This is a genomic window from Rhodococcus sp. OK611 (assembly GCF_003050885.1).
Lineage (GTDB): Bacteria > Actinomycetota > Actinomycetes > Mycobacteriales > Mycobacteriaceae > Rhodococcus_G > Rhodococcus_G oryzae.
Genome location: NZ_QAOZ01000016.1, coordinates 57672 through 163038 on the forward strand (window position 1 = coordinate 57672; position 105367 = coordinate 163038).

The following is a 105367-nucleotide window of genomic DNA, read 5'->3' on the forward strand; positions in this document are numbered from 1 at the left end:
GCGAGGAGGTCGAACTGCCCTGTGAGATGGCGCTGTTCGCGATCGGATTCGAGGGCGTCGAGTACAGCCGGATGCTCGACGATCTCGGGCTGTCGCTGACCAGGCGCGGCGTGCTGTCGTGCGGCCCGGACTGGCAGACCACGGCGCCGGGCGTCTTCGTCTGCGGCGACGCGCACCGCGGGGCCTCGTTGGTGGTGTGGGCGATCGCCGAGGGCCGGTCAGCGGCGCGCGGTGTCGACGTGTACCTCACCGGGCACTCGGACCTGCCGTCGCCCGTGCACCCGACGGCGCTGCCGCTCGCCGTCGTGTGAATCGCAGGCAAACGCAAAGGGTCTAATTGTTTGTATGTATGCACAATTCACCGCCTGCGATGGAGATGAGTGAGGGCACCGACTAGGCTCGACGCGTGACCCGACGGACGAAAATTGTGTGCACGCTCGGCCCCGCAACCGCGACCGGGGATCGCATTCGTGAGCTCGTCGAGAGCGGCATGGACGTGGCCCGGTTGAACTTCAGTCACGGCGAACACGCCGACCACGAGGAGAACTATCGCCGGGTCCGCGAGGCCTCGGACGTGACCGGCAAGGCCGTCGGCATCCTCGCCGACCTCCAGGGCCCCAAGATCCGGCTCGGCCGCTTCGCCACCGGCAGCACCGTGTGGGAGAACGGCGAGGAGGTGCGGATCACCGTCGAGGACTGCGACGGCACCCACGACCGCGTCTCCACCACCTACCGCGAGCTGGCCAAGGACGCCAAGCCCGGCGATCGGCTGCTGGTCGACGACGGCAAGGTCGGACTGACGGTCACCGCCGTCGACGGCAACGACGTCGTCTGCGAGGTGACCGAGGGCGGTCCGGTCAGCAACAACAAGGGCGTCTCGCTGCCCGGCATGGATGTCTCGGTGCCTGCCATGTCCGAGAAGGACATCGAGGACCTCGAGTTCGCGCTGCGGCTCGGCGTGGACTTCATCGCACTGTCCTTCGTGCGGTCGCCCGCGGACATCGAGCTCGTGCACGCGGTCATGGACCGCCTCGATCGCCGCGTCCCGGTGATCGCGAAGCTGGAGAAGCCCGAGGCGATCGAGAACCTCGAGGCCGTGGTGCTGGCCTTCGACGCGGTGATGGTGGCCCGCGGCGACCTCGGCGTCGAGCTGCCCCTCGAGCAGGTGCCGCTGGTGCAGAAGCGCGCCATCCAGATCGCGCGGGAGAACGCCAAGCCCGTGATCGTCGCGACGCAGATGCTCGAGTCGATGATCGAGAACTCCCGGCCGACCCGCGCCGAGGCCTCGGACGTCGCGAACGCCGTCCTCGACGGCGCCGACGCGGTGATGCTGTCCGGCGAGACCTCGGTCGGCAAGTTCCCGATGGAGACCGTGCAGACGATGGCCCGGATCGTGGAAGCGGTCGAGGCCGAGTCCACCCGGGTGCCCCCGCTGACCCACGTCCCGCGGACCAAGCGCGGCGTGATCTCCTACGCGGCACGCGACATCGGCGAGCGCCTCGATGCCAAGGCGCTGGTCGCGTTCACCCAGTCAGGCGACACGGTCCGCAGGCTGGCCCGGCTGCACACGCACCTGCCGCTGCTCGCGTTCACCCCGTTGCCGGAGGTGCGCAGCCAGCTGACCCTGACCTGGGGCACCGAGACCTTCCTGGTGTCGCCGGTCTCGACGACGGACCAGATGATCGGGCAGGTCGACACCGCGCTACTGTCCCTCGGCCGGTACAACAAGGGCGACCTCGTCGTGATCGTGGCCGGTTCGCCCCCGGGCACCGTCGGCTCGACCAACCTGATTCACGTGCACCGCATCGGAGAAGAGGACCACTAGGTGACTGACCTGGGGGCACAGCCCCGCCCTGTTCGGGCGGGGGATCTCGACACCCTTCTCAGCGTGCTCGACCTCGAGCAGCTCGACGAGGACGTGTTCCTCGGGCAGCACCCGCCCCAGGCCCAGCTCGGCAGCCGGACGTTCGGCGGCCAGCTGGTGTCCCAGGCGATCATCGCGGCCGGGCGTACGGTCTCCGGTGACCGGCCGGTGCACGCAATCAACGCCCATTTCATCCGGGGCGGCGATGTGAAGCGGCCGATCGAGTACCGGGTGCAGCGCCACCGCGATGGCAGGGCCTTCGCGAACCGCCAGGTCGTCGCCTACCAGGACGATCAGGAGCTGTTCGTGATGCTCGTGGCCTTCCAGGACTGGGGCAAGGGTCTCGAGCACGCGGTCGAGGTCCCGGACGTGCCGTACCCGGACACCCTGCCGCCGCTCGGCGATCACTTCGTCGGGTACGAGGACCGGCTGCAGATGTTCGTCAACGCCCTCAAGCCGATCGACATGCGCTACGCGAACGACCCTAGCTGGATCCTCAAGGGCACAGGGGAGAAGCTCAACCACAACCGGGTCTGGATGAAGGCGGACGGCGAGCTGCCCGACGACCCGCTGCTGCACGTCGCGACGATGGGCTACTCGTCGGACACCACGGTGCTCGACTCGATCATCACCACCCACGGGCTGTCCTGGGGCCTGGACCGGATCGTCGCGGCCACCGTGAACCACTCGATCTGGTTCCACCGACCGTTCCGGTTCGACGAGTGGGTGCTGTACGCGACCGAGTCGCCTGTGGCGGCCGGCTCCCGCGGGTTGGCGACCGGCCGGTTCTTCTCGCTCGAGGGGCAGCTGCTCGCGACCGTTGTGCAGGAGGGCCTGATCCGGCACTTCCCGAGCCGGAAGTAGTCGCGCGTCCCCTCGCTACTGCGGGCGAAACTCGTTGACGCCGTGCAGGAACGGCACGACGGTGCCGTTGGTCGCGCTGCGCGGGTGTCATCGGGGTTAGACTTCGCCATCTCTACGGCGCGGGCGTCTGGTCGCTCGGGCCGTGAACGCGCGAATGGGGTGGCGTATGTCGGAAGACGGCGGGCTCGACTGGGACCACGAGGTCGTCACCAGCCTGATATGGACATTCCGGGCATTTGCCATTGCGGCGGTGTGCTTCGTCCTGATCGCCTACGTGCTCTTCCGGACCACCAGGTGGGGCAGGCAGTTCTGGCGGATCAGCGGCGACTACTTCAAGGGCCGCGAGAGCGCGCCGGTGTACGCACTGCTGGCAGTGGTGCTGTTCATGACGGTCTTCGCGGTCCGCATGACGGTGCTGTTCTCATACCAGGGCAACGAGATGTACACCGCTCTGCAGATGGCCGCGCAGTCCTTCGCTCAGGGCGATGTCGGGGCCTTGGACGCGGCGAAGGCGACGTTCTGGCGGAGCCTGTGGATCTTCGGGGTGCTGGCCACCATCCACGTTGCCCGTTCACTGCTGATCTACTACATCGGCCAGGCCTTCGACATCCGCTGGCGGGTGTGGTTGACCGAGCACGTGACCACCGACTGGCTGGAAGGGCGCGCGTTCTATCGCGACCGGTTCGTCGACGAGACCATCGACAACCCCGATCAGCGGATCCAGGCCGACATCACCGATTTCGTCACCATCTCGCGCTCGCTGTCCATGGGCGCGGTCGGCGCGATCGTCTCCCTGGTGTCGTTCACGACCATCCTCTGGGACCTGTCCGGGCCGATGACGGTGTTCGGCACCGAGATCCCCCGCGCCATGGTCTTTCTCGTGTTCGGGTACGTGCTGCTCTCGACCATCGTCGCGTTCTGGATCGGCCGGCCGCTGATCCAGCTGAACTTCTGGAACGAGCGGCTCACCGCGAACTTCCGCTACGCGCTGGTCCGGGTCCGCGACAGCGCCGAGAACGTCGCCTTCTACCGAGGTGAGGGCGTCGAGCGGCACGGGCTGCTCTTCCGCTTCGCCGCCGTCATCCGCAACTACTGGCGAATCGTCTTCCGTACCTTGAAGTTCAACGGCTGGAACCTGGTGGTCAACCAGATCGCCGAGGTGTTCGCGTTCATCATCCAGGCGCCGCGGTTCTTCAACGGAACGATCACGCTCGGCGACATGACGCAGTCCGCGACCGCCTTCAGGCAGGTGCACGACTCGCTCTCGTTCTTCCGCGAGTCCTATGACGTCTTCGCCGGGTACCGGGCCAGCCTGATCCGTCTCAACGGTCTGATGGACGCCAACTCGGACTCGCGGGAACTGCCCGCGATCGCGGTCTCGGAGCTCGAGGGCGCGCTCCGGGTCGAGCGGGTGCAGGTGCGCAGGCCGGACGGGTTCTCGCTGATCGCGGACCTGGACCTGTCGATGGAGCCGGGCGACACCCTCGTGGTCAAGGGGCGCTCGGGCAGTGGCAAGACCACCCTGCTGCGCAGCCTCGCCGAGATGTGGCCCTTCACCGAGGGGCAGGTCAGGCGGCCCGCCGGAACCAAGACGCTGTTCCTGTCCCAGATGCCGTACCTGCCGCTCGGTGACCTACGGACCGCAGCCGCCTATCCGGGCACGCCGGACGAACTCGACGACGAGTCGATCCGGGAGGCCCTGCGGAAGGTGCAGCTCGCGAACCTGGTCGATCGGCTCGACGAGCGGGCGGACTGGGCGAAGATCCTCTCGCCGGGAGAGCAGCAGCGGATCGCGTTCGCCCGCATCCTGCTGATCCGGCCGGAGCTGGTGTTCCTGGACGAGGCCACCTCCGCGGTCGACGAGGGACTCGAGTATTCGCTGTACAGCCTGATCCGCACGGAGGTGCCCGACACCATCCTGGTGAGCGTCAGCCACCGCAGCACTGTCGACCAGCACCACGCGCAGCAGCTACAGCTCGCGGGCGACGGACCCTGGGACCTGTCCCCGGTGCCGGTGCGGGTGTAGGACGGGCGGTCAAGCCGGGCGCCAGCCGTTCGGCATGTGCTCGTCGGCGAACGCCAGCTTGATCCGGATCAGTTCCGATCGGTTGGGCTTGCCTGACTTCATCAGCAGCCCCTCCTGCTGGGCCTGTGCGTCGTACTCTTCGATCCGCACGGCGTCCATCTTCACCCCGACAAGGGGCCGGACCGGGCCCGGCCTAGGCATGACCGACCGCCCTCCGGCGTCCCCGAATCGACCACGTTCCCCGCATGATGCCGCCCCTCCCCAAGGATCTTTGTGGCCGTGCCACATTCGCCGGTCAATGTATCCAAACCGGACAAACCTATCGGTTGGTTTGATGGTAAATCTTGGGCCGGTCTCGCCAGGACACCGGGGCGTTTCAGGGTCGCGGAACGGTGTCGTTTCGGGCCACGTGCAGGTAACGATTGCGCGGAGGAGGCGACTCGGGTGCAGTCGAGGGGAATAGCGTGGTGCCACTGTGACTCATGTCACGACGGAGGTCGATGGCGATGCGCGGATCTACGAGGGGTGTCCAAGACGGAGCGCGGACCGCGGTGCTGCTGCTGATCGCGGCACTGGTGCTACCGCTCGGACTGGCGCTCGGCGCCGCCGCGCCCGCCTCGGCCAATCCGTACGACCGGTTCCACGAGGACTGGGTGCCTGCGCCGGGAGGGGTCGGGCATATCAAGGTCCGGATGTGGCTGGCGAACAACGGCAGCAACAAGGCCGTCTACCTTCTCGACGGGATCCGGGCGACCAACGACGTGAGCGGCTGGGAACACGAGACCAACGCCGCCTGGCTGTCGGATCACGGCGTCAACGTGATCGAACCGGTCGGCGGCGAGTCCAGCTTCTACGCGGATTGGTACGCCCCGAACAACTTCACCAACCAGCCGTACAAGTACATGTGGGAGTCGTTCCTCACCCAGAACCTGCCCGACCACCTGGCGGCCAGGTACGGCATCAGCCGGACCAGCAACGCCGTCGTCGGGTTGTCGATGGGCGGCAATGCGGCCCTGATCCTGGCGGCCCACCACCGCAACCAGTTCACCTTCGCCGGCGCGATGTCGGGCTACCTCAACCTGTCGGCACCCGGGATGCGGGAGGCGATCCGCATCGCGATGCTCGACGCGGGCCTGTACAACTCGGACTGCATGTGGGGCCCGCCCTGGGACCCGGCCTGGTTGCGGCACGACCCGTTCGTCCAGGCCGAGGGCCTGCGCGGGCTACCGATGTGGATCTCGGCCGCCAGCGGTCTGCCGGGCGTGCACAACCGTCCGGTCTATCCGATCGACTACGTCAACACCGCGACGGGGATGGGACTCGAGGCGCTCTCGCTGGCCCAGACCAGGGCATTCCAGGTGCGGTTGATGACCATGGGCATCGATTCCGCCCACTTCGACTTCCCGGCGACGGGAACCCACGCGTGGCCGTACTGGCAGGACCAGCTGTGGGCGATGCTGCCGATGCTCAAGGGCTCTATCGGGGCCTGACCCGGCGAACCGGAGTCAGGCCGCCTCGGCGGCGGCCGCTATGTCCCGCAGATCCTGCGTCATCATCTTCGCGGTGGCCTTCGCGCCGAGCCCGCCGAAGGACTTCATCAGCAGCTTCGCCAGGAAGGTGGATTTCCCGGGGTCGGCGTTGAAGGTCATCGAGAGGTCGGTGCCGTCGCCGCTCGGGGCGAGGGCGAAGGAGGTCGTGTAGTCGGCGCCGCGGGAGTTCGCCTTCACCACGGTCCGGCGCTCCGGGTCCACCTCGGCGACCCACATCTCCTCGGTGGCTTCCTTGCCCAGCATCTTGCGGGTCTCACGCCAGCGGGTGCCGACGGCGTAGCCCTCGCCGGCGACCCGCTCCGTGCTGATCACCCCGGTGAGCGTCGTCGCGGCCGCGTCGAGGTCGGTGAGCACCGCCCAGACCTTCGCCGGCGTCGCCGCCACGTGCCGGGTGAGCTGAATCTCGGTGTTCGACAAGGTCGGTGCCCTTCGTTCGGGAGATATCCAGCTCGGCTAGAACGGAACCAGGGGGCGCTCGGTGCCCGTACGCTGCCGGGTGTTCACCCTCCGTTCATCGTAAAGGCAGCACCAAGTGAATCCTTCTCGACAGGCAGGCATCGCCGCCCTCGCCGCCACCGCCGCGGTCCTGCTGGTCAGTGCCGTGCCCGCCCAGGCGGATCCGGCGGCCGCATCCGGATCGCCGTACTCGGCGACCACCGCGGTCGGCGTGCACAACGCCTACGAGCAGCAGACGTACGAGCACCTCGCGGACGCGTTGGACTCGGGAGCGGGCCTGATCGAACTCGATGTCTGGACCAACAGCTTCGACGTGGTCGCCAAGGGTGGCGGCATGAGTGATTGGCGGGTCTCGCACGAGAATCCGCTGGCGAACGTCAACAACTGCGCGAACGCGCCCGCGCCGGAGCAGTTGCGGGGCCTGTCCCGGGATCAGGATCTCGCCGGGTGCCTCGCCGATCTCCGGGTCTGGCACGACGCGAACCCCGGTCATCGGCCGGTGATGATCAAGATCGAGATGAAGGACGGCTTCAACGCCCCCGGTGGGCTCGGCCCGCGCGAGTTCGACGCCCTCCTGGACGAGCGGCTCGGCTCCGCGCTGTTCCGGCCGTCCGACCTGACCGGCGGCGCGTCCGTCACCCTCGACGAGGCCGTGCGCGCCGACGGCTGGCCAGGGCGGGGCGAGCTGGCGGGCAAGTTCATCGTCGAGCTGATCCCGGGAACAGTGGAGGAGAAGAACCCGGCCGATCCGCTGTGGACGGACGTCGAATACGCCACCCACCTCCGGGATCTGGCCGCGGCGGGCGCGCTGGACGAGGCCGTCGCCTTCCCTGCCGTGCATCGCGCGGAGGCGGGCGACCCCCGCCAGACCCGGTATCCGGACGCCACGGTCCGGCCGTGGTTCGTGATCTTCGACGGGGACGCCGCCGCGTTCGTGAACGGTGGCATCGACACCGCCTGGTATCGCGATCGCGGCTACCTGCTGGTGATGACCGACGCGCACCAGGTCGCCCCCGCGATCGACGGCACCAGCCCGTCGGAGGAGGCGGCGCGGGCCCGCGTCGACGAACTCGCGGCAGGCAACGCGAGCGTGGTGACCGCGGACTGGCACCCGCTGCCCGGGGTGCTCTCGCGGGTCGTGCCGAGGGGCTGAGACGGCCCGGGCGGGCAGGCGAGTCCGGTAACCTCTGGCGCTCAGGGGAATCGGCGGCGCTGAGGAGGGGGCGGGCCATGCCGGAAAGCCTGGAACTACGGGTGCTCGGGCCCGTCGCCGCGCTCCGCGACGGACGCCCGATGACCTCGCTGGTGCCCGTCAGCGCGCGCTGCTCGCGGCGCTCGTCCTCGCCTACCCGCACTCCGTGTCCGCCGACCGTCTGCTGGCCCAGGTGTGGCACGACCTGGATCAGCCCAAGCTCAGTTCGTTGCACGTCGCGATCTCCAAACTGCGCGACCTGCTCAGTCCGGACAGGGCCAGGCGCGAGGACGGGGTGCTGGTGCGCGATGGCAGCCGGTACCTGCTGTCCGCCGCGCGCGGAAGCGTCGACGTCGCGCGGTTCGAGGAGTTGGTCCGGATCGGCGCCGAGGTCGCGGAGACCTCCGCGGACGCGGCGGCGGCCGCCTACCTGGAGGCACTGTCGCTGTGGCGGGGCTCGCCGTACGCCGACATCGCCGGTTCCGAGTTCACGACGCCCGAGATCGCCCGACTGACCGCGATGCACCTCGAGACCCGCAGGTCGTTGCTCGAGGTGGGCTGGCCTGCGCCGGGAGCGATTCGCCGAGGTGGCGACGGAGGCGGAGGCCCTGACCGCCGAGCGGTGTTCACCAATGGCGGTTCGTTTGGGCTGCATGCGGGTTGGAAAGGTTGACCGGTCAGTGATCACACTTCAGAACGGCTCCAGATCACACAAATCTGGATCAGTTCCATATTGTTCGTATTGATGAACTGGTTGAAGGCGAGTGGACACCGATTCATGAGCCGGCACGCCACTCACTCTTGCCGTCTGCGTCTGGCCACGTGGAGCATTGCGGCCCGCGTCCATTTTCTCCGGCCACTGCATCGACCCGGCGGGGATCGTCTGAAGGCCGTCGGCGGTCGCCCAGACGGTTCCCCGGTGGTCGATCGTAACTCCAGGCCGGGTACTGAACATCGGTGTACTCCTGGGGGGGGTCGAGAGGCCCGGCGTCGAGCAGCGTCAGCAATCAGAACTGGCGGGTGCGGTCGTGAGTGACGGGCCCAGGTAGCGGCCACCACCCCGAGGGTCCTGTCCCGTCTGGAGGATAGTCGGTGATCCATACGAAGTCCCCGGCCTGCCCACCGAGAATGGACTAAGGGGAAGGATCTGCTCGGCGCCGGCGGTCAGGTCCCGCAGGACCGAGTCGTGCGCTCGCGCCCGGAGGACGCGCAGCGGTGAACCGGTCAGATAGGACAGGTCGTGGGCCTCTTTGGAGGTGAGCATCGGGGGAGGCAAGCATCGGGCCGACCGTCATCGCTCCGTGCGCGATTCCGTGCCCTCTCAGAGGCGATCGCGGACGGGCCATCCTGAACTGCACGAATCAGTTCCCCGCGACGGGGAAGGGACACCCCCAACGGGGTTGTGGACCCGACGCCCCCGTCCACTCCGCGCGCGGCATCTCTTCGAACACCCGACTGATGGTCGAAACGATCAATCCGAAACAGCGCAGGCCGACAAATCAGAGGCATGCAAATTTCGAGGTAAGTCCCACCGGTCGGAGGTATTTGTGCCGCAAATGGGATAATCCTGCCAAATGTCGCTTTTGGGAAGAAAATCCCGATCGTCTAATATGATGGATGGACCTCACAGGAAATCCTCAGGAACGATAATTCTTGAAATGCAAATCAGTTGCTGTGGCATGTATCACATTGTAACTTCTCGGTCGGCTCATCGGCGAACCTGTTGCTACTCTCGTTATAGAGATGCATCGTGTGGGCTAGTAATAGATTGGTTCGATCGCCAATTTGTCGGCTAGGCGTTGCGTCCATGAAACATGCCGTGTTCAAGGGGGGGACATGCTTTCTGTTAGTTGGCGTTCGGAGCTTGTTGAAATGGGTACGAGCAATGGCGCGATATTTCTGGCAGGGGCACTTGGTGCGTATTTGCGCATTGTTTCTTCGGTCGAGTATGGCTCGGCAGCATCATGAAATTCACCAATATGCAGATGAGTCAAGTTCGGTTGATTGCCGTGCTCGGCGCGTTGTCCGCCTTCGGGCCGGTCACCACCGATCTGTATCTGCCCGCGTTACCGCAGGCTGCGCACACCCTGGGTGTGACAACGTCTGGCATCCAATCGTCGCTGACTGCGTGCTTGCTCGGGCTTGCCATCGGTCAACTGCTGATCGGTCCGATGAGCGACGCGTGGGGGCGGCGGAGGCCAATGCTGGCTGGCATGGCCGTGTTCACGGTTGCCTCGCTGCTGTGTGCCGTCGCGGGTAACGTTCTGGTTCTCGACTTGCTGCGGCTGTTCCAGGGACTGGCCGGGGCCGCCGGGATCGTGATCTCCTTCGCCGTCATCCGTGATCTCTATGAGGGGACGGCCGCGAGCAAGGCCTACTCGTTCCTGTTGGCGGTCAACGGAATCGCGCCGATCTTGGCGCCGGTCATCGGAGCGCAGTTGCTGCGGGTCATGAATTGGCGCGGGCTGTTTGTGGTGCTTGCCGGGCTAGGTCTTATTTTCCTTGCGCTTGCCTACCTGTGGGTGCCGGAAACACTGGCACCCCAGCGTCGCCACGGCGGCGGGGCAGCGGCCGTGTGGGCAGGCTTACGTGCGGCGGTCACAGATCGACGGTTCGTTGGATATGTGCTGGTGGTCGCGCTCTCCTTCGCAGCGATGGTGGCCTACATTTCCGCATCGTCGTTCGTGTTTCAGCAGGTGTATGGGGTGTCCCCACAGCTGTTCAGTGTCTTCTTCGCCCTAAATGGTGCGGGCATCTTGCTGGCCAACGGCATCAATGTCCGATTGCTGAACCGCCGGTCACCCCGGTTGCTGCTCGATGCCGGATTGTGGGGGTTGGGGCTGGGGGCGGTGACGGTGTTGGTGGTCGTGTCGCTTCCGGGGCTATCGGTGTGGTGGCTGGTACCCCCGCTGTGGGTAATGGTGTCCTCGCTGGGATTCGTGCTTCCCAACGCGACCGCTCTCGCACTCGACGAACACGGTGACTCCGCCGGCAGCGCCGCGGCGATTCTCGGCTGCCAGCAGTTTCTGGCGGGGGCGATCGTCGCCCCGTTGGTCGGGGTCGGTGGCACAAGTGCCATTCCGATGGGGATCGTGGCGGCCGCCGCAAGCGCACTGGCAATCGTGGCCCGGCTGACGCTCGCCCGATCGCCACGACCTGCTGCGGTCGCCGACGACTCGCTCGCGCAGTGGATAAATTAGTCATTTCCGGGGAGTAAAGAAAAGGTGGGGGATGAATCAAGACGTCGTTGTCGTGGGTATCGGTTGCCGATTTGCGGGGTCAGGCAATATCGGTGAGTTCTGGGATACATTAGAGTCTGGACGATCTGACATTGGAGAGGTTGGGTCAGATAATTGGGACCGGGAGCGATTCTTCGATGACGGAAGAACGCAGCCCGGGACGATCAATTCACAATGGATCGGTGGTCTGGAGAGTGCGCGTTTCTTTGACAACGCGTTCTTCAATTTGTCACCGCGAGAGGCAATCGCTATGGATCCGCAGCACCGGATCCTCCTCGAGGAAACTTGGCACTGTATCGAGGACTCAGGTCTGCCGATCGGGCTGCTGCAGTCGGGCCGGACGTCGGTGAATGTTGGGTTGATGGCCCAAGACTATTTGATCAAGGGAATCTCCGACAACAAGCGGGTGGATGCATTCGACCCAATCGGAAACTATGCCTGCATCGCCTCCAATCGGATCTCTTACCTGCTCAATCTGACCGGCCCCAGCCGTACGGTGGATACCGCTTGTTCGGCCTCTCTGGTCGCTCTAGCGCAGGGACGTCGTGACCTGCAACACGAGCAATGTGATTTCGCGCTGGTTGGTGGTGTCAATGTGGTCTGCTCGCCGTGGCGATACTTGGCGTTCACGCAGTCGCGGATGCTGAGTCCGGACGGACGCTGCTTCACTTTCGATCGCCGCGCCAACGGCTATGTTCCGGGCGAGGGGGCCGGGATGGTGCTGCTGACTACCCGCGAGCGGGCCGAACGGCTCGGCTGTCACATCTATGGCGTGGTGAAAAGTGTGGCCACCAACCACAACGGCCACAACCGCAACCTCACCGCACCCAATGCCGACGCGCAGGTCGATGTGATTCGGATGGCACTAGACGAGGCTGGAGTTACTCCGTCCGACGTCGGATATGTGGAGGCACACGGAACCGGAACCAGTCTCGGCGATCCGATCGAGATCGAGGCTCTGGCAGCCGTTTACGGATCCGATCGCGCCCACCCACTGCAGGTGGGTTCGGTCAAGACGAATATCGGGCACGTCGAGGCGGGCGCGGGACTGGCCGGGCTGATCAAAGTGCTGCTGATGCTGCGCCACGGCCGGATCGTGCCCACCCTCAACCGCGAGGTCCACAATCCGTTGCTGCGCGGCGTCGGCGAGTGCATCGCCTTTCCCGACACCGCGGGGGAGTGGGCAACCGGGCGCGGGCCGCGTACCGCGGGAGTCAGCTCGTTCGGGTTTGGCGGCGTCAATTGCCACGCAGTCATCCAGGAGTACCAGGAAACCGATCGTCCTGCTGCTAGCGAATTTGACACCCGTGCAGCAGTCTTCACCCTCTCCGCAAAGACCCGTAGCGCGCTGGTGAGCACGCTGGGCGCGTGGGCAGCCGATCCGCGCGGAGCACAGGAATCCATGATGAAGCAGCTGTGCCGGGCGTCCAATCAGCGCCGGGTGGACCTGCCCTATCGGGTTGGCGCCCGTGTACAGGACCTACCGCAGCTGCTTGCGGCCCTGCGCCGGGGCGAGGAGCCCGATGCGATCGCCGACGTGACCGCTCAGCCGCGACCGGCCGTCCTGCTCGCGCCGCATACCGGCACCGAGCCTGTAGGCCCGTTCGCGGCGAGCATCGTAAGGCACCCGGAGCTGGAGGCGCTGACCGTTCTGGCGGCCGAACTCGGGCTGGCGGGCCGGCTGGCTAGCTTCGCCGCGCATCTCGACAGCCTCGATGCACTCGCGTCCGGCGGCGTGAGAGCCGCCGAATTGGTAGCTGTCGACATCGCCGGTGCCGCCGCAGCCTTGGTGCACGCCGAGGCGGTCTCATTCGAGAATGCCGTGGTCGCGTTGCTGGACGGTGGTCCGTTCGCGCTGGAGGAGCCGCCTCGATGCGGGGTCGTCGTTTGCGGAGAACAATTGCTGCCCAACGAATTCACCGACGATTATCTGCAGGATCTGCTGGACGGATGTGCGCAGGCACTGGAGGACGTGGCACCCTACGCGGCGCAGGCGGCGCTGCTGCTCGATCACCAGTTCACCTTCACCCGCGCGATCGGGCGGTGGGAGGAGTTGCTGGGGGATCGTGGTTTCGGACTGCTCGAGGTCCTGCGTGACTTCGGCGGGCGGGCGCCACACTTGGCGCCAGCGCAGTTGGCTCTAACCGCGTTGGCGGTCACGGTTGCGCTTACCGAAATCGACGGGGCCTGGGGCCTGCAGCCCGCGCGCTGGGTGGATCCGGCGACCCGCGAGCTGGCAGGGCTGATCTGTGAGAACATCCTGGATCGCGAGGAGCTCGTGGCCGTTCTGTACGAGGAGATCGAGATCGCCGAGCTTGCCGCGGGTGCTCGTACGCATGCCCGGGTCCGCGGTGGCCGGCTCGACATTTTCACTGCGCTCGTCGAGCAAACCCGCGCCAACTACAACGGTCGTCTGGTGGCCGCGCCGGCCGCGGATGAGGCGATGGCCGCGGCGGCACTCATCTGTGAGCAAGTAGATCCGTCTGCCGCAATGGTCGTGGTCGGCCCGGCGCCGAGGGAGATGTCTTCGGTATTCGTACATATCGCCACCGCGGGCCCCGACGATATGGCGGCCGGACTGCTCGCCCTCTGGCTACGCGGTCACAATGTAAGTTGGTCCGGAACGCAAGTCGATGGCGCGGTTCGCCCCGCGGGATTGCCAGGATATCGGTTCGATCCAAATCCCTTCTGGCACGACGACATCGACACGAACCTTAGCGGCGTTGCACCGAATGCCACAGCGGTGGAGAATCGCCAAGAGAACCACAATGCGGCCAGGCCGAAAAGCGATCCCACGCAGAACACTGCTGCGGCATACGGCCTCGAAGGCGGGGTCCAGTTCGAGAATTATCCAGATCCAGGTTCGGTAGAGGGGGCCGGAGCTGAGATGGGTGCGCCTGCTGGACGGGCTTCCGCTGTCGATCCGGCCGGAGGGCTGGAGGGGTTGCTCGCCGATCTGATAGCTGAGGCTACCGGCTCGCAGCGCGCGCTGTTGCGGCCAGACTCCGAATTCGCCGATATAGGTGTCGATTCGCTGATCATCCACCAACTCAACACCGAACTCTCGGCACGGTTCGGCGATATCGCTGCGACGCTATTCTTCGAATGCCGCACTATCCAGGAGGTCGCCGAGCGCATCCACCGGGACTACGCCAGTGCGGTCGCCGCTCATTTCGATCTCGTTGCACCGGGAACGGTCGCTTCCGCACCCTCGTGCAAACCGCACGTCAGTGATGCATCCGGCCCTCTGGCACCCGTCCTTCTGAATGCCGGCGCACCGGGCGGGGGGAGTTCGCGCCGTGACCCTGCGGATGATGGCATCGCGATCATCGGTTTCGACGGTAGGTTCCCGGGCGCGGACTCGTTCGAGGAATTCTGGTCGAACCTGTGCGACGGCGTCGACTCGATCACCGAGATCCCACTGAAGCGTTGGGATCACGCCGAGTACTTCGATCCGCGCCGCCATGTCCCGGGCAAGGTCTACTCCAAATGGGGCGGATTCCTTACCGACGTCGACCGCTTCGATGCCGACGCACTCGGCATACCTCCGGTCGAGGCGATGTTCATGGATCCGCAGGAGCGGTTGTTCCTGGAGGCTACCCGCGGCTGTCTGGAGAGCGCCGGATATACGCGGGACCGGTTGCGCGCCATGCATAGCGAAGTGGGCGTCTATGTCGGCTCCACGTTTAACAACTACCAGCTCGTGCAACGCGATGCCGCGGCCCGCTCGGGCGGATACGTGCCGATCAACGCCCAGACGTACGCGATCGCCAACCGGGTATCGTACGTACACGACCTGCGCGGGCCCAGCATGACTTTGGACACAGCGTGTTCGTCGTCGCTGTACGCGGTGCACCTGGCATGTGAGAGCCTGCGGCGCGGGGAATGCGCGATGGCCATTGCGGGTGGCGTCAATCTCAGTCTGCATCCGTCGAAATACCAGATGCTGGCTCAATATCAGTTCTTGTCCTCCGATGGCCGCTGCCATGCCTTCGGCGAGGGGGGCGACGGATACGTGCCCGCCGAGGCGGTCGGGGCATTCCTGCTCAAACCGGTGTCCGACGCGGTACGCGATCGCGACCGCATCTACGGCGTCATCCGAGGTAGCGCTCTCACCCACGGCGGTCGCACGAGCGGTTTCACCGTGCCCAACCCGCACGCGCACACCGCCGCCATTACGCGTGCCATGAATCAAGCAGGATGTGGTGCCGAGACGATCAGCTACTTTGAGGCGCACGGCACCGGCACGCGGCTCGGCGATCCGATCGAGGTCGCCGCGATCGGCGCCGCCTACCGCGGTGCGAGCTCGCGGAACCAGTACTGCGCGATCGGGTCGGTGAAATCGAACATCGGTCACGCAGAGGCCGCCGCCGGCGTTGCTCAGCTGGCGAAGGTGGTGATGCAGATGTACAACCGCGTCCTGGTGCCGTCGTTGCATGCCGAACGCACAAATCCAGCCATCGATTTTGCTAACTCACCAGTGTACGTCCAGCGTGAGCTCACAGATTGGGATCCAGTGCGTATGGGTTTTGGGGATGTTCCGCGCAGAGCCGGGGTGTCGTCGATTGGTGCCGGTGGGACCAATGTTCATATCGTCCTCGAGGAGTACCGGTCGTGACATCGACAGCCCACCGATTCGTCATCGCATTGTCGGCCCGCGACCGTGACACTTTGGTAGCCCATGCCCGAGTCATGGCCGACTATCTGGATTTTGACCGAAAAGATCGGTGGCGTAAAGCATTCGCAGACACACTAACTCTGCCTGCCGTCGTCAAGACGCTACTGCGCTGCCGGGAAGCCTATGCGCACCGGGCTGCGTTCGCGGCCGATTCGTTGGCCGAGGTGGCAGACCTGTTACGTGCCGTGACGGCCGAGTCGGGCGACGCGAAGCGACTGCGGAACAGGGGAATCTATGTAGGAACGGTGGATGTCGACCCGCTCTTCGGTCAGCTCGCCGAGGATCACGACTATTTGTTGCGGTTGATCGCTGCTGGACAGTTCGACCGGGTGGCCACGCTTTGGACGCTCGGATTCCCAATTGACTGGCAGATTGTCCATCCCGAACTCGATAAGCACCTGCCTGTCTATCTCCCGCCGACACGACCGAAACGTCAACGCTTCTGGCCTGAACCTCCGGAAACGTCGCGATCCAGCGGCGAGGCCATGGAATTCGCGATCGCGGCGGGGGTTGTTCCCAACCTCGGTGAAATGGACCGGTCTCACTCGGGGATTCATGTTTCGCCGGGCGCGCCCGATTGGGTGGCGAGGTCGATGACGAACGTGATCGAAAGGGCTCCTGAAGACTCCGAACCGGTCTCCGGTTCGGCGAGTCTGCATACGGAGTCGGGCGCAGCTACCTTTGTGGTGAACCCAGTTGGTATTCGGGAAAAGTCTGCCGCAGAGGTCGCTTCGGAAGTGGTCGTACGGAGCGGGAGCGTGCCGGTGGCCGCGCAGGGATTGTCGTGCGAGCTGGCGGAGTTACCACCGATGGTGCGCCGGCAGCGGCTACGAACTTTGTTGCAGGGCTGGATCGCCGAAACATTGGCATATCCGGCCAATGAGATGCCCGCGGTCGATGCTGGGTTCTTCGACCTAGGTATGTCTTCCATTCATCTAATGCAGGTGCGGGCAGCGATCAGCGAGGAGCTCGGATTCGAGCCGAGTGAGACCTCTGGCTTCGACCATCCGACGATCACCGAGTTCGTCGATTACCTCGACATGGCCATCGATTTCGATGCGGTGGGCTCAACGTTCGCGGTGAGTTCGTCGAGTTCGGAGGTGAAATCGACGGTCACGGGGGTGGCGGCCACTGCGCCCGAGTTGCCCAACTTGGATGCGGCCTCGATCGACCGCCTGTCGGCGGTCGAACTCGAGCGGGTGCTCACCCAGATTCTCTGATTACCAGCGCGTTTCGATTCGAAGGGCATCATGACACTCGAAGTTGAAAACGAACAGCTCAAGGCTTTGCTTCGCAAATCGTTGGACACGATCCGCGATCTCAACGTCCGCGTCGCCGTGGGACCCGAAACAGGCAAGCAGCAGCCGATCGCCGTCATCGGGACGGCTTGCGAACTGCCCGGAGGTGCCGACTCACCGGAGGCCTTCTGGGAGTTGCTGAATTCCGGCGAGACCTGTGAGCGAGACGCCCCGGCCAGCGAATGGTTGCGGACCGTTCACGGTGAGCACTTCGCCACGCAACCGGTCGCCGCCGGATTCGCGACAGCCAACTACCTGGACCGCGATGTGATGCGGTTCGATCCGAGGTTCTTCAATATATCGCCTACCGAGGCAAGCGATATGGACCCGACCCAGCGCCTAGCGCTCGAGCTGACCACACAGGCCCTCGAACGGGCAGGTTACAACCCGTGGCAGGTTCCCGGAACCGTCGGTGTGTATTTCGGTGTCATCGGCGGCGAGTACGGTGCGCTTGCGCGCCAGTCGGCGAGGCCGGGCCAGTACGTGGCCACGGGAACTCTGGACAGCGTGGTAACCGGTCGAATCAGCCATACCTTTGACTTCACCGGGCCCTCGGTATCGGTGGATACCGCCTGTTCGTCGTCGCTGGTGGCGTTGCATCTGGCCTGCGAAGGTATCCGCAACGGCGACTGCGATATCGCAGTCGTGGGTGGGGTGAACCTGTTGCTCGACCCATCCGTGGTGACCGCGTTGGCAGGGTTCGGGGCACTGTCTATCGACGGCCGCTGTCGCCCGTTCACTGCTGAGGGTGAGGGCTATGGCCGAGGCGAGGGCGGTGCCGTCGTCGTCCTCAAACGGCACATCGACGCGAACCGTGACCAAGATCAGGTACTGGCGCTCGTGCGGGCGACTGCGGTCAATCACGACGGCCGCTGCAGCGGCCTGACCGTGCCGAATGGCACCGCGCAACGACAGCTGCTGGCCACCGCGCTGCAGAAGTCTGGATTGCGCGCTTCTGACGTGGACTACCTTGAAGCGCACGGTACCGGCACGCCTTTGGGTGATCCAATCGAAACGACTGCGGCCAGCGCCATCTATTGTCAGGACCGGCCGGCGGAAAGGCCATTGATCGTCGCCTCTAACAAGGCTCAGATCGGACACCTCGAAGCCGCTTCCGGCGTCGCATCGCTCCTGAAGGTGGTGCTGGCGCTGCAGCACGGCCGCATTCCTGCGCAGGCGGGGGTCGACACGCTGAACCACAACATCGACTTTGATCGGCTCATGTTGCGAGTGCCGCGCGAGGAAGTGAATTTCGGGGGGCGCCGGATCGTTGCGGCGGTCAGCTCATTCGGTTTCAGCGGCACAAATGCGCACGCGATTGTCAGCACACCCGACGACACCGTTGCGTCGTCCGCGCTCGAAATGAATACCGAGCGACGGCATGCGCTGGTGCTCAGTGCCCGCTCACCTGCTGCGCTGTCGGCGACCGTGGACGCGGCGGTCGGCTACCTCCAATCGGCCCCGCATACGGCCGGCGACATTTGCTTCACGTACGCGACCGGCCGCCCTCACGGCCCCTACCGCACCTACGTCACCGGCGCAGACCGGCAAGGGCTGTTGCGTGCTCTGCAAACGCAGGGTGCGACACCGCAGCATGTGTCGCGATCGCGGCTGACCCGGACCGGCCCGATGCAGGCTGCGTTCATCGTCGGGGGACTTATCCCGGTCAAACCAGATTCACGAGTCGCGGAGTGGTACAGATGGTTCGGCGGTTTCCGCCGTGGTTTTGATCGCGTGGAACAGGCATGGACGGCGCGAACTGGCACACCCTTGCTCCGGCGCGGTTCGGCGGTATCGGCGGCTGCGCTCGCAGGACATCAGCTGGCGGTGCTGTGCGGCGGCATCGAGATGCTACGAGGCTTCGGTGTCGAGGCACACGTGTGGTGTCCGGATGGGTTGGGCATGTATGCGGTGGCATTGCAGGTCGGCGCGCGTGAGTTCGATTCGGTCATCGAGGAGCTGATCGAGCTGTTTTCCGACGTGCGGGTGGACGATACGCGGCAGCTGACCCGCACTCTGGCAGGGCTTGCGCTACGGGTGCCGATGGCGTCGGCGCCACCGGCACCGGGACAGCCGGCGGTAGCGCGCCTGGACGCCGCGGTCGTTTGCCCGCAGGACGCTGTGTTCGTCGGCGGTCGCCAGCTGCGTGATCCCGGGTACTGGCGGCGCGTCGCTGGCTGTACTCCCGACCCGTCTCGCACCGCGGCGGTATGCGTCGAGCACGACGTCCCGGTAGCAGTAATGCTCGGCCATGGCATCTCTGCCGATCAGTTCGTCAATACCTTGCAGGTCGTCGAACTCACTCCGAGCGGAGATTCGGTTGTTGACGCGGCCGCGGGAGAGTTGCTACCGCTGAAGGAGGCTGTCGCGGTCGACGAAGTGCTGGCCGCCGTGCTGCGGATGTACGAACTTGGTGCAGAAGTGGATTGGGCTGAGTGGTATGCCGAGTGCGGGGTGCGCCGGGTGCGTGTGCCCACCTCGGTGCTGGAGCCGGTCCCGTACGCCTTCGATTGGGCGCCGTGCAACAGTAGTGTCGTTCTGCCCGCTGACCCGCTGGAGCCGCGCGAGTACCCGTCGCCGCGGAGCGGGTCCGAATTCGAATTTTTGCTCGCCCCGACCGCATTGCCCGTGGTCGATACCCACGGGATCGTGCACATCGGCTACTTCGTCGAGATGCTGCTGCGTGCGATCGCCGGGGCCCGTCCGGAGGCTCGATTCGAAATTGAGGAGATGGTCTTCAGCACCGCTCTGGTGGTGACCGAACAACCCGCCCAGCTGCGGTTGGTATTCGACGACGTGGACGGAGATGCTCCTGGCTTCGCTTTCCATTCGCTGGTCGATGCCGATACCAACCGTTGGGAGCTACACGTATCCGGCACTTTGTGCCGGCACACCGAAACAGCGCCCGGCGCGATTGATCGCGATTCATGGGATCAAGTTGGATTGGTCTGCGACGGTGCTGAGTTCTACGTCGAAATGGGCCGGCGTGGGCTGCAGTTGGGACCGAGCGTGCGGGCCGTCGGAGAGGTACGGCGCCGGGGTGGCGTGGCGTGCGCTGCCATCGACACCGCCCACGCCGTGACAGTCCAGCACGCTGCCCGGGTCGCGCCCGGCATCCTCGACGCCTGTGCTCAGGTATTTCACGTCCTGATGCCCGAAACCGTTTCTGCCGCAGTGCCGTTCATGGTGGAGCGTCTCGGACAGGTAATAGTGCACCCCGGTGAGCCTGTGGCGCCGCATGCGATGCTGGTCGACGGGGTGCAGCTCGCACCGGACGCCAAGAGCGTTACCGGGCGCTTCGTACTGGTGGCGGCCGACGGATCGGTGATCCTGGAATGTCGGTCGTGTACGATCCGCTGGATCGAGAGCGGCATCGATTCGGTCGTCGCCGCATCCGCAACCGCGTCCGGCGCGCTGCGGATCACAGATGAGGAGGCCGCGGACATCGCGGCAGTTGAATCTGGTCAGATGCCGAGCCTGTTCGCCGCGTTGATCAGTCGACTCATTTCTGAACTCACGGGAATTGAGGTCACCGAGATCGCCGCCTCGGACACCACCAGCGAATTGGGTATCGATTCGATCCAAGCCACCCGCCTTTACCGCGCGCTCGAACCTATTAACCCACGCAGTGGCGTGACTCTCGCCGATATTGTGCAGGGGATTTCGGTAGCTGATCTGGCGATGTGTCTGACTGCGGAACGTGCCGCATCCCCTGCGCGGTCCGTTTCCGTTACTGGTCATGCGTCGGGTGGCGATTCGCGTCCGGCCTTCGCTGGTATGTCGGCCGTGAGCACCGTGTCTGGATCTGCTATTGGCACCCAACCCGTGACCGGAACTGTGGCTATTGAATCGCAGCCCGTCACCGATTTCGGCACCGGTGCTGGATCGCTGTCGTCAACGGGTATTGGGCTGGAAACGGTCGTCCCCCAGAGCAGTACCAAGTCGTCCAAACCCTACTTCGTAGCTCGTGACCCTGCGGCGAAGCTGCGACTGCTCTGTGTTCCCTATGGTGGTGGCAGCACGTTGCTGTTTCACGGCTGGCAGCGAACTGCTCCACCCGGTGTCGAGGTGTGCCCGGTAGCACTGCCAGGCCACGGAGCTCGGCTCGACGAGCCTCTGGTGTCGGACGTGCACCGCATTGTCGCCGAGTTGGAGACCGAGGTGGTGCGCCATGGTGACAGCCCGTTCGCTCTATACGGGCACAGCGCGGGCGCGCTTATCAGCTACTTGCTCGCCGCGAGGCTGCGGGCGAACGGGCATCAGGGCCCGCGGTGCCTGTACCTGGCCGCGTTCAGCAGTCCTGCGAGTGGCGGCAATCCATTCTATTTGGATTGCCGTGAGGAGCTGCAGGCCGCCGGATACTCAGATCTGCCTGCCGCGGAACACATTCGCGAGATGACACCCACCCAACTGCAGTGTCTGGCGACGGCGCTGCGGTTCCCTGACGCCACCGCCGCCGACCCCGCGTTGCTGCGGATAGCATTGCCGATTCTGGCCAACGACATTCGGATGGTCGGCAGCTTCCGCCACGGGGATGCCACCGTGCTGGACGTGCCGATCGTTGCACTCCACGGTCGCCGCGATGACCGTGTAACTGAGCAGCAGGTCCGGGATTGGGCGCACTGGACAACCGCGCCGTTCCAGAGTCACGTCTTCGACGGCGACCACTACTTCCTACACCCCGAACAGTGCCGTGACCAGGTGCTGGAGATCATCGCGAAAGGTACCCAATGACCAACCCAACCGCTGAGCTTGAGGCGGAATACGACGTGGTCGTCGTAGGTGCCGGTCCGGTCGGGCTCTTCACCGCAATCCTGCTGGGTCAGTACGGTGTTCGCACCCTCGTGGTGGAGCGGCGTCAGGAAATGTACACCTACCCGCGGGCGATCGGAATCGACGACGAGACTATGCGTGCCTTGCAGGCCATCGGCATTGCTGAGCGTCAACTGCCGCTGCTGCACTTTGAACCGATCATCGAATACCTATCGCCGGTAGGCTATTCACGCTTCCAACCCCCCGCGGTGCCCGGGCCATACGGTCATCCGTTCTTGGCTACATTCCTCCAGCCACAGTTGGAGACCGGCCTGCGGGAACGCCTCGCCGAGCTGGAGTCCGTGGAACTGCGCGAAGGAATCGAATTTGTCGCCTACGACAGCCGATTCGATGGCGACGACTGCGACGCTACGATTGTCAGTCTGCTGCGCAGCACCGACGGCGCCGAGCTCCGAACCACCTCGCGATTCCTGCTTGCCTGCGACGGTGCTCGCAGCCGCGTACGCCAGCAGCTGGGCCTGGATCTCGTCGGCGACACCCAGGAGGAAAAGTGGCTGGTCGTCGATCTGCGTGACGACGATGTGCTGAGCGCGGCGATGACCGATCGCCACGAACCCTGTTGCGCGCAGCCGATGGTTTCGATCACCCTGCCAGAAGGGTTGCGGCGCATAGAGTGTCGCCTAGGCGCCGATCTGGCCCGCGCCGATACGGTGGACGACCAGCAGATACGTGCCGCGCTGCGGCCGCTCGTTGGTGATCACCGGGTCGACGTGGTTCGTGCCGCCGTTTACGTGCGATCCTTCCGGCATGCGGAGCAGTTGCGTGAGGGCGGCGTGTTTCTGCTTGGCGACGCCGCGCACCTGGTCCCGCCGTACGGTGGTCAGGGCCTGTGCTCAGGCATTCGTGATGCGGTCAATCTTGCATGGAAGATCGCGTTAGTGCTCGGCGGCCGACTGCCGACCGCCGTACTCGACAGTTACCAGGCCGAACGGGGCGGCCACATGGCCCTGACGGTCGCGTTCATCCGGCATCTGGCCCGCCGCATAGAGGGCGACATTGACCGGGCGCCCGATGCGTTGGAGGTGTCGGTCGCCGACCAGCGGCGCGCTAAGCCCGCACCGGAATTCGCCGTCGGCTTTTTCGATCCGACGGCAGGCGGCGGCCGCATGTTCCCACAGCCGCGCGTCGGTTCGGACGGTGGGACCGCGCTGATGGATGACCTTCTAGGGCAGGGATTCTCGGTACTCGCCCGCGCGCGCAGCCGGGTGCCGGCGGCGCACTGGCGCACGCTGCTGGGCCCGGAAACAACCGTCGCCCGCATCAGCTCGCCCGGCGCGGATGTCGAACCGGAATCAGGTGTGATCGTGCTCGACGACATCGATGGCGAGGTTCTCGCGGCGATGTGCGAAGCGGACGTGGTGGTATTGCGCCCGGACCGATTCGTCCTGATCGCCGTCGCGGACTCTGAGGCTGACCGAGTCGCCGGGTGCCTCAACGCTCTGGCCGTAACGACCGGAGGAGTGCAGTGAGGACAGCTGCACATCCTGAACCACTGGACGTGCTGATTGTCGGCGCTGGCCCGGTCGGTCTGACGATGGCGCTGACATTGCAGCGTAACGCGGTGCGGTTCCGCATCATCGACAAGCTCGATCAATGGTCTCCACTGAGCAAGGCGATGACGCTGACCCCGCGCACCCTCGAGTGCTTTCGAATGCTCGGTGTCGCCGACGCGTTTCTCGCTGACGGCATCCTGTCCCGGCGAATCCACCACTACACCCAGCGGCGGCGCAAGATCGCCGTTGCCGATCTGGGCCGCCTCGACGGCGAGTTCCCCGGCGTGTTGCACCTGAGCCAGAGCCGGACCACCGAGATCCTCGCCGCGGCGACATCGGCGCGTGGCACGCTGGTCGAACGCGGGCTCGCCCTCACCGATTTGATCAGTGTCGAGGGCGGTTATCGGTGCGTGCTGACGGCCCCCGACGGAACGATCAGCGAGGTCACTACGCGGTACGTGGTCGGCGCCGACGGTAGTCACAGCCGGGTCCGGGAGATGCTCGGGACCAGCTTCGACGGTGCCGAGCAGGACGAGACGTTCATTATGGCCGATATCGAGATGGACGGTTTTCCTTACCATCCCGAGGATCGTCACGCGTTCTATCTTGACGAGGGCACCTTCTTCACAATTCTGCCGATCGACGGCCGCTACTTCCGGCTCATCTCCACCTGCCGTACCGCCACCGACGAGGTCGACGAAGACTTCGTGATCCGCCGGTTCGACGAGCTACTGCATACCGTGGGACTCGCGCATGTAACGCTGGGCGAACCTTTCTGGGTGACACGCTTCAACCCGCGGCAGTTCTTGTCCGAGCGGTTGCGTGTGGGTGGGGTGTTCCTTGTCGGCGACGCCGCTCATATTCAGAGCCCGATCGGTGCGCAGGGCCTCAACACCGGAATCCAGGACGCGATGAACCTCGCCTGGAAACTCGGCCACGCGCAGCGTGACGAGGCCCGCGATGTCCGGATCCTGGATAGCTACCACGATGAGCGACACCCGGTCGCGCAGAGACTGTTCGAGTACAACGATCTGCTCAGCGAGCGAATCTTCGGGCGCAATCGGATCAAACGGCAGGTGCTGCGCTACCAAAACTATCTGCTGCGCTGGTCGTCGTTTCACGCCGCCGAACTAGCCAAAGTTAGTCAGTTCAGGGTCGGCTATCCGGCGGGCGGGCTGTTCGGACGTTCCGGTGCGGGAACGGCTCCGTGCGGGCCGCACATCCGAGCTGGCGAACGCATGCCGCACACCAGCTTCCGCACCGCGGATGATGAAGTGTTTCCGATGCTGGGTGAGCTCGGAGGACATCGGCATCTCCTCTTGGTTTTCGCTGGTGAGGACGCCGATCCGCCCGAGCGGTTCCTGGCGTCGCTGCGCCGGGCGGGTCTATTGCGGCTGACCGGGGAGGGAGCTTCCTTCGTGGTCTACGACCGACCCTCGACGAAGCAGCGCTACCGGCGACCGCTGGGGTCGCAAGTGCTCATTGATCCGGCCGGGCGCTGGCGCGAACGGCAGGCAGTCCCCGCGCACACTGGAGTCCTGCTGCGCCCCGATGGCTACGTGGCCGCGGCATTCGCGCTCGACGATCCCGGCCCACTCGACGGCTATCTAGCTCTTGTCTCGGGAATCACCGGCGACGACGTACTCCCTTTCGCAGCAAACTTGATCACTGACGGCACCGCACACGAGAAGGACGTTCACTGATGACAGCAATACGGGCACTCCGGTTCGACCGCATCGGTTCTCTGGACGCACTGCACCTCGCCGCGACATCCCGTCCGCTGGCTACAGAGGGCGAGGTGGTGGTGCAGGTCCGGGCTGCTGGGCTCAACCCCAGCGACTTCAAGAATGTCCTCGGCAAGTTTCCATACACAACCGTGCCGCGCACCCCTGGCCGTGATTTCGCCGGCGTCGTCGTAGCCGGCCCGGACGAGCTGGTTGGACGCGAAGTGTGGGGTAGCGGCCGCGAACTGGGCTTTACCCGCGACGGCTCGCACGCCGAGTATGTGGCGCTGGCCGCGACCGGAGTATCGACAAAACCGGCGAATCTATCGTTTGAGCAGGCCGCGGCGTGTGGCGTGCCGTATCTGACGGCGTGGGAAGTGCTGGAGCGCAGCAGAATTGGTGCCGAAGATGCCGTGCTGATCATCGGTATGGGCGCGGTTGGCGCGGCGGCGCGGGCGGTGGCCGCAGCCCGCGGTGCGCGTGTCCTGGTTGCGGTTCGGCGCACGGAGCAGGCCGAACAGTTGCGTGGCCGCGGCATCGACACAATTGTGCTGGGTGAGCAGTTGGCCATGTCGGTACGTGAGTACTTCGGTGACGGTGCAGAGGTCGTCTTCGATACGACCGGGTTCTGGCTTCCCGCGGCGATTCCGGCGCTAGCCGCCGGTGGACGGGTGGCGATCATCGCGGCGCCAGGCGACGGGCACGAGCGAGTACCGGTCTTGGATTTCTACCGGCGTGGCTCCACGTTGCTGGGCGTCAATTCCGCCCGCCACGATACAACTACCAGCGCTGTGTCCTTGACTGCACTGCGCCCACTGTTCGAGTCGGGGGCGGTGCCCGCGCCTACAGGTATCGTCGTTCGTCCGCTGGACCAGGCCGTGGAGACGTACCGCGATCTGGCTGGCGGTGCGACCGACAAGTTCGTCTTCGTGCCGGAGCACTGAGCATGCCAGTGTTTGTGTTTCCCGGGCAGGGCTCGCAGTTCCCGGGTATGGGCAAGGACCTGTTCGATGAATTCCCTGATCTGGTTCGCCAGGCAGACGAGGTGCTCGGGTATTCAATCCGGGAGTTGTGCGGCGAGCCGGGCGCGCCGCGGCTGGGCCGCACGCGCTATGCGCAACCGGCCATCTATGCCGTGAATGTCCTTGCTTATCTTAGGTTTCAGCGAGCCGCGAATCTGGTGCCGTCGTATCTGCTGGGGCACAGTCTGGGGGAGTACTGTGCGCTGTTCGCCGCGGGCGCGTTCGACTTCGCTACCGGACTGAGGTTGGTGGCGACGCGCGGTGAGCTGATGGGGGAGGCCGACGGTGGTTCGATGGCCGCAGTCGTCGGCCTCACCGCCGAACAGGTCGAGCAGGCGGCGGCCTCATGGGACGGGGGTGGCATCTGGGTGGCCAACCTCAATGCACCCGATCAGGTTGTGGTCTCCGGCCGCGCTGAGCAGGTGCAGGCTGCACGGGACCATTTCCTAGAGGCGGGTGCTGCCCGCTATGTACAACTGCCGGTTAGCGGCGCTTTCCACTCCCCGCTGATGCAGAGCGCCCAAGCGCGATTCGAGCAGGTGCTTGCCACAGCGGAGTTCTCTGCGCCGCGAATTCCCGTGGTGGCCAATCTGACCGGTAGGATCTACACCCAAGATGCGCTACCGGGCTGCTTGGCAGCTCAGATATGCGGCGCGGTGCGTTGGTCGCAAAGCATACGGATGCTGCTCGATCGTGGCGAGACCCGCTTCATCGAGACCGGGGCTCGGCAAGTGCTGACACCGATGATTGAAAAGATTGCGCACTTGGTGAATTGACTACGGGCGCGTGCGCCGCCTCGAAGACGCGGTGATGGAGCGTACTCTGTCGGCTCTCATTCAGATCGTATCCGGGTGGTCGACGGCCGTGTGCGTTTGTTAAGGGCTGACAGTTATCGATGTCCGGTATCGGTGTGGTTACCACACGCACCGACCACCGAGAGGTCCTCGTGCGACATGCCAATGTCTTCCTGACCTCACGTGGCCGTTTAGCCCTGGCAACCCTCGTCGTCGAAGACGGCTGGTCCTTCGCCGCGCCGCCGAACGGTTCCAATGCTCACCGTAGACGGCGAAGGTCTGGGCCGACCGCTACCGCGCCGAGAAAGGAGGCGGCATGGTGGACCGCTCGTCGCGCCGAACCAGCCTGACTGTCCCTGTGATGGCTTCCACCAGCGCGGCGGCTAGACCCAGGGGCCGGAATTAAGACCATTCATTCGAGATTTGGTCCGGACTCAATCATTCCGCTGGTGACTACGAAGGGAGACAACCCGGTTCAATTCATTACATGACGAATGACATCGACGGGACCTCGATGTCATTCGAACTCGACGGCATCCCGCTCGGCATCTAACTCGCGACCGCACAGCTGCGGGTGCTCGCCGAGCAGCAGATCGCCGACGGGTTGGAGGATCGCTTCACCGACTTGTATTACGGAGCGGCGTCGTGTTCGAAGCGACGGGTCGTAGCGTGCCGAAGGAGACCGTGGGGATAGCTCGATGGCTTCCTGCCACCCGTCCGGCCGGGGGGGTTGGCTCTAAGAGGGTTCTGCCTCTCCACGGTCTCCGTTCGCTGCCTGGCTCAACACAGGAACGCCACCCCACGTGGGCGGCCGGAAGTCGGAATGCCGACAGCGGATACCCCCGTCCATTCGCACGGAAGGCCCACGCCACGGTGATCGTGATCGGAATCGACCCGCACAAGTCCACCCACACCGCCACCGCGGTCGACCCGGCAACGAACTGGGACCTCGGATCCGTGCGGATCCGGTCGTCGTTTGACGACTACGCCCAGCTGATCACCTGGTCGAAGGCGTGGTCGGACCGGATCTGGGCAGTGGAGAACGCATCTGGACTCGGTCATCACCTCACTCAATGGCTGATCAGCCGCGGAGAGGCCGTTGTCGACATCCCGTCGACCGCGACCGCCCGGGTACGACAGCTCTCGCGTGGTGGCCGGAGGAAGAACGACCGCATCGACGCCGCGGCCGCTGCGTGGCGTGGCATTCAGTCAGGGCGATTTCCGGCCGGTCACCCCCGAAGGCCACACCGATGTCCTGCGCATCCTCGACGAACGCCGGGTCGACCTGGTCAAGCAGAACGGCAGGCTCGTCAACCAGCTTCATGCCCTGCTCAGGGAGCTGTTCCCGGGCGGGATGGAACGCGACTTCGATACCGAGGACGCCGCCGGCCAGCTCAAGTCGTTCCTGCCCGAGACCCAGGCGGATGCGATTCGCAAGAACGTCGCCCTCGACATCATCGGAGACTTACGTCGAGCTCGCTTCCAGATCGAGGACCTCACCACCCGAATCAAGACCGAACTCGCAGCCAGCGGCACCAAGCTCCTGAAGATCCCCGGTGTCGGGATAGTCACCGCGGCCCGAATCCTCGCCCGCACGGGTGATCCCACCCGTTTTGCGAACGAGGCCGCGTTTGCGAACTACAGCGGCACCGCGCCCGTCGAGGTCGCCAGCGCCGACAAGCAACGACACCGACTCTCCCGGTACGGGGACCGAACCCTCAACTCGGCGATCCACATCGTCGCCGTCACCCAAGCCAGAACACCGAGCAGCGACGGCTACGCCTACCACCAACGGAAGATGGCTGAGGGCAAGACCTCCCGCGAGGCCATGCGATGCCTGAAACGGCAGGTCGCGAAACGGTTATGGCGAACCATGCGCGACGACCACCGCCTTGGCCAGGGAGTTCAACTCACTGCCTAGTTGGAGACGTCATCCCCGTGCCGTCAGGGAAAGTCCCAAAGGAGCACACCGTCCTCAACAAGGGGGACCCACCCACCGCAGCCCGTTCCTTGCTCGAGCGCCGAAGCAGTGCAGTCGAGCATGGCCTCGATTGAGTCCCACCGGAAGGTTGCACCCCCTTCATTGAAGAACTCGACGACGCAACCACTGCGGTCTCCGCCGCGGGTGTCGACCGCGAGATAGTCTCCGCGACCAGTGTCGCCGATCGGGATGAAGGCAGGCAGGTAGGTCTCGGTTTCGCTTCCCGCCGGTTCTGCCATTAGAGCTTCGGTACCGCCGAGGTCATCGGTCATCTCCTGCCACTCCCGAGCCATCCGGTCATGGGTCTCGACTGCATCGGCAACAGAAAGCGGCTCGTTGCTGGGAAGGACCAGCGGGACCGGGTGATCGGTGTAGCCGCCATCGTGCAACGCGAACCACTGATGCAACTGTGCAGGCCAGGTCTGGCCCGTCGCCGCTTCGGCCGCGCGGACGGCCTCTAATTCGGCCGGTGGAAGCAACCTAGCTGGAGTCGTGGGGGCGTGCTGCTCGCACCATCTGATGATTCGGGCCCAGTTCGCTTCGACACTCATGGCCCTGAAGCTACTGGCGGACGTGCAAGAACTCGGCGAGACACTCATAGCGCCCGGCGGAACTGGTGCGGGTCGACGCTTCCCTCGTCGACCCGCGGCCGTCACCGGGGCTACGTCTGCGGTCGCCTCGGTGCAGCCGCTGACCGCCCTCGTGCGCCGATCGCTGCTCACCGTCCTGCCGGGCACCGCGCCCCGGCGCTATCGGATGCTGCGGACAATCAAGCACTTCGCGTGGCAGCAGTCCGATCCGGCGGAGCGTCGGTGGACCGAGGGGAGGCACCGGACGCACGTGCTGGCCCGGGTCGCCGCCCGCCAGTCCGCGCTCTATGGCCCGAATTCGGCGGAGGTGATGGGGGAGCTCTCCGCGGACCAGGCCGAGCACCGCGCGGCGCTGGTGTCCGCGCTCGCCGCGGGTGTGGCGCATTGCGCCCTCGGGCTGGCCGGTGGCCTGTACTGGTTCTGGTACCGGATGGGTCGCATCGGGGAGGGGCTCGGCTTCCTGCATGCGGCGCTCGACGCGGTCGTGGCGGACCACCTCGCCCCCGAACGGCGACAGTTCGCGCGCGCGACGGCAGGCGTCGCATCGTTGACCTATCTCACCGGGAACAGGCCGGCCGCGTCCGACGCCGCGCGGGAGTCCGCCGCCGCGTGGGCGGCGGCCGGTGACCGCGCGGAGGCGGCCCGATTGAGCGCATGGTGCGGCTACTTCCTGTCGATGGACGGTGACCATGACGCGGGGCTCGACCTCGTCCGCGACAGTGCCGCGACCGCACGCACTCTCGGGTCCGGCTTCGCCGAGGCGGACGCCCGGATGGTGTTGGGGATGTTGTTGCGCAACCACGGCCGCCCCCTCGAGGCGCGCGGGGAGCTGGTGACGGCGATCGCCATCGCCGAGCGCATCGGCAACAGGTGGTCGGTCGGCTCCTCGACGTGGGCCCTGATGAAGTCGGCGATGGACGCGGGTGACGTGGATGCCGCGATGTCGGCCGCTCGGGACATGCAGTCGGTCCTCGAGGTGGACGGTGACGTGACGTCCTGGCTGGTGTTGATGCACCACCGCCGCGGTCCTGGCTGGCGCCGGGCACCCCGTGGAGGCCGCCGTGCTCGCGGGGGCGGTGCAGTCACTGGGCGGCCGGATCGGGTTCCTGCCCGAGGGGATGGACCCGATCGACGGTCCCCGGGAGGCGGCTGCGGTGCGCGATGCGCTCAGCGCACAGGACTATGCACTGCACTCCGCGCGCGGAGCGGACCTCGACCGGGCCCAGATCAACGCACTGCTGTCCAGCCTGGTCGGGGAGCGTGCGCCAAGCCGGCCGTAAGAGCGCGGTAAGAGCGGTGGGCTGTCCTGAGGTGGACAGTTCCGATCGAGCGAAGGGATGCCCGTGTCCACCAGCATCGAAGAATCCTCACCCGTCCTGCCCTCACTGGCCGAGCGCCTTGGCGCCGCAACGGCCGGGCCGGTGCACGCGCCGGGCGACGGCGGCTTCGACCTGTCCGTCGCGTCGTTCAACACCGCCACCGCGCACCGTCCCGCGGCGGTGCTGGTCGCGTCCAGCGCCGCGGCCGCCGGGCCCGGGTCGATCCTGATCAACACCCGGCTCCTCGACTCGATCGTCATTGACCCGCACGCCGGGATCGCGACCGTCGGCGCGGGCGTGCGGTGGCAGCAGGTGCTCGACGCCGCGTCGCCACATGGGCTAGCAGCGCTGTGTGGGTCCGCGACGGAGGTCGGGGTCGTCGGCTACACACTCGGCGGCGGGATCGGCCCGGTGGCCCGGACCTACGGTTTCGCGGCCGACCATGTCATCGAGATCGAGGCGGTGACCGCCGACGGCCAGCTGCGCCGCGTCAGCGAGACGAGCGAACCGGACCTGTTCTGGGCACTGCGCGGCGGCGGGGCGGCGTTCGGGATCGTCACGCAGATCACGTTCCGACTCTTCCCGATTCAGACCGTGTACGCCGGCGGCATGTTCTTCGACTTCCTCGACGCGCCGCGGGTCCTGCACGGCTGGCGGGACTGGGTGCACCGGATTCCCGAGTCGGTGAGCTCCTCGGTCGCGGTGGTGAACTTCCCGCCGCTGCCCGTCCTGCCCGAGGCCCTGCGCGGCCGCACCGTGCTGCACCTGCGTTATGCGCACGTCAGCGAGACGGAGGACGGTGAGGAGCTGCTGGCACCGCTGCGCGCTCTGGCCGAGCCGATCATCGATACCGTCACCGAGATCATGTACGCGGATGTGGGGTCGATCCACGCCGATCCCACCGACCCGATGCCGGGAGCGGAGCGGTCGATGCTGTTGCGCCGGCTGCCGGCCGAGGCGATCGACGAGTTCCTCGCCACGGTCGGGCCAACTGGACGCCTGCCGTTGGTGCTGGCGGAGATCCGGGCGATGGGTGGGGCGCTGGCCCGCGGCGCCGAGGTCCCGAACGCGGTGGCGGGCCGGGACGCGGCGTTCAGCCTGTTCGCGGTCGGCGTGCTCGCGCCACCCATCGCGGGCGTCGTCCCGGGTGCGTTGGACTCGGTGCTGGCCGCGATGGAGCCGTGGGGGACCGGAGGGGCCTTGATGAACTTCGCGGGCGGAGCCGAGGGTGCCCCAGCCGACCGGGTGCTGGCGGCCTGGGGTCCGCAGGAGCGCCGACGGTTGTCCGAGATCCGCGACCGGTTCGACCCGAACCGGGTGTTCGCCGCCGCCGCGCGCTGGTGACGGCACGCCGGGACGGTTCGGCGCGCACGAGGGGTTCGCGCCGAACCGTCCCGGCGGGCGACGTCACTGCGGAAGTCGGGCCTCCAGGGTGCGGGTCAGGATCTCGAGGGCCAGGTTCCAGCCCCGTGCCATGTCCTGCGTGAGCGCGACCCCGTGCGCAGCCAGCGCGGGTCCGGCGAGGTCGTTGACCTCGTCGGGACCGACGCGGGTCTGTGCCAGCTCGACGATGTCGAGCAACAGGCGGACGCGGTCGCCGTCGCTCATCGGGAGGCAGGCGCGGTCGGCAAGGCCGGCGTTCGTCATGGTGCAACCGTATCGGTGCGGATTTCCGTCTCATCGCCGCGGAGGGCGACCGCACCCGGCGCTGATGCGGGGTGGACGCGGGGCGCGTGGCGGGTGCCGTCAGGCGAGGCAGATCGGGAAGGCGACGTTGGGCCCGATGAGCGGGATGAGTCCCCAGGGTGCGCAGGCGAGGACGGTGCCGAGGGCGCCTTGCCACGTCGTCTGCCCGGGCAGGAGTACCACAGGAGTGATCAGGTCGGGGGCCACCGGTGTCGTCTCGATGACGGCAGGGGGAGCGGTGGGAGGCTCTGACGCCGTGGCCCCGGCCGGCCCGGCCCCGAGTGCGAGTGCGGGGGCGATCAGGGCCGCAGCGGTCGCCGTACGCAGTGTGATGGTGTTCATGACGTCCTCCTAGAGCAGCAGGCTCGGCCACGCGAGGGAGCACGGTTGCGGTCGCGGTCCGCTCATCTGAGCCCGAGTCCTCCACTTATCGTGCGCTTCCTGTTGGCCTATTGCGAGGGGTCAGTTGGTGCGTGCACGGGCGTGCGCAGGGCGCCCGCGCGCAGCCATGGCCGCCCACGCGAGATCGCGCTCGGGTTGATGCGTTGTGATTCCGGTGGTTCGAGCGAAAACAACTGGCGGACAGGATATTTCGCATCGGAGTCAGGGTTGTCATGTCGTCGAACGGATGCGCGCAGGTGTCCAGTCGTGGGTATGGACATCAGTGCGTCGGGACGAGTTCCATGACGTGGGACGCGGGTCGACGTCAGGAGCTCGAAACGGGGGTTCGGCCTGAATCTTCGTGGTGCCCTCGGTGAGACTCGAACTCACACTGCACGGGTTTTGAATCCGTTTCCTCTGCCAATTGGGATACGAGGGCTGGCGGTTGTCCACTGTAGAAGATCGTGTCTACGCGTCAAGCACCGGTACCCTTCAACGGTGCGGCGCCTGACTCGGGCGAGGCTGACGACCGAGGGGGATTGGTGATGACGAACGCTCCGGCCGCGCAGGGTGACGGCGCCGTCGCCCGCCGAGTGGTGGTCGCCGAGGACGAGACCCTCATCCGGATGGACCTGGTGGAGATGCTCCGCGAGGAGGGCTACAACGTGGTCGGCGAGGCGGGCGACGGCCAGCGCGCGGTCGAGCTGGCGGAGACGCTCAAGCCGGACCTGGTGATCATGGACGTCAAGATGCCGCTGCGCGACGGGATCGATGCGGCCTCGGAGATCGCGGCCAAGCGCATTGCGCCGGTGGTGATCCTGACCGCCTTCAGTCAGCGCGAGCTCGTCGAGCGGGCCCGCGATGCAGGCGCCATGGCCTATCTGGTCAAGCCGTTCTCGAAGGCGGATCTGGTGCCTGCCGTGGAGTTGGCCGCGAGCCGGTTCGCCGAGATCTCCGCGCTCGAGCGGGAGGTCGCGACGCTGGCCGATCGGCTGGAGTCGCGCAAGCTCATCGAGCGCGCCAAGGGTGCGTTGATGAGGTCGCAGTCGCTGACCGAGCCCGAGGCGTTCAACTGGATCCAGCGGGCGGCAATGGACGGGCGGACCTCGATGAAGGCCGTCGCCAAGATCGTGATCGAGACGCTCGACTCGAAATAGTCCGCGACACGCAATGTAACCATTGCGCTAACGAAGTGTTTCGCGACGAAGATGCGGCCTTTCGGCATTGGGTGACGAAATAACCCCGGTCCCGCAAGTATCGCTGTCACCTGCGGGTTCTTCATTGTGACGCCATTCTTGGTCGCTCGTATAGTTAGCCCGTCGCAATTGAGGCGGCGCGGCGAACTACTTCAATGTGATGCACGGGCATTGCCGCACGGTTATGTTTTGTCCGGGCTGGCGGACGGCCCCTCCGGAATTGTCCGGGGCGCACAGATTTCGGAGGTGGGACGTGCACCGTCGTACAGCGAGAGGCGCGTTGATCGTTGGAGTCGCAGCAGCGCTAGCCGTCGCGGGCTGTAGTAGCAAGACGACCGACGGCGGATCGTCGGAAACCAGCGGAACGGGGGAGTCGAGCGCGCTCAGCATTCAGCCGGGGGTGCTCCTCGATTCGGCGGGCAACGAGGTCGCGAGCGCCGACGTCACCGACGCGGCCGATCCCGCAGGCAGCGGCAACGCCACCTGTTCGGGGGTCTCGCTTGCGATGGCGGGAGCGCTGACCGGCGCCAACGCCGCGCTCGGACAGAACATCCTCTACGGGGCCAAGCTCGCCCTCGACAAGCACAACCAGGCCAACCCGAACTGCCAGGTCGAGATGGAGACCTTCGACACCGAGGGTGACCCGCAGAAGGCGACCCAGGTGGCGCCGAACATCGTGAGCAACGCATCGATCGTCGGTTTGCTGGGACCGGCCTTCTCCGGCGAGACCAAGGCAACCGGCCCGATCTTCAACCAGAGCGGGCTGCCCTTCCTCACCGCGTCGGCCACCAATCCCACGCTGACCGAGAACGGCTGGACCACCTTCTTCCGGGGCCTCGGCAACGACAACAGTCAGGGTTCGGTCGTCGCCAAGTACCTCACCGGCACGCTCGACGCGAAGAAGGTGTGCGTTGTGCAGGACGATTCCGACTACGGCGTCGGCCTGGCCCGGGTGGTGACCGAGACCCTCGGCGCCGCAGCGGATCCCGCCTGTTCGGCCAGCGTCAAGACCGGTCAGAAGGACTTCTCGGCGACCGTGTCCCAAATCAAGGGCGAGTCGCCCGACGCGATCTGGTACTCGGGCTACTACGCCGAGGCGGCGCCGTTCGTGACCCAGCTCCGCGAGGGCGGGGTGACCGCGACCTTCAGCTCCGGTGACGGCACCAACGATCCCGAGTTCGTCAAGCAGGCAGGCGAATCCGCGAACGGCGCGGTCCTCACCTGCCCCTGCGTCCCGGCGCCTGCCGCGCTGGCAGATCAGTACGAGGCACTCAACGGCCAGGCGCCTGGCGTCTACTCGGTCGAGGGCTACGACCTGACCACGATCATGCTCAAGGCCATCGACTCCGGGGTGAAGGACCGCGCCGGAATGCTGGAGTACGTCAAGAACTATGACGGGCAGGGCGTCGGCAAGAAGTACCAGTGGAACGACAAGGGTGAGCTGTCCAACGCCCTGATCCAGATTTACAAGGTCAACTGACAGAACGGATCTCGCAGCCGGGTGCCTGCTCCAGTGCAGGCCCCGGCTGCGTCGTCGGGGCGCGGTAGCGCCTCCCGACCTTGAAAGTGACTTCGATGATCGCGACTTCCCTCGCCGCCTCGGCAACCCTCTACGCGGGCAATATCGACTTCAACATCGAGGGGCTCACGACGAGCTTCTGGCAACTGACCATCGACGGACTGAGCTACGGCGCCATCTACGCACTGGTGGCGATCGGTTACACGCTGGTCTACGGCGTGCTGCGGCTGATCAACTTCGCGCACTCCGAGGTCTTCATGCTCGGCATGTTCGGTCAGTACGTGGCGCTGGAGCTGCTCGGCTTCACGCCGAGCGGTAACGCGTACAACGAGGGCGTCGTCATGACGGTCGTGTTCCTCGGTCTGGCCATGCTGTTCGGAATGGCCGTCTCGGGTGGCGCCGCGGTGGGGCTCGAACGCGTCGCCTATCGGCCGCTGCGCAAGCGCGGGGCGAAACCACTGACCTTCCTCATCACCGCGATCGGAATGTCGTTCGTGCTGCAGGAATTCGTGCACTACGTGCTCCCCGAGATCTGGCCGGGGCTCGGCGGCACCAATGCGCAGCAGCCCATCAAACTGGTCCAGCCGGTCGAGGTGTTCAGCATCTTCGGTGCCTCGGTGAGCAACGTGACCATCGTGATCATCGTGGCCGCGTTGCTGCTCACCCTGGTCACCGACATGATCATCAACCGGACCAAGTTCGGCCGGGGGATCCGGGCGGTGGCCCAGGACCCCGACACCGCGACGCTGATGGGCATCTCACGCGAGCGCGTGATCATGCTGACCTTCCTGCTCGGCGGCATCCTGGCGGGCGCCGCGGCGCTGCTGTACACCCTGAAGATCCCGTCCGGGATCATCTTCAACGGCGGCTTCATCCTCGGGATCAAGGCGTTCTCCGCGGCGGTGCTCGGCGGAATCGGCAACCTCCGCGGGGCCCTGCTCGGCGGCCTGCTGCTCGGTGTCATGGAGAACTACGGCCAGGTGCTGTTCGGCACCGAGTGGCGCGACGTGGTCGCGTTCGTGCTGCTGGTCGTCGTGCTGATGTTCAGGCCCACCGGGATCCTCGGTGAGAGCCTGGGAAGGGCGCGGGTATGAGTACCGAGAATCCGGCTGCGGCGCAGCCAGACCCGACCGAGCTGCTCCGGGGTCCCCAGCCCGACAAACACGGTGTCGGCGACGCAATCCGGAGCTGGTGGAACGGCCTGGCCCGGCCGATGCAGTGGCTCTTCGGGGTCCCGGTGATCGCCCTGATCGCGATCCTGCCGGTCTGGCGGCCGCCGATCCTGGATACGCCGGGCACCGACTTCGGCGGGGTGATGGCCCAGTTCGCGATGTACGCGCTCATCGCCATCGGCCTCAACGTGGTCGTCGGCCAGGCCGGCCTCCTCGACCTCGGCTACGTCGGCTTCTACGCCGTCGGCGCGTACACCGTCGCGCTGCTCACCAGCCCGAACAGCCCGTGGAACAAGATGACCGAGAGCGGATTCTTCTCGGAGGACTGGGCGTGGCTGTCCTGTCTGCCGATCGCGGTGGCCATCACCGCGTTCACCGGGCTGATACTCGGCACCCCGACGCTGCGGCTTCGGGGCGACTACCTGGCCATCGTGACCCTCGGCTTCGGCGAGATCGTCCGGCTGCTGGCCGACAACCTCACCGACGTCACCAACGGCGGTCAGGGGCTCTCCCAGATCGCGTACCCGCACCTCGGCGAGACCGAGGACAAGCCGTACGGGGTGTTCTCGGCGGGCAACACCGGCGGCAACCTGAACTCCGGTGTGTGGTGGTTCTGGGTCGGGATGGTGATGGTGATCATCGCGCTGCTGCTGGTCGGCAACCTCGAGCGCAGCCGGGTCGGCCGTGCCTGGGTCGCGATCCGGGAGGACGAGGACGCCGCCGAGATCATGGGCGTGCCGACCTTCAAGTTCAAGCTATGGGCGTTCACGATCGGCGCCTCGATCGGCGGCCTGTCCGGCGCGCTCTACGCCGGGCAGGTGCAGTTCATCAACCCGACAGGGTTCAACGTCATCAACTCGATGCTCTTCCTGTGTGCGGTGGTCATCGGCGGTCAGGGCAACAAGCTCGGCGTCATCGTCGGCGCGTTCATCATCGTGTACCTGCCCAACCGGGCGATGTCGATCGAGATCGGCGGGCAGTCGCTCGGCGACTACAAGTACCTGTTCTTCGGCCTGGCGCTGGTGGTGCTGATGATCTTCCGCCCGCAGGGACTCTTCCCGGCGCGGCAGAAACTGCTGGCCTACGGCAGGCAGATCTACCAGGCTGTACGTAGACCCAGCGACGCGCCGGGCACTGGTCCGGCGCCGAGCGGAGCAACGACGGAGGTCGGCGGATGACGGCGGGACCTGGAGCGGGCGACGCGATGTTCGACAACGAGGACATGGCTGCGAACCTCGCGCCCGAGGTGGATGTGCCGACCGCGGGTGTGGTGGACGTCGCGGCCATCGACCCGGCGCTCGTCGACCCCGAGGCGGTCGCCGAGGCGGTGGCCCCGCAGCGGGAGATCGAGACCGCCGAGGGTCAGGCGCTGCTGAAGACCGAGGGCCTGACCGTGCGTTTCGGCGGGCTCGTCGCGCTCGACGACGTGTCCTTCGAGATCCGGCGCGGCGAGATCCTCGGCCTGATCGGGCCCAACGGCGCGGGCAAGACCACCTGTTTCAACGCCATCACCGGGGTATACAAGCCGTCGGCCGGGCGGGTGATGTTCGACGGTGAGCCGCTGGCCAAGACGAAGCGCAACGAGATCACGCGGCTCGGCATCGCCCGAACCTTCCAGAACATCCGGCTCTTCGGCGAGATGACCGCGCTGGAGAACGTGGTGGTCGGCACCGATGCCCGGCACCGGACCTCGGTCCCAGGCGCGATCTTCCGGACCCGCCGTCATCGCCGCGAGGAACGCGACGCCGTTGCCCGCGGGATGGCGCTGCTGGAGTTCGTCGGCATCGCGCCCCGCGCGGTCGAAAAGGCGAAGAACCTCTCGTACGGCGACCAGCGGCGACTGGAGATCGCCAGGGCGCTTGCCACCGAGCCCAAGCTGTTGTGCCTCGACGAGCCCGCCGCCGGTTTCAACCCGAGCGAGAAGTCCGCCCTGATGGACCTGATCCGCAAGATCAGGGACGACGGCTTCACGGTGCTGCTGATCGAGCACGACATGCGCCTGGTGATGGGTGTGACCGATCGCATCGTGGTCCTCGAGTTCGGCAAGAAGATCGCCGACGACCTGCCCGCCGCGATCCGCGAGAACCCGGCCGTGATCGCTGCCTACCTGGGGGTGCCCGACGATGCCATCGCATAGGAAGACCGACGAGGCCGGCCAGGCCGGTTCGGTCGCGACCGCCGAGGGGCCGCTGCTGGAGGTGACCGACGTCGCGGTGAGCTACGGGCGCATCCAGGCGCTGCACGGGGTCTCGCTGCATGTCGACCGCGGCGAGTTGGTGACCCTGCTCGGCGCGAACGGGGCTGGTAAGTCCACCACCATGCGGGCATTGTCCGGGCTGCTGCCGCTCACCCACGGCCGCATCGTGTTCGACGGCCGGGACATCACCCATGTGAAGGCGCACGAGCGGGTGAAGATGGGGATGGTGCAGGCGCCAGAGGGGCGCGGCGTGTTTCCCGGGATGACCGTGCAGGAGAACCTCGACATGGGTTGTTATGCACGCAAATTCGAGACGAAGGCCGCGTATACCGAGCGCCTGGAGTGGGTGTTCGAGCTGTTTCCCCGGCTGCAGGAGCGCCGCACCCAGGTCGGCGGGACCATGTCCGGCGGCGAGCAGCAGATGCTGGCCATCGGCCGCTCGCTCATGTCGCGGCCGCGCCTGCTGATGCTGGACGAGCCGTCGATGGGATTGGCGCCCATGGTGATCCAGCAGATCTTCCGGATCATCGCGGAGATCAACGCGCAGGGCACCACCATCCTGCTGGTCGAGCAGAACGCGCAGCAGGCGCTCACCCGGACCGATCGGGCCTACATCCTGGAGACCGGCGCGGTGACCAAGACCGGGACCGGCAAGGAGCTGCTCGCCGATCCGGCGATCAAGCGCGCCTACCTCGGGGTGGGGTAGCGGTGGTCGGGGTGGTTCTCGGGTGTCGGTCCACGTCCCTAGACTCAGTGCGGTGAGCCCAGCAACCGATCAACGGTCCTCCGCCCGTCCCGACGGCGCCGCAACCGCCGACAAGCCGACGTTGTTGCTGCTCGACGGCCATTCCCTGGCCTATCGGGCGTTCTTCGCGCTGCCCGCCGAGAACTTCAAGACGCACAGCGGACAGACCACCAACGCGGTGTACGGGTTCACCTCGATGCTGATCAACCTGCTGCGCGACGAGCAGCCGACGCACGTGGCTGCCGCGTTCGACGTCTCCCGGCAGACCTTCCGCGCGGAGGCCTTCCCGGAATACAAGGCGAACCGCAGCAAGACCCCGGACGAGTTCAAGGGACAGGTGGAGATCACCAAGGACGTGCTCGGCGCGCTGGGCATCCCGGTGATGGCCGAGGCCGGTTTCGAGGCCGACGACATCATCGCCACCCTCACCACCCAGGCCACCGAGCTGGGTTACCGGGTGCTGGTGTGCACCGGCGACCGGGACGCCCTGCAGCTGGTCACGCCGGACGTCACCGTTCTCTACCCGAAGAAGGGCGTCTCCGAGCTCACCCGGTTCACGCCCGAGGAGGTCGAGGCCAAGTACGGCCTGACCCCGAGCCAGTACCCGGACTACGCCGCCCTGCGCGGCGATCCGAGCGACAACCTGCCCGGCATCCCCGGCGTCGGCGAGAAGACCGCGGCGAAGTGGATCCGCGAGTACGGCTCGTTCGACGAGCTGGTGCTGCACGTGGACAAGGTCAAGGGCAAGGTCGGCGACTCGCTGCGCGAGAACCTGAACAGCGTGATCCTCAACCGCCGCCTCACCGAGATGGTCCGCGACGTGCCGCTGCCCTACACCCCGGACCAGCTGGTGCTGGCGCCGTGGGATCGGGATCGGATCCACATGCTGTTCGACGATCTCGAGTTCCGGGTGCTGCGGGACCGGTTGTTCGACACCCTCTCCTCCGCCGAACCCGAGGCAGAGGAGGGCTTCGAGGTGCGCGGCGGCGCGCTGGCGCCGGGCGAGGTGGCGGACTGGCTGGCCGAGCACGCCCGCACCGGGCAGCGGCACGGGCTGTCGGTGGTCGGCTCGAAGCAGCCGTACGGTGGCGACGCCAGCGCGATCGCGATCGCGGCCTCGGACGGCGAGGGCGCGTACATCGTCACCGCCACCGCGAGCCCCGAGGACGAGAAGGCTCTCGGCGCTTGGCTTTCCGACGCGAGCGAGCCGAAGGCGCTGCACGAGGCCAAGGTGGCGATGCACGCCCTCCGTGGTCGCGGCTGGGTGCTGGGCGGGCTGACCAGCGACACCGCGCTCGCGGCGTACCTGGTCCGGCCGGGGCAGCGCAGCTTCAACCTCGACGATCTGTCGCTGCGGTACCTCAAGCGCGAGCTGCGGGTCGAGGAGTCGGGCGAGGCACAGCTCTCGCTGCTCGACGAGGAAGACCAGGCCGACGCGGCCGTCGCCGAGAGCGAGATCCTGCGGGCGAGGGCGGTGGTGGATCTGGCCGCCGCGCTGGACACCGAGCTCGCAGACATCGAGTCGGCCGGGCTGCTCACGGAGATGGAACTGCCGCTGCTCGGCGTGCTCGCAGACATCGAGTACACCGGCATCGCCGTCGACACCGCGCACCTGCACGACCTGCAGAGTCGCTTCGCCGACGCCATCAACGTGGCCGCCAACGCGGCATACGAGGTGATCGGCAAGCAGATCAACCTGGGCTCACCGAAGCAGCTGCAGGTGGTGTTGTTCGAGGACCTCGACATGCCGAAGACGAAGAAGACCAAGACCGGGTACACCACCGACGCGGCCGCGCTCGAGGCGCTGTTCGAGAAGACCGAGCACCCCTTCCTCGAGCACCTGCTCGCGCACCGCGACGCCACCCGGCTCAAGGTGACCGTCGACGGGCTGCTCAAGTCCGTCGCGGAGGACGCCCGGATCCACACCACCTTCAACCAGACGGTGGCCGCCACCGGCCGGCTCTCGTCCACCGAGCCCAACCTGCAGAACATCCCCGTGCGCACCGACGCCGGCCGCGAGATCCGGGACGGCTTCGTCGTCGGGGAGGGCTACGACTACCTGCTGACCGCCGACTACAGCCAGATCGAGATGCGGATCATGGCGCATCTGTCCGGGGACGAGGGCCTGATCGAGGCGTTCAACACCGGCGAGGACCTGCACAGCTTCGTGGGTTCGCGGGCGTTCGGGGTCCCGATCGAGGAGGTCACGCCCGAGCTGCGTCGCCGGGTGAAGGCGATGTCCTACGGGCTGGCGTACGGCCTGAGCGCGTTCGGCCTCGCATCGCAGCTGAAGATCTCCACGGAGGAGGCGAAGGGGCAGATGGACGCCTACTTCGCCCGGTTCGGCGGGGTCCGCGACTACCTGCGCGAGGTCGTCGAGCAGGCCCGCAAGGACGGCTACACCTCCACCCTGTTCGGGAGGCGCCGCTACCTGCCGGACCTGAACAGCGACAACCGTCAGCGTCGCGAGGTGGCGGAGCGGGCCGCGCTCAACGCTCCGATCCAGGGCACCGCCGCCGACATCATCAAGGTCGCGATGATCGACGTGCAGAAGGCTCTCGCCGAGTCGGGGCTGCGCTCACGGATGCTGCTGCAGGTCCACGACGAACTGGTGCTCGAGGTGGTCGAGTCCGAGCGCGAGCAGGTCGAGGCGCTGGTCCGGGAGAAGATGGCGGGCGCCATCGAACTCTCTGTCCCACTGGAGGTCTCGGTGGGCACCGGTCGCAGCTGGGACGCGGCAGCGCACTAGTCGGGCGACGGCGGGGGCGCATCAGCCCGTGGTTGGATTCGGCCGTCGGGAATGGGCGACCGTGGGGCGATGCCTCACGGTCGCCCCGTCCCTAGCGTGGGGCGGGTGATCAAAATCTCCTCCCGAATCGTTCCCGCCGTGGTCCTCGCGCTCGCGCTTCCGCTCACCACGGCCGCCGTCGGCGCTGCGTCCCCGGTCGCGGCGGCCGACGCGGGTTCGTCGGCCATCGGCACGGTCTTCCAACTGCCCTCTCCCACAGGTGCGTTCGCGGTCGGGCGCAACACCCTGCACCTGGTCGACGAGTCCCGCCCCGACCCCTGGGTCACATCGGACCGGCGCGAGCTGATGGTCAGCATGTACTACCCGGCCCACCCCGGGGCAGGCGCGCGGGCTCGGTACGCCACGACCGAGGAGATCAGGCTGCTGCTCGAGGGGCAGGAGTTGGCGGGCCTGGTGCCCGCCGAGGTACTCAGCGCCACCGGCACCCACAGCGTCGTCGACGCTGTGCCGGTGGAGGGCTCGTACCCGATGGTGGTGTTGTCGCCGGGCTTCACCGCCTCCCGCTACACGCTCACCGCCCTGGCCGAGGAGCTGGCCGCCCGTGGCTACGTCGTGGCCGCCGTCGACCATGCGAACGAGTCGTTCGGGACCGAGTTCCCAGGCGGGCGGATGTCCACCTGCCTCGCCTGCGGACGGACCGAGGATGAGGGGACCCTCGGCGTCGTCACCGCGACAAGGGCCGCGGACGTGTCGTTTCTCCTGGACCGGCTCACCGCACCCGATTCGGCCTGGCCGCATTCGCGCCTGATCGACAGGGAGCGCATCGGCATGGCAGGCCACTCGATCGGCGGCGCCAGCACAGCGGAGACGATGGCGTCGGACGATCGCGTTCGCGCTGGCGTCAACATGGACGGCTCCTTCCATATCTCGATGCAGCCGGACGGGGTGAAGGACCGGCCGTTCCTGATGATGGGCACCGACGACGAGGTCCACCGCCCCGGCGGCCGGGACGTGTCGTGGGACGCGGCGTGGAGCCGCCTCGTTGGGTGGAAGCGATGGTTGACCGTGGCCGGCGCGGGCCACGCCTCGTTCACCGACATCCCCGCCCTCGCCGAGCGGTTGGGGATGCCGGTCGGGGCCGCCTCGCCGATCGGGGCCGCACTGCCGGGGGGTCGATCGGTCGACCTCACCCGTGTGTATGTCGGCGCCTTCTTTGACCAGCACCTGCGGGGCGTCCCGCAGCCGATCCTCGACGGACCGAGCCCGGCCTACCCGGAGGTCAGGTTCAACAACCCGTGACCGGGTCGCCACCCTGTTGGTCGACCGGTCACGCGGCGGCGAAGCGGGAGACGTAGCGCCGCTGCCAGGGCGTCTCCACCGCATGGGAATCGAAATGTTCACGCACGAAGGCGACCGCGTCATCGGCGGGGACCCCGTCGAGCACGGCGATGCAGGCCAGCGCGGTGCCGGTGCGGCCCCTGCCGCCGCCGCACGCGACCTCCACCCGCTGCGTGCGGGCGCGCTCCCACGCTTCGCGCAGGGCGTCTCGGGCGTCTGTCCGATCGCTCGGAAGCCGGAAATCCGGCCACCGGACCCAGCGCGATTCCCATTCGTGGGCGGGCGGGGGACTGCCGAGCAGGTAGAGGCCGAACTCGGGACGAGCGCCGTCCGGCAGTGGCTTTCTCAGCGCGCGTCCCCGCACGAGCCGTGTCGACGGAAGCCGCAGCACTCCCGATTCCGCTGTGTCCCATGGCCGGTCCATGGTCGGCAAGTTACTCGGGTCACTCGGGGTCGTGGGGTGATGCTGTGGAAGCATTGCGGCATGAGCGTTCTGGTCTGCTTCCACGCCCACCCCGACGACGAGGTGTTCATCACCGGCGGTGTCATGCGTCAGGCCGCCGACGCCGGCCATCGCGTCGTCGTCGTCACCGCGACCGACGGCGCCCTCGGCGAGGTCCCGGAGGGTCTGCTCGCGGAGGGGGAGTCGCTCGCCGATCGCAGGCGCCGGGAGCTGGAGGAGTCCACCAGCGTGCTCGGAGCGCATCGAGTGGAGCTGCTGCACTACGCGGACTCGGGGATGGCGGGCACACCAGAGAACGCGAACCCGGCGGCGTTCTGCAACGCCGATGTCGAGGAGGCCGCGGCGCGCCTGGCCGCGATCCTCGTCGAGGAGTCCGCGGACGTGGTCACCGTGTACGACCCCAACGGCGGCTACGGGCACCCGGACCATGTGCAGGTGCACCATGTGGGCGTGCGCGCGGCGGAGATCGCGGGCGTGCCGCACGTCTACGAGGCGGCGGTCAGCCGTGATCACATCCGCAGGCTGATGGCGGCCAATCCGGAGTGGTCGGAGGACGCCCAGCCCCCTAACCTCGACACCTTCGGTCTGTCGGAGGAGGACATCACCACCGTGGTCGACGTGACCGCGGCGATGGGTGCCAAGCGGGCCGCGATGCACGCGCACGCCACGCAGGTCGGCGACTTCGGGCCGTTCCTGCAGATGCCGGAGGAGCAGCTGCGGGCCGCGTTCGGTCAGGAGTGGTTCCGGCGCCGGGGTGCCCCCGCCGGTCTGGCGGAGACGGCGCTACCGCTCTGACGCGGCCCGCGGGCGCTCACTCCTGAGCGGCCGCGACCTGCTCGCGGACCTTGTCCATGTCCAGCGCCTGGACCTGGGTCACGAGGTCCGCGTGCGCCGCGAACGACTCGTGCGCGGTCAACTCTTCGGCGACGGTGCGCGCGGTGGCGGGGGACAGACCATTCGCCTTCGCACAGGGACGCCAGTTCGTCGAGTTCGGCGTCAGGAATGGTGACGACAACCCAGCGGTGTGCGGCTTTACGGCATGGGTTCCGGCCTGCTCGACAGCATTCGAGGACTCCTGTTCGAGTTCACGGCGCGAATCGTGTTGCCGACGGCACCGCGTCACCATCTGTGCACGGCTGCCCGAAGTGGTCCGGCGTCACTGCGCGACCGGGGAATCGGCGGCGGTCGAGTCGCCCCAGACTGCTGCCGCACCGCTCTCTCCGATCCGGTAGACCTGCACCATCGATCCGACCGCCAGCGCCACCGCGACGACGGCAAGTCCGGTGGCGACGATGCGTGTCGCATTGCCGCCCGTCGGCCCGCCGCGTCCGGCCCGCCACGCCTGGAATCGCGGGTGGTGGATCGCCCACCATCCGAGTGCGACGAGGAAAACGCCGGCCGACCAGTAGATCAACTGGTCCCCCAACTCGGCGTGGATCTGCACGAGGGGATCGCGCGGGGTGCGATGCTCGAGCCATTCACCGGCGTGCGTCGTGAGGGGTACGAGAATGAGCGTGACCAGGGCGACCAGCGGGGAGACGATGCCGATCCGCCGTCGCGCCGCGGGCCAGCAGACGGCCAGCAACAGGAGTAGTGCCGAGATCGGCACCAGGACCGCCACGAAGTGCACGAGCAATGGGTGGATGGGTAGACCGTTGAACGTTGTGGGCCCCATGATCACTCGCCTCCGCCGGGTGTGTCCGATGTACCGGCTGCCACGGTAGGCGCGAATTCTTGGAGCCTTCTGGGAGTGTCCTAGGGGTGCCTCGGCAGGACGAGCGTGAAGGTGGCCCCGCGACCGTTCCGTGGATCGACGAGTATCTCGCCGTCGTGGGCAGTCGCGATCTCACGGACGAGCGCGAGCCCGATACCGTACCGCCGGCCGCCGGCAGGCTGCTCGGGGCCGTGTGCGAAGCGGGTGAACAGCCGGTCCAGCTGCCGCGGTTCGATGCCGGTACCCGTGTCGGTCACCGCAATTCGCACCAGGTCGGTGTCGCCGTCGACATGGAGCGTGACCCGTCCGCCGGGGCGCACGTGGGTGACGGCGTTGTCGACAAGTCCGTGCACCGCGCGCCGCAGGGCCGGACGAGACCCGCTCACGATGCAGGGCGCGTCGCCGTGCTCGACGTCGACGTCGACGTCGACTCCCAGCGACCGCGCGTGCGCCTCGACGCTGTCGCGGACCTGCTCGCACAGCGCGGCGACGTCGACAGGCTCCCGGGTGTCGGGTCCGGTCTCGAGGGCCGCCGAGAGCAGCAGGTCCTCCACCAGCTCACCGAGCGCGCGGGTGTCGGCGACGATTCCGTCGAGCTGGCGGGATACCTCCTCGGGCTCGAGCTGTCCGACGCGGCGGGCGAGCAGCTGCGCGCGGGTGTGCAGCACCGTGAGCGGGGCACGCAGCTCATGCGACGCATCGGCGACGAAGCGTCGCTGCAGCGACAGCGCCAGGGTCAATGGCCGAATCGATCTGCGGGACAGGAGGACCACCACGACCGAGGAAGCGGCAATACCTGTGATCTCGGCGAGGACAAGGGCCGCGAGCAACCGATGCCGCCCCGCTTCGAACGGCTCGAGGTCGAGGGCGGCGGCGACCCGGCCGTGGGTGTTGTCGCCGACCAGTGCGCGGTAATGCCGCTCACCCGCACGCAGGTCGGAGAAGCCGGCGGGTCCGTCGAGTAGACCCGCGATCTGGGGTGGTGCGTCGGCGCTCACCTGTGTCATACCGTCGGGTCCACGCAATGCGAGTGCAGTGCCGGGTGGGGGATCGTCGACGTCCTCGGTGGCCTCGACCACGGACCGCAGCTGCGTGTCGATCTGCCGCGACTGGAAGCGGGCGTCGACGAGATACATTGCGAGGCCCACCACCAGCAGCACCAGTGCGAGAGCCGCCGCGGCCTGCAGTGCCACGAGACGTCCGGCGCGGCGCAGCAACTGCTCGTCGCCGATGACGGCGGCCGGACGGGTCGCGACGGTCGGCCGCCGCCTCATCGGGCACCGAGCCGGTATCCGACACCGCGAACGGTCTGCACGACGTCGCGCCCGAGTTTGCGTCGCAAGTAGTGCACGTACGTGTCGACGGTGCCCGGCTCGTCGGCGCCGTCGAACGCCGCGTCGAGAAGTTGCGCCCGGGTGAAGACCTGGCTCGGTGCCGCAGCGAGGACGGTGAGCAGCGCACACTCGCTGACGGACAGTTCGACTGCGGTGTCGCCACCGATCACCATCCGACTCGCCAGGTCGAGTCGGCGCTCGCCCACCGGGAGCAGTTCCGCGCGGTCTCGGGGGCGCCTGCGAAGCGCCCGCAGACGGGCCAGCAGTTCGGGCACCTCGAAGGGTTTGATCAGATAGTCCTCCGCGCCGGCATCGAGGCCTTCTACCCGGTCCTCGAGGGTGCCGCGCGCGGTCAGCACAAGGGTGGGCGTGGCGACGGCGTGTCGGCGCAGCCCGCGCAGCACCTCCACGCCGTCGAGTACGGGCAGTCCGCGGTCGAGAACGATCAGGTCGTACCGCCGCGTCAGCCCCAGGTGCAGGCCGCGCTGCCCGTCGGTCGCGACCTCGACGACGTAACCCTCCTCGGCGAGCAGGTCGCAGAGGAGGTCGGCGAGGCGGACGTCGTCCTCGACGAGCAAGACCGTCGGCGGGTTGGGTTCGGGCATGGTTCGAGGGTGCCACCAACTTGCGAGGTTCGTCGCACGGTGGGTGGGACGACGGCGCCCGGTTCCGATGCCGCCGGCGCGTCCGCGGTCGCCTTGGCCTTGCGGCGCTCGCGGAGTTCAGCGCGGACGAAGTACGCCAGACCCAGCGGGGACATGATGCCGAACGCCAGCACTGTAACCCGTACGACAGATACGGCCCTGCGTCGAGCTGCGGCAGTGGAGTGGTGCCGAGACCGACTCGGGGATGGCGGGCCCCCGAGAATGCGAACCCGGCGGCGCTCTCCGATGCCGACGTCGAGGAGGCCGCGGCGCGCCTGGCCGCGATCCTCGTCGAGGTGCCGCACGTCTACGAGGCGGCGGTCAGCCGTGAATTCAGACGGGCCCGCGGGTGCTCACTCCTGAGCGGCCGCGACCTGCTCGCGGACCTTGTCCATGTCCAGGGCCTGGACCTGGGTCACCAGATCCTCGAGCGCCGCGGGCGGGAGTGCGCCGGGCTGCGAGAAGACCAGGATGCCCTCACGGAAGGCCATGATCGTCGGGATCGACCGGATGCTGGCCGCGGCCGCGAGTCCCTGCTCGGCCTCGGTGTCCACCTTCGCGTGCACCACGTCGGGATGCTGCTCGGCGGAGGCCTCGAAGGTCGGGGCGAAGTTGCGGCACGGTCCGCACCACGACGCCCAGAAGTCGACGAGGACGACATCGTTCCCGCCGATGACTTCGTCGAAATTCTGCTGGGTCAGGGTCTGCGTGGGCATCTGGATCCTCTCGTCAATGCGTATCGACCGGGTTCAACGCGGCCGCGTGTCCGATTCTTCCCGCGCGGGGCGCGTCGGTGTGGGAGAACTCGCCTGCGGCGAGGGTGGGGAGAAACTCGCCTCAGGCGATCAGCCATTCCCGCTTGGCCTCGCCGTCCCACCGCCTGATCGAGACCGCGTGTCCGGTCAGGTGGGTGGCCGAGACGGCGCAGATCGCGGACCCGATCTGCTCGGGGAGCACCCGTCTGGCCAGCGTGACGTGCGGCGTCCAGTCCCCGGGATGGGTGTGCGCGGGGATCCCCTCGCTGTGGTGCATCAGGCGGAAGACGGTCCGCTGCAGCGACAGCAGACCGGCGGTCGGGACGACCAGGTGTGCCAGCGTCTTTCGATGACCGCCGAACACGACCAGGCCGCCGAGGGTGATCTGGAGGGCGGGGGCGAGCAGTCCCCGCTGCAGCTCGAGGTCGGTCTCGGGGTCGATGTGCTGGGCCACCGCGAGCGTGATGTGCGGGCGGTTCGAGACCTGCCGGACCGCGTCCTGACCGCGGATCCCGGTTCCGGAGACCTGGCGCCACTCCCGGCGCACCGAGGCGTCGAGGCGGTCGTCGAGCAACAACTCCACGGACTGCACCATGGTGAGCAATGATTGTCGGGTGAACCCGACGAGCGCAACGACATCGGAGCCGACCCGGCAAGCGACATCGGAGCCGGCCCGGCAGGCGACATCGGAGCCGACCCGCTTGGGCCTGCTGGTGGGAGACGGGATCGGCCACGAGATCGTGCCCGCGGCTCGGCGGATCGCGGACGCCGCCGTCGCGGCCGTGGGCGGCACGCCGGTGACCTGGGTACCCCTGGATGTCGGCCTCGAGGCAATCGGCGAGCACGGGACGCCGATGCCGGAGTCGACCCTGGTTGCGCTCGCCGACCTCGACGGCTGGGTGCTCGGCCCGCACGACAGCGCCTCCTATCCGGATCCCTTCCGAGGTCAGTTGACCCCCGGCGGAACCATCCGCAAGCGATTCGACCTGTTTGCCAACGTCAGGCCCGCACGTGCCTTTGCCGGGGTGCGCGCGGTGTCGCCCGAGATGGACCTGGTGATCGTCCGCGAGAACACCGAGGGCTTCTACGCGGACCGCAACATGTTCACCGGCAGTGGCGAGTTCATGCCAACACCCGATGTGGCGATGGCGGTCGGGGTGGTCACCAGGCGGGCCACCGAACGGATCGCCCGCGCCGCCTTCGAGCTCGCCTCCAGGCGCCGCGGCCGGGTCACGGTGGTGCACAAGGCGAATGTGCTCGCGCTGACCACCGGACTCTTTCGCGATGTGTGTCACGAGATCGGGACGCACTACCCGGGCGTCGAGGTGCGAAACGAACACGTCGACGCGATGGCGGCACACCTGGTGCGGCGGGGCGAGGACTTCGATGTGGTGGTCACCGAGAACATGTTCGGTGACATCCTCTCGGATCTGGCAGGGGAGCTGTCCGGTTCGCTCGGCACCGCGCCGTCGCTCAACGCGTCCGAGACCAAGGCGATGGCGCAGGCGGCACACGGGGCCGCCCCCGACATCGCGGGCCGCAATCGCGCCAATCCGACCGCGATGATCCTCTCGACCGCGATGCTCTTCGACTGGTTGAGCACCCGCGGCGGTGACCCCGCGCTCGGTCGGGCGGCGGAGCGGATCCAGACGGCGGTGGCGAACACCCTCCAGGCCGGGGTCGCGACCGCCGACCTCGGCGGGCTGGCGTCGACGGCGGAATTCGCCGAGACCGTGACCGCCAGGGTGGTCCGGCGCTGATCGAGGCGGCCGGTGTCGCTGTCGGGTGACGGCGGCGGCCAGACCTTTCGTCCGGTTGGCCCCCGACCCAGTACTCTTTCCTGGTGATTCCTCGATCCAACTCGTGTTCCGCGGCGCCCGTTCGGGCAGGCCGCCGAGCATGGAGACGCACCAGGGGCGTCGGTGCGGTCGTCGGGGCAACGCTCCTCGCGCTGGTGCTGTCCTCGTGCGTGACCAACAACGAGGGACTGATCCCGGTCGCGGACAACGTGCCCGTAGATCGGGTCGACGAGATCGCCGCGGACCTGCCGCGCGAGGTCGCCGCGTCCGGTCGGTTGATCGCCGGAACGAACGTCCCTTACGCGCCCAACGAGTTCAAGGACGAGGCGGGCAATATCGTCGGCTTCGACGTGGACCTGCTGAACGCCGTCGGCAAGGTCCTCGGACTCACGGTCGACTACAAGCAGGCGGACTTCGACAAGATCATCCCCGCCGTGCAGGCAGGCACCTACACGATGGGCATGTCCTCGTTCACCGATTCGAAGGAGCGCGAGGAGTCGGTCGATTTCGTCACCTACTACCGCGCGGGCATCCAGTGGGCGCAGCGGACCGGTGAGCCGGTGGACCCGAACAACGCGTGCGGGCTCCGGGTCGGCGTGCAGACCACGACCACCGAGGACATCGACGAGGTGCCCGCGAAGAGCGAGGCCTGCGTGGCGGCGGGTAGACCGCCGATCAAGAAGGTGAAGTTCGACAGCCAGGACGACGTCGCGAACGCGTTGATCCTCGGCCGGGTTGATGCCCTCTCCGCCGACTCGCCGGTGACCGCATACGCGATCAAGCGCAGCGGTGGCCGGATGGAGGCAGCCGGTGAGGTGTTCGACTCGGCACCGTACGGTTGGCCGCTCGTCAAGGGATCGCCCCTGGCACCCGTGTTGCAGCGGGCCATGCAGTACCTCATCGACGGCGGTCAGTATCAGCAGATCGCAGACAACTGGGGCGTTGGATCGGGCACGATCACGCAGTCGCAGATCAACGGGGCGGCCGGTTGAGCCGGGAAAGGTGGACACCGATGCCAGCACTGAGTGAGAGCGACGCTCCCGAGACAGGGGGTTCGCCGGAGCCGGAGGCGATCAAGGCGATACCGCTGCGCAGGCCCGGCCGCTGGATCGCCGCGATCGTCGTCGTGACCTTGCTGGGGCTGTTCGTGTACGGCGCCGCCACCAACCCCGCGTTCGCCTGGGATGTCTACGGCCAGTACCTGTTCGACCGACGGATCTCGTCCGCGGCCTGGGTGACCATCCAGCTGACGGTGCTGTCGATGGCGCTCGCGGTGGTGCTTGGCGTCGTGCTCGCGGTGATGCGGCTGTCCCCGAACCCGGTGCTGCGGACGTCGGCGTGGGTCTACCTGTGGATCTTCCGCGGCACCCCGGTGTACGTGCAGCTGGTGTTCTGGGGACTGTTCTCGTCCATCTACAAGACGCTGGACCTGGGCATCCCGTTTGTGCACCAGTTCGCGCACATCGAGCTGCAGGGCCTCGAGGCCGCGTTCCTGTTCGCGATCATCGGGCTCGGGTTGAACGAGGCCGCGTACATGGCGGAGATCGTCCGCGCCGGCGTCAGTTCGGTCAGCGAGGGCCAGACCGAGGCGTCCACCGCGCTTGGCATGTCGTGGTCGCAGACGATGCGCAGGACCGTGCTGCCGCAGGCGATGCGGGTGATCATCCCGCCGACGGGCAACGAACTGATCAGCATGCTCAAGACCACCTCGTTGGTCACCGCGATCCCGTTCAGCCTCGAGCTCTACGGCCGTGCGCGGGACATCTCTGGCGCGAACTTCCAGCCGATCCCGCTGCTGCTGGTGGCCGCGACCTGGTATCTGGCGATCACCAGCGTGCTCATGGTCGGCCAGTTCTACCTCGAGCGGTACTACTCGCGTGGCGTCTCGCGCACTCTGACCACGCGTCAGCTCGAAGCGCTCGCCGACGCCCAGGGCAAACCGGTCACGATCATGCCCGCGCCCGACACCCTGCCCGACACGCCTGGAGGCGAACGCCGATGATCGAGACTGGAGGCGAGCGACGATGACGCTGATGGTGAAGGCCGACCGGGTCTGCAAGAACTACGGCGCCCTCAAGGTGCTGCGAGGGGTGTCCCTCGAGATCGAACGAGGCCAGGTGCTCTGCTTGGTCGGGCCGTCCGGGTCCGGGAAGTCGACGTTCCTGCGCTGCATCAACCACCTCGAGCAGGTCAATGCCGGCCGGCTCTACGTCGACGGCGACCTGGTCGGATACTCCGAGCGCGGCGGCAAGCTCTACGAGCTGCACCCGCGGGCCGCGGCGCGCCAGCGCCGGGACATCGGCATGGTGTTCCAGCACTTCAACCTGTTCCCGCACCGTACCGCGCTCGAGAACATCATCGAGGCGCCGATGCAGGTGAAGAAGGTCCCCAAGAAGAAGGCCGTCGAACGCGCCCGCGACCTCCTCGATCAGGTCGGCCTGAGCGAGAAGGCGGACGCCTATCCCGCGCAGCTCTCCGGCGGCCAGCAGCAGCGGGTCGCGATCGCGCGGGCGCTGGCGATGGACCCGAAGCTGATGCTGTTCGACGAGCCGACCTCCGCTCTCGATCCGGAGCTGGTGGGGGAGGTGCTCGGGGTGATGAAGAACCTCGCCAAGGAGGGCATGACCATGGTCGTGGTGACCCACGAGATGGGTTTCGCCCGCGAGGTCGCCGACGAGCTGGTGTTCATGGACGGTGGCGTGGTCGTCGAGTCCGGCAACCCGAGGGAGCTGCTCGCCAACCCGCAGCACGATCGGACCAAGCTGTTCCTGTCCAAGCTGCTCTGACCCCTTTGCTATCGTGGTGATATCACTTCGATAGCAAAGGTGGGACATGGAGCGTCGGGCGTTTCGGTTGAACGGGTTCGCGGTGTTGCTGGGGCTGGTGGTGCTCGCGGCGGTGGCCGCGGCGGCGGCTTTCGCGGGCCCCGCAGGGGCGGTGGCGGCGATCGTGCTCGCGGTGGTGGTCGTGCTCCTGGCAACCGGCTTCACGGTGATCAACCCGAACGAGGCCAAAGTCGTCCAGTTCTTCGGCCGCTACGTCGGCTCGGTCGCCGATGCGGGCTTCCAGTGGGTGCTCCCGCTCACCACCAAGCGCCGGGTCACCCTGCGGGTGCGCAACTTCGAGACCTCGAAACTGAAGGTCAACGACGCGGCGGGCAATCCGGTCGAGATCGCCGCCGTGGTCGTCTACAAGGTCGTCGACAGCGGCAAGGCGACCTTCGCGGTCGACGACTACGAGGAGTACGTCGCGATCCAGTCCGAGGCGGCGGTCCGGCACCTGGCCACCACGCATCCCTACGACTCGGACCAGACGCAGGGCACGAGCCTGCGCGACGGCACCGAGGTGGCCGCCGAGCTCACCGCCGAGCTGAGGGACAGAACCGACCTGGCAGGCGTCGAGGTGATCGAGGCCCGCATCACCCACCTCGCGTACGCACCGGAGATCGCGCAGGCGATGCTGGTGCGTCAGCAGGCGGCCCAGGTGGTTGCGGCCCGCACCATGATCGTCGAGGGCGCCGTCGGGATGGTCGGCCTCGCGCTCGATCGCCTCCGCGAGCAGGGCGTCGTCGAGCTCGACGAGGAACGCAAGGCGAACATGGTGTCCAACCTGCTGGTGGTCCTGTGCGGCGACAAGGCCACCCAGCCCGTCGTCAACGCGGGCTCGCTGTACTCCTGATCCCATGGCCGAACGCAAGAAGGTGCTGCTGCGGCTGGACCCCGCCGTCTACGACGCCATCGCCAAGTGGGCGGCCGACGACCTGCGCAGCGTCAACGCGCAACTGGAGTACGCGCTGCGGCGGGCGCTCGACGAGGCCGGCCGCAGGCTCCGCGACCCCGACTGACCCGCGCGAGGTCAGTCGGGCTTGCGGCTGACGAAGATCGCGGTGCCGGGAAAGATCTGGCCGCGCAGCGGGCTCCACTGACCCCATTCGCGGTCCAGCCACTCCGGCCAGTCGGGTTCGACGATGTCGCGCACCTCGAGGCCCGCCGCGACGAGCTCGCGCACCCGGTCGCCGATCGTGCGGTGGTGTTCCACGTAGGTCGGCGTGCCGTCGTCGTCGACCTCCACGTAGGGCGTCCGGTCAAAGTACGGCATCGTGGCGGTCAGGCCCTTCGGCCCGGGGTCGTCGGGAAAGATCCAGCGGATCGGGTGGTTCACCGCGAACACCCACAGCCCGCCGGGCCGCAGCACCCGGGCCACCTCGCGCATCACCAGCGCGGAATCTGCGACGAACGGGACTGCGCCGAAGGCGGAGCAGACGATGTCGAAGCTCTCGTCCGCGAACGGCAGCGACTCCGCGCCCGCCTGGACGAGCGGTACCCGCGGACCGCCCTTGGCCATCGCCTCGAGGCCGCGCGTGAGCATTCCCATCGAGAGGTCCAGCCCGACCGCCCGCGCGCCCTGGCCCGCGAGCCAGCGTGCGCAGGGCGCCGAGCCGCAGCCGACCTCGAGGACGTCCCGGCCGGTCACGTCGCCGAGCAGGCGGACATCGCCCTCGTGCAGGCCCTCCGGGCACCAGACGAACTCGCCCGACGCGGAGTCAACGCCGAGGAAGTCGCCGTGCGTGCGGTGATAGTCGGCGGCGTCGGCATCCCACCAGGCTCGACTCGCGCGCTCGCTGTCGGCGGAATCGAGGCGGTCGCGGCTCACGCCACTGGTCCCGAGGATCGAATTGGCCTCGCCGTGACGGTCGGCCGGATCGGTCGGCGGTGTGATGTCTGTTGCGTCATTCGTCGACCCCGGCATGGGCTCAACAGTAGGGTTTCCCGCCGACGTCGGTGCATCCGGGTTTGCCCAGCTCGCTACAGGTCGCGTACCCTAATCCACGCGAGTGTCTGCCGTACGGTGCCGGATTCGGTATGGCGGTGGGGATTCGTGAGTCCGACAGAACACCATCAACCGACTACCCAACCGTCCGGAGCAACTCAACACATGCCCTCCACAACCGTTACCTCGCCGCAGGTAGCCATCAACGACATTGGCTCCGCCGAGGATTTCCTCGCCGCCATCGATGCCACGATCAAGTACTTCAACGATGGCGACATCGTCGAAGGAACCATCGTCAAGGTCGACCGCGACGAGGTCCTGCTCGACATCGGTTACAAGACCGAAGGCGTCATCCCTTCCCGCGAGCTCTCGATCAAGCACGACGTCGACCCCAATGAGGTCGTTTCCGTCGGCGACGCCGTCGAGGCTCTTGTTCTCACCAAGGAGGACAAGGAAGGTCGACTGATCCTGTCGAAGAAGCGCGCACAGTACGAGCGCGCCTGGGGCACCATCGAGGAGCTCAAGGAGAAGGACGAGGCCGTCAAGGGCACCGTCATCGAGGTCGTCAAGGGCGGCCTGATCCTCGACATCGGCCTCCGTGGCTTCCTGCCCGCGTCGCTGGTCGAGATGCGTCGTGTCCGCGATCTGCAGCCGTACGTCGGCAAGGAGATCGAGGCCAAGATCATCGAGCTCGACAAGAACCGCAACAACGTGGTCCTGTCGCGTCGCGCATGGCTCGAGCAGACCCAGTCCGAGGTCCGCAGCGAGTTCCTGCACCAGCTCCAGAAGGGCCAGGTCCGCAAGGGCGTCGTGTCCTCCATCGTCAACTTCGGTGCCTTCGTGGACCTGGGTGGCGTCGACGGCCTTGTGCACGTCTCCGAGCTGTCCTGGAAGCACATCGATCACCCGTCTGAGGTCGTCGAGGTCGGCAACGAGGTCACCGTCGAGGTCCTCGACGTCGACCTGGACCGCGAGCGTGTCTCCCTCTCGCTCAAGGCGACGCAGGAAGACCCGTGGCGTCAGTTCGCCCGCACCCACGCGATCGGCCAGATCGTGCCCGGCAAGGTCACGAAGCTGGTTCCGTTCGGTGCCTTCGTGCGCGTCGAAGAGGGAATCGAAGGCCTCGTCCACATCTCCGAGCTGGCCGAGCGCCACGTGGAGGTTCCGGACCAGGTCGTCGGCGTCGGCGACGATGCCCTCGTCAAGGTCATCGACATCGACCTCGAGCGTCGTCGTATCTCGCTGTCGCTGAAGCAGGCCAACGAGGATTACAACGCCGAGTTCGATCCGTCCAAGTACGGCATGGCCGACTCGTACGACGAGCAGGGCAACTACATCTTCCCCGAGGGCTTCGATCCCGAGACCAACGAATGGCTCGAGGGCTTCGACAAGCAGCGTGAAGAGTGGGAAGGCCGCTACGCCGAGGCCGAGCGTCGCCACAAGATGCACACCGCTCAGATGGAGAAGACCGCTGCGGACGAGGCCGCCGAGGCTGCCAACGCCGCCGCAGGCTACTCCTCCGAGACCGGTTCGGCCGACGCCGGCGAGTCCGCCGGTGCCGCTCCGGAATCCGCTGGTGGCTCGCTCGCCAGCGATGCGCAGCTCGCCGCTCTCCGCGAGAAGCTGTCCGGCAACGCGTGACACGATGACCCGCTAGCCGGGTCTCACAGAACAACCCCGGTCCGTACAGGACCGGGGTTGTTTTGTCTCTCCGGTCAGGCCCCCGGGCTGGAGACGAGTTCGTCGAGCATGGCGGCCTTCTCCACCAGATCGTGTTCGGTGGGGTTGTCGCCGTCGGGTAGTTCTCGGCGGAGGTCCTCGAGGGTGACGACCACCCACGAGGACCGCTTGGCCACCTCGTCTCCCGAGAGAACCTTGAGCGAACCCTCCTCCAGCACCAGCGTGGGCTGCGAGAGGGAGCTGGCCAACAGCAGTCGCAGATCATCGGCTTTGACAGTCATGTCACCAACGGTAGGACGCCGCCGCGGCAACCGCATTCGAATCTGCGTGCGCATCACAGACGAGTGCCCCCGCCCGAATTCGGGCGGGGGCACTCGTGGAGACGGGGGAGACGGGGGAGTCGGGGGGAGCCCGATCAGCTCACTGCGGCAGGGGCCCAGGCGCTCTGCATCACGGCGGTGCGCTTGCGCATCGTCGCGAAGCTGTGGCGCGCGGGGCTGATCATCTGCGTGAACCAGTTGCGACGGTGCTCGGCCAGAGCGGTGGCGACCTCGGGAATCAGGATGCAATGCACACCGTTGACGATGCCCAGACGGTGCCGACCCTGAAGGATGTAGTGGCTTTGCATGGAATTCCCTTTGTCTCGAGATGGGTGGCCTGGCGCGTCTGTCCGTAGGATACCGAGTCTCGGGTAAACCTGGTGCATTTGGGGCTGGTGTGCTTCGGCGTGTTCAGATGACAGACTGGTATGCGTGCTGAGAATCGGCCTCACCGGAGGTATTGGAGCGGGTAAGTCCACGGTGTCGAGGATCCTGGCGGATCTCGGTGCCGTGGTCGTCGACAGCGACCTGGTGGCCCGCGAGGTGGTGGAACCGGGCACCGAGGGACTGGCCGCGCTGGTCGCGGAGTTCGGTGACTCGATCCTCCGACCCGACGGTCAGTTGGATCGACCGGCCCTTGCGGCCGTGGCGTTCGGGGACGACGAGGCGCGGGCGCGGCTTAACGCGGTGGTCCATCCGCTCGTCGGCAGGCGCACCACCGAACTCGTCGAGTCCGCCGGGGCGGATGCCGTGGTGGTGCAGGACATTCCGCTCCTGGTCGAGGGCCGGATGGGCGCGCTGTTCCACCTCGTGCTGGTGGTCTACGTGGACGCCGAGGAGCGGGTGCGACGCCTGGTCGAGCTGCGCGGTATGCCCGAGCACGACGCCAGGGCACGCCTCGCGGCGCAGGCCACCGACGACCAGCGGCGGGCCGCGGCGGATGTCTGGCTGGACAACAGCGGTCCGCAGGGCGGCCTCGACGCCGAGGTGAAGGCCTTGTGGGACCAGCGACTGGTGCCGTTCGAGGAGAACCTGCGGACCGGAACGGTGGTGCGGGTTCGGCCCGTTCTCGCGCCCGCCGACGCTACCTGGCCGGACCAGGCCCGCCGACTGATCGAGCGCCTTTGGCTGGCCTGCGGTGCCGGCGCCCTGCGGATCGACCACATCGGCTCGACCTCGGTACCCGGCCTGGACGCCAAGGACGTGATCGACGTGCAGATCACCGTCTCGAGCATCGCTGCCGCGGACGCGCTCGCGGGCCCGCTGGCCGCGGCCGGGTTCCCGCGGATCGAGTCGATCACCCACGACGACCCGAAGCCGGACTACGCCATCGGTGGTGAGGCCGACCCGGCGCTGTGGGACAAGCGCACCCACGGCGGCGCCGATCCCGGCAGGCCCGTGGAGATCAGCCTGCGCGTCGACGGCTGGCCGGGCCAGCGCTTCGCGCTCCTGCTGCGCGACTGGCTGCGCGCCGACGCCGCTGCTCGGGCCGAATTCCTCGAGGTCAAGAGGGTTGCGGTCCGCTGGGCCGCCGCCGACGCGCACACGGGCGAGGCCACCGTGACCTATGCCGCGGCGCTCGCGCCGTGGTTCGATCTCGGCTACCAGCGGGCCTGGGAGTGGGCCGAGCGGAGCGGTTGGTCGCCCTCATGAGGGGCATGGTCGGCGCAGGCTGCTCGGCATCCCATCCGGTCAGCGCCAGCTGATCGGCATCCCGACCGAGGCGAGCCAGGCGTCGAGGTCGTGACCGTGCGCGGCGATCCCGTCGGCCGCGGTCACCGCCCGGTGGATCGCCAGCTCGGTCGTCGCGGCGTCGAGCAGGCCTGCCGCATGCGCGGCGATCAGTTCGTCCACGTCCAGTAGCTCGGTGTCGCGCCCGGTCCGTACCACCAGGTCCAGGTAGTGGTCCTCGGATCGCCAGACCCCTGGCGCCGCGGTGAACTCGCCGATGTCGACATAGTGGTTCTGATCCCGTGCGTGAAACGGGTGGTAGTGGAAGATCGACGCGCGTAGGCCCAGGTCCGGCAGCAGCCAGGACTCCAGGTAGTGGAAGTGGGCGTGGTCCGAGGTCCTGGCCATGTACAGGCCCCACGGTTCGAGCCGGTAGTGGTCCACCGGTCGAACGAAGCCCTTCGGATCGGTGTTCGTCTTGTCCGCGAGCGAGAAGGACTCGATCTTCGGGGCGTGCACTTCGCCGTCCATGGCTGTTGAACCTACCCGGCGGGTCTGGCTCCCGACGACGATGCCGGGAGGATGTCGGTGCCCCGGCTTACTCTGGTTCCATGGCTTTCGCATCCGAGCATCCCGTGGTGGCGCACTCCGAGTTCCGGCCGGTCGGCGACATCGAACGGTCCGAGGCCCGGTTCGAGGTGGTGAGCCCGCATCAGCCCGCAGGCGACCAGCCCGCGGCGATCGCGGAACTCGAGCGACGGATCCGGGCGGACGAGAAGAACGTGGTGCTGCTCGGTGCCACCGGCACGGGAAAGTCGGCGACGACGGCCTGGCTGATCGAGAAGCTGCAGCGGCCGACGCTGGTGATGGCGCCGAACAAGACCCTCGCCGCGCAGCTCGCGAACGAGCTACGAGAGATGTTGCCGAACAACGCAGTCGAGTACTTCGTCTCGTACTACGACTACTACCAGCCCGAGGCGTACATCGCGCAGACGGACACCTACATCGAGAAGGACTCGTCGATCAACGACGACGTGGAGCGGCTGCGGCACTCCGCGACTTCGAGCCTGCTCTCGCGTCGTGACGTGGTGGTGGTCGCGTCCGTCTCGTGCATCTACGGTCTCGGCACCCCGCAGTCCTACCTGGACCGGTCGATCCAGCTCGACGTCGGCGTCGAGGTGCCCCGCGATGCGCTGCTGCGCCTGCTGGTCGACGTGCAGTACAACCGCAACGACCTGTCCTTCACCCGCGGTTCGTTCCGGGTGCGCGGGGACACGGTGGAGATCATCCCGTCGTACGAGGAGCTCGCGATCCGCATCGAATTCTTCGGCGACGAGATCGAGGCGCTCTACTACCTTCACCCGCTCACCGGCGACGTGGTCCGCCAGGTCGATTCGCTGAGGATCTTCCCGGCCACCCACTACGTCGCGGGTCCGGAGCGGATGGAGCGCGCGGTCAAGGACATCGAGGCCGAGCTCGAGGAGCGGCTCGCCGACCTGGAGGGGCGGGGCAAGCTGCTCGAGGCGCAGCGGCTGCGGATGCGGACCAACTACGACATCGAGATGATCAAGCAGGTCGGGTTCTGCTCCGGGATCGAGAACTACTCGCGGCACATCGACGGCCGCGGTGCCGGCACCGCGCCCGCCACCCTCATCGACTACTTCCCCGAGGACTTCCTGCTGGTCATCGACGAGTCGCACGTCACCGTTCCGCAGATCGGCGCGATGTACGAGGGCGACATGTCCCGCAAGCGCAACCTCGTCGAGTTCGGGTTCCGGTTGCCCTCGGCGACCGACAACCGTCCTCTCACCTGGGAGGAGTTCACCCAGCGGATCGGGCAGACGGTCTACCTGTCGGCCACCCCGGGCAAGTACGAGCTCGGCCAGGCGGGCGGCGAGTTCGTCGAGCAGGTCATTCGGCCGACCGGGCTGGTGGACCCGCAGGTGGTGGTCAAGCCCACCAAGGGCCAGATCGACGACCTCGTGCACGAGATCAGGGAGCGCACCGACAAGGACGAGCGAGTCCTGGTCACCACCCTCACCAAGAAGATGGCCGAGGACCTGACCGACTACCTGCTGGAACTGGGGATCCGGGTGCGGTACCTGCACTCGGACATCGACACCCTCCGCCGGGTCGAGCTGCTCCGACAGCTGCGGCTGGGGGAGTACGACGTGCTCGTCGGCATCAACCTGCTCCGCGAGGGCCTCGACCTGCCGGAGGTCTCGCTCGTCGCGATCCTGGACGCCGACAAGGAAGGCTTCCTGCGCAGTTCCACCAGCCTGATCCAGACCATCGGCCGCGCGGCCCGCAACGTCTCCGGCCAGGTGCACATGTACGCGGACAAGATCACCGACTCGATGGCCCATGCGATCGAGGAGACCGATCGCCGCCGCGAGAAGCAGATCGCCTACAACCGGGAGATGGGCGTCGACCCGCAGCCCCTGCGCAAGAAGATCGCCGACATCCTCGACCAGGTCTACGAGGAGGCCGATGACACGGCCGCGGGCGTGGACGTCGGCGGGTCGGGGCGAAACGCCAGTCGCGGGCGTCGCGCCCAGGGCGAGGCGGGCCGAGCCGTCAGCGCGGGCGTGTACGAGGGCCGCGACGTGAAGTCGATGCCGCGGGCGGAGCTGGCGGACCTGGTCAAGGAACTGACGGACCAGATGATGAACGCCGCGCGCGAGCTGCAGTTCGAGCTGGCCGGGCGGTTGCGCGACGAGATCCAGGACCTGAAGAAGGAGCTTCGGGGTATGGACGCCGCCGGCGTCTCGTAGAGCGAGCCGGGCGTGGGTCGTTCACCGACCGGACGGCGACGTTCCGCTCGCGCCCGCTACGGTCGAGCACATGGACTCACGGACGGCGGGGCAGGCAGCCCGGACCCTTGATCTGATCCACGGCATGTCGTATTTCGCGCCGGAGGTGAACGAGAGCCTCGTCGCCGCGGGCCTGAGCCCGGGCCGGATGTGCTACTTCGCCGGACGGTCCGCCGCGATGGGCGCGGTCGGGGCCGGGGTGGTTGCGGCGACCTTCTACAACTTCAATCCCGAGGCGATCACGTCGGTGATCCCGGTCGCCTGGACGCAGGCAGGGCCTGCGGCCGTCGTGGAGGCCAGATACCGCGGGGTGGACGCGGCGATGCGGCGCATCTATGGCGTCGAGGCGATCGGCTCGTCGGCGTTCGACGAGGCCGCGGCCTTGGCGGCCACCGCGGCGCGCGCCATCCCGGAGGCGTCCGGTCGGCCGCTCTATGCCGGGCACGCCGAGATCGAGTGGCCGACCGAGCCGCACCTGGTGCTCTGGCACGCCCTGACGCTGCTCCGTGAGTACCGAGGTGACGGACACATCGCCGCCTTGCAGACCGCGGGGCTCTCCGGGATCGAGGCGCTGGTGTCGCACACGGCCACCGGCAACGGGTTCCAGGAGCAGTTCGCCAGGTCGCGCCGCGGCTGGTCCGACGAGCAGTGGCGCGTCGCGGTGGACTCGCTCAGCGACCGGGGTCTGCTCGGGGACGACGGGGAGCTCACCGGCGCCGGCTGGGAGTTGCGCGAATGCGTCGAGGAACTGACCGACGAGATGGCGGTGGCCCCGTGGGCGGCGCTCGGCGAGGACGGCGCGGCGCGCCTGCTCGAACTCGGCACCGATCTGCGCGCGGTCCTGGTGGACCAGGGGGTGTTCCCGGACGGGGTGTACGGGTCCGCGGTCCAGCGCTGACCGCGGCCCGGCGCGGTCAGCTGGTGATGTCCTTGACCGCGAACCGCTGCCAGGCAAACAGTCCGAACACCGCCGCGTACGCCAGCGCCGAGAACGACCCGACCACGATGTCGTGCCAGTCCACCGTCGGTGCAAGGAGTCGGGTCCAGGCGAACGAGAAATGCCCCGGCAGATAGTCGCGCCAGTGCCCGAGCGCGGTGATCTGGTCGAGGATCTGCACGAGGATGGACACCATCACCGTGCCGCCGACCGCGCCGAGCGGGGCGTCGGTGAGCACGGAGAGCAGCAGGGCAAGACCCGCCACCCAGGTCAGGTTCACCGCGATGAACGCCAGCGCGACCAGCAGTCGTCCCACCGCCTCGCCATACCCGAGGGAATCGCCGAACGGGGTCACCAGCGGTCCCGTCCCGTACAAGGCGGTGCCGAGCGTGAGCGCCACCCCGAACAGGATCAGGATCGCCAGCGCGGACAGCGCCGCTGACACGATGGCCTTCTGCTGCAGGAGCCGGCTGCGGGGGACCGGGATGGCGAGCAGGTAGCGCAGCGAGGACCAGGACGCCTCGCTCGCGACGGAATCGCCGAAGAACAACGCCACCACCACGATCAGCAGGAAACCGACCGACATGAACAGGCAGAACACGGTGAAGTTCACCCCGCCCGTGGTGCCGAGTTCGATCAGGTCGACCCCGCCGGATCCAGAGGAGTCCGACCCGCCGATGGCGAACGCGATCGCGAGGATCACGGGCAGCAACGCCAGGAAGCCGAGCGCCAGGTGGGTGCGCCTGCGTTTGAACTGTCGCTTGAGCTCGGTGCGCAGCGGCAGGGTGTGCGTCGCCCGGTATCCGGCCGCCCGGCCGTCGGGATGAGACGGCACGGCTCCGCCGTCGGCCCTGGATGTGACGGCTCCGCCGTCGGTATGGGACGTGACGGCCCCGCCGTCGGTATGGGATGTGACGGCTCCGCCGTCGGCCTGGCTGGTCATGCGTCCTCCCTGTCGTGTTCGCGATGGTCGGAGATGTCCACCAGTCGGAGGAACACGTCCTCGAGGCGGGTCGTCTTCGACAGACCCCTGACCCCGATGCCCGCGCCGACGAGGGTGCGCACCAGCGCCGCCGGGTCGGTTTCGCCGAGATCGACCCGCAGCCGGGGATTCTCACCCTCGATCAGGCGCACGGGCCCGAGCCCGTCGACCGACTCGAGAACCACGGCCGCCCGGGAGGGGTCGTCGACCCGCAGTTCGGTGGCGCCCTCGGCGGAGGTGAGCTCCTCGACGGTGCCGGAACTGATCACCCGGCCGTGGTTCATCACCACCACGTCGGTGCAGGTCTGCTCGACCTCGGCCAGCAGGTGGCTGGAGACGAGGACGGTGCGCCCGGTGCGTGCGTAGTTGATCAGCACCTCCCGCATGGTGCGGATCTGCGGCGGGTCGAGCCCGTTGGTGGGTTCGTCCAGGACCATCAGGTCCGGCAGGCCGAGCATCGCCTGCGCGATCGCGAGCCGCTGACGCATTCCCTGGCTGTAGGAACGGACCTTCCGTTCGATCGCATCGCCGAGATCCGCGATCTCGAGGGCCTCGTCCATGCGCGCCTCACCGGCGGGCCGCCCGGTGGCCTCCCAGTACAGCCGCAGATTGTCGATGCCGCTCAGATGCGGCAGCAGGCCGGACCCCTCGACGAAGGACCCGAGCCGGGAGAGCACCGGCGCACCAGGGGTGACCCTGTGGCCGAAGACGCGGATCTCGCCCTCGGTCGGCGTGATCAGCCCCATCAACATCCGCAGGGTGGTGGTCTTGCCCGCGCCGTTGGGACCGAGCAGCCCGAGGACCTGGCCGCGGCGGACGGTGAAACTGACCCCGTCGACCGCGCGGAAGCCATTGTCATAGGTCTTGCGCAGGTCGGTGATGACCAGCGGGGTGTCGACGAAGGCGGGGTCGACCTCGGCAGCCACGCGGCGCCGGCGCCGGATCACGCCGATGGTGACCAGGAGGGCAGCCCCGCCGAGGATGCACGCGATCCCGATCAGCGGACCGATCGGCAGCGAACGGCTGGAGCTGGTGGCGGGCACGCTCGGGACCAGGAGGCCGGCGTCGTCGGCGAGGGCCACCGAGAACTGGGCCGGGCTGAGGGGGTTCGCGTAGGCCTGGTCGGTGGTGGTGACGACCACTTCGAGGTGGTGTCCCTGCGGCACCTGGAACGCGATACCGGGCAGGGCCACCGCGATCGGGTGCGGTTCGGGGCCCTCGGGCAGCCGGATCGCGGAGACCGCACCGCCGGGCAGGGTGCGCCTGCCGTCGGGGCTCACGTCGTACAGCTTCGCGAACAGCACGGCGTCCCCCGGCGCGGAGGCGGCGGTGACGATGAGCCGGACCGTGGAGACACCCGTGATCGTGAGCGGGTGGTCGAGCGGTGCGGTGGCGAACGCGGCGGACTGGCCGGGCGGGTCGGCCACCAGAGCCGCCGCGGGCCCGCCGACGGCACTCAGGTTCGACAGCGCCGAGCCGAGGCCGGGCACCGCGGACAGGGCGGCAGGCGCGGCGCCGGGCGGCCGGAGGATGCTCTGCGATGCCGGTCCGGCGAGCGCGAGATCGATGGTCGGGGTCGGCGGCGCGTCCGCGACCAGGCCCGGGTAGTCGGCGGCGGTCATCCGCCGATAGGAGGGACGACCCTGATCGGTCGGAGTGCCAGGGAGCGAGAACACGAACTCCTCGTCCACCTCGCCGGACCCGCGGAGTTGCTCGGACAGGAACCGCGACGTCGCGGACTCGCTGAAGCGGGTGCCCTCGCCCCCGGCGTCGTGCCCACCGGGAAACCAGCGCACCTGGACGGGTGTGCCGGTCGCGGCGATCTGGCGCGCGGTCGCGTCGGACTGGTCGAGTCCGAACAGCGTGTCCTGTTCACCCTGGATCAGCAGCGTGGGCGCGGTGATCGCGCCCGCGACCGCCGCGGGCGAGTGCGCACGGAGCAGGTCCAGCAGTTCCTGGCTCGGTTTCCCGGATTCCGCGGCCGCGGCGTACTCCCGGCAGAACTCCAGCGCGAACCGTCCACAGGGTCCCGGTTCCGGCCGCGGTTCGGCCGCGTCCGCGCCTGCCCCGGATGGGGCCGTGCCCGCGCCCGCGCCGAAGAAGATGCCGGCCCAGCCGCGTTTGAGCACGCCAGGGCCGCCGTACCCGGCCGCGGCGGGCGTCGACGGTGGCGGCGACTCGATCGTGCCGAAGTTCGGAAACAGGGCGTGGCCCAGGTCATTCCACGTGATCGCCGCGGCGATCGCATCGATACGCGAGTCGAGTCCGCCGAGCATCAAGGCCAGTGCGCCGCCATAGGATCCGCCCGCCACGCCGATCTTCGGGTCGCCGGGGCCGTCCTGCTCGACCTCGCCGCGCGCGGCCAGCCAGTCGACGAGGCCGCGAGCGTCCGCCACCTCGCGATCCGGGTCGTTCAACGAGATCTGACCGGTGCTCTGCCCGAAACCCCTGGCGCTGTATGCCAGCACCACGAACCCGTCCTCCGCGAGCGCTCCCGCCTGCGCGGCGACGGAGTCCTTGCTGCCGCCGAACCCGTGCGCGAGGAGTACGGCGGGTGCCGGGGTGTGCTGCGGAAGATACAGGCGGGCATCGATTTTGACCTGATCCGGCTCCGCGGGGCCCGCGGGCATCGTCACCGCGACATCCTCGGTCACCGGCGCGGGCGGCTCGGTGATCGACCTGGTCACGGCGATGGCACCGGCGCCGACGGCAACGAGGGCGACGGCCACGACGATCCGGGTCCTGATTCCCTGCGGCCGGGGGATTCGCATGAGATCTAATGTAGCGATGCGGCGCCGATGTGCGTTGTGCCGCAATTCCCCCTAACCCGATCGCGATCCGGCTAGGGTCTTTCCCAGCGGCCGGGCTGTCCGTGATTCTGCGGCGCTCCGGTCAGACCTGAGCACCTTGGAGGAATGAATGAGCGCCTACCGCACCATCGTCGTCGGAACCGATGGCTCGGATTCGTCCCTGAAGGCAGTGGACAAGGCCGCGTCGCTGGCGTCCGATGCCGGCGCGAAACTGGTCATCGCCTGCGCCTACTACCCGGCGGACCCGAAGGACATCGAGGCAGCGCAGGACAGCCTGCGTGAGGATGCGTACCAGATCACCGGTTCCGCGCCCACCTTCGAGATCCTGCGGACCGCTCGCGAGCGGGCGCACGCGGCCGGCGCGGCCGATATCGTCGAGCGTGCCGTCGTCGGCGCTCCCGTGGACTCGCTGCTCGCGCTCATCGACGAGGTCGAGGCCGACCTGCTGGTGATCGGCAACCGTGGACTGAACACGCTGACCGGGCGTCTGCTCGGATCGGTCCCCTCGGACGCGGCGCGTAAGTCCACCTCCGACGTCCTGATCGTGCACACGGTCCGCTAGTCGCGTCCGAACATCTCCCGCCCCCGCCGGCATCGCCGACGGGGGCGGTTTGTCATTGCGCTCGTGAAAACTATTCGAGTGCAGACAGTTTCGAGAGTCCGTCCGGGAGCGGGTGTGCGTGCACGACGCCGAGCCGTTGCGTGGCACGGGTGAGCGCGACGTAGAGATCGTTCATCCCGCGCGGTGACTCGTCCACGATCTGACGGGGCTCCACGATGAGGACCGAGTCGAACTCGAGCCCCTTCGCCTGCCGGACCGAGAGCACGCTCACCGAATCCGAGATCAGGTCGAGGAACTCGTCGACGCCCGACTCGCTGGTCAGGACCGCGACGAGACCGGGCCCGGTCTCCGCGGCGACCATCCGACGGACCTGTTCGGCGACCTCGCCCTCGGGCACCCGCCGTGCCCACGGCCGCGTCCCCGAGTCGCGCACCGAACGCGGCACCGTCTGGTCGGGGTCGATCCGGGCGAGCACGTCCTGCGCGACGTCCATGATCTCGGAGGGCGTGCGGTAGTTCACCGTCAGCTCGGTCAGCTTCCAGCGCCGGGCGACGTACGGCTCGAGCACCGTCTGCCAGGACGAGCTGCCCGCCGGATCGCCCGTCTGGGCGGTGTCGCCGACCAGGGTCATCCATCGATTCGGGATGCGCCGCATCAGCATTCGCCAGGCCATCTCCGAGAGTTCCTGCGCCTCGTCCACGATGACGTGCCCGTAGGTCCAGGTGCGGTCGGCCGCCGCGCGCTCGGCCGCGGTCTGGGACTGCCGCAGGTCCTGACGCTGCGCGAGCTGGCCCGCGTCGATCAGGTCGTACGCCATCAGGATCTCGGGATCCAGCTCGTCCTCGAGGTCCTGCGGGGCCGAGCCGGTGAGGATGTCCAGTGCGCCCTGGGCATCGGCGATCTGGGCCCGCCATTCGCGGTCCGCCCGTTCGCGTTCCGCGGCATCGTCCACGCCGAGCAGTTCGGCGAGCTCGTCGAGCAGGGGAGCGTCGGCCGCGCTGAACCCTGCGACGCCGGTGCGGTGCAGCAATTCGCGCTGCTCGGCGGTGAGTTGGCGTGCCGCCGAGTCCAGCCGCTTCCGGGAACCGAGCAGGTCCGCGAGTACCCGCTGGGGTGTCAGCTGCGGCCACAGCCCGTCGATCGCGGCCATCACCTCGGGGTCGCCGCGCATCTCGTCCCGGATGTCGGCGATGTCGTCGCGGCTGAGCAGGTTCGCCCCGCCAAGCACGTTCGACCCGATCCGGGCCGCATGCTGATCGGCGAGGGCTTCGATCACCGCCGAGACGAAGATCGGCCGGGCGAGGTTGTGTGGGCGCCGTGACGAGCGGGCCCGCCCGCGCGCGCGGGTGACGACCTTGCGATCGAGGGAGATGGGGTAGGAGTCGAACCTCAGCCGGATCGGCTCCTGCGGGGTCTCCTGCCGGTCCCGGACCGCCTGCTTGAGCACCTCGACCATCGCGAGCGAACCCTTGACCTCGCCACACTCGAGCGAATCCTGATGCGTGGCACGCACTCCCGGATAGAGGTCGCCGATGGTGGAGAGCAGCACACCGGTCTCACCGAGCGAGGGGAGCACCTGGCCGATGTAGTCGAGAAAGGTGTCGTTGGGCCCGATGATCAGCACGCCGCTCTTCGCCAGCTGCTGCCGGTAGGTGTAGAGCAGGTACGCCGCGCGGTGCAGTGCCACCGCGGTCTTGCCGGTTCCCGGCCCGCCCTGCACGACCATCACCGACTTGTGCTCGGACCGGATGATCGCGTCCTGCTCCGACTGGATGGTCTCGACGATGTCGTTCATGTGGCCGGTCCTGGCCGCGTTGAGCGCGGTGAGCAGGGCGCTCTCACCCGCCACGCCGTCGGCGCCGTCGAGGGCCCCCGCGCGCTCCGCGGTCGCGAGGTCCAGGTACTCGTCGCCGAGCCCGGTGACCTTCCGGCTGCGGGTCCTGATGTGCCTGCGCCGGGTGACGCCCTCGGGTGCGGCCGGGGTCGCCAGGTAGAACGGCCGGGCCAGCGGCGCCCGCCAGTCCAGCAGCAGGGTCTCGTAGTCGTTGGCCTCGTCGAGGATGCCCACACGGCCGATATAGCGCCGCGCGTCGCCGTCGGGAGCTTCCTCGTCCGGATCCTGCCCGTCGAGGTCGATCCGTCCGAAGCAGAGGCCGTTCTCCGCCGCGTCGTATTTGGCGATGTCCTCGGTGTACATCAGGCTGAACGACTCGCGCTCGCTGCGAGCCTGCGGGGTGCCGCCGGTCTCGAGGAGCACCTTGCGCAGGCGGGTTGCGGCGTAGTCACGCAGCGAATCAAGACGGTCGTACAGCATCGACACGTACTGTTGCTCGCGCTCACGTTCGTCGTGCTGCAGCGCCTCGTCCGGCAAGTGGTCTCCTCGGGCGGTAGGGGAGGGAAAAGTGCCAAGCGAGTCTAGTGGGCGGGTGGCGCAGACGCAGAAGGGTCAGGTCAGAGCGTTGTCCGGCGCGTCACCCGCGGCGCGTGGTTCAGTCGGTGCGAAGGGTCTCGTGCACCGAGCGCCAACGGAGTCCGTTGCGGGCGGCCTGCGCGGGGATCAGGACGGCGGTGACCACGCGGACGCCGGACCCGGCCCCGGTCCCGGTGTGATGTGTCTCGGTGAACCGGGCGATCGCCACCTCGGCGGTGGCGAGCTGTACCTCGATCGCCGTGATGACGACCCGGAGGCCGGGGACAGCGCCCCGCGCCCCGCGGAGCGAATCGGCGAGCTGGTCGCCGGACACGACGTGCCCGTCGGTCGTGACGAGTGAGAAGTCCGCGGTGTGGGCGCCGATGAACTCGGTCAGCAGCGCCGGGTCCGCGACGGTCCCGAGCCATCGTTCGAGCACCGCGTGGTGATCCTCGATCTCTCGGATGATCCGGGGTTCCGGGGCAGCGATCACGAGTTCAGGTCCGCGACGGCCCGTCGGGCCCGCCGCACGGCGCGTTCGGTACCAACGCCGACCGTGTGACCGAGGCGGGCGCCGCGCTCGGCCGCCGTTTCGGTCCACTCGGTGCCGTGTTCGCGCGCGAGCGCGAGGAGCTCGGGGGCGCGTTCCTGGGCCGTCTCGGCAAGGGCTGCCCCGCGTTCGCGGGCGAGCGCGAGGAGTTCCGGGGCGTGTTCCTGGGCCGTCTCCGCAAGGACCGCCCCGCGTTCGGCCGCCTCGGCCGCGAGCTCACGGACCCGTTCCGATGCGGACTGGAGTCGCTCACCGACTGCTCCGTGCGCTTCACTCTCCTTGGCCGTTGGCAGCGCCGGCAGCGCCGCCAGTACCGCATCGGAAGCCTGACGGGCCGCTCGGCGGCCCCGCCAGCCGAGCGACGGCTTGCCCTCGGTGTCGACGCCTGCGATCAGCAAACCGCCGAGCAGGCTCATGTTCTTGAAGAACTGGGTCCGGTGCGCGGCCCGCTGTACCGGGTCGGACTCGTTCCAGAAGGCGTGGCCGGCGAGCGTGGTCGGTAGCAGGCTGCCGGCCAAGGTCAGAGATGCGATGCGCGGAGCCTTGCCGATGGCCAGCAACGCGCCCGCACCGACCTGGATCGCCCCGTTCAGGCGCACCAGGTTCGTGGGGTCGGAGGGCACCAGCGCCGCAACACGGTCTGGGAGAGCGCCATGTGCTTGCTGGATGACCGGCTCCGCGATGTCTGCCTTCCCGGCGGGATGTCGGAGTGCATCGATGCCGCCGGTGATGAACACCGTTGCGAGCAGGGGACGGGCGATTCGACGGACCAACATGGTGTGGCCTCCCTCGTGATCGGGTGCACTCCACCCTAGTCAGGGGCGGGCGTCACCAACCGCGTTCCTGCCACTCCGCTAGGAACGGCCGCTCGGCGCCGATCGTGGTGTCCTTGCCGTGTCCCGGGTATACGACGGTGTCGTCGGGGAACCGCTCGAAGAGCTTGGTCGTCACGTCCCGGTAGAGCGAGGCGAACTTCTCCGCATCGGCGGTCTTGCCGACACCCCCGGGGAACAGCGAGTCCCCGCTGAAGAGGTGGACCTGGCCGGTCGCCGGATCCGTCAGTGCCAGCGCGATCGAGCCCGGGGTGTGACCCGCGAGGTGGATGACCTCGAGTGAGAGTCGGCCCACCTCCACCAGGTCGCCGTCGGTGACGGTGCGGTCGGGCGCGACCGGGAGCGGGCCCGCGTCGAGGGCGTGCGCGATGGTGGCGACGCCGGTCTCGGCGACCACCTCGGCGAGCGCCAGCCAGTGGTCCGGATGCTGGTGGGTGGTGACGATCGAGGTGAGCGTCGGCGCCGCGGCCCCGACCAGGCTCACGAGCCGGTCCGCGTCGTTCGCGGCGTCGATGAGCAGGGATTCGCCGGTCTCGGAACAGACCACGAGATAGGCGTTGTTGTCCATGGGGCCGACGGAGATCTTGGTGATGCTGGCGCCCGCGAAGGATCGCCGCTGCGGATCGGAATCCGCCGTGAGCTCTCCGGTGTAGTTGTCGTCGATTGTCATCTGCTGCCCGTCCATGGTGGGGACGCTACCGTCGAATGTGTGCGGACGACGGTTCGGGCACGCGATCGGCCGCGGGTGGGCCCGGGGTCGTTCGATCGCGGCTCCACCGAAGATGTCGGTACCCCGGCCTACCATGTGCAGCGCGTGAGGACTATCGCCTCTGCGTCGACGAGAAGGGACATCGAGTGGCGGACCGCTTGATCGTGCGAGGAGCGCGTGAGCACAACCTGCGAGGCATCGACATCGACCTGCCCCGGGACAGTCTCATCGTCTTCACCGGGTTGTCCGGCTCGGGCAAATCGTCGCTCGCGTTCGACACCATCTTCGCGGAGGGTCAGCGCCGCTACGTCGAATCGCTGTCGGCCTACGCCCGCCAGTTCCTCGGGCAGATGGACAAGCCCGACGTCGATTTCATCGAGGGCCTCTCGCCCGCGGTGTCGATCGACCAGAAGTCGACCAACCGCAATCCGCGATCCACCGTCGGGACCATCACCGAGGTGTACGACTACCTCCGTCTGCTCTACGCCCGTGCCGGCACCCCGCACTGCCCGGTGTGCGGCGAGCAGATCGCGAAGCAGAGCCCCCAGCAGATCGTCGACCAGGTGCTCGCCATGGAGGAGGGCACCCGCTTCCAGGTGCTGGCGCCGGTGGTCCGCACCCGTAAGGGTGAGTTCGTCGACCTCTTCGACCAGCTCAACACCCAGGGGTACGCCCGGGTCCGGGTCGACGGCGTTGTGCATCAGCTGACCGACCCGCCGAAGCTCAAGAAGCAGGAGAAGCACGACATCGAGGTGGTCATCGACCGCCTCACGGTCAAGGCGAGCTCGAAGCAGCGGCTCACGGACTCGGTGGAGACCGCGCTGCGCCTCGCGGACGGCATCGTCGTCCTCGACTTCGTCGATCGGGACGAGAACGCGGCGGACCGGGAACGCCGCTTCTCCGAGTCCCTGGCCTGCCCGAACGGGCATGCCCTCTCGATCGACGATCTCGAACCGCGGTCGTTCTCGTTCAACTCGCCGTACGGCGCCTGCCCCGAGTGCACCGGACTCGGCATCCGCAAGGAGGTCGACCCGGACCTGGTGGTGCCGGATCCCGAGCTGAGCCTCGAGGACGGGGCGATCGCGCCGTGGTCGATGGGGCAGACCTCCGAGTACTTCGGCCGCCTGCTGTCCGGACTCGCCGACATCATGGGTTTCGAGATGTCGACTCCCTGGAACGAACTGCCGGCCAAGGCGCGCAAGGCGGTGCTCGAGGGCAGCGCGGACCAGGTGCACGTCAAGTACAAGAACCGGTACGGGCGGACGCGCTCGTACTACGCCGAGTTCGAGGGCGTGATGCCCTTCCTGCACCGTCGGCTCGAACAGACCGAGTCCGAGCAGATGAAGGAACGCTACGACGGGTACATGCGCGACGTGCCGTGTCCGGCGTGTGACGGTGCCCGGCTCCGGCCGGAGATCCTCTCGGTCACCATCGCGGCGGGCGAGCACGGCAAGAAGTCCATCGCGGACGTCGCCGAGCTGTCGATCTCGGACTGCGCGGATTTCCTGAACAGCCTCACGCTCGGAGCTCGGGAGGAGGCCATCGCCGGTCAGGTCCTCAAGGAGGTGCAGGCTCGGCTCGGCTTCCTGCTCGACGTGGGTCTCGAGTATCTGTCGCTCTCACGTGCGGCAGGCACCCTCTCCGGCGGCGAGGCCCAGCGGATCAGGCTCGCCACCCAGATCGGTTCCGGCCTGGTGGGCGTCCTCTACGTGCTCGACGAGCCCTCCATCGGGCTGCATCAGCGTGACAACCGGCGGCTGATCGAGACGCTCACCCGGTTGCGGGATCTCGGCAACACGCTCATCGTCGTCGAACACGACGAGGACACCATCCGGACCTCGGACTGGGTCGTCGACATCGGCCCGCTTGCGGGTGAGCACGGCGGTCGGGTGGTGCACAGCGGCCCGTACGAGGAGCTGCTGACCTGCGAGGAATCCCTCACGGGCGCATACCTATCCGGCCGGTCGACGATCGACGTTCCTGCCATTCGCAGGGCCGTCGACAAGAAGCGTCAGGTCACGGTGATCGGGGCCAAGGAGCACAACCTCAAGAACATCGACGTCAGCTTCCCGCTCGGCGTTCTCACCTCGGTGACCGGTGTGTCCGGATCGGGCAAGTCGACGCTGGTCAACGACATCCTCGCGACCGTGATGGCGAACAAGCTCAACGGCGCGCGTCAGGTCCCCGGCAGGCACACCCGGATCAACGGGCTGGACCAGCTCGACAAGCTGGTCCAGGTGGACCAGTCGCCGATCGGCCGGACGCCGCGCTCGAACGCGGCCACCTACACCGGCGTGTTCGACAAGATCCGCACCCTGTTCGCCGCGACGACCGAGGCGAAGGTGCGCGGCTACCAGCCGGGACGCTTCTCCTTCAATGTCAAGGGCGGCCGGTGTGAGGCCTGCTCGGGTGACGGCACGCTCAAGATCGAGATGAACTTCCTCCCGGACGTGTACGTCCCGTGCGAGGTGTGTCACGGGGCCCGCTACAACCGGGAGACCCTGGAGGTGCACTACAAGGGCAAGACCATCGCCGAGGTCCTCGACATGTCCATCGAGGAGGCCGCCGACTTCTTCGAGGCGATCACCTCGATCCACCGGTATCTCAAGACGCTCGTGGAGGTCGGGCTCGGCTACGTGCGTCTCGGCCAGCCGGCGCCGACGCTGTCCGGCGGCGAGGCGCAGCGGGTGAAGCTGGCGGCCGAGCTGCAGAAGCGCTCCACCGGTCGCACCGTGTACGTGCTCGACGAGCCGACCACCGGCCTGCATTTCGAGGACATCCGCAAGCTGCTCGGCGTCGTCAACGGACTGGTGGACAAGGGCAACACGGTGATCGTGATCGAGCACAACCTCGACGTGATCAAGACGTCGGACTGGGTGGTCGACATGGGGCCAGAGGGTGGATCGGGCGGCGGAACCGTCGTGGGGGAGGGCACCCCGGAGCAGATCGCGGCGGTGCCCGCCAGCTACACCGGCAGGTTCTTGCGGGACGTGCTCGACCAGCAGGCCACCGCCGTCAACGGCAAGGCGGCCAAGGCCAAGGCGCAGGCGACGGGGGAGCCGAAGCGCAAGAGGGCGCCGCGTAAGGCGGCGGCCGCGGTCTGACGCGGCGGGCACAGAACGCGGAACGGGCCGGGTCGTGAAGACGACCCGGCCCGTTCGGTTGTCAGTGCTTAGCGCAGGTCCCTTACAGGCCCGTGCCCGTCTCGCCCGTGCCCGGGATCGCGCCGGGCATCGACGAGCCACCCGCGAGCATGGAGTTGATGATGTTGGCAATCGATCCGAACAGGCCGTCGATGTCACTGGGGTTGGGCATGTGAGCTCCTTCATTGCGATGTGCGGTGTTCAGTTCCGAGTCGCTGGCTGGCCGGCAACGTCGTTGGCTGGAGACGAATCGAGCTGTTGCCCCATCCCCGGGTGTAGGACGACTGGGGCGGGCAGAGCGAATGTGATCCCCCGATCCGGAATCTTTGTACACGAGCGGGACTGGACGTGCGTACGGAATCTGGGGGCCGATTCGGGCAAAGAATTGTGATGTCCATCACAAAGGGCCGCGGGCTTCGGCGGTCAGCGGCGCTGTGCTGCTCGGCGCGCTGATCGGGTCAGCTCAGGAGTCGGCGGACAGTGCGCGGGCGGCGCGCACCGAGGCCTCGATCAACGCGCGGAGTTCGGACTCGTCGACGTCGGCGAGTCGCTTGATGTAGAGGCAGCCCTTGCCGGTCCGGTGCTTACCGAGGCGCTGCAGGGCGTCACGGTGCTCGTCCAGGTTCAGGCTCAGATAGAGGGTGAGGGCCGTCGATCGGGGGGCGAAGCCGATCAGTGCCGTATTGCCGGTGTGCCCGCTGGCGTAGCGGTAGGTGCGGTCGCCGAATCCGATGATGCTCGGACCCCACATCGCGGCCGGCTCGCCGGTGGAGGCGCGCATCAGGTCGATCAGGCGTTCGGAGTCGGTCCGCTTCACATCGTCGGTCAGCGTGTCGAGGAACGCGTCGACGTCGGCGCCTGTCGGCTGGGTCTTGTTCGCCACGGGACCAGTATCGCCGCTCGCCCCGGCCGCCATCGCGCGAACGGGTCACGCGACGGCGGCTGGGGGCGGGGATCAGTAGACGGGGCCTGTGTACTTCTCGCCCGGGCCGTTGCCGGGCTCGTCGGGATGGGCGGAGGCCTCGCGGAAGGCGCGCTGGAGCGCCTGCAGTCCCTCGCGGATCGGACCCGCGTGCGGCCCGAGGTACTCCACCGAGGCGGTGACCAGGCCCGCGAGTGCGGTGATCACCCGGCGGGCCTCGTCCAGGTCGAGGTGGTCGCTCTCGTCGGGGTCGGGTGAGGAGAGGCCGAGCTTCTCGGCGGCCGAGCTCATCAGCATCACTGCGGCGCGGCTGATGACCTCCACTGCGGGCACATCGGCCAGCTCGCGGACGTCGCCCGTGTGAGTTTGCTCTGTCATGCCTGCTAGACTTCCATACACGACCGCCCCCGACGACGTTGGGGGCAGCAAGTGGAGTCCGACTCCCACCGCTATCTGGCGCCTCAAACACGCTGGTCAGCGGTCCGGTCGCCCGCCCTCAGGGCGTGGCCTCGACACGGTGTTCCGTGTGGAGATCATGTCAGGGGACGGGTTCCCTCATTGTGAGGGGATGAAGGCTGCGAGCGATTGCGGCGGACATCGAACCGGTCGACATCGGGCCTCGCATGGTGAAATCCAGCGGGGCTCTTTTGTTGGGAGAGAGCGGGCAACGGGCTGCCGGCGGTCAGGACGACCACGCCGCTCAACCTAGGAGGCCCCATCAGCACTGAGACCCGCATCAACGATCGCATCCGCGTACCCGAGGTTCGACTCGTCGGACCTGGCGGTGAGCAGGTCGGGATCGTGCGTGTTGAAGATGCACTCCGCTTGGCCCTCGAGGCCGATCTCGACCTGGTCGAGGTGGCGCCCGACGCCCGTCCGCCGGTGTGCAAGATCATGGACTACGGCAAGTTCAAGTACGAGGCCGCGCAGAAGGCGCGCGAATCGCGCAAGAACCAGACCCTGACTGTGATCAAGGAGCAGAAGCTCCGTCCGAAGATCGACGACCACGACTACGAGACCAAGAAGCGCAACGTCGTTCGCTTCCTCGAGGCCGGGTCCAAGGTCAAGGTCACCATCATGTTCCGCGGTCGCGAGCAGTCCCGCCCCGAGCTGGGCTTCCGTTTGCTGCAGCGCCTCGGTGCCGATGTCGCCGACCTCGGCTTCGTCGAGACCTCGGCGAAGCAGGACGGCCGCAACATGACGATGGTGCTCGCCCCGCACAAGGGTGCGAAGACCCGCGTCAAGGCCCAGGAGAGCGCTCAGGCTCCGGTGCCCCAGGTTCCGAGGCCCGCCTCGGCGCCGCCCGTGCCGGAGGCCCCCGCTGCCGCACCCGAGGCTCCGGCCGAAGGCGCCGCACCCGAGGCACCGACCAGCTAGCAAGACCGTCTCGACCGAACGCAGTACCGAAGAAACACAGAACTGAGGACTCCATGCCCAAGATGAAGAGCCACAGCGGCACCTCGAAGCGATTCAAGGTGTCCGGCAGCGGCAAGATCCTGCGCCAGAAGGCCGGCCGTCGCCACCTGCTCGAGCACAAGCCCACCAAGGTGACCCGTCGCCTCGATGGCAAGGCCGTCGTCAGCAAGGCTGACACCCCGCGCATCAAGCGCCTGCTCGGCATCTGATCGAGACCAGCACTTTTTGACCAACCAGGAGCGCCCGTCGCGCTCCGAGATTGACAGGATTTCCCAGTGGCACGCGTAAAGAGGGCGGTCAACGCCCAGAAGAAGCGTCGTTCAATTCTTGAGGCCTCCAAGGGCTACCGTGGACAGCGCTCGCGCCTGTACACCAAGGCCAAGGAGCAGCAGCTCCACTCGCTCACCTACGCGTACCGCGACCGCCGCGCGCGCAAGGGTGACTTCCGCAAGCTGTGGATCACGCGTATCAACGCCGCCGCGCGCGCGAACGACATGACCTACAACCGCTTCATCCAGGGCCTGAACGCCGCGGGTGTCGAGGTCGACCGCAAGATCCTCGCCGAGCTGGCCGTCTCCGACGCCGAGGCGTTTGCCGGCCTGGTGGCCATCGCCAAGGCCGCACTGCCTGCCGACGTGAACGCCCCCGCCGGGGAAGCAGCCTGAGCAAGCTGAACCAGGAGCGACCCGTGGACCCGTTCACCGAGCGGACTCCACGGGTCGTTTCTGCTGTCAAGCTGCTGCGCGGGGCCGAGCGCAAGAAGGCGGGGCGCTTCCTCGCCGAGGGCGCGAACTCGGTGACCGCGGCGCTCGCCACCGGTCGCGTGGAGGAACTCTTCTTCACCGACGAGGCCGCCGCCAGGTACGGCGACCTGATCGCCGGGGCAACCGCCGCAGGCGTGCGGGTCTCGCCGATCACCGAGCGGGCCGCCAGGTCACTGAGCGACACGGTGACCCCGCCGGGGTTGGTCGCGGTCTGTGGGCTCCTGGACGTTCCGCTCGGCGAGGCGTTGGACGGATCGCCCAGGTTGCTGGCCGTCCCCGTCTCGGTGTCCGAGCCGGGTAACGCGGGAACGGTGATCCGGGTCGCGGACGCGGTCGGAGCCGACGCGGCGATCCTGGCAGGCGACAGCGTCGACCCGCACAACGGCAAGTGCGTTCGCTCCTCGGCGGGCAGCGTCTTCCACTTGCCGATCGCGCGGGAGCGGGACGTGGCACTGGTGCTCGAGCAGATCACCGCCGCGGGTGTGCAGATCCTGGCGACCGCGGCCGACGGCGAGGTCGACCTCGACGATGCGGACGAGTTGCTGGCCAGGCCGACCGCCTGGCTGTTCGGCAACGAGGCGCACGGGCTGGACCCGGCCATCGCCGCGAGGGCCGACCATCGGGTGCGGATTCCCATCCACGGCCGCGCGGAGAGCCTCAACCTGGCGACCGCCGCCGCCATCTGCCTGTACGCGAGCGCGCGGGTGCAGCATCGGCAGGACCGACCGACAACCTAGGATTGTTCTGCCGTGCGCCGGGTGCGCACGGCGCGACGACCATCGACGAGGAGTTTGACCAGCCGTGGCAAAGAACGAGGCCGAGAGTTCAGGACCGATCGACACCGAGGCTCTGACCGAGGACGCGCTCGGTGCCGCGGCCGAGCAGGCCGAGTCGGCGTTCGCGGCCGCAGGCGATCTCGATGCGTTGGCCAAGGCGAAGATCGACCACCTGGGTGACAAGGCGCCGCTGTCGCTCGTCCGGCGTGCGCTCGGCGCGTTGCCCGGCAAGGAGAAGGCGGACGCGGGCAAGCGGGTCAACGCGGCGCGTACCAGGGCCACCACTGCATTCGACGCCCGTCGCGAGGTGCTGCTGGCCGAGCGTGACGCCGCCGTGCTCGTCGCGGAGGCGATCGACGTGACGCTGTCCGCCCAGCGCCGTCCGGTGGGCGCCCGCCACCCGATCACGATCATCTCCGAGCAGGTCTCCGACGTGTTCGTCGCGATGGGCTGGGAGGTTGCCGAGGGCCCCGAGGTCGAGACCGAGCACTTCAACTTCGACGCGCTCAACTTCCTGCCGGACCATCCCGCCCGCACCATGCAGGACACCTTCCACATCGCGCCCGAGGGCTCGCGACAGGTGCTGCGCACGCACACCTCGCCGGTGCAGGTCCGCACCATGCTCTCGCGGGAGGTGCCGATCTACGTGGTGTGCCCGGGGCGCACCTTCCGGACCGACGAGCTGGACGCCACGCATACGCCGGTCTTCTCCCAGTTGGAGGGCCTCGCGATCGACAAGGGCCTGACCATGGCGCACCTGCGCGGCACCCTCGACGCGTTCGCCAGGGCGCTGTTCGGCCCGGACACCAGGACCCGGATGCGGCCCAACTACTTCCCGTTCACCGAGCCGTCCGCCGAGGTGGACGTGTGGTTCCCCGGCAAGAAGGGCGGCGCCGGCTGGGTCGAGTGGGGCGGCTGCGGCATGGTCAACCCGAAGGTGTTGCGGGCCAGTGGAATCGACCCTGACGAGTATTCCGGATTTGCGTTCGGCATGGGCCTGGAGCGGACCCTGCAGTTCCGCAACGGCATCCCGGACATGCGAGACATCGTCGAGGGCGACGTGCGATTCACGCTGCCCTTCGGTGTCCAGGCCTGACGAACTTCATCACGAGCGAAAGAGCTGAGAAGACGTGCGAGTAGCGCAATCGTGGCTGACCGAGATCCTGCAGCGGGCGACCCCCGACTGGGAGGTGACGGCCGAGGAGTTGGACGCCGGTTTCGTGCGCGTCGGCCTCGAGGTCGAGGAGGTCGACGTCCTGCACCGGGTGCCGGGGCCGCTGGTGGTCGGCCGGGTCGTTTCGATCACCGAGCTCACCGAGTTTAAGAAGCCGATCCGGATGTGTCAGGTCGACGTGGGAGAGTCCGAGCCCCGCGGAATCGTCTGTGGTGCCAGGAACTTCGCCGAGGGCGACCTGATCGTCGCGGCTCTGCCCGGCGCGGTACTGCCCGGTGACTTCAAGATCGCCGCGCGCAAGACCTACGGTCAGGTGTCCGACGGCATGATCTGCTCGGTGGCCGAACTCGGGATCGGCAAGGATCATTCGGGCATCCTGGTGCTCGAGCCCGGTACGGCCGAGCCCGGTGCCGACGCCAATGACCTGCTCGGTCTCGGCGACACGATCATCGAGCTGAACATCACCCCCGACCGCGGGTACTGCTTCTCGGTTCGCGGGCTGACCAGGGAGCTGGCCTGCGGGTTCGATCTCGAGTTCGCCGATCCCGCGGTGCTGCCCACGCACGGGGCGGACGGAGAGGCGTGGCCGCTGACCGTGCTGCCCGAGTCCGGATCGCCGCGCTTCGCGCTGCGTCGCGTCACCGGGATCGATCCCGCCGCGGTCTCCCCGTGGTGGTTGCAGCGCAGGCTGCTGCTCTCCGGTGTGCGTCCGATCTCCCCGGCGGTCGACGTCACCAACTACGTGCTGCTCGAGCTGGGACAGCCGCTGCACGCCTTCGATGCGAACAAGCTGACCGGTGGCCTCGTCGTGCGGCGGGCCGCCGCTGACGAGAAGCTGACCACCCTCGACGGGGTGGAGCGGACCCTCGACGCCGAGGACGTGGTGATCGCCGACGACACGGGCGCGGTCTCCCTCGCCGGTGTCATGGGTGGTGCCAGCACCGAGGTCGGCGCAGGGACCACCGAGGTGCTGCTCGAGGCCGCGATCTGGAATCCGCTCGCGGTGTTCCGGACCTCCCGCAGGCACAAGCTGATCAGCGAGGCCAGCAAGCGGTACGAGCGCGTGGTTGACCAGGCCCTGCCCGTCGCCGCGCTCGACCGTGCGGCCGCGCTCCTGGTGGAGATCGCGGGCGGCCGGATCGAACCGGTGCTGACCGATGTCGGCGGCGTCAACGAGCCCGCTCCGATCCGCATGGACATCGACCTGCCCGATCGGGTGGCGGGTGTGGCATACCCGAACGGCACCGCGGCGAGGCGGCTGACCCAGGTCGGCTGCGCCGTGGACGTGGGAGTCAGCGAATCCGGCCACGGTCAGCTCGTGGTCACCCCGCCCACCTGGCGGCCGGACCTGGAGCAGCCCGCGGACCTGGTGGAGGAGGTGCTGCGCCTCGAGGGCCTCGAGCAGATCCCGTCCGTGCTGCCCGCCGCGCCCGCAGGCCGCGGCCTGACCCCGCAGCAGCGTCGCCGCCGCGCCGTCGGTCGGGCGCTCGCGTTCGACGGGTACGTCGAGGTGCTGCCCACGGTGTTCCTGCCCACCGGGGTGTTCGACACCTGGGGCCTCGACGCCGATGATCCGCGCCGCACCACCTCGAAGGTGCTCAACCCGCTCGAGACCGATCGCCCCGAGCTGGCCAGCACCCTGCTGCCCGGTCTGCTGGAGATCCTGTCCCGCAACACTTCTCGCGGTCAGCGCGACCTCGCGTTGTTCGGCATCGCGCAGGTGGTCCTGCCGGGACCCGACACCAAGCCGGTGCAGGCACTGCCGGTGGACCGTCGCCCGACCGACGACCAGATCGCCGATCTGCTGAAGTCGCTGCCCGCGCAGCCGACCCACGTCGCCGCGGTGCTGACCGGGCTCAGGGTGCCGAGCGGGCCGTGGGGCTCGGGCCGCGCCGTCGAGGCCTCCGATGCCTTCGCGGCCGCGGAGACGATCGCCGATGCGGCGGGCGTGACCCTCGAGCGCAGGGCGGCTCAGTACCTGCCCTGGCATCCGGGCCGCGGCGCCGAGCTGCTGGTCGACGGAATTGTCGTCGGGCACGCGGGTGAGCTGCACCCGGCGGTGCTCGAGCGCAGCGGGTTGCCGCCGCGTACCTGTGCGGTGGAGATCGACCTGACCGCGCTGCCGATCACCGAATCGCTTCCTGCGCCTCGGGTCTCGCCGTTCCCGGCGGTCCTCCAGGATGTCGCGGTCGTGGTCGAGGCCACCGTGCCCGCCGCCACTGTCGAGGCGGCGCTGCGCTCCGGCGCGGGCGAGCTGCTCGAGGAGATCCGCCTGTTCGATGTGTTCGAGGGTGCGCAGGTCGGCGAGGGTCGCAAGTCCCTGGCCTTCGCGCTGCGGTTCCGCGCCGCGGATCGGACGCTCACAGAGGACGAGGCCTCCGCGGCACGGGACGCGGCGGTCGCCGCGGCATCCGCCGCGGTGGGTGCGCAGCTTCGGGCCTGACCCAACCGTCGAGAGTGCACCTGCCGGGGCATCGGCCGAGTAGGCCGTACGGCAGGTGCACTCTCGACGCGGGCTCACGTAGCCTTGCGGCAAGTCGACGGAATGAGGTGTCATGACCGATTCCCAGAGCGTTGCCGATGGGCTGAGCCGGCTCACCGACCAGGAACTGGTGCGGGTGATCGCCGCCGCGACCGCGGGCCGACCGGGGCTCGCATCGATCGCGGCCGCCGCGAACGCGATCGGCGGCGACATCCCGGCGTCGCCGGATGCGCCGATCCCGGCGGAGGTGCCCTTCCCGGCCGACGTGCCGATCCCGCCTGACCCGACGGTGGTGGTGGACGTCCCGGTGCCGACAGCGGGACCCGGGTTGCCGACCGCGATGCCGGCACCCGACTACACCGACTCCGGTGTGCCGACTTTCGACTCGGTGCGCGAGAAGATCGAGACCCGCGCCGGGACCGCGGCGGGTGCCACCGAACTCGACGCCGAGTCCCCGGCGGGCCGCACCGTCGCGGAGCAGTGGGAAGAGCGGCAGAAGGCGGCGAAGAGCAAGCTGGACGAGATCCGAAAGACCATGGACTCCTAGGGCTGTCGGTCCACTGGCAAGAATCGACTGATGCGGAGGCCGACCGTGGGAAGCTCCGCGCCCGCTGGTAGGGCCCGCACTCTCGCTCAGGCGTACCGACGCTTCGGTGAGGTCGACGCCGCCGGCACATCGCCGCTGTACGAGTGCATCGCCGTCGCGCTGAGTGGGTCCGACGAGGCGCTGCGCGCCATCGAGACGGCGCCGGCGCGCAAGCGGCACCCCACGCTGATCCTCGCCGCGCTGCACGACCTCGCCCTCGCCGGCCGCGCCCCGGCACTTGCCGCGGCCTATGCCGCCGCGGACGGCGACGCGGCCGCGAGCGCGGCGATCGACACGCTGCTGCGATCGACCGACTCGGTCGTGGCCATCGCCGCGCGCCGAAAGCCGCGGACCGACGAGACCGGACACGGCGGCGTGCTGTATCCGGCCATCGCCGAGGCGGCGCACCGGGTGGGCGCGAACGCGCTCGGGCTGATCGACGTGGGCTGTTCGGCCGGGCTGAATCTCACCGTCGATCGCGTCGGCATCACGTACAGCAACGGACAATCGCTGGGCGACCCGTCCTCTCCTGTGCAGCTGTCGACGTCGATCGTGGGAGATCGGCCCGTCCAGCCGCGGGCGATGCCCGAGGTCGTCGCCAGGATCGGCATCGACCGCGATCCGGTCGACGTGACCGACCCGGACGAGGCCCGATGGTTGCGCGCCTGCCTGTGGCCGGACCAGCCGGAGCGGAGCGCGAGGCTCGAAGCGGAGATGACGTTGGCGGCGACCGCCCCTCCACAGCTGTTGCACGGGGACGCCGTCGAGGTGTTGCCCGACGCCTTCGCGCGTGTGCCCGCGGACGCCCTGCCCGTCGTCACCACGACGTGGGCGTTGTCGCGCTTCCCGCTCGAGAGTCGACTGCGCTTCCTGCACCGTCTCGACGAAGCGGCGGCCGGGCGGGCGGTGGCGTGGGTGTCGGCAGAGGGGGTCGGAGTCGCGCCCGCGATCCCGACACTCGGCGATCGCCACGCCTCCGGCCACAGCATCATCGGCCTGGCGGTGTTCGACGGATCGGTGCGCAGGGCTGAGGCAATCGGCCGCTGCTGGTTGCGGGGCCGCATGCTCGCGTGGCTGACGGACTCCTAGTGTCGTGCGGATTCGAGGCGCTCCCCGGGGTCCCTTGGCGTACGGTGTAGCCATCCAAAGTGCAACTTCATAACAAAGACGTGGAGGTAGCGCCATGGTCTGGTCGGACATCGGGGTCGTGTTCGGATTCGCGGTCGTCATCACCACAATCGTGGTCGTCCTGATCGGGGTCACGATGCTCTTCATCGTGTCGATCTGGGAGAACTTCGGGCAGCGCAAGCCCCGCGGATTCCCCGACGAACCGGACGGCCGGAGCCGATCGGCGGCACTGCGCCTGGAGTGAGACGAACTGCCGGCCCGGTCGGACCTGGGTCCCGCCGAGCCGGCCGTCCTCGAACTACTGGCGGTCCAGGATCGCCCCGAAGTCGGTGCCGACGGGGAGCGTGCCGTATTCGAGGTCGCGCTCGGGTCCGAGCCGCGCCGCCAGGAAGGCCTCGGCGACCGCGGTCGGCGCGGTGCGAAGGAGCAGCGCGCCCTGCAGGCCGAGGGCCATCGCCGCGGCTACGGGACGCGCGCGCAGCTGGGCCTGCGCGGTGTCCAGGGTTGCGAGCTCGGCCAGCGCGCCGCGAATCCGGCTGAGGTGGTCGTCGAACAACCGCGACGCCCCGGACGCCAGCGCGAGCTCCGCGTCGAAGGCTGCCACGGATTCGGGTTCTCGGGTCATGGCGCGCAGCACGTCGAGGGCGATCACGTTGCCGGAACCCTCCCACACCGCCATCACCGGCTGCTCGCGGTACCGGCGCGCCAGCGGGAACGCCTCGGTGTAGCCGTTGCCGCCGAGGCATTCGAGCGCCTCGTAGGCGTGATGCGGTCCGCGCTTGCAGATCCAGTACTTGCTGACCGCGGTGGCGAGGCGGCGGAACGCCTTCTCGGCGTCGTCGGCGTCCTCGTCGTGGGCGCGGGCCAGGCGCAGCGCGGTGGCGGTGGCGGCCTCCGATTCGAGCGCCAGGTCGGCGGCGACCGCGGTCATCGCGGGCTGGTCGATCAGTGTCGCGCCGAACGCGGCCCGGTGGCGCACGTGCCACAGCGCCTCCGCGACCGACTGGCGCATGCCCGCCGCCGAGCCGTACACACAGTCCAGGCGGGTGCGCGAGACCATCTCGATGATGGTGCGGACGCCGCGGCCCGGTTCGCCGACCAGATGTCCGATGGTGCCGTCGAGCTCGATCTCCGACGAGGCGTTGGACTTGTTGCCGAGCTTGTCCTTGAGGCGCTGGATGCGGAAAACGTTGCGGGTGCCGTCCTCGAGCACCCGGGGGACCAGGAAGCAGGACATGCCTTCGTCGGAGTAGGCCAGGATGAGGAAGCCGTCCGACATCGGCGCCGAGCAGAACCACTTGTGCCCGGTCAGCGACCAGGTGCCGTCGGAGTTCGGGACCGCGCGGGTGGTGTTGGCGCGGACGTCGGATCCGCCCTGCTTCTCGGTCATCGCCATGCCGAACAGCACGCCGGGCTTGCCGCCGGGCGCGGCGAGGCCGCCGTCGTAGCCGCGGGCATAGAGGCGTGGCAGCCACAGCTCGGCCAGCTCGGGGGAGAAGTCCAGTGCCGGCACGACCGAATGGGTCATGGAGACCGGGCACGAGTGGCCGGGCTCGACCTGGGCGAACATCATGAACGTGGCGGCGCGGGCGACATTGGCGCCGGGCTTCGGGTCGGCCCACGCGGAGGTGTGGGCGCCGTGCTGGACGGCCGCGCCGATGATCCGGTGGTAGCTCGGGTGGTACTCCACCTCGTCGATCCGATGCCCGTACTTGTCGTGCGAGTGCAGGGTCGGGAGCACGGTGTTGGCCAGCTCCGCGTCGTGCTGGAACTCCTCCGTGCCGACCAGCGCGCCGACCTCGGTGAGATCGCTCTGCGCCCAGTCGGCGTCGTACCGGCGCACGCCCTCCACGAGCGGGACGTTCGAGGTGTACTCGTTGACCTCCACCCGCGGGGGTGCCTGGTTGAAGACCTCGTGGGTGTTGTGCGGCGAGGCGACTGTGTTCGTCATGGTGGTTCCTTCTTGGGTATCGGCTGCGGTCAGGCGGCGAAACCGACCGCGCGCAGGCACAGTTGGAGGATGGCGTCGACGATGTCGTCGTCGGAGAAGGTGTCGGGCAGCTCCACCGGGATGGGGGAGAGCCGGCCGGTGAGGGACTCGCTGATGGCGCCGATCAGCGCCGCCGCGGCGATCCCGACGTGCTGGTCGGGCAGTTCGCCCTCCTCGATGCCGTCGCGCAGGATCGCGGTGGTCAGCTCGGCATAGGAGCCGCGGTAGATGAGCCGCTCCTCGTCGACCAGGGGATCGACCGGTTCGAACAGCAGCGACCAGGCCATCTGGCGGCCCCGGATGGCGCGGCGGGCGAACGTCTCGACGAGCGCGCGCAGTCGGTCCGCCGCGCCCGAGTGTTCGGCGACGGCCATCCGCACTTCATTCAGTTCCTGGTCGGCGCCGCGGCGGAACACGGCGGCCAGCAGGTCGGACCTGCCGTCGAAGTACGAGTACACCGAGCCGACACTGACGCCGCAGTTCTCCGCGATGGCCTTGACCGAGGCCGCGGAGAATCCGCCGGCCGCGACCAGTTTCCCGGCCTCGGCGAGCAGCACCTCCCGACGTTCTGCCTGGGCCGCGCGGGTCTTCTCCGTCGCTCGGTAGGCCATCTCGGCGGCGCCTTTCGCAAAACTATGAATCGTGATTCAATCCTTGACGATCCCGACTGTAGAACGAATCGCCGTAGACGGCAATCCGGCCGCAACGCAGGCCGGGCGCCACCCGAGGAGGACCCATGGACCTGACGACGATGCTGGAGAGCACCTGCAGGAAGTTCCCGGACAAGGAGGCGGTGGTCTACGGGGCCGAGCGCCTCAGCTATCGCGAACTCGTCGCCGCGTCGAAGCGGGCGGCCGAGGTGCTGCGCGGCAGGGGCGTCCGGCGCGGCGACCGGGTCGCGGTGATGACGTACAACACCCCCGGCTTCGTGATCGCGGCCTTCGGGGCGTGGCGGGCGGGCGCGGTCCTGGTGCCGGTCAACCACAAGCTGGCGCCCCCGGAGGTCGAGTACACGCTCACCCACTGCGGCGCGAAGGTGGGTGTGGTGTCCGCTGGGCTCCGAGCGAATGCGGAGGCCGGTGCGCCGCAGGTGGATTGGCTGCTGACCGAGCTGGGTGGCGACGCCGAGGGCCAGGCCGATCGGGACTTCGACGCGCTCGTGGACGTCGCCGACGAGTGGGACGGCGTCGCCGTCGACGAGACCGAGATCGCCCAGGTGCTCTACACGTCGGGGACCACCAGTGCCCCCAAGGGCTGTCTGCACACCCATCGCTCGATCACGACCGTCGCGCCGTACATCGCGACCACCCTCGGCCTGGACCGCGACGAACGGGTGCTGATCGCGATGCCGATCTGGCACGCGGCCCCGCTCAACGTCTGGTTCGTCCCGACGATGTTCCTCGGCGGCACGGTGGTGTTGATGCGCGAGTATGCGCCGCTGCCCTTCCTCGAGATCATCGGCGCCGAGAAGATCACCGCGTTCTTCGGCGCACCGATCGCGTACCTGGCTCCGCTGCAGGTCGCCCGCGCCGCAGGCATCGACATGTCCACCTACGACTTCTCGACCATGCGGCGATGGACCTACGGCGGTGCGCCGATCGGAGCCGAGGTGGCGCGGCAGCTGCAGCAGGCGTACCGGTCCGAGGACTTCTATCAGGTGTACGGGATGAGTGAGATGGGCCCGACCGGCACCGCGCTCTACCCGCACGAGCAGATCGCGAAGGCCGGGTCGATCGGGCGCGGCGGCATGCCCGGCGTCGACCTGCGGGTGGTCCGGCCGGACGGTCTCGACGCCGGGCCGGGGGAGACGGGCGAGATCTGGCTCAGTGGGGACACCCGGATGCTCGGCTACCTCGACAACGACGAGGCCACAGCCGAGGTGTTCGAGGGCCGCTGGTACCGCTCCGGCGACGTCGCGCGGATCGACGAGGACGGCTACCTGTACATCGTCGACCGCACCAAGGACGTCATCATCACCGGCGGCGAGAACGTCTACTCGCAGGAGGTGGAGGAGGCGATCCGCCCGCGCGCGGACATCGTCGACGTGGCGGTGATCGGGCGGCCGCACCCGCAGTGGGGCGAGACGGTGGTCGCGGTGGTGGCGACCGTCGGCGGCGCGAACCTGGACCTGGACGAGCTGCGGGACTACCTGGCGGACAAGCTGGCCCGCTACAAGATCCCGCGGGAGCTGGTGGTCGTCGACGAACTGCCGCGCAATCCTTCCGGGAAGCTCACCAAGCACGTGATCCGGGAGGCGGTGCTGTCCTGACCGGCGCGGGGCCCGCTGCGGTGGCCTGATAGCTTGCGAACCACGCATCTTCCCGACACGGTGTCGGGAAGATTGGGACAAGGGTGTGGTTTCGGCGATGAACGATTTCAGTGGGATCGACGGCTTCCTCGGCACGAGGGCCTCCTCGGCCATGGACATGATGGTGCTGTTGATGGCACTTGTGGTCGTGGTCCTCGGTTGGAGCGTCTATCAGGTCAGGGTCGGCAGGCGCTTCCGGTTGCACAGGTCGGTGCAGCTGGCACTCGGCGTCGCGCTGCTCGTGGCGGTCGTCCTTTTCGAGTTGGACGTGCGCTTCAATGGGTGGGAGGAGCGGTCCGCGGGTGTTGTCGGCGGCTCGGCGTCGAGCCTGGTGTGGTCGGTGCTGTGGGTCCACCTGGTCTTCGCCGTCTTCTCGGTCCTGCTGTGGCCGGTGGTAATCGTTCGGGCGATGCGGAACTTCGGCAGCTCGCCGCAGCCAGGGGTCCACAGTGCGTGGCATCGGCGATGGGCTCGGATCGCCGCGATCGGCATGACCTTGACCGCGGTGTCCTGCTGGGCCTTCTACTGGGTTGCATTCGTCGTCTGACCTCAGCCCGCGGCCCTGGATATGAATGGGCTTGCATGATGATGCATAATCAATCGTATGGTCACTTCAGCAGCTTCCTCAGGCCCGGCGTCCACGCCGATCCGGGTCGCCATCGCCGGTGCGAGCGGATACGCGGGCGGTGAGGTCCTTCGACTGCTGTTGGGGCACCCCGCCTATCGCGACGGCTCGCTGACCATCGGCGCCCTCACTGCGGGAAGCAACGCGGGCAGCACGCTCGGCGAACATCATCCGCACCTGCTGCCGCTGGCCGATCGCGTCCTCGAGCCGACGACCGTCGAGCAGCTCGCCGGCCACGACGTGGTGTTCCTCGGTCTGCCGCACGGCAATTCGGCCGAGATCGCCAAGCAGTTGCCGGAGAGCACCGTCATCATCGACTGCGGCGCCGACTTCCGGCTGGCGAGTGCGGCGGACTGGGAGAAGTACTACAAGAGCGAGCACGCCGGGACCTGGCCGTACGGCCTGCCGGAACTGCCGGGCCACCGGGAGAAGCTCGTCGGCGCGACCCGGATCGCGGTCCCCGGCTGCTACCCGACCGCGGCCAGCCTCGCCCTCGCCCCCGCGGTCGCGGCCGGGATCGTCGAGCCTCGGGTGACCGTGGTCGCGGTCAGCGGCACCTCCGGTGCGGGCCGCGCGCCCAAGGCCGACCTGCTCGGCTCCGAGGTGATGGGGTCGGCCCGGGCGTACGGGGTCGGCGGCGTGCACCGGCACACTCCCGAGATCATCCAGAACCTCTCGCCCCTCGCGGGCACCGAGGTCACCGTGTCCTTCACCCCGGTGCTGGCGCCGATGCCCCGTGGCATCCTGGCCACCTGCACCGCGCCGACCACCGTCACCGAGGCGGAGGCTCGCGCGGTGTACGAAAAGGCCTACGCCGATGAGCCTTTCGTGCACGTGCTGCCCGAGCACGTCTTCCCGCAGACCGGCGCCGTGATCGGATCCAATGCCGCCCAGATCGGCGTCACGGTCGACGCCGACGCGGGCCTGCTCGTCGTCATCGCCGCCATCGACAACCTCACCAAGGGAACCGCGGGCGGCGCCGTGCAATCGATGAACCTTGCCCTTGGCCTGCCCGAGACCGATGGTCTCTCGACAGTGGGAGTAGCCCCGTGAACACCACCCCCGTCATCCCCGACTCGGTCGCCGTCGCAGGCGGCAAGCTCGTGCGCACCCAGGGCGTCACCGCGCCTGCCGGGTTCCGTGGCGCAGGCATCGCGGCGGGCATCAAGGTCAGCGGACGCCAGGACCTGGCCCTGGTCTTCAACGAGGGCCCGGACACCGCCGCCGCCGGGGTGTTCACCAGCAACAAGGTCAAGGCCGCGCCGGTGCTGTGGTCGCAGCAGGTGCTGACCGGCGGCAGGGTCCGCGCGGTCGTGCTGAACTCCGGCGGCGCCAACGCCTGCACCGGCGCGCCCGGATTCCAGGACACCCATCAGACCGCCGAGCACGTCGCCGCGACGCTGAGCGACTGGGGCACCGAGACCGGCGCCGGGGAGGTCGCGGTGTGCTCGACCGGACTCATCGGAGACCGGCTGCCGATGGACAAGCTCCTCGCGGGCGTCACCGAGATCGTGCACGAACTGGCGGGCGGGATCTCTGGCGGCACCGACGCCGCCTACGCGATCATGACCACCGACACCGTGCCGAAGCAGGCTGCGCTGCATCACACGAACAAGTGGAACGTCGGTGGCATGGCCAAGGGTGCGGGCATGCTCGCCCCCGCGCTGGCCACCATGCTCTGTGTCGTCACCACCGACGCGATCGCCACCGCCGAGCAGCTCGACGAGGCGCTCCGCAACGCGACCCGGCTGTCCTTCGACAGGCTGGACGTGGACGGCGCGACCTCCACCAACGACACCGTGCTCCTCCTCGCCTCGGGTGCGAGTTCCGTTGCGCCCAGCCAGGAAGAGCTCAACGCCGCCGTGCTCGCGGTCTGCGACGACCTGGCCGACCAGCTGATGGCCGACGCGGAGGGCGTGACCAAGCGGGTCACCGTCACGGTGTCCGGTGCGGCCTCCGAGCAGGACGCGCTCGTCGCCGCTCGGACCGTTGCCCGCGACAGTCTCGTCAAGACGGCGCTCTTCGGTTCCGACCCGAACTGGGGCCGCGTCCTCGCTGCCGTCGGTATCGCCCCGATCGAGCTCGACCCGAACCGGATCTCGGTGTCCTTCAACGGAAACCCGGTCTGCATCGACGGGGTCGGCGCGCCCGGCGCCAGGGAGGTCGACCTCTCCGGCATCGACATCGCGCTGCGGATCGAGCTCGGCGTCGGTGATGCCGAGGTCTCCATCCGCACGACCGACCTCTCGCACGCGTACGTGGAAGAGAACTCGGCGTACTCGTCATGACCCGGCACATCGACAGCATCGAGCACATCACCGCCACCGAGAAGGCACACGTCCTCGCGGAGGCACTGCCCTGGCTGGAGCGGTTCCACGGAAAGATCGTGGTGGTCAAGTACGGCGGCAACGCGATGGTCGACGACGACCTCAAGCGGGCCTTCGCCGCGGACATGGCGTTCCTGCGCACCGTCGGCATCCACCCTGTCGTGGTGCACGGCGGCGGCCCGCAGATCAATGCCATGCTCAAGCGTCTCGGCATGGAGGGTGAGTTCCGCGGGGGCTTCCGTGTCACCACCCCCGAGGTGATGGACGTGGTCCGGATGGTGCTGTTCGGTCAGGTGGGGCGCGAGCTCGTCGGCCTGATCAACAGCCACGGCCCGTACGCGGTCGGGATCTCGGGCGAGGACGCTCACCTGTTCACCGCGACCAGGCGCACGGTCCAGGTCGACGGGGTGGCTACCGACATCGGGCTCGTCGGCGACGTCACCACGGTCAACCCGGACGCGGTGCTCGACCTGATCGAGGCAGGCCGGATCCCGGTGGTCTCCACGATCGCGCCCGACGCGGACGGGGTCGTGCACAACATCAACGCCGACACCGCGGCCGCGGCGCTTGCCGAGGCGATCGGCGCGGAGAAGCTGGTGATGCTCACCGACGTCGAGGGCCTCTACACCGACTGGCCGGACCGCTCCTCCCTCGCCAGTGAGATCGACTCGGCCGCACTGGAACTGCTGTTGCCGACGCTCGACGCGGGGATGGTCCCCAAGATGGAGGCCTGCCTGCGGGCGGTGCACGGTGGGGTTTCGTCGGCGCACGTGATCGACGGCCGGGTGGCGCATTCGGTGCTCCTGGAGCTGCTCACGGGCGAGGGCATCGGCACCATGGTCACCCAGACGAATCAGGAAGGGCAGTGATGACCGTGCACCCCGTCGCGGCCCTTCCGTCCGCTCCTCGTTGCGTTCCTCGCTTCGCTGTATCCGATTACCGCCACGGTGCCGCACCGACGGCACTTACTACGATGCTCCGGAAGGACCTCGCCTCATGACCGAACCTCTGCAGCAGCGCTGGTCGAACGCGTTGATGGACACCTACGGGGTCCCGCGCCTGGCCCTGGTCCGCGGCGAGGGCGCGGTGGTCACGGACGCCGACGGCAAGCAGTATCTCGACCTGCTGGCCGGGATCGCCGTCAACATCCTCGGACACGCGCACCCCGCAATCGTCGAGGCAGTCACCGCGCAGCTCTCCACGCTCGGCCACACCTCGAACCTGTACGCCACCGAGCCGGGCATCGCGCTCGCCGAGCAGCTGCTCGCGCATCTCGGCGCACACGGGGCGAGCGGCGCGACGGGGGATGTGCACGGCCGGGTGTTCCTGTGCAACTCGGGCACCGAGGCCAACGAGGCCGCGTTCAAGCTCGCGCGGGCCACCGGCAGGCCCAACATCATCGCCGCGGAGAATGCGTTCCACGGCCGCACCATGGGGGCGCTCGCGCTCACCGGGCAGCCCGCCAAGCGAGCGCCCTTCGAGCCGATGCCGCCCGGTGTCTCGCACGTGCCCTATGGCGACATCGAGGCGCTCGACCGTGCGGTCGACGCCGACACCGCCGCGGTGTTCCTGGAACCGATCATGGGCGAGAGCGGCGTCGTCGTGCCGCCCGACGGCTACCTGGCCGCGGCCCGCCAGATCACCGCGGAACGCGGCGCGCTGTTGATCCTCGACGAGGTACAGACCGGGATCGGCCGCACCGGCTGGTTCTACGCGCACCAGGCCGTCGGGATAGTGCCGGACGTGATGACACTGGCCAAGGGGCTCGGCGGCGGCATGCCGATCGGGGCCTGCATCGCCACCGGTGCGGCGGCCGAGCTGTTCGGGCCCGGCAAGCACGGCACCACCTTCGGAGGCAATCCGGTGTGCGCGGCGGCCGCGCTCGCGGTGCTGCGGACCGTCGCCGATGAGGACCTGATCAGTCACGCGGACACTCTCGGCAAGTCGATCACACACGGGATCGAGAACCTCGGTCACCCGCTGATCGACCACGTCCGCGGCGCCGGGCTGCTGCTCGGCGTCGTGCTGACCCGGGACGTGGCCCCCGCGGTGGAGGCCGCGGCCCGTGACGCCGGGTTCCTGGTCAACGCACCGGCGCCCGGCGTGATCCGGCTGGCGCCGCCGCTGATCCTCACCGAGGAGCAGGCGAACGGATTCGTCGCGGCACTGCCCGCGATCCTCGATGTGGTGGAGGGACAGAAATGAGCACGACCGTCAAGCACTTCTTGAGGGACGACGACCTCACGCCCGCCCAGCAGGCCGAGGTCCTCGCGCTCGCCGCGGAGCTGAAGCGGTCCCCGTTCGCGAAGCGGACGCTGGAGGGCCCCCGTGGCGTCGGAGTGATCTTCGAGAAGAACTCCACCCGGACGCGCTTCTCCTTCGAGATGGGCATCGCCCAGCTCGGCGGGCACGCGGTCGTCGTCGACGGTCGCAGCACCCAGCTCGGCCGCGAGGAGACGCTGCAGGACACCGGTCGGGTGCTCTCGCGGTACGTCGACGCGGTGGTCTGGCGCACCTTCGGGCAGAAGCGGCTCGAACAGATGGCGGCGGGGGCGACCGTGCCGATCGTCAACGCGCTGTCCGACGAGTTCCACCCGTGCCAGGTGCTGGCGGACCTGCAGACGCTCGCCGAGCGCAAGGGCGAGCTCAAGGGCCTCAAGCTGACCTACCTCGGCGACGGTGCCAACAACATGGCGCACTCGCTGCTGCTCGGCGGCGTCACCGCGGGCATCGACGTCACGATCGCGGCGCCTGCCGGCTTCGCGCCGCTCGACTACATCGTCGAGGCGGCCAGGGCCCGCGCCGAGCAGACCGGCGCGACGATCACGCTGACCGACGACCCGGTCGCGGGCGCCAAGGGTGCCGACGCCCTGGTCACCGACACGTGGACGTCGATGGGCCAGGAGAACGACGGCCTCGACCGGGTCGGACCGTTCCGGCCGTTCCAGATCAACGCCGCGCTGCTGGCGCACGCGGCCCCTGACGCGACGGTGCTGCACTGCCTGCCCGCGCACCGCGGCGAGGAGATCACCGATGAGGTGATCGACGGGCCGCAGAGCGCGGTCTGGGACGAGGCGGAGAACCGGCTGCACGCGCAGAAGGCGCTGCTGGTGTGGCTGCTCGAGCAGCGGGGCGGACCGGGGAGCCGGCCGTGACCACCGCCAAGCCGATGGCGGTGGCGTCGGCGAAGGTCACCGTCGCGCCGACCCGAGCGGGCAGGCAGGCCCGGATCACCGCCCTGCTGTCGGTGCACGAGGTGCGCAGCCAGCCGGAGCTCTCGGCGCTGCTCGCGGCCGAGGGCATCGAGGTCTCCAACGCCACGCTGTCGCGCGACCTCGAGGAGCTCGGGGCCGTGAAGCTGCGGGCCGCGGACGGGGGCGCGGGTGTCTACGTGGTGCCCGAGGACGGCAGCCCGGTCCGCGGGGTGTCCGGGGGTACCGACCGGCTCTCGCGGCTGCTCGGCGAGCTGCTGGTGTCCACCGATGCCAGTGGAAACCTGGCGGTCCTGCGGACGCCGCCGGGTGCCGCGCACTACCTCGCGAGCGCCCTCGACCGGGCTTCGCTGCCCGAGGTTGTCGGAACCATTGCCGGGGATGACACCATTCTTGTTATCGCCCGCGAACCACTCACCGGCGCACAGCTGGCGGAGATGATCGAGAAACTCGCCTGACGGGTTCGAATCCGCCGGCTGACAACTGAAGATCTTGTGAAGAGTTACAACCTGAAGGAGCACAAAGACCATGGCTGAACGCGTCGTACTCGCCTACTCGGGCGGGCTGGACACCTCAGTGGCCATCAGCTGGATCGGCAAGGAGACGGGCAAAGAGGTCGTCGCCGTCGCCATCGATCTCGGCCAGGGCGGCGAGGACATGGAGGTCGTGCGTCAGCGTGCCCTCGACTGCGGCGCGGTGGAGTCCGTCGTGGTCGACGCCCGCGACGAGTTCGCGAACGAGTACTGCCTGCCGACGATCCAGGCCAACGCGCTGTACATGGACCGGTACCCGCTGGTCTCTGCGATCAGCCGGCCGCTGATCGTCAAGCACATCGTCGAGGCCGCGCGCGCCCACGGTGGCACCGTCGTCTCGCACGGCTGCACCGGCAAGGGCAACGACCAGGTCCGCTTCGAGGTCGGCTTCGGCGCCCTCGCGCCCGACCTCGAGGTCATCGCGCCGGTCCGCGACTACGCGTGGACCCGCGAGAAGGCGATCAAGTTCGCCGAAGAGAACAACATCCCGATCAACGTCTCCAAGAAGTCGCCGTTCTCGATCGACCAGAACGTCTGGGGCCGCGCCGTGGAGACCGGGTTCCTCGAGGACCTGTGGAACGCGCCGACGAAGGACGTCTACGACTACACCCAGGACCCCACGGTCAACTGGAACGCGCCCGACGAACTGATCATCAGCTTCGAGGCGGGCAAGCCCGTCGCGATCGACGGCAAGCCAGTCACCGTGCTCGAGGCCATCCAGGAGCTCAACAAGCGCGCCGGTGCCCAGGGCGTCGGCCGCCTCGACGTGGTCGAGGACCGTCTCGTCGGCATCAAGAGCCGCGAGATCTACGAGGCCCCCGGCGCGATGGTGCTCATCACCGCCCACCAGGAGCTCGAGCACGTCACCCTCGAGCGCGAGCTCGGTCGCTACAAGCGTCAGATGGAGCAGCGCTGGTCCGAGCTGGTCTACGACGGCCTCTGGTTCTCCCCGCTCAAGGACGCGCTGGACTCGTTCGTCGCCAAGACCCAGGAGCGGGTCACCGGTGACATCCGGCTGTTCCTGCACGGTGGCGCGATCACCGTCAACGGACGTCGCAGCCCGGAGTCGCTCTACGACTTCAACCTCGCCACCTACGACGAGGGCGACTCGTTCGACCAGTCCTACGCCAAGGGCTTCGTCAACATCCACGGCCTGTCCTCGAAGGTCGCGGCCAAGCGGGACCTGGGTCTGTAGGCATGTCGGAGAGTTCGCACGGTACGAATGAAGGCGCCCTGTGGGGCGGCCGGTTCGCCTCCGGTCCGGCCGAGGCCATGGCGGCGCTGAGCAAGTCGACGCACTTCGACTGGGTGCTCGCGCCCTACGATGTGCGCGCCTCGCAGGCGCACGCACGGGTGCTGCACAAGGCCGGCCTGCTCAGTGACGCCGACCTCGCGACGATGCTCGACGGGCTGACCCGCCTGGCGGACGACGTGGCCAGCGGGGCGTTCGTGCCTGCGGACTCCGACGAGGACGTGCACGGCGCCCTCGAGCGTGGCCTGATCGAACGGGTGGGCACCGAGGTCGGGGGACGCCTGCGCGCGGGCCGTTCCCGCAACGACCAGGTGGCCACCCTGTTCAGGATGTGGCTGCGCGACGCGGCCCGCCGGGTGGCGGCCGGGGTGCTCGACGTCGTCGACGCCCTCGCCACCCAGGCGGCCGCCCATCCCGACGCGGTGATGCCCGGCAAGACGCACCTGCAGGCCGCGCAGCCGGTGCTGCTCGCGCACCACCTGCTGGCGCACGCGCACCCGCTGCTGCGTGATGTGCAGCGCCTGGAGGACTTCGACAAGCGGGCGGCGGTGTCCCCGTACGGTTCGGGGGCACTGGCCGGTTCGTCGCTCGGTCTCGATCCGGAGGCCATCGCGGCGGAGCTGAACTTCGACTCCTCCGCGGACAACTCGATCGATGCCACCTCGTCGCGGGACTTCGCGGCGGAGGCGGCGTTCGTGTTCGCGATGATCGCGGTCGATCTCTCCAGGATGGCCGAGGAGGTCATCATCTGGAGCACTCCGGAGTTCGGCTACATCACCCTCGCTGACGCCTGGTCGACCGGTTCGTCGATCATGCCGCAGAAGAAGAACCCGGACGTCTCGGAGCTGACCCGCGGCAAGGCGGGCCGGCTGATCGGAAACGTCACCGGCCTGCTCGCGACGCTGAAGGCTCAGCCGCTGGCGTACAACCGGGATCTCCAGGAGGACAAGGAGCCGGTGTTCGACTCGGTGGCGCAGCTCGAGCTGCTGCTGCCCGCGATCACCGGACTGGTCTCGACCCTCGAGTTCCACACCGACCGGATGGCGGAGCTGGCGCCGGCCGGGTTCACGCTCGCCACCGACATCGCGGAATGGATGGTGCGGCAGGGGGTTCCGTTCCGGGTCGCGCACGAGGCGGCAGGTGCCTGCGTCCGGGTCGCCGAGGGCAGGGGAGTCGGGCTCGAGGAGCTGACCGACGAGGAGCTGGCGTCCGTGGATCCGGCGCTGACCCCCGCGGTGCGGGAGGTCCTCACGGTCGCCGGTTCGATCGCCTCGCGTAACGCGCGGGGTGGCACCGCCGGTGTACAGGTCGCCCGTCAGCTCGGCGGCGTCCGCGAGACCTCGCACGTGCGGCGTGCCTGGATCGACCGGTAGGTCACCCCGAGGAGAGCGTGCGGCGGGGTGCGTTCACCGGCTGCGCGCGGGGAATATAGTGTGATCTGAGTCACCATCGATCATCCCTTGGGGGGACGCAGAAGTGAGTTGGTATCCAGAGGTTCTGAACGGCTCGGTGCGTCGTGTCGTGGCCACCGCTCAGAACGGTCTCGAGGTGATTCGGCTGGGCGGCCTGGAGACGGAGGCCCGTCCGTCGCAGTTCCGGGTGGTCGAGCGGGAGCCGATGTTCCGGCTGCGCCGGTACTTCGCGGACGAGGCCACCGACGGCTCGCGGCCGCCGATCGTGCTCGTGCCGCCGATGATGATGTCGGCGGATGTGTACGACGTCGCGCAGGACCAGGGCGCGGTCGGTGTCCTGCACGCGATGGGTCTCGACCCGTGGGTGGTCGACTTCGGGTCGCCGGACAGTGAGGACGGCGGCTGGAACCGCACCCTGGCCGACCACGTCGTCGCCATCAGCGACATCATCGACCGGGTGCACGAGCACACAGGCCGGGACGTGCACCTCGCCGGATACTCCCAGGGCGGAATGTTCTGCTACCAGGCCGCGGCCTACCGGCGGTGCAAGAACCTGGCCAGCGTGATCACCTTCGGGGCGCCCGTCGACACGCTCGCGGCGCTCCCGCTCGGCATCCCGGAGGGCGTCGCGACCAGGGCCGCCGACTTTCTCGCCGATCACGTGTTCACCCGGCTCTCGATCGCGGGATGGATGGCGCGCACGGGCTTTCAGCTGCTCGACCCCGTCAAGACCGCGAAGTCCCGGCTCGACTTCCTGCGTCAGCTGCACGACCGGGAGGCCCTGCTGCCGCGCGAGCAGCAGCGGCGCTTCCTGGCCACCGAGGGATGGGTCGCCTGGTCGGGTCCGGCCGTCGCGGAACTGCTCAAGCAGTTCATCGTGCACAACCGGATGATGTCCGGTGGCTTCGTCATCCAGGAGCGGCTGGTCACCCTCGCGGAACTGAGCTGCCCGATCCTGGCCTTCGTCGGCGAGGTCGACGACATCGGCCAGCCCGTGGCGGTGCGCGGCATCAGGAAGGCGGCACCGCGCGCCGAGGTCTTCGAATCCACCTTGCGTGCAGGCCACTTCGGGCTCGTCGTCGGGTCCGCCGCGGCAACTCAGACCTGGCCGACGGCAGGCGAATGGGTGCGCTGGCGGGAGGGGCTCGGCCCTCGCCCCGAGACCGTCGACGAGATGACCTACGAGGATCAGCCGGCGACGGAGACCGGGGTCTCGGTGAGTGACCGGATCCTGCACACAGGGGCATCCATCGCCGAGGTGGGTGTCGGGATCACCAGGGGTGTACTGGACATCACCTCGCATACGATGCGCGGGACAAGGGAATTGTCCGCCGAGGCGATCCGGGTGCTACCCCGGTTGGCCAGGCTGGGGCAGATCCAGCCGCACACGACGATCTCGCTCGGCAAGCTGCTGGCCGAGGCGGGCGCCAAGTCGCCGAAGGGCGAGTGCTTCCTGTTCGACGATCGCGTGTACACCAACGAGGCCGTCAACACCCGCATCGACAACGTGGTGCGGGGGCTGATCTCGACGGGTGTCCGTCCCGCGGAGCGCATCGGCGTGCTCATGGAGACCAGGCCGAGCGCTCTCATCGCGATCGCGGCGCTGTCGCGGATCGGCGCCGTCGTCGTCATGCTGCCGCCGACCGCCGACCTGTCCGCTTCGGTGCGCCTCGGTGGGGTCCAGACGATCATCACGGACCCGGACAACCTGCGCTCCGCCACCTCGCTCGGGGTCGACGTGCTGGTCCTCGGCGGCGGTGAGTCGCGGGTCCTGGACACCGAACCGAACTCGGCCACCATCGATCTCGAGAAGATCGACCCGTCGAAGGTGAAGTTGCCCGCATGGTACCGACCGAATCCCGGACGCGCACAGGAGCTCGCCTTCGTGTTGTTGAGCCGGTCCGGCGGCCATCTCGAGGCGAAGCACATCACCAATCACCGCTGGGCGCTGTCCGCCTTCGGTACCGCGACCGCGGCGAATCTGGGCCGCGGCGACACGGTGTATTCGATTGCTCCGCTTTACCATTCGTCGGTCCTCCTGGCCACGCTCGGCGGCGCGATCGCCGGTGGATCGAGGATCGCGCTCACCCGGGGTCTCGATCCCGCGCAGTTCGCCGCCGAGGTGCACCGCTACGGCGTGACCGTGGTCGCATACACGTGGACGATGATGCGTGAGCTGGTGAACTGCGAGGACCTGCCCATCGGCCCCGGTAACCCGATCCGGCTGTTCATCGGGTCCGGCATGCCGCGCGGCCTGTGGCTGCGGACGATGGAGCGATTCGAGCCGGCACAGGTGCTCGAGTTCTATGCCTCCACCGAGGGTGCGGTGGTTCTGGCGAACGTCTCGGGTGCCAAGCCGGGCTCGAAGGGACGCCCGCTGCCCGGTAGCACCCCGGTCCGGATCGCCGCGTACGACCCGATCCGGGGCGAGTACCTGGTCGACGAGCAGGGTCTGGTTCGTGAGTGCGGGGTCGGGGAGGTCGGGCTGCTGCTCGGTCACGCGACCCACAACGAGGCGATCAGCGGCGCCATGCGCGGGGTGTTCGGCGCCGGCGACGCCTGGGTGCCGACCGAGCACCTGTTCACCATGGACGCCGACGGCGACTTCTGGATGATGGACGAGAAGGACGCCGTGGTCCGGGCCAAGCGCGGACCGGTGTTCGGGCAACCGATCGTCGACGCCCTCGGCGGGATCGAGCGCGTGGACAACGCGGTGGCCTACGGGGTCGCCGTCGGGGACGAGGAGCTGGCGGTGGCCGCGCTGACGCTGCTCCCCGACAGTTCCCTCAGTGCAGTCGATCTGGCGGATGCCCTCGCCGACCTCGACCCCGCGGAGCGCCCGGACCTGATCCACGTCGTCCCGGAGATCGCGATCAGCAACTCGTACCGGCCCAGGCGCAGCGCCCTCAAGGCGGCCGGACTGCCCAAGCCCGGTGTGCGCTCGTGGTACTACGACCCGGAGAAGGACGGCTATCGCCGCCTGACCCGGGCGGTGATCGCGGAGCTGAAGGAGCAGGGGAGTCGGGCACTGACCGGATAGCCGGGTAGCGTTACCGACGACATCGGCTGTTGCCGACCCCGCCCTTCGCACGCTCGAGAGGACCTTCCGTGGCGCTTGATCCCACCCTGCTGAGCATCCTGGCCTGCCCGCAGGACAAGGGTCCCCTGCTGCTCGTCGACGACGAGTTGCTCTACAACCCTCGGCTGCACCGCGCCTACCCCATCGAGGACGGCATCCCGGTCCTGCTGGTGGACGAGGCGCGGACGGTGGGCGACGACGAGCACGAGGCGTTGCTCGTGCGCGCCACCGGACCTGCCACCGACTAGGTCAGCCAACCGCTCCGGTCAGGTAGCGCTGCACCGTCGGTCCGATCAGGACGACGACCTCGTCGACGGACAGCGAGGCGATCGGTTCGAGCCGGAGCAGATACCGGGTGATCAGCAGCCCGGACAGTTGCGATGCGACCAGGGTGGCCCGCAGCTGGCCGCTTCCCGGTGGCTCGTCGACCCGCTCGACGAGCTCGCGCAGGATCACCTCGGTGAGGAAGTTGCTCACCAGCCCGGTCGACTCGCCGGAGATCGCGGCGCGGAAGGCGGCCAGCACGGCGGTGCCCTGCGGCGACTCCCAGACCCCGAGGACGCCGCGCAGCAGCAGCTCGCCGATCTCCTCGATCGGGGCGTCGAGGACCGCGCTCAGGATCACCTGGGGGTCCACCGGCATGTCGACCGCGGCGAGGAACAGCGCGCGCTTGGTGCCGAAGTAGTGATGCACCAGCGCCGAGTCGACACCTGCCTCCGCGGCGATCGAGCGCACCGAGGTCCTCTCGAAACCGCTGTCCGCGAACTGATTCCGGGCAGCGGTGAGGATGAGTTCCTTGGTGTCCGGATTACCGGGCCTGCGTCCGGACCGCGCCGCGGCCTCGGTGGGACCGCGAGAGGTCATGGCGTTCGCCTGCGCAGCGTCGCCGCGGCGAGGCACAGCGCCACGACCGCGAAGCCGGCGACAACGCCGAGGTCCCGCCACATCACCGCGGTGCTGCCGGGGTATCGCGCGACCTGCTGCAGGGCCTCGACGGCGTAGCTCAGCGGCATCACGTTCGAGATCCATTCCAGCCACTGCGGCAACTGGTCGCGGGGCACCAGCAGGCCGCACAGGAACAGCTGCGGGATCACGATCACCGGCATGAACTGGACCGCCTGGAACTCGGTCCTGGCGAAGGCGCTGCAGAGCAGGCCGAGCGCGACGCCGAGTGTCGCGTCGAGCACCGCGATCAGCACCACCAACCCGACGCTGCCCGAGGTGGTCAGGCCGAGCAGCCCGAACGTCACCAGACAGGCGACGATCGCCTGCGCCGCGGCGGCGAGCGAGAACGCGGTGCCGTAGCCACCGAGCAGGTCCAGCTTGGACATCGGCGTGGTGAGGAGTCGTTCGAGGGTGCCCGAGCTCCGTTCGCGCTGCATCGCGATCGAGGTGACCAGGAACATCACCACGAACGGAAGGATCCCGAGCATGGTGACCGCGATCCGGTCGAACAGCGGCTGCTGGCCGGGTGGCGTCGGCACGTTCACGTACAGGAAGTAGAGCAGCGTCATCAGCAGCGCGGGGACCAGCAGGATCATCGCGACCGTCCGGTGGTCGGCACGGAGCTGGCGGAGGATCCGGCCGGTGCTGGCGGTGTAGATCCGCGCGTTCATGACTGCTGCGCTCCTACGGTGCGGGTGCGGATCAGGGTGAGGAAGGCGTGCTCGAGGCTCGATTGCCCGGTCTCTGTGCGCAGTTCGTCGGGGCTGAGCTGGGCGATCAGGCTGCCCTCGCGCATGAGCAGCAGCTCCGGGCAGTGCTCGGCCTCGTCCATCACGTGGCTGGAGACGAGCAGCGTTGTGCCCGCGGCCGCCAGGTCGGCGAACTGATCCCACAGGTCGGCGCGCAGCACCGGATCGAGCCCGACGGTCGGCTCGTCCAGGATCAGCAGTTCGGGGTTCCCGACCAGGGCGCAGGCGAGGGACACCCGGGCACGCTGGCCGCCGGAGAGCTGTCCGGCCTGTTGGTCCGAGTAGCCGCCGAGCGCTACCGCGTCGATGGCCTCGGCCGCGGCGGCCGCCGGGCGGCCGTACAGCGCGGCGAAGTACCGGACGTTGTCGCGGACCGAGAGGTCGAGGTAGACGGTGGGGGACTGGGTGACGTACCCGACCCGGCGGCGCAGCGATGCCGATCCGGCGGGTTCGCCGAGTACGGTGACCGAGCCCGATTCGACGATCTGGGTCCCCACGATCGCCCGCATCAGGGTCGTCTTACCGCAGCCTGACGGTCCGAGCAGCCCGGTGATGGATCCGCTTGTGACGCTCAGGTTCAGCGCGTGCAGCACTTCGTTTCTGCCTCGCCGGACGACGAGATCGGAGATCTCGATCGCCGGGCGGGTGGTCGATCCGGGCATCGAAGCCTCAATTCATCGAGTGATGAAATCATCCTTGGATGAATTCTCTGCCGGTGATGGGTGGGTGTCAACACCCCGGTGGGCACGACTTCGAGGCACAATCGGCGAGATGTCGGAGCGAGAACTGGCCGCCGCGGATCCCCTCACGGCGGCACGTCTGGTGCTCGGGGCCCGACTCAGCGCGGGCGGGGTCACGGTGCGAGTCGTCGAGGTCGAGGCATACGGCAGTGATCCGGCGGGGCCGTGGCCGGATCCGGCCGCGCATTCCTATCCGGGGCCGACCCCACGCAATGCCGTGATGTTCGGACCTGCGGGCCGGCTGTACGTCTACCTCAGTCACGGCCTTCATCTGTGCATGAACGTCTCCTGCGCGGGCGTCGGCACCGCGGGCGCGGTCCTGCTCAGGGCGGCCGAGGTGATCGACGGCGAGGACATCGTGCGGCGGCGCCGTGGTCCGGACAAGCGTCATCGCGACCTGGCGCGAGGGCCGGGCAACCTCGGGCAGGCGCTCGGAATCACCCTGGCGGACAACGGAACCGACCTTTTCGCCGGCGGGTCCACGCTCCGGTTGCGGCTCGACCCGCTGCTCGATCACGAGGAGGGGCCGCGCGTCGGGGTGAGTCGGGCGGCCGAGTGGCCCTGGCGGCTGTGGGATCCCACCTCGTCAGCGGTTTCCGCGTACCGCCGCAGCCCGCGTGCGTCCGTCGTCCCTGGTGCGGGAGAATCGAGGACGTGACTGTGAACATCATCGACGAACTCCACTGGCGTGGCCTCATCCAGCAATCCACGGATCTCGACGCGCTGCGACGCGACGCCGATGCCGGTCCGGTCACGCTCTATGCCGGCTTCGACCCGACCGGCCCCAGCCTGCACGCCGGTCACCTGGTGCCGCTGCTGGCGCTGAAGCGATTCCAGATGGCCGGACACCGGCCGATCGTGCTCGCAGGTGGTGCGACCGGCCTGATTGGCGATCCGCGCGACGTGGGGGAGCGCACCATGAACTCCGCCGACACCGTCGCCGAGTGGGCGGGCCGTATCCGCGCCCAGCTCGAGCGCTTCGTCGAGTTCGAGGGTCCCGGCGCCGCCGTGATCGAGAACAACATGAACTGGACCGGCAAGCTGACCGCCATCGACTTCCTGCGCGATATCGGCAAGCACTTCTCGGTCAACGTCATGCTGGCCAGGGACACGGTCAAGCGCAGGCTCGACTCGGACGGCATGTCGTACACCGAGTTCAGCTACATGCTGCTGCAGGCGAACGACTACCTGCAGCTCCGCCGCGAGTACGGCTGCACCCTCCAGGTCGGCGGGTCCGATCAGTGGGGCAACATCATCGCGGGCGTCGAGCTCAATCGACGGGTGGACGGGGAGTCGGTGCACGCGCTCACGGTCCCGCTGGTCACCTCCGCCGACGGTAAGAAGTTCGGCAAGTCGACCGGTGGCGGCAGCCTGTGGCTCGACCCGGAGATGACCAGTCCCTACGCCTGGTACCAGTACTTCGTGAACACCGCGGATGCGGACGTCGTCCGGTACCTGCGCTGGTTCACCTTCCTCACCCAGGAGGAGCTCGCCGAGCTCGAGCAGGAGACGCTCGCGCGGCCGCAGGCCCGGGCCGCGCAGCGCCGGCTCGCGGCCGAGATGACGACTCTGGTGCACGGCGAGCACAACACCGCCGCCGTCGAGCACGCCAGTCAGGCGTTGTTCGGCAAGGCCGAGCTGGCAGAGCTGGACGAGTCGACCCTGGCCGCGGCGCTGACGGAGGCGGCGGTCGCGCAGGTGCGGCCGGGTGACGCGAGGACCATCGTCGACCTGCTGGTGACCAGCGGCCTCTGTGAGAGCAAGGGCGCGGCCCGACGCACCATCAAGGAGGGCGGTGCGTCGGTGAACAACCAGCGGATCAGCGCCGAGGAGTGGGAGCCGCAGACCGCCGATCTGCTGCACGGACAGTGGCTGGTCATCCGTCGCGGCAAGCGGAACTTCGCCGGCATCCAGGTCCTGCCCGCCTGAGCCGATCGTCAGGGGTGGCGCGGGTCACATCGATGTGATTCGATGGATTCGCGCCCCCAGGGCGGTGCGCGTGGCCCGCGACCTGCGGGAGTTCCGCGACGCGCGCAGCTGACCTGGGGATTTGACGCTGTGTTCTTGTTCGCGTAACTTTTGTCGAGTCAGAGCGACACGGACACCGACCCGCCCGAGAGGCGCGGGACACGAGGTTGGACG

General features: G+C 68.1%; 90 protein-coding genes, 1 tRNA gene and 4 pseudogenes (1 of these 95 running past the window's edge). 63 read left to right on the forward strand and 32 right to left on the reverse strand.

Going from position 1 to position 105367, the window contains the following annotated elements:
- The 4 genes from C8K38_RS20165 to C8K38_RS20180 form a co-directional block, all read left to right on the forward strand.
- Nucleotides 1-311: the end of a glutamate synthase subunit beta gene (locus C8K38_RS20165; protein ID WP_097213201.1), read on the forward strand. 1195 nt of this gene lie to the left of the window's left edge; the window shows 311 of its 1506 coding nt (coding positions 1196-1506); its start codon lies off the left edge, out of view; the stop codon is at nt 309-311.
- Nucleotides 312-406: 95 nt separating this feature from the next.
- A complete protein-coding gene (gene pyk, locus C8K38_RS20170) occupies nt 407-1825 on the forward strand; it encodes a pyruvate kinase (protein ID WP_077041837.1) in 1419 nt (472 codons plus the stop codon).
- Complete coding sequence (locus tag C8K38_RS20175; protein ID WP_097213202.1) at nt 1826-2728, forward strand: acyl-CoA thioesterase; 903 nt, start codon at nt 1826-1828, stop codon at nt 2726-2728.
- Between the two features lie 166 nt (nt 2729-2894).
- A complete protein-coding gene (locus tag C8K38_RS20180; RefSeq protein WP_097213203.1) occupies nt 2895-4754 on the forward strand; it encodes an ABC transporter ATP-binding protein/permease in 1860 nt (619 codons plus the stop codon).
- A gap of 9 nt (nt 4755-4763) precedes the next feature.
- On the opposite strand, the gene C8K38_RS26935 is transcribed toward C8K38_RS20180, so the two are convergent.
- Nucleotides 4764-4955 carry a hypothetical protein gene (locus C8K38_RS26935; protein WP_143548497.1) on the reverse strand — a complete coding sequence of 64 codons (192 nt, stop codon included), beginning with the start codon at nt 4953-4955 and terminating at the stop codon, nt 4764-4766.
- Nucleotides 4956-5260: 305 nt separating this feature from the next.
- Here C8K38_RS26935 and C8K38_RS20185 point away from each other — a divergent pair, with 305 nt between their 5' ends.
- On the forward strand, nt 5261-6244 hold the full coding sequence (locus C8K38_RS20185) for an alpha/beta hydrolase (protein ID WP_097213204.1): 984 nt from the start codon (nt 5261-5263) through the stop codon (nt 6242-6244).
- Nucleotides 6245-6259: 15 nt separating this feature from the next.
- Here C8K38_RS20185 and C8K38_RS20190 read toward each other — a convergent pair whose 3' ends face one another.
- Entirely contained in the window at nt 6260-6721 is a 462-nt protein-coding gene (locus C8K38_RS20190; protein WP_097213205.1) for an SRPBCC family protein, read from the reverse strand.
- A gap of 115 nt (nt 6722-6836) precedes the next feature.
- On the opposite strand from C8K38_RS20190, the gene C8K38_RS20195 reads away from it, so the two are divergent.
- The 12 genes and pseudogenes from C8K38_RS20195 to C8K38_RS20250 all read left to right on the forward strand — a co-directional run bounded on the left by C8K38_RS20195 (nt 6837) and on the right by C8K38_RS20250 (nt 28954).
- Nucleotides 6837-7913, forward strand: coding sequence for a phosphatidylinositol-specific phospholipase C domain-containing protein (locus C8K38_RS20195; RefSeq protein WP_097213206.1), 1077 nt, complete (start codon nt 6837-6839; stop codon nt 7911-7913).
- Between the two features lie 205 nt (nt 7914-8118).
- Entirely contained in the window at nt 8119-8625 is a 507-nt protein-coding gene (locus C8K38_RS20200) for an AfsR/SARP family transcriptional regulator (protein WP_257017641.1), read from the forward strand.
- A gap of 1291 nt (nt 8626-9916) precedes the next feature.
- Nucleotides 9917-11152, forward strand: a complete 1236-nt coding sequence (locus tag C8K38_RS20205) for a multidrug effflux MFS transporter (RefSeq protein ID WP_257017642.1) — start codon at nt 9917-9919, stop codon at nt 11150-11152.
- A gap of 31 nt (nt 11153-11183) precedes the next feature.
- On the forward strand, nt 11184-15809 hold the full coding sequence (locus tag C8K38_RS20210) for a beta-ketoacyl synthase N-terminal-like domain-containing protein (protein ID WP_097213207.1): 4626 nt from the start codon (nt 11184-11186) through the stop codon (nt 15807-15809).
- Nucleotides 15806-17089, forward strand: coding sequence for an acyl carrier protein (locus C8K38_RS20215; protein WP_143548498.1), 1284 nt, complete (start codon nt 15806-15808; stop codon nt 17087-17089). Before C8K38_RS20210 ends, C8K38_RS20215 begins: the two co-directional genes overlap by 4 nt.
- Before the next feature lie 30 nt (nt 17090-17119).
- Nucleotides 17120-21901 carry a beta-ketoacyl synthase N-terminal-like domain-containing protein gene (locus C8K38_RS20220; protein WP_097213209.1) on the forward strand — a complete coding sequence of 1594 codons (4782 nt, stop codon included), beginning with the start codon at nt 17120-17122 and terminating at the stop codon, nt 21899-21901.
- Nucleotides 21898-23469, forward strand: a complete 1572-nt coding sequence (locus C8K38_RS20225; RefSeq protein WP_097213210.1) for an FAD-dependent monooxygenase — start codon at nt 21898-21900, stop codon at nt 23467-23469. The genes C8K38_RS20220 and C8K38_RS20225 overlap by 4 nt, the downstream gene beginning before the upstream one ends.
- Entirely contained in the window at nt 23466-25196 is a 1731-nt protein-coding gene (locus tag C8K38_RS20230) for an FAD-dependent monooxygenase (RefSeq protein ID WP_143548499.1), read from the forward strand. Before C8K38_RS20225 ends, C8K38_RS20230 begins: the two co-directional genes overlap by 4 nt.
- On the forward strand, nt 25196-26161 hold the full coding sequence (locus C8K38_RS20235; protein ID WP_218840989.1) for a quinone oxidoreductase family protein: 966 nt from the start codon (nt 25196-25198) through the stop codon (nt 26159-26161). The genes C8K38_RS20230 and C8K38_RS20235 overlap by 1 nt, the downstream gene beginning before the upstream one ends.
- A gap of 2 nt (nt 26162-26163) precedes the next feature.
- Nucleotides 26164-27015, forward strand: a complete 852-nt coding sequence (fabD, locus tag C8K38_RS20240; protein ID WP_097213212.1) for an ACP S-malonyltransferase — start codon at nt 26164-26166, stop codon at nt 27013-27015.
- A gap of 119 nt (nt 27016-27134) precedes the next feature.
- Nucleotides 27135-27370: pseudogene (locus C8K38_RS27825) on the forward strand (helix-turn-helix domain-containing protein); the annotation flags it as partial.
- A 536-nt stretch (nt 27371-27906) separates the two neighbouring features.
- Nucleotides 27907-28954, forward strand: a pseudogene (locus C8K38_RS20250) (IS110 family transposase).
- Between the two features lie 23 nt (nt 28955-28977).
- Here the strand turns inward: C8K38_RS20250 and C8K38_RS20255 are convergent.
- Nucleotides 28978-29565, reverse strand: a complete 588-nt coding sequence (locus C8K38_RS20255; RefSeq protein WP_179800652.1) for an SMI1/KNR4 family protein — start codon at nt 29563-29565, stop codon at nt 28978-28980.
- Here C8K38_RS20255 and C8K38_RS20260 point away from each other — a divergent pair.
- Together C8K38_RS20260 and C8K38_RS20265 are read left to right on the forward strand one after the other, a co-directional pair.
- The gene (locus tag C8K38_RS20260) at nt 29564-30895 is read left to right on the forward strand and encodes a hypothetical protein (RefSeq protein ID WP_179800653.1); all 1332 of its coding nucleotides are present in this window, start codon (nt 29564-29566) and stop codon (nt 30893-30895) included. The genes C8K38_RS20255 and C8K38_RS20260 overlap by 2 nt on opposite strands.
- Nucleotides 30896-30947: 52 nt before the next feature.
- Nucleotides 30948-32267 carry an FAD-binding oxidoreductase gene (locus C8K38_RS20265; RefSeq protein ID WP_257017647.1) on the forward strand — a complete coding sequence of 440 codons (1320 nt, stop codon included), beginning with the start codon at nt 30948-30950 and terminating at the stop codon, nt 32265-32267.
- A 63-nt stretch (nt 32268-32330) separates the two neighbouring features.
- Here the strand turns inward: C8K38_RS20265 and C8K38_RS20270 are convergent, their stop codons facing one another.
- The 3 genes from C8K38_RS20270 to C8K38_RS20280 all read right to left on the reverse strand — a co-directional run bounded on the left by C8K38_RS20270 (nt 32331) and on the right by C8K38_RS20280 (nt 33429).
- Nucleotides 32331-32570: a hypothetical protein gene (locus C8K38_RS20270; RefSeq protein WP_097213216.1), complete on the reverse strand. Its 240-nt coding sequence runs from the start codon at nt 32568-32570 to the stop codon at nt 32331-32333.
- 99 nt (nt 32571-32669) lie between these two features.
- Nucleotides 32670-32951 (reverse strand): hypothetical protein, encoded by a 282-nt coding sequence (locus C8K38_RS20275; protein WP_097213217.1) that lies wholly within the window; start codon nt 32949-32951, stop codon nt 32670-32672.
- 401 nt (nt 32952-33352) lie between these two features.
- Nucleotides 33353-33429, reverse strand: a tRNA-Leu gene (locus C8K38_RS20280).
- A 106-nt stretch (nt 33430-33535) separates the two neighbouring features.
- Between C8K38_RS20280 and C8K38_RS20285 the strand changes: the two genes are divergently transcribed.
- From C8K38_RS20285 to C8K38_RS20320, 8 genes are all read left to right on the forward strand, one after another.
- On the forward strand, nt 33536-34147 hold the full coding sequence (locus tag C8K38_RS20285) for an ANTAR domain-containing response regulator (protein WP_097213218.1): 612 nt from the start codon (nt 33536-33538) through the stop codon (nt 34145-34147).
- 319 nt (nt 34148-34466) lie between these two features.
- Nucleotides 34467-35666 (forward strand): branched-chain amino acid ABC transporter substrate-binding protein, encoded by a 1200-nt coding sequence (locus tag C8K38_RS20290; protein ID WP_245220948.1) that lies wholly within the window; start codon nt 34467-34469, stop codon nt 35664-35666.
- A gap of 95 nt (nt 35667-35761) precedes the next feature.
- The gene (locus C8K38_RS20295; RefSeq protein ID WP_097213220.1) at nt 35762-36799 is read left to right on the forward strand and encodes a branched-chain amino acid ABC transporter permease; all 1038 of its coding nucleotides are present in this window, start codon (nt 35762-35764) and stop codon (nt 36797-36799) included.
- 119 nt (nt 36800-36918) lie between these two features.
- Nucleotides 36919-38055 (forward strand): branched-chain amino acid ABC transporter permease, encoded by a 1137-nt coding sequence (locus tag C8K38_RS20300; protein WP_373560279.1) that lies wholly within the window; start codon nt 36919-36921, stop codon nt 38053-38055.
- Nucleotides 38056-38081: 26 nt separating this feature from the next.
- The gene (locus tag C8K38_RS20305) at nt 38082-39014 is read left to right on the forward strand and encodes an ABC transporter ATP-binding protein (RefSeq protein ID WP_425467871.1); all 933 of its coding nucleotides are present in this window, start codon (nt 38082-38084) and stop codon (nt 39012-39014) included.
- Nucleotides 39001-39780 (forward strand): ABC transporter ATP-binding protein, encoded by a 780-nt coding sequence (locus C8K38_RS20310; RefSeq protein ID WP_097213221.1) that lies wholly within the window; start codon nt 39001-39003, stop codon nt 39778-39780. The genes C8K38_RS20305 and C8K38_RS20310 overlap by 14 nt, the downstream gene beginning before the upstream one ends.
- Before the next feature lie 52 nt (nt 39781-39832).
- Nucleotides 39833-42568 (forward strand): DNA polymerase I, encoded by a 2736-nt coding sequence (gene polA, locus C8K38_RS20315; protein WP_097213222.1) that lies wholly within the window; start codon nt 39833-39835, stop codon nt 42566-42568.
- A gap of 105 nt (nt 42569-42673) precedes the next feature.
- On the forward strand, nt 42674-43867 hold the full coding sequence (locus C8K38_RS20320) for an alpha/beta hydrolase family protein (protein WP_257017650.1): 1194 nt from the start codon (nt 42674-42676) through the stop codon (nt 43865-43867).
- 28 nt (nt 43868-43895) lie between these two features.
- On the opposite strand, the gene C8K38_RS20325 is transcribed toward C8K38_RS20320, so the two are convergent.
- Nucleotides 43896-44330 (reverse strand): protein-tyrosine phosphatase family protein, encoded by a 435-nt coding sequence (locus C8K38_RS20325; RefSeq protein WP_097213223.1) that lies wholly within the window; start codon nt 44328-44330, stop codon nt 43896-43898.
- A 60-nt stretch (nt 44331-44390) separates the two neighbouring features.
- On the opposite strand from C8K38_RS20325, the gene C8K38_RS20330 reads away from it, so the two are divergent.
- Nucleotides 44391-45164 carry a PIG-L family deacetylase gene (locus C8K38_RS20330; protein WP_097213224.1) on the forward strand — a complete coding sequence of 258 codons (774 nt, stop codon included), beginning with the start codon at nt 44391-44393 and terminating at the stop codon, nt 45162-45164.
- 82 nt (nt 45165-45246) lie between these two features.
- On the opposite strand, the pseudogene C8K38_RS26940 reads toward C8K38_RS20330, so the two are convergent.
- The 7 genes and pseudogenes from C8K38_RS26940 to C8K38_RS20360 all read right to left on the reverse strand — a co-directional run.
- Nucleotides 45247-45370 (reverse strand): annotated as a pseudogene (locus C8K38_RS26940) (VIT1/CCC1 transporter family protein); the annotation flags it as partial.
- Between the two features lie 155 nt (nt 45371-45525).
- Nucleotides 45526-46044 (reverse strand): DUF2231 domain-containing protein, encoded by a 519-nt coding sequence (locus tag C8K38_RS20335; RefSeq protein ID WP_097213278.1) that lies wholly within the window; start codon nt 46042-46044, stop codon nt 45526-45528.
- Between the two features lie 80 nt (nt 46045-46124).
- A complete protein-coding gene (locus C8K38_RS20340; protein ID WP_097213226.1) occupies nt 46125-47357 on the reverse strand; it encodes a sensor histidine kinase in 1233 nt (410 codons plus the stop codon).
- Nucleotides 47354-47995, reverse strand: coding sequence for a response regulator transcription factor (locus tag C8K38_RS20345; protein WP_269590211.1), 642 nt, complete (start codon nt 47993-47995; stop codon nt 47354-47356). Before C8K38_RS20345 ends, C8K38_RS20340 begins: the two co-directional genes overlap by 4 nt.
- Nucleotides 47881-48257: pseudogene (locus C8K38_RS28140) on the reverse strand (SURF1 family protein); the annotation flags it as partial. The gene C8K38_RS20345 and the pseudogene C8K38_RS28140, both read right to left, overlap by 115 nt.
- A 157-nt stretch (nt 48258-48414) precedes the next feature.
- Nucleotides 48415-48777, reverse strand: coding sequence for a thioredoxin (gene trxA / locus C8K38_RS20355; protein ID WP_097213228.1), 363 nt, complete (start codon nt 48775-48777; stop codon nt 48415-48417).
- Between the two features lie 121 nt (nt 48778-48898).
- A complete protein-coding gene (locus C8K38_RS20360) occupies nt 48899-49411 on the reverse strand; it encodes a 2'-5' RNA ligase family protein (RefSeq protein ID WP_097213229.1) in 513 nt (170 codons plus the stop codon).
- 19 nt (nt 49412-49430) lie between these two features.
- Here C8K38_RS20360 and C8K38_RS20365 point away from each other — a divergent pair, with 19 nt between their 5' ends.
- The 6 genes from C8K38_RS20365 to C8K38_RS27260 all read left to right on the forward strand — a co-directional run bounded on the left by C8K38_RS20365 (nt 49431) and on the right by C8K38_RS27260 (nt 54459).
- Nucleotides 49431-50576: an isocitrate/isopropylmalate dehydrogenase family protein gene (locus C8K38_RS20365; RefSeq protein WP_257017653.1), complete on the forward strand. Its 1146-nt coding sequence runs from the start codon at nt 49431-49433 to the stop codon at nt 50574-50576.
- 86 nt (nt 50577-50662) lie between these two features.
- Complete coding sequence (locus C8K38_RS20370; RefSeq protein ID WP_179800656.1) at nt 50663-51607, forward strand: ABC transporter substrate-binding protein; 945 nt, start codon at nt 50663-50665, stop codon at nt 51605-51607.
- A gap of 20 nt (nt 51608-51627) precedes the next feature.
- The gene (locus C8K38_RS20375; RefSeq protein WP_097213231.1) at nt 51628-52617 is read left to right on the forward strand and encodes an amino acid ABC transporter permease; all 990 of its coding nucleotides are present in this window, start codon (nt 51628-51630) and stop codon (nt 52615-52617) included.
- 22 nt (nt 52618-52639) lie between these two features.
- Nucleotides 52640-53401 carry an amino acid ABC transporter ATP-binding protein gene (locus C8K38_RS20380; RefSeq protein ID WP_077041821.1) on the forward strand — a complete coding sequence of 254 codons (762 nt, stop codon included), beginning with the start codon at nt 52640-52642 and terminating at the stop codon, nt 53399-53401.
- A gap of 46 nt (nt 53402-53447) precedes the next feature.
- Nucleotides 53448-54293 carry an SPFH domain-containing protein gene (locus C8K38_RS20385; RefSeq protein ID WP_097213232.1) on the forward strand — a complete coding sequence of 282 codons (846 nt, stop codon included), beginning with the start codon at nt 53448-53450 and terminating at the stop codon, nt 54291-54293.
- 4 nt (nt 54294-54297) lie between these two features.
- Nucleotides 54298-54459 carry a hypothetical protein gene (locus tag C8K38_RS27260; protein WP_179800654.1) on the forward strand — a complete coding sequence of 54 codons (162 nt, stop codon included), beginning with the start codon at nt 54298-54300 and terminating at the stop codon, nt 54457-54459.
- 11 nt (nt 54460-54470) lie between these two features.
- On the opposite strand, the gene C8K38_RS20390 is transcribed toward C8K38_RS27260, so the two are convergent.
- Nucleotides 54471-55364 carry a class I SAM-dependent methyltransferase gene (locus tag C8K38_RS20390; RefSeq protein WP_097213233.1) on the reverse strand — a complete coding sequence of 298 codons (894 nt, stop codon included), beginning with the start codon at nt 55362-55364 and terminating at the stop codon, nt 54471-54473.
- A gap of 186 nt (nt 55365-55550) precedes the next feature.
- On the opposite strand from C8K38_RS20390, the gene rpsA reads away from it, so the two are divergent.
- Nucleotides 55551-57026 carry a 30S ribosomal protein S1 gene (gene rpsA, locus C8K38_RS20395; RefSeq protein ID WP_097213234.1) on the forward strand — a complete coding sequence of 492 codons (1476 nt, stop codon included), beginning with the start codon at nt 55551-55553 and terminating at the stop codon, nt 57024-57026.
- Nucleotides 57027-57100: 74 nt separating this feature from the next.
- On the opposite strand, the gene C8K38_RS20400 is transcribed toward rpsA, so the two are convergent.
- Both C8K38_RS20400 and C8K38_RS20405 read right to left on the reverse strand, forming a co-directional pair.
- The gene (locus C8K38_RS20400; protein WP_077041818.1) at nt 57101-57346 is read right to left on the reverse strand and encodes a hypothetical protein; all 246 of its coding nucleotides are present in this window, start codon (nt 57344-57346) and stop codon (nt 57101-57103) included.
- Nucleotides 57347-57480: 134 nt separating this feature from the next.
- The gene (locus C8K38_RS20405) at nt 57481-57693 is read right to left on the reverse strand and encodes a hypothetical protein (protein WP_027502000.1); all 213 of its coding nucleotides are present in this window, start codon (nt 57691-57693) and stop codon (nt 57481-57483) included.
- 124 nt (nt 57694-57817) lie between these two features.
- Here C8K38_RS20405 and coaE point away from each other — a divergent pair, with 124 nt between their 5' ends.
- Nucleotides 57818-59038, forward strand: coding sequence for a dephospho-CoA kinase (coaE, locus tag C8K38_RS20410; protein WP_097213235.1), 1221 nt, complete (start codon nt 57818-57820; stop codon nt 59036-59038).
- A gap of 39 nt (nt 59039-59077) precedes the next feature.
- Here the strand turns inward: coaE and C8K38_RS20415 are convergent, their stop codons facing one another.
- Complete coding sequence (locus C8K38_RS20415) at nt 59078-59587, reverse strand: DUF402 domain-containing protein (protein ID WP_097213236.1); 510 nt, start codon at nt 59585-59587, stop codon at nt 59078-59080.
- A gap of 80 nt (nt 59588-59667) precedes the next feature.
- On the opposite strand from C8K38_RS20415, the gene uvrB reads away from it, so the two are divergent.
- Entirely contained in the window at nt 59668-61830 is a 2163-nt protein-coding gene (uvrB, locus tag C8K38_RS20420; protein WP_097213237.1) for an excinuclease ABC subunit UvrB, read from the forward strand.
- Between the two features lie 70 nt (nt 61831-61900).
- Nucleotides 61901-62767 carry an SCO6745 family protein gene (locus C8K38_RS20425; protein WP_097213238.1) on the forward strand — a complete coding sequence of 289 codons (867 nt, stop codon included), beginning with the start codon at nt 61901-61903 and terminating at the stop codon, nt 62765-62767.
- Nucleotides 62768-62783: 16 nt separating this feature from the next.
- Here C8K38_RS20425 and C8K38_RS20430 read toward each other — a convergent pair whose 3' ends face one another.
- Complete coding sequence (locus C8K38_RS20430) at nt 62784-63749, reverse strand: ABC transporter permease (RefSeq protein ID WP_179800655.1); 966 nt, start codon at nt 63747-63749, stop codon at nt 62784-62786.
- Nucleotides 63746-66559, reverse strand: a complete 2814-nt coding sequence (locus tag C8K38_RS20435) for an alpha/beta fold hydrolase (RefSeq protein WP_097213239.1) — start codon at nt 66557-66559, stop codon at nt 63746-63748. Before C8K38_RS20435 ends, C8K38_RS20430 begins: the two co-directional genes overlap by 4 nt.
- Nucleotides 66560-66707: 148 nt before the next feature.
- On the opposite strand from C8K38_RS20435, the gene C8K38_RS20440 reads away from it, so the two are divergent.
- Entirely contained in the window at nt 66708-67160 is a 453-nt protein-coding gene (locus tag C8K38_RS20440) for a universal stress protein (protein WP_097213240.1), read from the forward strand.
- A gap of 70 nt (nt 67161-67230) precedes the next feature.
- Here the strand turns inward: C8K38_RS20440 and C8K38_RS20445 are convergent, their stop codons facing one another.
- The 4 genes from C8K38_RS20445 to C8K38_RS20460 all read right to left on the reverse strand — a co-directional run bounded on the left by C8K38_RS20445 (nt 67231) and on the right by C8K38_RS20460 (nt 71638).
- Nucleotides 67231-69531: a HelD family protein gene (locus tag C8K38_RS20445; RefSeq protein ID WP_097213241.1), complete on the reverse strand. Its 2301-nt coding sequence runs from the start codon at nt 69529-69531 to the stop codon at nt 67231-67233.
- A 118-nt stretch (nt 69532-69649) separates the two neighbouring features.
- The gene (locus C8K38_RS20450; protein WP_097213242.1) at nt 69650-70063 is read right to left on the reverse strand and encodes a hypothetical protein; all 414 of its coding nucleotides are present in this window, start codon (nt 70061-70063) and stop codon (nt 69650-69652) included.
- Nucleotides 70060-70896, reverse strand: a complete 837-nt coding sequence (locus tag C8K38_RS20455; protein WP_097213243.1) for a DoxX family protein — start codon at nt 70894-70896, stop codon at nt 70060-70062. Before C8K38_RS20455 ends, C8K38_RS20450 begins: the two co-directional genes overlap by 4 nt.
- Before the next feature lie 52 nt (nt 70897-70948).
- Nucleotides 70949-71638 (reverse strand): MBL fold metallo-hydrolase, encoded by a 690-nt coding sequence (locus C8K38_RS20460; RefSeq protein ID WP_097213244.1) that lies wholly within the window; start codon nt 71636-71638, stop codon nt 70949-70951.
- Between the two features lie 170 nt (nt 71639-71808).
- Here C8K38_RS20460 and uvrA point away from each other — a divergent pair, with 170 nt between their 5' ends.
- Nucleotides 71809-74766 carry an excinuclease ABC subunit UvrA gene (uvrA, locus tag C8K38_RS20465; RefSeq protein ID WP_097213245.1) on the forward strand — a complete coding sequence of 986 codons (2958 nt, stop codon included), beginning with the start codon at nt 71809-71811 and terminating at the stop codon, nt 74764-74766.
- Nucleotides 74767-74848: 82 nt separating this feature from the next.
- Here uvrA and C8K38_RS27840 read toward each other — a convergent pair whose 3' ends face one another.
- The 3 genes from C8K38_RS27840 to C8K38_RS20475 form a co-directional block, all read right to left on the reverse strand.
- Nucleotides 74849-74977, reverse strand: a complete 129-nt coding sequence (locus C8K38_RS27840; RefSeq protein WP_257017658.1) for a hypothetical protein — start codon at nt 74975-74977, stop codon at nt 74849-74851.
- A gap of 291 nt (nt 74978-75268) precedes the next feature.
- Nucleotides 75269-75688, reverse strand: coding sequence for a DUF1801 domain-containing protein (locus tag C8K38_RS20470; protein WP_257017659.1), 420 nt, complete (start codon nt 75686-75688; stop codon nt 75269-75271).
- Nucleotides 75689-75760: 72 nt separating this feature from the next.
- Nucleotides 75761-76105 carry a DUF1844 domain-containing protein gene (locus C8K38_RS20475; RefSeq protein ID WP_077041805.1) on the reverse strand — a complete coding sequence of 115 codons (345 nt, stop codon included), beginning with the start codon at nt 76103-76105 and terminating at the stop codon, nt 75761-75763.
- Between the two features lie 294 nt (nt 76106-76399).
- Between C8K38_RS20475 and infC the strand changes: the two genes are divergently transcribed.
- The 9 genes from infC to C8K38_RS20520 all read left to right on the forward strand — a co-directional run bounded on the left by infC (nt 76400) and on the right by C8K38_RS20520 (nt 84297).
- Nucleotides 76400-77104, forward strand: a complete 705-nt coding sequence (gene infC / locus C8K38_RS20480) for a translation initiation factor IF-3 (RefSeq protein ID WP_097213247.1) — start codon at nt 76400-76402, stop codon at nt 77102-77104.
- A 53-nt stretch (nt 77105-77157) separates the two neighbouring features.
- Nucleotides 77158-77352: a 50S ribosomal protein L35 gene (rpmI, locus tag C8K38_RS20485; protein ID WP_027503190.1), complete on the forward strand. Its 195-nt coding sequence runs from the start codon at nt 77158-77160 to the stop codon at nt 77350-77352.
- A 66-nt stretch (nt 77353-77418) separates the two neighbouring features.
- A complete protein-coding gene (rplT, locus tag C8K38_RS20490; RefSeq protein ID WP_027503191.1) occupies nt 77419-77808 on the forward strand; it encodes a 50S ribosomal protein L20 in 390 nt (129 codons plus the stop codon).
- A 23-nt stretch (nt 77809-77831) separates the two neighbouring features.
- Complete coding sequence (locus tag C8K38_RS20495; RefSeq protein WP_097213248.1) at nt 77832-78644, forward strand: TrmH family RNA methyltransferase; 813 nt, start codon at nt 77832-77834, stop codon at nt 78642-78644.
- 64 nt (nt 78645-78708) lie between these two features.
- Nucleotides 78709-79779, forward strand: coding sequence for a phenylalanine--tRNA ligase subunit alpha (gene pheS / locus C8K38_RS20500; RefSeq protein WP_097213249.1), 1071 nt, complete (start codon nt 78709-78711; stop codon nt 79777-79779).
- Between the two features lie 34 nt (nt 79780-79813).
- Nucleotides 79814-82300 (forward strand): phenylalanine--tRNA ligase subunit beta, encoded by a 2487-nt coding sequence (gene pheT / locus C8K38_RS20505; protein ID WP_097213250.1) that lies wholly within the window; start codon nt 79814-79816, stop codon nt 82298-82300.
- A 112-nt stretch (nt 82301-82412) separates the two neighbouring features.
- Entirely contained in the window at nt 82413-82886 is a 474-nt protein-coding gene (locus tag C8K38_RS20510) for a hypothetical protein (RefSeq protein WP_097213251.1), read from the forward strand.
- 30 nt (nt 82887-82916) lie between these two features.
- Nucleotides 82917-84014 carry a DUF2332 domain-containing protein gene (locus C8K38_RS20515; RefSeq protein ID WP_097213252.1) on the forward strand — a complete coding sequence of 366 codons (1098 nt, stop codon included), beginning with the start codon at nt 82917-82919 and terminating at the stop codon, nt 84012-84014.
- Between the two features lie 94 nt (nt 84015-84108).
- The gene (locus tag C8K38_RS20520) at nt 84109-84297 is read left to right on the forward strand and encodes an adenylate cyclase (RefSeq protein WP_097213253.1); all 189 of its coding nucleotides are present in this window, start codon (nt 84109-84111) and stop codon (nt 84295-84297) included.
- A gap of 54 nt (nt 84298-84351) precedes the next feature.
- Here C8K38_RS20520 and C8K38_RS20525 read toward each other — a convergent pair whose 3' ends face one another.
- Nucleotides 84352-86004 (reverse strand): acyl-CoA dehydrogenase family protein, encoded by a 1653-nt coding sequence (locus C8K38_RS20525; protein WP_097213254.1) that lies wholly within the window; start codon nt 86002-86004, stop codon nt 84352-84354.
- A 29-nt stretch (nt 86005-86033) separates the two neighbouring features.
- Nucleotides 86034-86654, reverse strand: a complete 621-nt coding sequence (locus C8K38_RS20530) for a TetR/AcrR family transcriptional regulator (RefSeq protein WP_097213255.1) — start codon at nt 86652-86654, stop codon at nt 86034-86036.
- Between the two features lie 125 nt (nt 86655-86779).
- Between C8K38_RS20530 and C8K38_RS20535 the strand changes: the two genes are divergently transcribed.
- From C8K38_RS20535 to C8K38_RS20590, 12 genes are all read left to right on the forward strand, one after another.
- A complete protein-coding gene (locus C8K38_RS20535; RefSeq protein ID WP_097213256.1) occupies nt 86780-88312 on the forward strand; it encodes a class I adenylate-forming enzyme family protein in 1533 nt (510 codons plus the stop codon).
- Between the two features lie 97 nt (nt 88313-88409).
- A complete protein-coding gene (locus C8K38_RS20540) occupies nt 88410-88898 on the forward strand; it encodes a DUF420 domain-containing protein (RefSeq protein WP_143548500.1) in 489 nt (162 codons plus the stop codon).
- 57 nt (nt 88899-88955) lie between these two features.
- Complete coding sequence (gene argC / locus C8K38_RS20545; protein ID WP_097213258.1) at nt 88956-90029, forward strand: N-acetyl-gamma-glutamyl-phosphate reductase; 1074 nt, start codon at nt 88956-88958, stop codon at nt 90027-90029.
- A complete protein-coding gene (argJ, locus tag C8K38_RS20550) occupies nt 90026-91264 on the forward strand; it encodes a bifunctional glutamate N-acetyltransferase/amino-acid acetyltransferase ArgJ (RefSeq protein ID WP_097213259.1) in 1239 nt (412 codons plus the stop codon). Before argC ends, argJ begins: the two co-directional genes overlap by 4 nt.
- Nucleotides 91261-92172 (forward strand): acetylglutamate kinase, encoded by a 912-nt coding sequence (gene argB, locus C8K38_RS20555; RefSeq protein WP_097213260.1) that lies wholly within the window; start codon nt 91261-91263, stop codon nt 92170-92172. The genes argJ and argB overlap by 4 nt, the downstream gene beginning before the upstream one ends.
- Before the next feature lie 127 nt (nt 92173-92299).
- Entirely contained in the window at nt 92300-93508 is a 1209-nt protein-coding gene (locus C8K38_RS20560; RefSeq protein ID WP_097213261.1) for an acetylornithine transaminase, read from the forward strand.
- A complete protein-coding gene (gene argF, locus C8K38_RS20565; RefSeq protein WP_097213262.1) occupies nt 93505-94458 on the forward strand; it encodes an ornithine carbamoyltransferase in 954 nt (317 codons plus the stop codon). Before C8K38_RS20560 ends, argF begins: the two co-directional genes overlap by 4 nt.
- Nucleotides 94459-94472: 14 nt before the next feature.
- On the forward strand, nt 94473-94973 hold the full coding sequence (locus tag C8K38_RS20570) for an arginine repressor (RefSeq protein WP_097213281.1): 501 nt from the start codon (nt 94473-94475) through the stop codon (nt 94971-94973).
- 70 nt (nt 94974-95043) lie between these two features.
- Nucleotides 95044-96243 carry an argininosuccinate synthase gene (locus tag C8K38_RS20575; protein WP_027503207.1) on the forward strand — a complete coding sequence of 400 codons (1200 nt, stop codon included), beginning with the start codon at nt 95044-95046 and terminating at the stop codon, nt 96241-96243.
- Between the two features lie 2 nt (nt 96244-96245).
- On the forward strand, nt 96246-97673 hold the full coding sequence (gene argH / locus C8K38_RS20580; protein WP_097213263.1) for an argininosuccinate lyase: 1428 nt from the start codon (nt 96246-96248) through the stop codon (nt 97671-97673).
- Nucleotides 97674-97776: 103 nt separating this feature from the next.
- A complete protein-coding gene (locus C8K38_RS20585; RefSeq protein ID WP_097213264.1) occupies nt 97777-100752 on the forward strand; it encodes an acyl-CoA synthetase in 2976 nt (991 codons plus the stop codon).
- Between the two features lie 68 nt (nt 100753-100820).
- The gene (locus tag C8K38_RS20590) at nt 100821-101039 is read left to right on the forward strand and encodes a Trm112 family protein (RefSeq protein WP_097213265.1); all 219 of its coding nucleotides are present in this window, start codon (nt 100821-100823) and stop codon (nt 101037-101039) included.
- 1 nt (nt 101040) lies between these two features.
- Here C8K38_RS20590 and C8K38_RS20595 read toward each other — a convergent pair whose 3' ends face one another.
- The 3 genes from C8K38_RS20595 to C8K38_RS20605 are packed head-to-tail and all read right to left on the reverse strand — an operon-like array spanning nt 101041 to nt 103147.
- Nucleotides 101041-101655 (reverse strand): TetR/AcrR family transcriptional regulator, encoded by a 615-nt coding sequence (locus C8K38_RS20595; protein WP_097213282.1) that lies wholly within the window; start codon nt 101653-101655, stop codon nt 101041-101043.
- Complete coding sequence (locus C8K38_RS20600) at nt 101652-102407, reverse strand: ABC transporter permease (protein WP_077041790.1); 756 nt, start codon at nt 102405-102407, stop codon at nt 101652-101654. Before C8K38_RS20600 ends, C8K38_RS20595 begins: the two co-directional genes overlap by 4 nt.
- Nucleotides 102404-103147 (reverse strand): ABC transporter ATP-binding protein, encoded by a 744-nt coding sequence (locus C8K38_RS20605; RefSeq protein WP_097213266.1) that lies wholly within the window; start codon nt 103145-103147, stop codon nt 102404-102406. The genes C8K38_RS20600 and C8K38_RS20605 overlap by 4 nt, the downstream gene beginning before the upstream one ends.
- Before the next feature lie 109 nt (nt 103148-103256).
- Between C8K38_RS20605 and C8K38_RS20610 the strand changes: the two genes are divergently transcribed.
- Entirely contained in the window at nt 103257-103883 is a 627-nt protein-coding gene (locus C8K38_RS20610; RefSeq protein ID WP_097213267.1) for a DNA-3-methyladenine glycosylase, read from the forward strand.
- Nucleotides 103880-105154, forward strand: a complete 1275-nt coding sequence (tyrS, locus tag C8K38_RS20615; RefSeq protein ID WP_097213268.1) for a tyrosine--tRNA ligase — start codon at nt 103880-103882, stop codon at nt 105152-105154. The genes C8K38_RS20610 and tyrS overlap by 4 nt, the downstream gene beginning before the upstream one ends.
- Nucleotides 105155-105367: the final 213 nt, after the last annotated feature.

What these genes read in the sequence shown, in the direction of transcription:
- rpsA (WP_097213234.1), top strand. Translation starts at nt 55,551, where the DNA reads ATGCCCTCCACAACCGTTACCTCGCCGCAGGTAGCCATCAACGACATT.
- C8K38_RS20510 (WP_097213251.1), top strand. Translation starts at nt 82,413, where the DNA reads ATGACCGATTCCCAGAGCGTTGCCGATGGGCTGAGCCGGCTCACCGAC.
- C8K38_RS20530 (WP_097213255.1), bottom strand. Translation starts at nt 86,654, where the DNA reads ATGGCCTACCGAGCGACGGAGAAGACCCGCGCGGCCCAGGCAGAACGT.
- C8K38_RS20605 (WP_097213266.1), bottom strand. Translation starts at nt 103,147, where the DNA reads ATGCCCGGATCGACCACCCGCCCGGCGATCGAGATCTCCGATCTCGTC.
- fabD (WP_097213212.1), top strand. Translation starts at nt 26,164, where the DNA reads ATGCCAGTGTTTGTGTTTCCCGGGCAGGGCTCGCAGTTCCCGGGTATG.
- C8K38_RS20380 (WP_077041821.1), top strand. Translation starts at nt 52,640, where the DNA reads ATGACGCTGATGGTGAAGGCCGACCGGGTCTGCAAGAACTACGGCGCC.
- C8K38_RS20300 (WP_373560279.1), top strand. Translation starts at nt 36,919, where the DNA reads ATGCAGTGGCTCTTCGGGGTCCCGGTGATCGCCCTGATCGCGATCCTG.
- C8K38_RS20425 (WP_097213238.1), top strand. Translation starts at nt 61,901, where the DNA reads ATGGACTCACGGACGGCGGGGCAGGCAGCCCGGACCCTTGATCTGATC.
- C8K38_RS20400 (WP_077041818.1), bottom strand. Translation starts at nt 57,346, where the DNA reads ATGACTGTCAAAGCCGATGATCTGCGACTGCTGTTGGCCAGCTCCCTC.
- C8K38_RS20520 (WP_097213253.1), top strand. Translation starts at nt 84,109, where the DNA reads ATGGTCTGGTCGGACATCGGGGTCGTGTTCGGATTCGCGGTCGTCATC.
- C8K38_RS20180 (WP_097213203.1), top strand. Translation starts at nt 2,895, where the DNA reads ATGTCGGAAGACGGCGGGCTCGACTGGGACCACGAGGTCGTCACCAGC.
- C8K38_RS20360 (WP_097213229.1), bottom strand. Translation starts at nt 49,411, where the DNA reads ATGGTGCAGTCCGTGGAGTTGTTGCTCGACGACCGCCTCGACGCCTCG.
- C8K38_RS20220 (WP_097213209.1), top strand. Translation starts at nt 17,120, where the DNA reads ATGACACTCGAAGTTGAAAACGAACAGCTCAAGGCTTTGCTTCGCAAA.
- C8K38_RS20440 (WP_097213240.1), top strand. Translation starts at nt 66,708, where the DNA reads ATGAGCGCCTACCGCACCATCGTCGTCGGAACCGATGGCTCGGATTCG.
- C8K38_RS27840 (WP_257017658.1), bottom strand. Translation starts at nt 74,977, where the DNA reads ATGCCCAACCCCAGTGACATCGACGGCCTGTTCGGATCGATTGCCAAC.
- C8K38_RS20340 (WP_097213226.1), bottom strand. Translation starts at nt 47,357, where the DNA reads ATGAGGCGGCGGCCGACCGTCGCGACCCGTCCGGCCGCCGTCATCGGC.
- C8K38_RS20560 (WP_097213261.1), top strand. Translation starts at nt 92,300, where the DNA reads ATGACCGAACCTCTGCAGCAGCGCTGGTCGAACGCGTTGATGGACACC.
- C8K38_RS20305 (WP_425467871.1), top strand. Translation starts at nt 38,082, where the DNA reads ATGTTCGACAACGAGGACATGGCTGCGAACCTCGCGCCCGAGGTGGAT.
- C8K38_RS20310 (WP_097213221.1), top strand. Translation starts at nt 39,001, where the DNA reads ATGCCATCGCATAGGAAGACCGACGAGGCCGGCCAGGCCGGTTCGGTC.
- C8K38_RS26935 (WP_143548497.1), bottom strand. Translation starts at nt 4,955, where the DNA reads ATGCCTAGGCCGGGCCCGGTCCGGCCCCTTGTCGGGGTGAAGATGGAC.
- uvrB (WP_097213237.1), top strand. Translation starts at nt 59,668, where the DNA reads ATGGCTTTCGCATCCGAGCATCCCGTGGTGGCGCACTCCGAGTTCCGG.
- C8K38_RS20455 (WP_097213243.1), bottom strand. Translation starts at nt 70,896, where the DNA reads ATGTTGGTCCGTCGAATCGCCCGTCCCCTGCTCGCAACGGTGTTCATC.
- argC (WP_097213258.1), top strand. Translation starts at nt 88,956, where the DNA reads ATGGTCACTTCAGCAGCTTCCTCAGGCCCGGCGTCCACGCCGATCCGG.
- trxA (WP_097213228.1), bottom strand. Translation starts at nt 48,777, where the DNA reads ATGCCCACGCAGACCCTGACCCAGCAGAATTTCGACGAAGTCATCGGC.
- C8K38_RS20575 (WP_027503207.1), top strand. Translation starts at nt 95,044, where the DNA reads ATGGCTGAACGCGTCGTACTCGCCTACTCGGGCGGGCTGGACACCTCA.
- C8K38_RS20475 (WP_077041805.1), bottom strand. Translation starts at nt 76,105, where the DNA reads ATGACAGAGCAAACTCACACGGGCGACGTCCGCGAGCTGGCCGATGTG.
- C8K38_RS20610 (WP_097213267.1), top strand. Translation starts at nt 103,257, where the DNA reads ATGTCGGAGCGAGAACTGGCCGCCGCGGATCCCCTCACGGCGGCACGT.
- C8K38_RS20535 (WP_097213256.1), top strand. Translation starts at nt 86,780, where the DNA reads ATGGACCTGACGACGATGCTGGAGAGCACCTGCAGGAAGTTCCCGGAC.
- C8K38_RS20595 (WP_097213282.1), bottom strand. Translation starts at nt 101,655, where the DNA reads ATGACCTCTCGCGGTCCCACCGAGGCCGCGGCGCGGTCCGGACGCAGG.
- C8K38_RS20325 (WP_097213223.1), bottom strand. Translation starts at nt 44,330, where the DNA reads ATGGACCGGCCATGGGACACAGCGGAATCGGGAGTGCTGCGGCTTCCG.
- argH (WP_097213263.1), top strand. Translation starts at nt 96,246, where the DNA reads ATGTCGGAGAGTTCGCACGGTACGAATGAAGGCGCCCTGTGGGGCGGC.
- C8K38_RS20515 (WP_097213252.1), top strand. Translation starts at nt 82,917, where the DNA reads ATGCGGAGGCCGACCGTGGGAAGCTCCGCGCCCGCTGGTAGGGCCCGC.
- C8K38_RS20415 (WP_097213236.1), bottom strand. Translation starts at nt 59,587, where the DNA reads ATGGACGGCGAAGTGCACGCCCCGAAGATCGAGTCCTTCTCGCTCGCG.
- C8K38_RS27260 (WP_179800654.1), top strand. Translation starts at nt 54,298, where the DNA reads ATGGCCGAACGCAAGAAGGTGCTGCTGCGGCTGGACCCCGCCGTCTAC.
- argB (WP_097213260.1), top strand. Translation starts at nt 91,261, where the DNA reads ATGACCCGGCACATCGACAGCATCGAGCACATCACCGCCACCGAGAAG.
- C8K38_RS20430 (WP_179800655.1), bottom strand. Translation starts at nt 63,749, where the DNA reads ATGACCAGCCAGGCCGACGGCGGAGCCGTCACATCCCATACCGACGGC.
- C8K38_RS20205 (WP_257017642.1), top strand. Translation starts at nt 9,917, where the DNA reads ATGAAATTCACCAATATGCAGATGAGTCAAGTTCGGTTGATTGCCGTG.
- C8K38_RS20235 (WP_218840989.1), top strand. Translation starts at nt 25,196, where the DNA reads ATGACAGCAATACGGGCACTCCGGTTCGACCGCATCGGTTCTCTGGAC.
- C8K38_RS20295 (WP_097213220.1), top strand. Translation starts at nt 35,762, where the DNA reads ATGATCGCGACTTCCCTCGCCGCCTCGGCAACCCTCTACGCGGGCAAT.
- C8K38_RS20435 (WP_097213239.1), bottom strand. Translation starts at nt 66,559, where the DNA reads ATGCGAATCCCCCGGCCGCAGGGAATCAGGACCCGGATCGTCGTGGCC.
- C8K38_RS20525 (WP_097213254.1), bottom strand. Translation starts at nt 86,004, where the DNA reads ATGACGAACACAGTCGCCTCGCCGCACAACACCCACGAGGTCTTCAAC.
- C8K38_RS20600 (WP_077041790.1), bottom strand. Translation starts at nt 102,407, where the DNA reads ATGAACGCGCGGATCTACACCGCCAGCACCGGCCGGATCCTCCGCCAG.
- rpmI (WP_027503190.1), top strand. Translation starts at nt 77,158, where the DNA reads ATGCCCAAGATGAAGAGCCACAGCGGCACCTCGAAGCGATTCAAGGTG.
- C8K38_RS20225 (WP_097213210.1), top strand. Translation starts at nt 21,898, where the DNA reads ATGACCAACCCAACCGCTGAGCTTGAGGCGGAATACGACGTGGTCGTC.
- C8K38_RS20570 (WP_097213281.1), top strand. Translation starts at nt 94,473, where the DNA reads ATGGCGGTGGCGTCGGCGAAGGTCACCGTCGCGCCGACCCGAGCGGGC.
- C8K38_RS20255 (WP_179800652.1), bottom strand. Translation starts at nt 29,565, where the DNA reads ATGAGTGTCGAAGCGAACTGGGCCCGAATCATCAGATGGTGCGAGCAG.
- C8K38_RS20185 (WP_097213204.1), top strand. Translation starts at nt 5,261, where the DNA reads ATGCGCGGATCTACGAGGGGTGTCCAAGACGGAGCGCGGACCGCGGTG.
- C8K38_RS20405 (WP_027502000.1), bottom strand. Translation starts at nt 57,693, where the DNA reads ATGCAAAGCCACTACATCCTTCAGGGTCGGCACCGTCTGGGCATCGTC.
- argF (WP_097213262.1), top strand. Translation starts at nt 93,505, where the DNA reads ATGAGCACGACCGTCAAGCACTTCTTGAGGGACGACGACCTCACGCCC.
- C8K38_RS20375 (WP_097213231.1), top strand. Translation starts at nt 51,628, where the DNA reads ATGCCAGCACTGAGTGAGAGCGACGCTCCCGAGACAGGGGGTTCGCCG.
- C8K38_RS20330 (WP_097213224.1), top strand. Translation starts at nt 44,391, where the DNA reads ATGAGCGTTCTGGTCTGCTTCCACGCCCACCCCGACGACGAGGTGTTC.
- C8K38_RS20460 (WP_097213244.1), bottom strand. Translation starts at nt 71,638, where the DNA reads ATGGACGGGCAGCAGATGACAATCGACGACAACTACACCGGAGAGCTC.
- C8K38_RS20275 (WP_097213217.1), bottom strand. Translation starts at nt 32,951, where the DNA reads ATGAACACCATCACACTGCGTACGGCGACCGCTGCGGCCCTGATCGCC.
- C8K38_RS20210 (WP_097213207.1), top strand. Translation starts at nt 11,184, where the DNA reads ATGAATCAAGACGTCGTTGTCGTGGGTATCGGTTGCCGATTTGCGGGG.
- C8K38_RS20385 (WP_097213232.1), top strand. Translation starts at nt 53,448, where the DNA reads ATGGAGCGTCGGGCGTTTCGGTTGAACGGGTTCGCGGTGTTGCTGGGG.
- C8K38_RS20260 (WP_179800653.1), top strand. Translation starts at nt 29,564, where the DNA reads ATGGCCCTGAAGCTACTGGCGGACGTGCAAGAACTCGGCGAGACACTC.
- C8K38_RS20540 (WP_143548500.1), top strand. Translation starts at nt 88,410, where the DNA reads ATGAACGATTTCAGTGGGATCGACGGCTTCCTCGGCACGAGGGCCTCC.
- C8K38_RS20285 (WP_097213218.1), top strand. Translation starts at nt 33,536, where the DNA reads ATGACGAACGCTCCGGCCGCGCAGGGTGACGGCGCCGTCGCCCGCCGA.
- C8K38_RS20335 (WP_097213278.1), bottom strand. Translation starts at nt 46,044, where the DNA reads ATGGGGCCCACAACGTTCAACGGTCTACCCATCCACCCATTGCTCGTG.
- C8K38_RS20270 (WP_097213216.1), bottom strand. Translation starts at nt 32,570, where the DNA reads ATGACGAACGCCGGCCTTGCCGACCGCGCCTGCCTCCCGATGAGCGAC.
- C8K38_RS20390 (WP_097213233.1), bottom strand. Translation starts at nt 55,364, where the DNA reads ATGCCGGGGTCGACGAATGACGCAACAGACATCACACCGCCGACCGAT.